This is a genomic window from Nocardioides sp. T2.26MG-1, from assembly GCF_950101795.1.
Lineage (GTDB): Bacteria > Actinomycetota > Actinomycetes > Propionibacteriales > Nocardioidaceae > Nocardioides.
The window spans coordinates 55,841-170,169 of sequence record NZ_CATNLZ010000032.1; the positions used below are offsets into that span (position 1 = coordinate 55,841).

Consider the following 114,329-nt stretch of genomic DNA (forward strand, 5'->3'; position numbering starts at 1 on the left):
CGCGCTGGATGCTGCGTGCCACGCTGCTCGGCAAGCCGGCCGTCGACGTCGACGCGTCCGGGCCGTGGGAGGACGCGATCGCGAAGGTCGTGATCCGCCGCGGTGCGCAGGCGATGCCGGTGGGCGCCGCGCTCCCGCTGACGATGCCGCCTCGCGAGCAGCTCGTCGAGCGCTCGGACGCCTAGGCTCTCCCCATGGCAGAGCGGAGCCGGCTGCGGCGCAGCATCAGTCGATGGGCGGACGCCGGTGACCAGCACGCCCGCGACATGCGGCGGGCCTACGGCGACGACAGCCTCAACCGGATCGGCGAGGCGCCCGAACGCGAGCCGGTGCGGCTGCGCGGCACGCTGCGCACGGTCACCCTGCGACCCCGCGGCGGCGTGCCCGCCCTCGAGGCCGAGCTGTACGACGGCACCGGCACCGTCACGGTGATCTGGCTCGGCCGCCGCCGGATCGGCGGCATCGTGCCCGGCCGGTCGCTGGAGATCCGCGGCCGGATCGGGCGCCACGACGGCCACCGGGTCGTCTACAACCCGCGCTACGAGCTGATGCCGTGAGCGAGCCACCAGCGCACGTGCCGCCGAGCGTCGACACCGTCGAGGCCGTGGTCCGGGCCCAGATCACGCGCGCCCTCGGCGGCCGGCGCGGCATGGTCGAGGCCGCGGTGCCCACGATCATCTTCACGGTGCTCTGGCTCTCGACCAAGGAGCTGCGGCTCGCGCTCGCGTCGAGCATCGCGGTGGCGGTGGTGCTGCTCGTGGCGCGCCTGGTGCAGCGCACGACCGTGCAGTTCGTCCTCAACGCGCTGTTCGGCATCGGGATCGGCTGGCTGTTCGTGACGATCTCGGCGCGCCAGGGCGGCAGCGAGAACGACCAGGCCCTCGCCTACTTCCTGCCCGGGCTGATCTACAACACCGGCTACACGGTGGTGCTGTCGCTGACCTGCCTGATCGGGTGGCCCCTGGTGGGCTTCATGGTCGGCAGCGTGACCGGCGACCCGACCGCCTGGCACCAGGACCGCCAGATCGTGCGGCTGTGCACGACGCTGACCTGGCTGCTCGCGATCCCGTGCTTCGTCCGGGTGGTCGTGCAGGCGCCGATCTGGTTCGCCGGCAAGTCCGGCTCGATCGACCCCGACTCCGCGGTCGCGGCCCTGGGCATCCTCAAGATCGGGATGGGCTGGCCGCTCCAGCTCGCCGCGCTCGCCGCGATGGCGTGGGTGCTGACCCGCAACAAGACCCCCGTGAGCGGCGACACCCGACGTTGAGTCGGGAGTTCTGACGCTTCAGTCGGGAGTTCTGGGTGACCTCCCGACCACAACTCCCGACTCGACCGTCACAAGTCCCGACTCAACCGCCGTGGCCGGAGGGGGCGAGGATCCGCTCGAGGTTGTCCTCGATGTCGGAGGAGACGACGAAGAGCAGTTCGTCACCGGCCTCGACCGGCTGCTCGGCGTCGGGCACGTAGACCTGGCCGTCGCGCAGGATCGTCACGAGCGCGCAGTTCTCGGGGAACGGGATCAGCCCCGCGGGCTTCCCGACGTACGGCGAGTCCGCGGGCAGCGTCATCTCGACCAGGTTGGCGTTGCCCTGGCGGAACGTGAACAGCCGCACCAGGTCGCCCACGGTCACGGCCTCCTCGACCAGGGCGGACATGATGCGCGGGGTCGACACGTTGACGTCGACTCCCCAGGCCTCGGTGAACAGCCACTCGTTGTTGGGGTGGTTGACCCGGCCGACCGTGCGCGGCACGCCGAACTCGGTCTTGGCCAGCAGCGAGGTCACCAGGTTGGCCTTGTCGTCACCGGTCGCCGCGATGACCACGTCGCACTGGTCGAGTCGCGCCTCCTCGAGCGAGGACATCTCGCAGGAGTCGGCCAGCAGCCACTCGGCGTCGGGGACCCGCTCGGGCTTGATCGAGTCGGGGTTCTTGTCGATCAGCAGGATGTCATGGCCGTTCATGATCAGCTCGCGGGCGATCGACCGTCCGACCGCGCCCGCTCCGGCGATGGCGACTCGCATGGCTCACTCAGCTTTCGTCGGGTCCGCTGTCGATGACCTGGTAGGCGCGGGGGGCGTTGTCCTCGCGCATGGCGACGTGGAGGATGTCGCCCTCCTGGATCACGCTGTCGCGGTTGGGCAGCATGCCCTCGCCGAGCCGGTCGATCCAGGCGATCCGGCAGCCGACCTGCTGCTGGAACAGGATGGTCCGGTGCCCGATCCAGGCGTCGGAGGCCGGGAGCTGGTCGACCCGGATCGTGCCCGAGGGGTCGCGGAAGTCCGGCTCGGCGCCGGCCGGCAGCAGCCGGCGGAGCACCTGGTCCGCGGTCCACTTCACGGTTGCGACCGTGGTGATGCCGAGCCGCTGGTAGACCTCGGCGCGTCCGGGGTCGTAGATGCGGGCGACGACCTGCTGGATGCCGAACGTCTCGCGGGCGACCCGGGCGGCGATGATGTTGGAGTTGTCGCCGCTGGAGACCGCGGCGAACGCGTCGGCCCGGCGGATGCCGGCCTTCTCCAGGACCTCCTGGTCGAACCCCTGACCGGTCACCTTGTCGCCGTTGAACCCGGGGCCGAGGCGGCGGAACGCGTCCGGCTCGCTGTCGATCACGGACACGGTGTGGTTGCGGTCCTCGAGGCTGCGGGCCAGCGTCGAGCCGACCCGCCCACAGCCCATGATCACGACGTGCACGTCGCAGACGCTACCGCAGGTTCTCGGGCTCTCCGCGCAGGTAACTCACCGAATGGATCGTTCAAGGTCTAGCCTTTCCCGTCGTGGGTGTCGGCGACGTATCGAAACGGATCCTGCTGGGGCGCAAGCTGCGCAGCTCCCAGCTGGGAGAGACGCTCCTTCCCAAACGCATCGCGCTGCCGGTTTTCGCGAGCGACGCCCTCTCGTCCGTGGCGTACGCGCCCGACGAGGTCTTCATCATGCTGTCGTTGGCCGGCGCGTCGGCCTACGTCTGGTCGTGGAAGATCGGCATCGCCGTCGCGCTGGTGCTGGCGGCCGTGGTGGCGTCGTACCGCCAGACCGTGCACGCCTACCCCAGCGGCGGCGGCGACTACGAGGTCGCGACCGTCAACCTCGGCCAGACCGCCGGGGCCACGGTCGCGAGCGCCCTGCTGGTCGACTACGTGCTCACCGTCGCGGTCTCGATCTCCTCGGGCGCGCAGTACGCCGCCTCGGCCATCGACGCGCTCAGCGGCCACGAGGCGATGTTCGCCTCGCTCATGGTGATCCTCCTGATGGCGATGAACCTGCGTGGCATCCGCGAGTCCGGCACCTTCTTCGCGATCCCGACGTACGCATTCATGGTCGCGATCCTCGGGATGTGCGCCTACGGACTGATCGAGCTCGCCAGCGGGCGGCTTCCCGACGTCTCGAGCGCCGAGCTCACGATCGAGCCGGCGCCTGGCTACGGCGACTCGATGACGACGTTCGCGCTGCTGTTCCTGCTGGCCCGCGCCTTCTCGTCGGGCTGTGCGGCGCTGACCGGTGTCGAGGCGATCTCCAACGGTGTCCCGGCCTTCCGCCGGCCGAAGAGCAAGAACGCCGCCACCACGCTGCTCCTGCTCGGCATGATCGCGGTCTCGATGATGGTGAGCGTCATCGTGCTGGCCAAGCAGATGGGTCTGCAGCTGGTCGACCCCAGCGAGCTCGAACGGCTTACCCGCAACGGCGAGCCGGTCCCGGCCGGCTACGACCAGCACACGGTGATCGCGCAGATCGCCGACGCCGTCTTCCACAACTTCCCGGCCGGCTTCTACTTCGTGGTCACGGTGACCGGCGTGATCCTGGTGCTCGCCGCGAACACGGCCTTCAACGGCTTCCCGGTGCTCGGCTCGATCCTCGCCAAGGACGGCTATGCGCCCCGGGCGCTCGGCTCGCGCGGCGACAGGCTCGCCTACAGCAACGGCATCGTGTTCCTCGCGGTGATGGCGATCATCCTGATCCAGGTCTTCAACGCCGAGACCACCCGGCTGATCCAGCTCTACATCGTGGGCGTGTTCGTGTCCTTCAACCTCAGCCAGCTCGGCATGATCCGGCACTGGACCCGCCACCTGCAGACCGAGAAGGACCCCGCCGAGCGCCGCCGCATGGTGCGGTCGCGGACGATCAACGCCATCGGGCTCACGTTCACCGCGGTGGTGCTGGTGATCGTGCTGATCACCAAGTTCCTCGCGGGTGCGTGGATCACGATCCTCGCGATGATCGTGTTCTTCGTGATCATGCGGGCGATCCGGCGCCACTACGACAGCGTCAACGACGAGCTCGCGGCCGACGAGGAGGACAAGGTCCTCCCGACCCGGGTGCACGCGATCGTGCTGGTGTCCAAGCTGCACAAGCCGACGCTGCGGGCGCTGGCCTTCGCCAAGGCGACCCGGCCCAATCTGCTGGAGGGCGTCTACGTCTCCGCCGACCCCGAGGCCACCAACCGGCTCCTGGAGGAGTGGGACGAGCGCAACCTGGGCGTCCCCCTCAAGGTCCTGCACTCGCCCTACCGCGAGCTGGTGCGGCCGATCGTGGAGTACGTCACCGAGATCCGCAAGGCCAACCCCCGCGGGGTCGTCGCGGTCTACATCCCCGAGTACGTCGTCGGCCGGTGGTGGGAGCAGCTGCTGCACAACCAGACCGCGCTGCGGCTCAAGGGCCGGCTGCTGTTCGCGCCGGGCGTGATGGTCACCTCCGTGCCGTACCAGCTGCGCTCCTCGGAGCTCGTCCGCGAGCGTGAGGAGCGCGAGGGCGTGTGGGTGCGGCCCGGTGAGCTGCGGCTCGGCAACGTCGCCGAGCGCCCTCCGACGGACCGGCAGGTGCAGAAGTGAGCGCCGAGCCCGGTCGTCGTCCCGGTGCGTAAGCCACGCGAGCGGCAGGCCCGCGGCGACTCACGGGTCGGGGAGCGGTTCGAGGCCGTCGTCGGCCCGATCGCGCACGGCGGCCACTGCATCGTCCGCCTCGAGGGCACCCGGCACGAGGGGGCGGACGGCCCGTCCGACCGGCCGCGGGTGGTGTTCGTGCGGCATGCGATCCCCGGTGAGCGGGTGGTCGTCGAGATCACCGAGGGCACCGAGGGCGACCGGTTCTGGCGCGGCGACGCGGTCGAGGTGCTCGAGCCCTCCGCCGACCGGGTGCCGGCACCCTGCCCGTACGCCGGGCCGGGACTGTGCGGCGGCTGCGACTTCCAGCACGTGGCGCTGCCGCGGCAGCGCGAGCTGAAGGCCGCGGTGGTCCGCGAGCAGCTCGACCGCCTCGCCGGCACCGACGTGCACGTCGAGGTCGAGCCGGTGCCCGGCGGCACCCCGGAGATGGAGCGGGGGCTGCGCTGGCGGACCCGGATCCAGTGGGCCGTCGGGCCTCGCGGACGGCGCGGGCTGCGCAAGTACCGCTCCCGCGACGTGGTGCCGGTCGACGACTGCCTGATCACCCGCACCGACGCGCGGGCCGTCACCCGGGCCGGAACGACCCTGGACCGGCACACGCCCGCACTGTCGACGGTGGTGGGGGAGCGGGTGGACGTGCCGCGCCACGGCGGCGAGCACCTCTTCACGGTCGAGGCGGACGGCTTCTGGCAGGTCCACCCGGGCGCCCCTCGGGTGCTCGTCGAGACCGTCCTCGACTTCCTGGAGCCCCGGCGCGGAGAGACCGCGCTGGACCTCTACGCCGGCGTCGGGCTGTTCGCCCGCTATCTCGCCGATGCCGTCGGTCCCACCGGCCGGGTGCTGGCGGTCGAGGCCGACCGCACCGCCTGCGAGCACGCCCGCACCAACCTGGCCGGGCTCGCCGGGGTCGAGGTCGAGTGCGGGCCGGTCGACCGGGTGCTGGCCGGGCCGCTGGCCCCGGCGTACGGCTCGGTCGACCTCGTGGTGCTCGACCCGCCGCGCGAGGGCGCCCGGGCCCAGGTCGTCGAGCAGGTCGTGGCCCGCTCGCCGCGCGCGGTGGCGTACGTCGCCTGCGATCCGGCGGCGCTCGGGCGCGACGTCGCGACGTTCCTCAAGCTCGGGTACCAGGTGCGCCAGGTCCGCGCGCTCGACATGTTCCCGATGACGCATCACGTCGAATGCGTCGCTTTGCTGACGAAAAGCGGCTCTGACCTGCGGTGATGCAAATCGGGGTGTCGGCGCTGGCCTTGGAAATCGGGGCTTAGGGCGCACTTTGGGCGCACTTTGAGTTGGTGACCGCGCCCCGAGGCCGGGACTGGAGACCCCTGAGAACGCCAGAAACGGCCCGTAGGCTGACGCGTAGGTCGAAGAGGGCTCACGGGCTGTCTGAGGACCTGGCGGGCTCTCACACTGGGTGTGTCCCTATTAGCTGGGCGAGCTGCGTGGGCACCGTGCGTGGCATGCCGTACCCGAGTGACCTGACCGATGAGCAGTGGGACCTGCTGCAAGGTGAGTGCGTCTACGAGCGGGAAGGCTGGTCGTTGACGATGGCGTCCGCGTTCTGGAAGGCCCAGTCGGCCAGGGGGACGAGCAACGCGCTGACCTCGTGGCCACGGTCGGTCAGGCTGTAGTGCACTCGTGGAGGGATGACGGCCTCAGCGTCGCGACGAACGAGTCCGTCTTGTTCCAGGGTCTTCAGGGACGGGCGACTCGCTGATCCCATCAGCGCGCCGACGCAGCTCGCTCCAGCGGTGCTCGCCCTCGGACAAGGCGATCAGGATGAGGAGACCCCACTTGCTGGTGACGTGTTCCAACACCGTCCGGCTGGGACACCCCGCGGGGAAGACGCCGTCGAGGGAGCTTGCCGGCAGCGAAGAGGCGCCAGGACTTACTCTCATGCCCTTACCTCACTTGAAAGTGCATACTCTCTCTAGGGAAGTACCCTGCGGGAGCCGGCTCGGCACGCGAGCAAGGGGGAAGTTGGCGGCGTCGTACGCGATCGTCGCCTCGATCTCGTGGGCGTGGTTCACCGTCTCGGCGACTTGATGGATCATCTCGGCGGCGCGGTGCAGTTCCCACGAGACGCGGTACGACGCCGCCAGGCCGCCGTTCGGATCCCCGTTCGTCCAGGAGCTCTTTGTGGCCCGCCCGTCGTGGAAGGCGCCCAATTGATGAAGTGACTGCGTCAACGAGCCGAGCGCAGAGCTGATCGAGCCGAGGACGGGGTAGATCGAGTCGGGTCCTCAACCGAACGGGTCGCATTCGCCAGGCCGCGGACCGCTTCGCGGAGTTCGTCGGCGTCGGCGACCGGGTCGTTGAAGGTAGGCATCGGTGGCTCCTCGCTCGAGGGGTTCTCACCGATTAGGTGCGCGTGGTGCCCCGCCGTGTCCGTGAAGCTTCGCCTGATGGCCGACCTACGATCAGAGCGTGTCCGATCTGACCGAGCCTTGGTCAAGTCCGCTGGGGTGGTGTACGAGGTGATCCCTCGGTTGGGTGTGTCGGTCAGGCCGTGAGGGCCTGGAGTTCGTGCTCGGGCACCTCCTCGGTGTGGTCGGTGTCGAGGGCCTGTGCTCGGGTGAGGACGTCGAGTCCGAGGTAGCGGCGGCCCTCGGTCCATTCGTCGTGCTGCTCGGCCAGGACGGCGCCGACGAGGCGGATGATGCTGGCGCGGTCGGGGAAGATGCCGACCACGTCGGTGCGGCGGCGGATCTCGCGGTTGAGGCGCTCGTTGGGGTTGTTGGACCAGATCTGGCGCCAGATCTCCTTGGGGAACGGCGTGAACGCGAGGATGTCCGCACGAGCGCCGTCGAGGTGCTCGGCCACGGCGGGCAGCTTCTCGGTCAGGGCGTCGACGACCCGGTCGAACTGGGCGTGCACCGCCTCGGCGTCGGGTTGGTCGTAGATCGAGTGCAGCAGCGCCTTGACCCACGGCCACGAGCTCTTCGGGGTCGCTGACATCAGGTTCGCTGCGTAGTGGGTCCGGCAGCGCTGCCAGCCCGCGCCCGGGATCGTGGCTGCGATGGCGGCGACCAGGCCGGCGTGGGCATCGGAGGTGACGAGCTTGACCCCCGACAGGCCGCGGGCGGTCAGGTCGCGGAAGAACGCCAGCCAGCCGGCGCCGTCCTCGCTGGTGGTGACCTGCACGCCGAGGATCTCGCGGTGCCCGTCAGCGTTGACACCTGTCGCCACGAGCACGTGCACCGGCACCACCCGGCCGCCTTCGCGGACCTTGAGGACCAGGGCGTCAGCGGCGACGAACGTGAACGGGCCGGCCTCCTCCAGGCGGCGGGTGCGGAACTCTTCGACGTGCTCGTCGAGCTCACGTGCCATCACCGAGACCTGCGACTTGGACAGTCCCGTGATCCCCAGCGTCTGGACCAGCTTGTCCATCCGCCGGGTCGAGACACCGAGCAGGTAGCAGGTCGCCACCACCGACGTCAGCGCCCGTTCGGCACGCTTGCGGCGCTCGAGCAGCCACTCGGGATACAGCGACCCGGTCCGCAGCTTCGGCACGGCGACGTCGAGGGTGCCGACGCGGGTGTCGAGGTCGCGGTGGCGGTAGCCGTTGCGGGAGTTGACCCGCTCCGGGGTCCGCTCGCCGAACCCGGCACCGCACACCGCGTCGGCCTGGGCAGAGAGCAGCGCGTTGACGAACGTGGTGAGCAGATCCCGCATCAGGTCAGGGCTCGCCTGGGACAGCTGCTCGTCGAGGAAGCGGGCAGGGTCGATACTGGGTACAGCGGTCATCGTCGTGGTCCTTCTTCGAGTCGGTTTCGCAGATCACTCGAAGGATCCACCCGGTGGCCGCGCCTACGTTGGAGGCACGCGCTCACTCAGGTCGTCGTACACCACTCTGCTGGACTCCACTCGGGAAAGCGTTGCGATGGGGTCGCTCTTCGCCATACTTCGTGTGTCAGCGCGAAGGAGGGACATGAGCTTCGAACTCGCCAAGGCTTACGCACAGCGATTGCTGGCGGAACCGGGCGGCGGGAGCTACCAGCTGGCCCCACCGCGCCGCGAGAATGTCGAGATCCTCCCGGGCACCCTCTATCGGTTTATGACGTGGGGCGGCCCTGAGAACAGGGCGGTCACACTATCCCTGTTCCTGGGCATCGGTGGCCTCGGCGGGGCCCTCTGGGAGCAGGAGATGCGCACGCTTGAGCGCTTGGGCGGCTTTGAGCACCCGGCCCTGCCCCAGTTCCTGGATGGAGGTCGACTCGATGGCCTCGAAGGTGACGCCGGTGCGGCTTACGTGCGGACCTTCCTCGACGGCAAGCCAGCAATCGACGAAGACTTCGCCCGAGTCGTCGCGGCGGACCGGAGCCAGGTGTTGCCTCATCTATGGCACCTTGCTGATGCCCTCGGACTATTGCACGCGTCGAATGTCTCCCATCGTGGCCTCTGGCCAGGTGCGCTGCTTGTGCAACCTCCGAAGAGGGGCTCTCCATACGAGATCGGTGCCATCAAGTTGGCGCGCTTCGAGATGAGCGCGCTGCTCGCGAATCTGTTCAACAGTCGAGAGAACGGGGCCACCTACGAACAACTGCGAGTCTCATACCTAGCGGAAGACGGCCGAAGCCTGCTGTACACACCGCCAGAGCGCCTACGGTTCGTTCTCGCACGCCCCGACGGTGAGTTGGGCGCGCCGCCCGGGGATGTCTTCTCCCTTGGCATGATCGCAGCCGAATGGCTTGTCACTGGGCCGTCGCCCGCGGTTCCACCGTCGTCTTACGACGAGATCCTCAGCTACCAGCAGGAAGTCCGCCGGCGAGTGAATGTTCATGCCCGCGACCTCCCGGGACAACTGATCGAGATGCTGCACGGGATGCTAGATCCCCGGCCCGACGCGCGACCGTCGGCGTACGAGGTTGCACAGGCGTTCGCGCAGAGTTACGCGGATGCCCAACAACTGTTGGCCGGAGACGTACCCGAACTCCCTTTCCTCGTGGTCTACATGGCCGAAGAGAGCGACAAGATCCTCTTGAACCAATGGAAGCTCATTGAGGATTCGGCGACGACGGAGGCGGGCAAAGTTCAGCTCACCGAGCTCATTGAAAGCGATATGCGCGGAGCCGAGATCCTGCATTCGCCCGCTGGCGCGGAGGGTTTTGCACGCGACGAGGCGCACAAGCTTCGTCGAGCCACGACCGTGGTCATCGGCTCCCAGGTCACGTGGTTCTGCGAGCTGTTCTGGACGCCCAAACCGGGTGGCGGCACCCGACTCTTTGAGGAACTTCTGCTCATCAAGTACGTGCGGCGAACAGAGGACATTTCCCACCAATTGGGCCGACTTAGGGTCACCGGGCTGGTGCGCCGCGTCCCGATGGTCGAGGCGCAGCCTGCGCCGATGAACAACGAACTCGTAGCGGAGATCATCAGCTCAGATCGCCCCGCATGGTCGACTCTCGTCGACCGAGCGGAGAGCAGCCGGACACAGACCCCCGCCGAACGCGACTATCTTGACTCTCTTGAGTGGTACATCCAGTACCAGCGCGCAATGCTCGAAGCCCGGACGTACCTGTTTCAGGTCGCCCCAGGCGAGGGAGGCAGCGATCGAGTCCACCTCCGGTGGGACTCAGAGGCGGACCGGACCCGCCCGGCGGGCGGCCAGCCGCTGACCCAATCGGCGATTCTCGATACCGCTCGGCCCGACATGGCGGTGTTCGTGAGCAACGCAGACGACGGCCTCGACCGCGGCCGGGTCCAACTAGTGCCGGAGGCGTCCCAGGACTGGGCATCCGCCGAGACCTACGACGTCGTCGACGTCATAGAGCCGGACATCGTCGTCGTCTCTGCGCGAGGGAAGCGTCGCCCCCCCGATCGGGGATGGTTGCGGATGAGCGTCGACTCTGGCACGCCGCCGCAGATCGCTCGACAGGCTGATGCTCTAGTCGAACTCAGCGGGAACCGGGTGCTTCTCCGTCGCCTCCTGACGCCGCAGGAAGAGTTCCGCCCGAGCGAACGCTGGGCGAAGGCCGGTGGTGACTTGCTGGGTGACGGCCGGGATGCCGTGCGGGCAATTCTCGAACACGAGGGAATCTTCGCCCTTCAAGGGCCGCCAGGAACTGGAAAGACCGAAGTCACATCGCAGGCAGTGGTCGACTACCTGAAGAGGGATGCCGGTGCCCGGGTCCTCGTTTCCGCACAGTCGCACGACGCCCTTGAGAACCTGGCGCTGAGGATCACTCGCAAGCTGGGCATCACGGTGCCCGCGGGGTCTGGTCGGGCGCCGACCCTGGACCGGCTCGCGATTCGAGTGCGGACCCGGAACTACGATTCCCACCCCGAACTCGCCGGCCTGCAACCTGCTCACCTGGCAGAATCCGTTGCGCAATACAGCGTCCGCAAGTCACAGCAATGGCTTGCTTCGGAGCGGGCTCAGTTCCCCGGCCTGGTTTCGGTGGTGCAGCACTGGATCGACCGTGCGCCAAAGTCACTGCTCGAACTTGATCGAAGGGTCCGTACCGCAGCGAATCTCGTATTCGCAACAACTGGAGCCGCGACGAAGCGGAACCTTTTCGTTGAGGCAACTCAGGAGCCGTTCGACTGGGTCGTCATCGAGGAAGCCGGACGGGCTTGGCCAACAGAGCTGGCGCTGCCGATGGTCCGCGGGGTGCGGTGGACGCTAGTGGGCGACCACGCACAGATCGGTGCATTCTCGCGAGCAGACGTGGAGCGGTTCTTGGAGTCCCTTGCCGGATACCAGAACGAGGAACTCATGGGCATGTACAAGGCGCGGCAGCGCCACGCCGAGAACTTCGGCACGTTCGCGCGCTTCTTCCGCGACAAAGGGAAGGGTCCGACTCGCGTCCTCTCGGAGCAGTACCGGATGGACTCCTCGATCTCCTCGCTCGTCGGGGACACCTTCTACGCCAGTAGTGGCGGATTGGCAACCATGCGCGAGCCCGCTCCGCAACCGCTCGATGCACCAGGCATCCTGGGCGACAGCCGCATGGTGTGGATCGACACCGGGTTCTCGGAACGGTCGAGGTTCGACGGGTCGTGGGCTAACGAGTACGAAGCGACCATCTGCTCGGACCTCGTCCGTTCGATGCGGCCGGCGCCCGGCCAACCGGGGGGACCCTCACTGGCCATCCTCACTCCTTATCGTGACCAGGTTGAAGCCCTGGAGGAGCGGATCAGTGAGCACGCAGACAAGGTCTTCACGGTGGACCGATTCCAGGGCAGGGAAGCAGACGTTGTGGTTGCGTCTCTCGTGCGTGATCGGGTCCGGCCCACGGCCTCCCCTGCCTCCACCGTGGGGTTCGTCGCCGACCCAGCCCGGATCAACGTCCTGCTCAGCCGGGCGCGAGAGCTGCTGGTCATTGTCGGCCGCTTCGACCTGTTCGCCCACCACGCCGGGCCTCAATGGGAGGCCATTGCGGAACGTTTCATGAGTGATCCGCAGGCACGCGTCGTCAAGGCCGAGCAGTTGAGGGGGCTCTGATGTCGTTCGATATCTACGCCCAGGCCGACGTCGTCACTACGCGGGTCACTCTTGCGCCCAGGTCTGCTGCAGGAAACCTGGAAACCACGCTGATGGAAGCGATCGGTGCCGGAGCAACCTCCCCCCATGACCTGGCAAACGTGTTCGGCCTCGCGCCCCGCCTGGTCCTCCAGGTCCTCGGTGACCTCTGGCGTGCCGGACGAGTCAGCGTGGAGATGCAGACGAACTACGAGACCCTGTCGCTCACGACAGAGGGAAAGCACGAACTCGACGCAACCGCTGCCGCGGGTGCGCTGTCGACCACCGCGACGACTGCGACCACCCAGGACATCATTGTCGAACGGCTGACGGGCCGGGCGCTGGCCAAGAAGGCGTCGGTGGCACGGGTTCCTTTCGAGGACCGCGACTTGGTCGTGCCCGCCGCAGCCGACGATCGTCCGGCGTCGGGCGTGTCCGGAGCCGAGATGGTGGCTGCGTTGTCGGCGGGTGACTCCGACCTGGGCGGCGTCGAGGAGGCAGGCGGTCAACGAGTTGTTTCGGCTTTCCTCCAACCCGACATGTTGCAGGTCGTTTCGCGGCGGCGCTATGTCAAGCTCCGCGCGGCCGCTCAGGTCACTGAGACAGACGAGCTGACTGTGGCCGTCATCGATGACAGGCTGACGCTGTCGGAACGAGACCAGGCTACTCGTCGACTGCAGGGCATCGTCGACTCGCAACCCAAGTCGAAATTCACCATGCGATTGCGCCAGCATGCGACGAAGGTCGCACTCCAGACGCGCGGTATCGCTCAGATTCTCGATGAGCTGCGACGACACCTCGACACGCTTGACGGCTGCCCGTACGGCGAACGCCAACAACGTCACGATCGTGCGGCTGCCCTAGTCAGCCAGGTCACCGCCTACGCCCAGAGCAGGTCGGCTCGAGAGATGGACGTCGAGGTGGTCTCGACGACCGAGCGACACCAGCAAGTAGTCGCAGACCTGATCCAGCGAGCCGAGCGCCAGCTTGTCTTTGCAGTTCCCTGGATCCGGGCCAAGGGTCTTGAGCCACTGCGCGGCCCCCTGCTCGCCGCTCTCGGCCGCGGTGTTCAGGTCGTACTCGTCTGGGGAATCGACGGTCACAACGATGGACTCGGTAGCCAGGAGTTGGCCTGGCTCGACAGCATCACAGCTCATGTCCACCGGAGCAGCAGCCCAGGGAGATTCGTTTACAGCCGGTCGCGCGGGGCCCGCTCCCACGCGAAGCTGGTCATCAGCGACGACCGACAGATGCTGGTCACCAGCAAGAACTTCCTGTCCCGATCCAACCACACAGAAGTTGGCGTCCTGCTCTCCTCGCTCGACAACCAGCGAAGCCCGGTGATCGAAGCAGGCCTTCAGTACGTCTATGACAAGTCGCCGAGTCCGGACATCGCGTTCGCATTGCACCGCCTTCCCGGTGCCTTCGGCGCACGGGACTCCGCCCCAGACCTGAGCTTTCCTCTCCCGCGTCTTCAGCAGGCGCTCTTGCAGCAGGAAGCACCCGAGGACTACGTGCGTGCGTGGGCGACCGCGTGGTCCCAGGCGGGCGCGCGAGCCCAGGCAATCCTGACTCGGCCACGCCCAACGGTCGAAACAGTCGCGGACCTACAGCACCGTGGCGTCGTCCGCGAGGCGGTGACCTCCGCCGCATCCAGAGTGTTGCTCGCGTCAGACAAGCTCACCGAAACCGCACTGAGCCAAGACCTTGCCGCCGTACTCACCAAGCGCGCAGCCGAGGGTGTCGCCATCTCAATCCGCTACCGAGACGCGCCCACCGCCGACGTACCTGGTCTCAACGTTCTTCAATCCGCGAGCAGCCCGCCGGTCGACGTGGTCCGAACGCCGAGCATGCACGCCAAGGTCGTGTTGCGCGACGACACGTCACTCGTCGGCTCATTCAATCCGCTATCCGTGGACGCGAACCTACGGAAGCGTCGGTCCACTGGCGAGTTTGGCGTAGTCGTCGACTCTTCCAGAGTGGCCGACGCCGTCTGGGCCGCGGTCGCGGGGACGCCCGTCCCAGCCACTCACACGAGCGAGACTCGTCTATCGGCAGCAGAGAGGCCGTCTGCTTACTTGGCGCAATCCCTCCTCGATGCCATCGGCGAGTCTTCCTCCGAGTCGCTACTCGCGCTGACCGCCGAGCACGGACTCGGTGCTCTGCTGGACGCCAAACGGTCCCTGGGGCTCGACCTTGTCGATGATCTCCGGCTAGCCGGGGCCGGCTTGGCGGTCGCGCTGGAAACCGACACCGATCCAACGCCAGCAGCCACGCTCGCTCTGGATGGCCTTCTGAGGACCGGCAACTGGGGCGTCGCGGCCCTGCTCCGCCCGCTGATCCCGGATGCTCTCGGCCGTCCTCGCAAGTCATTTACATCCGCACTTTCCGAGGGATCCTCCTCGGGTCAATCCTTGACCACCGCACTCACCTCCGGCCAGGAGCCAACGGAGGCTGAGGCCGACGCACTCATCGTCACCGATTGCGTTCACCTCCTGCTCGGCGATAACCCAAGTAGCAGCGCCGACTCGGAACTCCTCTTCAGCTCGGCAACACCATCATCAGCAATCGACGCCTTCTTCTCCGCTTCGGTCGCATATCTCCGCCGCTACGGAGCGCTGCCAGCAATACCGCCCGCGATCGCAATGTCGGAGTCGGACCTCGCCGACGAATGGCGGGCCGCCGAGGAAGCATGCATCGGGTTCGGCCGCTACGACTCAAAGTCAGGCGTCGGCAATCGACTCATCAAGTACCTCACCGGTCCGGTGGGCGAGTTGGGACTTCTGGATGCCATCCTGAACGCTCGCGATGCGAGTGCCCTTCTCGACTGGCGAGATCACTACTTGCAGGTCACCGATGACGCCAAGTGGTTGGACCGTGTCGTTCGCGACCCCGGCTTGCCGCGGATCACAGACAGCCGCCGCCGATCGTTCACCGAGCATCGGCGCAAGGTCCGGGTGGCCGTGTCCGACCTCTGCTCGGCATTAGAGCGTCGCAATTCAGCCGAGCACACCGCTTGGTCACCTGAGCAAATCGCATCACTCAACCTGCTGCTTCAGCAGGTAGAGCGACTCGCAGCAGACGCTGATCGAGCGACGCCTGAGGGCACAGTCCTCGCGGCGGAAGCCACTCGGATCCTCACCTGGGCCGAGGGATCGGTGCGTTCGACACCGGCACGGGACTGGCGCGGGTGGGCGTTCGTTGAGACCAATCTTGTAACGGCACCCGACCCTGGCATGGATGTCCCGTTGGCGTCCCTTGCCCGCGACCTTGCCGCAGACCGATCCCTCGCCGACGCCGTCGAGGAACTGGCGAGGGGCGGAGAATATGAACAAGCCCAGCGTTTCATCGAGTCAGGTTCCCGGCACGGAAGCACGCACCGGGCGGAGCTCACGGCTCTGCTGCGTCGTCACATCGCCGAATCCCAAGACCGGATCACCGCGCAACTGCGAACGCTCGGACTTGCATGTGAACGTGCCGGCGTTCCTGAACCCCCGGAAGAGGAGCTGGATGTTTGCCCACGACTCGCGGACGCCGAGGCGAAACTCGCCGACTTGGTCCTCGCTACGGACGCCGCCATCGACGCCCGTAGGGAGGACCTCCTGGGACGCCTTCCGTCGGTGTCTGGGACGACACCGGGCTGGCAGGAGTACATTCGCTCGTTGATTCAAGCGGGCGACCTGGTCCTCGCCGAGCATGCGCTCACTCTCCGCGATGGAGACCAAGAGCTGCCTCGCCCCAAGTCGTTCGCTCGGTGGTCTTGGCGTGACAACACCACGAATGAGGTAGCCACCTGGTTCGCGGAGCCAGCTACCGCCCCATCCGGTGCAATCACTAAGTTCACGCCGAACGAGGACGACAAGGCTGGGCGCGCCGTGATCGACGCGCTTCGCGCGCTGCGAGACGAAGACGAGAACGCACCGCAGCAATGGATTGCTGCCGTCCAGCAGCTACTCGCACCCGAGGATGACTACGTTCGGCCGCACGTCACGGTTGCGGGCGAGCACATCACCGCGACATTCAGGATGCCGTACGACCAGCGGCTCCCATTGCTGCGCTGGGCGCGCGAAGACGAGGTCACGGTCGCGGTTGGCGCCACCGCGGTGCCAGGGACTCTGCTGCGATTCCCGTTGAATGCCGCATTGGCTACAGGATCCGAGGCGCTCGTGGAGATCGGCGACGTATTGTCGCTTCTTGCCCGCGCCGATACGGATAGGACGCCGACCGCAACCGAGCGGTCACTCCAGTTCCTAGCGCTCGTCTGCAGCCGACTGGAACTCGCAAGCATCATCGAACCCCCGGACATGCCAGCGGGCGGTAACGCATCGTCCCGGCACAGGCTCGCCTGGCTGCTATCGACACTCGGCCTCACCGCCGATGGGCAGGATGTCGACCGCCTCAGCGTCTGGTCCGGTGGGCACCCCGGTGTCTTGTGGAGTCTCGTCCAGGAAGCACGTCGGGACCCGGCGACCCCCGCTGGCTCCGTGGTTGAGCACCCTGACCGTGACCAGGTCTTGCTGCGAGGTGTAGACCTGGACCTTGACAATGACGAGGACCTGCTCGTCCTCGGTCTCGGTCTAGCGTGGGGGATCCTCCGTGACGGGTGTTCTGAGGCCGAGCTGGCAGCACTCTTTGAGGACGAGTGGACAGAAGGCCGACGAAACCCGAACCACCGAGTCCGCATCTCCGAGGTCGTCCACCGGCTGAAGTCTCACGGCTACATTCGAGAGAAGGGTGACCGCCTCTACTCGTGCGGTTGCCTAACCGCGCGCGCCGTCGAACGGATCGCCACGCAGGACTGGCTCGCAGACCGGATGGATCTCATCGACCCTGACCGACTAATCCACGAGGCCGCGTACGAGTTCATCTTGGAGATGCTCCGACATCAGCAACAGGCGGAGGGCGCACGGCTCTCGGAAGCGGAGATGGCTGATCGCGCACACGAACGGCTCGCTGGCCGTTTGGAAGATGACACCGCCTTCGACCTCGTCCAACTCTGTGACACGGTGCGCCGGGAATACAGCCGCTCTGACATCGATGTGCTGTCACGCTTCCCCGACGCGCCTCTCCTGGCGAAGGATGCTGGCCCCGCGATTTGGATCGAGTGCCTTGCCTTCGAACTCCTGAACAACGCGATCGCAGCAACGTCAGACCTTGCTCCAGACGAGGCAACAATCTGGATGATGCTGGAGCGGGATCCCTCTGACAACGACTTTGCTGTACTCAGCGTCAGGAATAACGGCCGCCGGTTCACCGAGGATGCACGAGAGGCGTTCGAGACCGGTCGACGCTTGCTTGACGCAAACCGACCGAAGAACGGGACCGGGCTGCATCGTTTCAAGAGATTCGGTGAGACCCGCGGGGTGCATATCAGCCTCAGCGAAACGGCGAATGAGGAGACCGTTGTTCGTTGCCGGATCCCGTTGGTGTCAGAAACTCAGTCAAGTCGGTAGTCGCGTAGGAACGCACCCCGCCTCAACCGTGCACCAGCCAGGTCGTTCGCTTGTGCGCGCTCGACAACCGAGTCAGCCGCCCGATTCATCTGCTCCAGCAACAGTGCCGACTGAGTTGTGGACCTGCCGTCCGTCAGCTGCTTCGTCGCCTGGCGCCTGTACCGAACCATGCTCGCCTCGATGGCCGAACATGCGCGGTCGATTGGGCCGTCGCGGAATACCTCGTTGATTCTTTGGGCGATCTTGTCGATCTCGGCCTCAGGACCGTCGTTCTCCTTGATCACCACGCCGGCCAGACCCAACTTCATCTCCCAATCGTCAAGATGCACGTGGCTAGGCAACCTGAAGGTCATCATGAAGACAGGGACTGCGTCTGCACGCTGGTTGATCAACTCCGCGATGGCGTCCCCCGAGTTGTCGATCGTCTCTCGCCGTAGCCGCCGGTCGAGGACGACGAGGTCGAAATCGCCCAAGCGCGGCTCGAAGACCCGAAACTCCTCAAATGACTCGGCAATTTCGCACAAGTGGTTCGTGCGAAGAGCGTTCGCAACGGCGTCGGCAATCTGGTCATCGACCACGAGAATCCTGCGTCCAGAGGCGATCGCCCTACTGTGCGCATTTTGCACTCTCAGGTACATCTCCTCTGATGGGGGGCCAAGCTCAGGGAAGATCGGGAGACCGGTCCTCCAGAGGGCGCGAGCCCGAGTGAGGGACGTTGCCCGCTCCTCGTCCGAGGCGTACTGACTGCCTTCCACGAGTTCCACCAGTTCGACCGCGTCGATGGACATGCTCGTCCTTTCGAGGTGCCAGCCTTCATCACGTTCATTCCGGAAGACCAGCTCAGCGTGCCTGCCCGTTCGGGAGATCAACTGCCGGATACCCGCGTCACTGAGGCCGGTTGCCGCCCGGACGGTCCGTTTCGAGACGAAACCGTCCAGCAAGAGCGCGGCTAGAACCCATCCTTCTCGTTCGCGAAACTCGATCGGCTTCCCATCGACGATCGCCCGCACCGAACCGCCTAGCAGCTCGAACCTCCTGGTGCGCGGCACTTGACTCCGTCCTCCCGCCGTGATTGATCGTCCGACGATCCCGTCGACCAAGCGTGACAGCAATCAGTCCGGCCTGTCACACATTTCTCTCGGGTCGTCTCGCTGCGCTGCGCACCATCCGAGTCATGAATCTGACCACCGCGTCCACCAGTTCCCCCATCTGTCCCGAGCGCGCTCTCTTGCGCCTTCCCGGCCACCAGCCCGGCGCTCTGTCCCTCACGACCCTCCGTCGGCTCGCGCTCCTCGGGCGCATCACACTCCGCATTCTGCAGGATCCCGCGGTTGGTGACGCCTGGCGCGCTGCGACGGGCGACATCGCCCGTGCCGTGGAGCCGACCAAGCAGGCTGCGAGCGCGGTCTTGCTGGCTGGTCGCGTGACGGCGACGGCGTGGCGGCGCAGCCAGGCCTGAGTCATCGGCGGGCGCCCGGCCAACGGTCTCCCGCCCGTGTGACACGAACACGAGCGTCCTGTCACGCGATGGCTGATGTGCGGTCACGCAGCAGGTGCGCACGATCGGCCCACGTAAGGAAGGGCATCCCAGGCCCGACTTGGAGAACCAGGAGGCAAGCAGTGAAGCAGAAGGACATCCGGAAGCTCTGCAAGGAGCTCAAGAACCAGGGGTTCCACGTCCGTGCAACCCGGCGCGGCCACTTCCTCGTCGAGCGCGAGGGCGTGGTCGTCGCCGGGCTGGCAGGGACGCCCAGCGACCACCGATCCATCAAGAACAGCCTCGCCCAGCTCCGGCGGGCCGGGTTCGAGTCCGCCCACTAGAACGTCTAGGAGAACTGATGGGAACCACGTCCAGCGGGCGCCGCAAGCCCGCCCCGCAGGTGGCCGCCGCCCTGCGCACCATGAAGTCGCCCTCGTTGGCGACCTCCCGCTCCGGCGCCTACAACACCGGGCTCTCCGAGCCCGACGTGGAGAGGAAGGCGGTCGAGGACGGTCAGGCCGGCGTCCTCGATCCCACCGTCGTCGGAGTGAACTCCCACCCCCACGCGGTCGACGGCCTCGTGGATGGTCACGACGCCGCCACGGGGGTGATCGCTCACGATGCCCGTGGTGATATCGACGCGGTCGACGGGGACCTGGAGGAGCAGAGGCTCAAGTTCGCCGCTGACCTGGCGGCGGCGCTCCACGCGAACAGCGCGTACGAGGCCGTCGAGCGCCACCGCATCCTCCAGCTGGCCAGGATGAAGGCGAAGGGCCTGCCGATCCCGTCGAGGTGGGGGTTCTTCTTGCTGGTCGCTGCACTGGTCGGGCTGTTCGTCGGCGACTGGGGCCTCATCACCCTCGGCTACCAGGTTCTCGGACTCTCCGACCGCCCGTGGATCCCGGGACTCGCCTTCACCGACGACCTCCACCTGGCCGCCTTCTCGTCGGTGTTCGCTCTCGTCGTTCTCGGCGACGGCGTCGGTGACCGCCTCCGTCGCATCGAGCAGGCCTTGAACGACCGCCGCATCGCCAACGAGACTGACCGCGACCGGCTGTCGAAGCCGGCGCCCTTCGACTTCGTCTGGCTGGCCGTCTGCCTCCTCGGAGCTCTCGCCGGCCTGGCTGCCCTCAGTCACATCAGGTCGGAGTACCTCGCGGCTCTCGGGTCCGACGCCGGCGGGCTGGCGTTCTTCTCCATCCAGCTCGTCATCCTTCTCGCCGCCATCGCCTTGGGCTTCCACCACGCCAACCCCGAGGCCAAGAACTGGGCGACCGCCGACAAGAAGGCGACTGCGGCGGAGGCCAAGCGCGACACGGCCATCGAGACGCTGAACACGACGGGCAGCCGCATCAACGCCGCCATCGACCATCGCGACGCGATCCTCGCCAGCTCGGGACACCACGTCAACACCGACGCCGCCAACGCCCGCATCCAGGCCGCCGCCTACAAGCGTCGCTACCTCTTGTCCCAGTTGGAGCCTGCCCAGGAGCAGCTCTTCGCCGAGCACAAGGCTCCCCGCGAGTACGCCGCCGGGGAGCTGCTCGCCCGGATCACCGGCATCACCCCGCTCCCGGAGTTCGAGAAGGTCAGCACCCAGCCGGTGATGGACGCGCTGGAGCAGACCCGGATCAAGCTCGATGTCCTGCGCGCCCGGATCGACCAGATCGAGATCAACAAGCTCAACCTCCCCGACCTCGAGGATGAGATCCTCCTCGGCACCGCGTCCGACGACGAGACCGATCCGCAGAACTCCGCGCAGACGGCGGCGGAGAGGCCGCTTCACCCGGTTCTCGAGACGGAGCCGGTCGCCGGGGACGACACGACCGAGGACGTCGCGTGACCAGCGATGGTGGGTGCCGCCCCGTCGGCGGCACCCACCGCCTCCACAAGGTCCGCCCCCTGTCTAGCGGCCATCACCTCCCGGGGCCGCCGCGGCCGCAGCCCCTCGCGCAGCCGGTCGCCCTACCGGCCCTCACCGGGGCGGACCCCGCCGACATCCGGGCCCGTGTGCGGTACCTGCACTTCGAGACCCTGCCCGACTGGTCCGGCTCCACCTTCAGCGTGTGGGGCGGCGACCCGAACGACGTGATCGGCGCCGTCTCCGTCTCCGTCTACCAGTGGCTCCGTCGCTACGGAGGGGGCACGGCCGGGGTCATCCCGTGGGGCACCAGCCCGGCCGGGCACCTGGCCGTCGGCCCGCTGTCGGTCAAGAAGGACATCAAGGCGCTCAAGGCCGCGATCCGTGCCCGCGTCAACCTCGGCGGCAACGACCTCCCGGCGGCCCTTCGCCTCGCGGAGCAGCGCACGTCCCGCCTGCCGGACCACACCATCCGCGTGTATTGGGTGCCGACCGACGGCATTGAGGCCGTCACCTCCTCCACCTACAGCGCCGTGAACGCGCTCCCGCCCGACTCCGTCCACCTCGTCTTGATCGACCCCCTCCACGGCTGCACCGATGCGATGGAGGACGACTGGCGGGCCGTGCCCTTCGGATCGGTCACCCGCATCGGCGACCTCACCGTGCGGAACATCGCCACCACGATCGCCGAGCTGTGCGCCGACGCCATCGGCCTCCAGCTCGGGACTGCAACCCCCACCGCCCCCTGACAGGAAGAAGGAAGGCCATGTCCATCATCACCCGCATCACCGGCATCGCCGGCGCGCTCACCCTGGCCGTCACGCTGGCCGGCTGCAGCGACACCGCGGCCGGGACGGGGTCGAACGTGCCTACGTTCGCTGGCAGCGCGGCCAACTGCGAGCCGCTCCCGCAGCCGAACATCACGCCCGACACTCCCACCATCGCGATCCTCGGCACTGAGGGTGATGCGCTCGCGTCCTACGCCCAGGACACCGGCGTGGTTGTCGCCGCTGCGAAGACGGCCAAGGCGCGCATCATCGTCAACGGGATCTCGGGCAGCGCCGACGCCCCCAACCTGCTCGCCAACGTCGTCTTGGAGGGCGAGGGCAACAACAACCTGGCCCGCACCAACGACCTCAACTGCAAGGCCGCCAAGGTCGACGAGGCGCTCGACACCCTCACGAAGGGCAAGAGCGCGCCCACGCCCAACGTCTTCGACGCGCTCAACGCCCTCGCCGGGAACCTGTCTCACAACCCGTCCAAGCTGCCCGTCGACGTCGTCCTCCTCACCCCCCTGGCCGCCCGCGGCGGCGGCATCGACCTCAGCGACCCCAAGACCCTCGCCGACCCCGTCGCCGCGATCAACACCCTCGCCGCGAAGGGAATCGTCCCCTCGTGTGAGAACTGGCGCATCTACGGCGTCTCCCCGTCGACCGGGCTCAGCGACGTCATGGCCGCCCAGCTCAAGGACTTCTGGATCCGCTACGCCCACAAGTGCGGCGGCGCGCTGGTTGCCTGGGAGGACCACCTCGCGGCCTTCCCTTCCACGACCCCGGTCGCTTCCGCGGACACGAGCCAGATCAAGGTCGAGCAGACCAAGACCGAGGTCACCGCCACCCTTGCCTCCGACGTCCTCTTCGCTGCCGACAGCGCGGACCTCCTCGACCCGAGCGCTCCGGCCCTCGGAGAGCTGCTCAACCTCGCCAACAAGAACGCTGGGAAGATCGTGATCACCGGCCACGTCAACCCCACCGGCACCGGCACCGGCGCCGGTCTCAGCCTGCAGCGGGCCACCACCGTCAAGGACTGGCTCGTCGACCACGATGTCGACGAGAACCGCATCAGCGTCATCGGCAAGGGGGCCGCCGACCCCGTCTACCCCGACCCGAAGACCGACGCTGAGAAGGCCGCGAACCGGCGGGTGGTCACCGTCATCCACACGGAGGCCTGATCACCATGAACTGGAAGGAGAACCTGGCCATCGGCGCCGCTGTCCTCGGCCTGGCCGTGGGCGCCAACGAGATGCTGTCGGTCAAGACGCCCGACGACTACCAGAAGTACCGGCAGCAGCAGACCGTCGAGCAGGGTGCCGACGCCACCGAGAGGGACAACGACCGCAAGTGTGACCAGATGCGGGACGGCCTCGACACCGAGAACAGCCGCAAGAACACTCCGGGCGAGGTGCGGCCCGCCGACCCGAAGCTCCCCAAGCTGAGGATCCGGCCATGATGTGGGGCAGCGTCAGGGACGGCGACTGGGTCAAGGTCGACACCGACATCAACCTCGGCATGCTCGGTGGCACCACCATCAAGGCTGGCACCAAGGGCGTTGTGACCGGAGTGTCCACCGGATGGATCACCTCGCGCGCCGACGTCCAGTTCGACAGCGGCTTCGGGACGGCGCATGCCAACGTCCCAACTCACCGGCTTCGTCTCATCCGGCCGAACGGAGGTGTCGATCGCTTCACCACGCGTCAGCGGCGGCTCGCGGCCGCCCGCTCCGCCCTGCTCCTCTTCCTAGCCTGGCCGATCATCTGGTGGGCGATCCAGTACGTGTGGATCAACAGGGGCTTCTCGGGCATCACCAGCGGCTTCGCCCTCAGCATCGTCGGGTCCATCGGTGACTGGATCATCATGGTCATCTCGAACCCCGTGAAGGGCATCATCTACCTGGGCTTCCTCTGGATCGTCGGGAGGTTGGCATGGCGGTGAATCCTTCGACTCTGCTGGGGTCGGTAGCCAGCGGGCCATCCATGGACCGGCACCAGATCGGTCACGTGCCTTCGACGCCGACCCCGACCACGCTTCGGAATCGCGTCGCTCCGCCACCTCTCCGACCCTTATCCCCCCGACCGGAGCGAGCGGGACTGGCGCTCGAGATTGTGACGTCCCACATCGAGAGCCTCATCGAACGCGTCGTCGGCGTGGAGAAGGCCATGCCCGACGATGACGGCGACTACCCGGTCCGGTTCCGCGACGCCGTCTACTTCGTTCGCGTCACCGGATCGGAGGAGCAGCCCATCGTGCGCGTCTTCTCCCACGTCGTCTCTCACATCACGGCGACCTCGGAGCTCTACGAGCTGATCAACGAGGTCAACACGAAGCTCAACTTCTGCCGTTGCTTCGTCATCGACGATCGCGTCCTCATCGAGGCCGAGCACCTGGGGATGACGCTCCGCACCGACGACTTCCGGCAGATCACTGAGCACGTCGCCGTGGCCAGCGACTACTTCGGCTCGATTCTCGCGGAGCGGTTCGATGGCCGCCGCCCATTCAGCAGCGACTCCGAGGACGACAGGGCTGACGACACGCCGTCGGCTGCGGTGAGTACCGGGCTCTATCTTTGAGCATTGGTAACGCGGTGGCGATCGAGCCCGTGCCGTGATCAACGAGGGGTAGGCCCGAGTTCGCTAACGAGACCACCTTCGTGAGGTCGTCAGGCGCTGTGGCGTCCATGCGCCTTCTCCGAGGGTCGCTCGAGGGAGTGTCGGGCTTCATCTTGATGAGTGATGGACCGGCCAACAGCCTGTTCGACCATCGCGCGCAGCAACTCGCACCCGCATGCCTGAAGATGATCAAGGTGGTCAGTGAAGCGCCGCGCAGGCGCTTGAGGTACCCGACCTACAAGAAGCAGTTGCGACGTCTTCTCGAGACCAGGATCCGTAACGCCACGAAGGACGACTGCAGCCTTGGCATCCTAGGTCGTCCGATCGAACCTCCTGCCTGAATAGCCCCGGAGTTTCCGGAGGATGTAGGGCACGCCATTGTAGGCCGCTGCGCAGTGCGAGGCCGGGCTCTCGCAGTGCGGAGTGGCCTGGGGGCTCTCAGAGCTCGATCGCGGGATCGTCGGTGGGCTCAGTCCGAGGAGCGAGCCGCTCCGTCGCGGCGCGGTAGTCCGGCACCACGAGTCGGCGGTTGATGTAGTGCCGCTCGGTGACCGTCGTGGACGTGTGGCCGAGTTGGTCCTTTGCGGCGTCGGCGTCGTAGACCTCGTCGATCTCGGTCGCCACCGTCCGACGAAAGGAGTGCGGTGAGACGTCGCGGAGCGCGGCAATGTCGGCGTACTCATCGAGCTGACGAATGTGCCACAGCCGACTCTGGACGTTGCCGGGGAAGTGCCAGGTTCCGTTGCGGCTGGCGAAGACCGCGTCGATGTCGTTCGGTGGCTGCTCCAGCTTGCGTCGGCGCAGGATGGCTACGGCCCAATCGGGGAGTGCGATGGGGCGGATCGCGGCATCGGTCTTGCCATAGTCGACCCGCTTTCCCTTCGATGTGATCTGGCCGTTGACCATCAGCCACGGGAACCAGGTCTCGTCGTCGCGGCGTGCCGGCGGGGGAGTCAGCTCGATGTCGGACCAGCGCAACGCGAGCACTTCGCCGATCCGCATGCCCGTGGCGATCAGCAGGTCCACGATGTCCGGGAGGTCGACACTCTTGGGTCCGTTGCGCCGTTCGGCGTTGGCCCACTCCCGGATGGCGGCACGCACGGCATCCAGGTCCTCGACGGGAATGGACTTCTTCTTGACCCGGGGCACTGGGACAGAGGGGACGGCCGAGGCGGGGTTGCCGTTCAGCGCCTCATGGAAGACCGCAAGGTTGAAGGCCCTCACTAGGACGCTGCGAATCTTCTTGCGCATGTCAGCTGATACTCCGGCGCTGTCCAGTGCCGCCTGGATGATCACCGGACGAACGTGCCGCAACTGGTAGGCCCCGAGTGGATGCTCGGTCTTGTCGGTGTCGAGCACCCATCGGAGGTGGTACCGGTAGGCCGCCAGCGTAGTTGGCGTCGGGCTGCCTGCCTTCGCCATCTTGGCGAACCAGAGGTCGAGCAGTTCCTGGACCGTGTCGTCGGGGGCGATGGCACCGTCGCCGAATGTGCCGGTGTGCTCGACGAAGAACGCTTTGAGGTTGGCTCGCGCCTTGTTCTTGGTCTGACCGCTCTTGCGGTACTCGCGGACGACTCCGTCCACGTCGCAGTAGCGAGCGCGCGCCAACCACGTCCCGTTGGCACGTTGTGTGCAGTTGATGTCGCCGTAGGTGCCGACCACCAACTTCTGTCGGGCCACTTCTCGTTCCTTTCGTGTGTCTGATCCCCGTCAGGGTTGCGCTGTGCGGAGGGCACCGCCCCGCACGCGGTTTGCACGGTTACGGGTGCGAACCTCCCTGCCGCCGTCCGAGGCGGAGTCGGCGCCTTCGTTGTCGTCGTCGAGTGCGAACGACTCCTCGTGGTCCCGGAGCCACCGGTCGAGCTCGGACAAGCGGTACTTGAGCCTGCCGCCAGCCTTCACTGCGCGTGGGCCATAGCCGGGTCGTCGTACGCGCCAGGTCAGGAGCGTGGCCTTCGGGACGCCGAGATAGCCGCAGGCGTCCTCGGTGTTGAGGAAGGGGTCTTGGGGTAGCGGGACGACGAGTGCCAAGGGCATCTCCTTGTCGCCGCTGCTCGCGGTAGATGGGGTGTCAGATCGACGGGACATCTGGGCTCGCTCCTCTCGGTGGTGGCCGGTGGTGCAGCGCGGCCTCGAAGTCGAGGCGGCTTTGCGCTGCACCTCTCGGCGCCTTTCGTTGGATAGGTGTGGGCCGCAGGTCGCTGCGCACGATTGCGAGCAGCTCGGTCTGCACCAGGGAGGTGATAGGCAGGAACTTCTGCCGGTTGACGCGGACGAGTCCGTCGTTGTGGTCGTCGAGTCCGGGGACGTTGATTCGCTGGAAGTAGAGGCGCTGGGCGACGCCGTGCTCGATGACGTTGCAGATCCGGTCGTCGACGCCCGCGCTGACCCGCTGGAGCCGTCGGACCTGCGGGGCGTCTGAGAGTCCGCCGCGGTCGAGCTTCTCCATGCGGGCTGCCGCGACCGAGCCCTGACCGGCGGCGGGTCCGCCGTTGCCGACCATGCCGCCGAGGTCACGGGTCTCGTGGACGAGTCGCCCGTAGGTCTCAGCACGCCGCTCCCACCGGACCGCGACAGTGGGGTCGACGGTCTGGAGTCGGCGGGCGGTCTCGCGGGAGACGATGCGTTGGGAGTCGAGCACGACACGCAGGTTGTGGGCGGTGGGGAACGTTGCGAGGTGGATGAGCAGGTTGTGCTGGGCCTGGAGCACGCCGGTGATCCCGGGCAGTCCGGGTCCTTCGATCAGCGTTGGTTCGGGCCGCCATCCGCGAAGGTCGACGGTGTAGTCCGGCTCGCCGTATCCCGCCCATGTCACGCAGGTCTCGGCCGCACGTCCAAGGCGGCCCGGCTCCTTGAGTGGCTGCCAACCGGGGATGTTGGCATAGCGACGGTCGAGGCTGACGACCGCACGCACCACGTCCGCCGCGTCCTTGAGGACGGTCAGGCACTGGGCTTCGGACAGACGGCCGTACCCGACGCCGTTGGCGAAGTCGTGCTCGCCGAGTACGCAGGCACGCGCCGCCTGACGCCAAGTGTCGACGAGCGCGAACGGCTGCTCGGTGACCAGCTCGTCCATCGTCGGCAGGTTGACCTCGATCGCGCCGAGAGTGGCAACCAGGCGATAGCGCAGTTCCTCGGCAGGGCCACGGGTGCGGCCGGTGCTGCCTTCGAGGTTGATGCGCGGGTTGGCGGCACGCATCGCCTGGTGGCTCCAGACGAGTACGGCGTAGCGGTAGCGCGTGATCTGCTCACCGATCACCTTCCGCTCCTCGGGAGTCGTGGTCTCGGGGACGGTGTGCAGGCCGGCGCCGCCGATGCGGTGCTGGATGCGGTGCTGGCGCAGCAGTTCCCCCAGGGCCTCTCGGAGCATGCCGCTGGTCTCGCCGTACATCAGGGCGCATCCAGTTCTCGGGCGGCCCACAGCATGTCGATGACGAGCTCGACAGTCAGCGAGTCGATGCCGTGCCTGACGAGGTCCTCGATGGCCGACTCGGCGACCTCGAAGAGGACGTCGCGGTTGGTGACCGGGACCGGGCTGATGCCGGGGATGAAGTCGCCGTGGATGAAGTCGATCTGGAGCAGCACGCGGTCGTACTCGATCGACGCATCCGTCGTGAGCGCGGCGTCGGCCAGGGCGGCGACGTAGGAGCGGGCTTCCGCGAGGGTCACCGCGTGGGCGAGCAGCATGGGGGAGTCCTTTCGAGAAGTGGCGTGCCCTTCACCGTCGAGCCCGCCGGCGGGTACGCCGAGCACGAGGTGGCGTGGCTGTGGACAACCGGGTGTGGGGAGCAGATGTGTACGGCGAGGCGGGCGACTACGAGGCGAACCCGAGTGCGGCCTCGATCGCTCGACGTGCGGCGATGTCCTCGGCCACGAACGCCGCGAAGTCGGCGTCGCGGTCGACGATCTCGACCTCGACTGCAGGCTCGTACGGCGGTTCTCCTGGCCACCCGGTCTGCCTCGTCGGTCGGTCGCGGTCCAGCCGGGTGCCGCTGAGCGAGACCCACTCCCGGAGCCGCTGCTGACACTCGCGGAACTCGCGATGCCACGCCAGCGGAGCAGAGGGTGAGGCTTCGGGGTCGTAGGCATTGACCCTGGCCGTGTGGAGCGCGGAAAGCTCCCAGATCAGCTCATCGTGGCGATGCCACAACGGCGGGACTACGGCCGGCGGGAGCCCGTAGGAGAGGCGCAGCCACTTCACGAACTTGTCGAGGTCCGCCCACTCGACGAGTGCTTCGTCCGCGGTCAGGGTGTTCCAGTCGATCGGGCGCAACGGCCGCTCATCGTCGAAGTCAGCGGTCCCGAACAGAGCCTCGGGACCGCCGAACTCCTCGAACGAGTCGCCGCCCTCGAACTCCAGCGTCTGCTGGCCCGACTCGACGTCGGTGCTCATCGCACTGGCCCTCAGATGCCGGCGACCTGCGCCGGCTCGTTGACCATGTTCATCTCGTTGGTCGGCGGGTCGGGCTGCTTGGCCGGGTTGCGGTCGACGACGTAGCGGGTGCGGGCGCAGTCGTGTCCGATCTGGCGGGCGACGAACTGCTCACGGATCTCGCTGGGACCGCCGGGTCGCTCCTGCTCGTACTCGTGGATGTAGCCGGAAGCGACGATCTGGTCGCCCGGCTTGAACCGCGGGTAGGCCCGCTCGGCCGCGCGGTCGAACAGGACCATGTCGCAGAAGACGGGGTCGAGCCTGGTGAACGACCCGTCAACCTCCTTGCGGTGCTGCTCGATGCCGACCCGGCAGAAGAACCTGGCGTGCCCCTTGCCGGTGAACGTGAGTTCGGGCGCGGTGGCGATGAACCCGTGCAGGCTCATCTGGGTGGGAATCGTCATCGTCTGTCTCCTGACGTCGGGCGGTGCCGGGATGGCAACCGCTGTCAGGAATCAGGTGTGCGGCGCGACCTCTCAAACGCGCCGTGCAATCCCCCGCGAGGGCAAATGACCCATTTCTGTCGGACAGCTCTGGGAGAATCAATGCGTGACAGACACCCGATTCACCACCGTTGTTGACGACACCGAGCAGTTGCTGGACGTCGTGGACATCGATGAAATCGGTGATGTCGAAACCCTCCTGATGTTCCTTTTCGCGAGGCCCGTCGCCGTCGAGGAAGTCTGGGACGCCGACCGAGACGAGACCTCGCTTGAGGTCGTCCTGCAGGGAGACGACGAGGCCATCAGCTCTACCTTTGACTTCCCACTGAGCGTGATCGAGCTCGTGCGCTCGTGCGCGCACACCGTTGACGACCTCGGGCCATACGGCGTCGAGGTCCTCCAGGCAGACGACGTTCCTAATGTGACGGCACTCGGTGACGATGGGCTCATCACCGTCTTGCAGGGCGCACTTGGCAAGGTGCGGATCTTCAATATGGTCGGCGACGGGGAGATGTCCGAGTGATCCTCACGTCCGACGGCGTCACAGAGGCGCCGAAAGATCGTCCGCGCGACGACGACGAGGTCCGGCAGCGATGGCATCGTTGATCGCCTGGCTTGACTCGACTCCCGAAGAGCAGCGTGCTGCCAGGGAGCTCATCAGCCTGTTCACCCAACAGGAGGGTCGCGACGAACTCGGCATCGGCCAGATACGGGATGCCTTCAGCGATCTTCTCTTCCCGGGAACCTCCGTCATCCAGACCCGAGCGAGGTACTTCCTCTTTGTTCCGTGGTGCTACAGCTACGGCAAGGCTGCACAGGCTCGCGGACGCGAGGTAGTGATCCGCGGCGAGCGGCAGGAGCGAGAGCTCATCAAGACGCTTCTCGACTCCAACTTTGAGGACGCCGTGGGACTGATCGGCCGACGGAAGGGGCCGAGCATCAAGAACCTGCCATCGACCATCTACTGGTCAGGCCTTCGCCGCTACGACATCTTGACCCATGACAACGACCTCGGCCTTCTGGCCAGAACTGGGTCCGGAGACGGCTCGACCGAACTCAGTGCTCGCATCTTTGCGGATTGGGATGCAGGTCTGCCGGAACCGCCTCCAGACTTCCCGAAGGCTGTGCCCGGCGGATTCGACCTCGAACTAGGGGAGGCCGAATGGCTCCGGGACCGGATCGTCGCAGCCGCTCCGGAGTCGGTCTTCGCGCACTTCCTGGAACGGCGGCTCGCCATTGCAGACGGCACGAGGTTCGCGTGGGATGTCGTCGATCGCAACCAGTTCGAGGCTCTCGACCATGCCTACTGGTTCAGCGGGGTGCTCCGCGGTGCATCCCTGCTCTACAACCTTCTTATCGGCGAGTTGTATGACGCGGACCCCAACCTGAACAGGATCGAAGACGCCGCGGGCTACTACCGCGATCAGATCGATGACTGGGTCGAGGATTTTGTCGCTCCCAATATCGACGCTCTTCAGCAATGGAACATCCAACGCATGTGGGAACTCGTGCTAGCGATGAACCCGCGGATTGATATGCGCGCTCAAATGTTCGCTGAGATGTGGGTCGGCGCGATTCGAAGCGGTGCTTCTGTCGAGGTAGCCGATAACCGGGAGCTCCGCCAGTCGGTGCGAGCACGCGAGGAGCGCAAGGGCAAACAATCACGGCTGCTGAACCCGAGGATGCTTGCAACGTGGTCAGGGGCGTCTGGCACCGGCCAGTTGGCCTACCGGTGGGGGACGGTCCGGGTCATCGTGAACGACATCGTGAAGGGTTTGGGTCGCGATGCTGGCTCCTGACAGTCGCGCCGTCTTGCTGCGCGAGCTGAAGCCTCACACGGGCTTCACATTCGAGGGTGCGGTGGCAACAACGTTCACGCTCGACCTGACGGCGACGCTCATCCCGGCCCTTGCCTTCAGCTCGTATTCGTTCTCTGGTCGCATCCCTGACCCTGTGGCGGCCTTGGAGTCCGTTCGCAGAACCGCGCGCCGCCTCGACGTGTTCTGCCAGGGAGGCAGCATCGGGGTCCCCGGCAAAGCGCCCGATCTTCTTGCGTTCCTTGAGCCGATGGTCCACGAGGTGCGTCGCCCCAGCGGAGGTCTCTTCCACCCCAAGGTCTGGTTCGTGAAATACGTCGACGATGAACAGCAGCCGGCGTACCGCCTCCTGGTGCTGACAAGAAACCTCACGACCGACGCCTCCTGGGACCTCGCCGTACGACTGGACTCCGCCAGCGTCAATGGCAGACTGGTGCCGGAGAACCGACCGCTCCAAGCGTTCCTTCGCAGCCTGCCCGGCCGCACGATCCGGCCGCTCGACCCCGAACGGACGGCTCGTGTCGAATCGCTGGCGACCGAGGCCGGCCACGTCGAATGGGAGTACCCAGAAGCGGTCGAGAGCATCACGTTCCACTACCTCGACCACGGGCGGGAGGGGGCGATCGACTTCTCCGGCGCGCGCCACCTCGTCGTCTCGCCATTCGTGAACGACAACGGCCTCGACCTGATCCGGCCTGACGGACCGATTGCCATCCTCTCGCGTCAGGAGGAGCTGGAGAAGCTGAGTCCCGAGACGATCGAACGACTCGACGCCTTCATCATCGACACACTCGCCGGCTTCCGCGACGAGCCCGATGGTGAGGACAAGCCCGCCGACGGCCCGGCCCAGGGGCTCCTCGGACACCTGCACGCGAAGATGTACGTCATCGAGCCGCACGGCAGGGCCCACCGAGCGCGACTTGTCATCGGTTCCGCGAACGCAACTGACGCAGCATTGAGGACGAACGTCGAGTTCTGCGTCGAGTTCGAGGGACCCCGCAAGCACCTCGGCATCGATGCCTTCCTAGGAAGCGATGCGCCATTCCGGACCCTGCTCGAGAGCTATGAGCCAGTCGGCGGCGCGAAGCCGGATCCGCAGGAGGACGAGCAGAAGGACCTCGACAACACCCTTCGCGCGATCTCTGAGATCGCCCACACCGTGACGGTCGTCGCGACCGCTGGTGACGGAGAGCCGCGCCACGACGTTCGGGTGACTGCGGAGAAGGGATATCCGCTGATAGCTGACTGGAAGGCGACCATCGAGCTACTCACGTCACCTGGCGCCGTTCGTGTGGTGGGGGCGAACGCCGCACTCGACGACACGTTCGCGCTGGTGGAAACGGCCGACCTCACGCCCTTCCTCGTCGTACGAGTCACAACACCGAGCGGCCTAACGGGTGGAACGGTGCTCGTGGCGGATTTGGTTGGTGATCCGGCCGACAGACTCGACGTGGTGCTGGCGCGCCAGATCGACACGCCTGAGAAGTTCCTCCGCTTCCTGTATCTCCTCCTAAGTCTGGGCGACCCAGCCCTCCTCGCAGCCTTGGCCCGTGGGGACGGAAGCGGGTCCGGCGGCTTCAACCCGTTGACTGGTGGCCCCGGTGTCTTGGAGCTCGTTCTCCGCGCTCTCGCCGACAGCCCTGCAGCTATTGACGATCTCGACCGTCTGATCCGTCGACTTCAGGCGACGGAAGCCGGACGCGACGTTCTCCCCGACGGACTCGACGAGCTGTGGGGAACGGTTCAAGAGGCACGGAAGGCTCTGGCGAAGACGCGATGACGGTTTACAACGCTGCTCCCCACCTGCGGGATCTCACCGCGTTTCAGCGACGATCAGTGGATCACGTCTTTGATCAGTTCTACGGGCCTGCCCAGGCGCAACGCTTCCTCGTCGCTGACGAGACAGGGTTGGGCAAGACTCGTGTCGCCCAAGGCGTGATTGCCAAGGCGATTGAGCACCTCCAGAACGTCGATTCGGTGAAACGAATCGACGTGGTCTACGTCTGCGCCAACGCAGACCTGGCCCAGCAGAACATCAAGCGTCTCAATGTCACGGGCCGTCCGGAACTCCCGTTCTCAAGCAGGCTCACGATGCTGGCAGCTCACAGCGCACGCCTGAACACTCGCGCCAAGGGCGGACTCAAGCCCGTCAATCTGGTCTCGTTCACGCCGGGCACGTCGTTCGACATGGGACACAGCCTCGGAATGGCCAGGGAACGCGCCATGATCCTCCTGGCACTCAGTGAGATCTACGACCTCAACGGCTGGGAGTGGAAGGCCGCCCTCCGGATCTTGCAGGGCGGCGTCAGGACGATGGAGCGCTTCTGGGATCGCGTCGCGGAACTGCGTCGAGAGCTTGAACAGGACGGATTCGATCCCCGTATCCGTAAGGAATTCTCCGCGGGAATCAGCCGCGGTGGCAAGTCATCCCTGGCATTCAAGTTCGTTGAGCTCGTCGATGCGGTGGGGCGGAAGCAATACGTCCCCGCGGAGTACCACGAGGATCAGCTTGCGCTCGTTCGTAGCCTTCGCTCGGCGCTTGCCCGCGCGAGCGTGGAGACCCTTGAACCGGATCTCGTCATCCTCGACGAGTTCCAGCGCTTCAAGCACCTACTGAAGGACGACAATCCCGCGGGCGAACTTGCTCACTACCTCTTCGAGCACGACGCTGCGAAGGTGCTACTGCTGTCGGCAACTCCCTACAAGCCGTTCACCTACGCGGAGGAACGCGAGGAAGATCATGCCAAGGACCTCTTCGCGACGCTCGGCTTCCTCGCGAAGGGTCGCCATGACGTTCACGTCGCCGACATCAAGGCACTCCTGGCCGCTTACCGTGCTGCGGTCGTTTCGGGGACCGCGCCCGATGGCGTCGTCAAGGACCTGCGGCACAATCTTCTGAAGCTGATGAGCCGAGCGGAGCGCCCGGTGCTCCCAGAAGGCTCGATGCTTGCTGAACACAGGAAGACTGCCGACGACGTGGCAGCGGCGGACCTTGTCGGCTACGCGCGGCTGCGAGACGTTTCCCGGCATGTCGAACTAGAACGCGACCGCGGGCTTGTCACCCCGGAGTATTGGAAGTCCGCGCCCTACTTCATCAACTTCTGCGACGGCTACAAGCTCGGCGAGCGCATCGACAGTGCGTCCGACGACCCGGAACTCCTCGCGGCGCTCCAGGCGACCCAGCGCATCGACGCCCGCCAGATCACGTCGTTTCGAGCGCTCGATCCCGGTAACGCCCGTATTCGCGCGCTGGTCCGGGACACCCTGGAGAGGGGTTGGTGGCAACTGCTCTGGGTGCCGCCGTCGTTGCCATACATCGAGCCGGCTGGTCCTTTTGCTCAACCCGGTGCGCAGGCGATGACTAAGCGATTGGTCTTCTCGTCATGGACAGCCACTCCCTCGTCCGTAGCAAGCATCCTTAGCTACGAGGCCGAACGTCGCACCGCCGAGGGAACGAACTACACCCAGTACACGCCTGCCAGCCGAAAGCGCTTGGCGCGCCACCTTCAGTACAGCCTCCGTTCCGGAACCCCTGCGAAGATGTCCACCCTGCTCCTTCACTGGCCCATGCCGGAGCTCGCGTCGATAGCCGACCCGCTTCTCGTCCTTGCATCCCGAGGTGGCCAGCCGGCTGGGAGTGACGCGATCCGGGAACTTGTGCGGGACACCGTTGAGCGCATGTGGTCCACCGGCAGGCGGTCGACCGGAGACTCCGACGAGACCGGGGATGCGGACCTGCGTGACAGTCACTGGAGGGCCGCCTTCGCGATCCCGGGAAACTGGCCGATTTCCGAGGACGCCCCCGCGTCTGTTCCTGGCGTAACTGCGGCGTTGGAAGGCGGATCGAACTCAGACGAAGACGACGAGCCGGTCGACGCCACGGGTCTGGCGCGGCACGTCGAGTTGGCAGCCGAGGCTCTCGCCGGCGGGCCGGTCTCGATCGACGGGGACACTGCGGACGTCCTGTCCGAAGTGGCCCTCTTCTCGCCCGGGAACATCGCGTACCGAGTGATCGGGCGCATCGCCGCGGCCGCGGACGCAACCACCCCGATGGGCTTGTTCCGAGCGGCCGCTCTCCTCGCTAATGGGCTCCGCAGCCTCTTCAACCGACCCGACACCATCAAGCTGGTCGAGAAGCTCGCCGTCGCCGGTGACGCGCCGTTCTGGCGTCAAGCACTCGCCTACTGTGCGGCAGGGAATCTCGAAGCAGCTCTGGACGAGTACCTCCACCACCTCGCGGCAGATGTTCAGGGCAAGGTCATCAATGACGAAATTCTGTTCGGGATAGCCGCAGAGGCAAGTGCAGCGATCGGGTTGCGCGGGTCGACATACCGAGCCAAGGATCCGGTGAACCTTGAACAGGACCTGGCGTTCTCACCGAGGTTCGCACTGCGGTACGGAGGCCGGCAGCACGAGTCCGAGGACGTACGCCAGCCCGAGGTTCGTCGTTCGTTCAACAGCCCGTTCTGGCCACTGGTTCTCGCTTCGACGTCGGTCGGACAGGAGGGGATCGACTTCCACTGGTGGTGCCACGCGATCTTCCACTGGAACACCCCTGCAAACCCCGTCGATTTCGAGCAGCGAGAGGGGCGCGTGGATCGGTACCGCGGTCACGCAGTCCGCAAGAACGTCGCGGAGAGGCACGGTGCAGCCGTGCTCTCGACGTGGGAACCGGGGAATCCCTGGGACCGTCTCTTCGAGACAGCGACTGAGTATCAGTCCGAGTTCGGCGACTTCACGCCCGGTTGGGTTTACCCGGGGACTCACAAGATCGAGCGCCACGTCGCGCCCTTTCTCCTGAGCAGCGACGAAGCGAGGTACGACCGGATCAAACAGGACGTTGCCCTCTACCGATTGACCTTCGGTCAACCCCGCCAAGAGGACATGCTGGAACTGCTGCGCAAGCGGGGAGTGCACGCCGATCCGGAGTCACTACGCGCCATGCGTATCGACCTCGCGCCATAGCCGGTACCGGGCGGGGACGTCTTCATCGCAGATGGCATCGCGGTGCTATCTGCGACGAAGAGCGGATTCGACGGCTGCGCGATCATCACGGAGTTGCTCGACGTTGTTGCGAGCTGTCCAGGGGCGCAAGTCGGTGACCAGCGGTGGAGCGCTGCGAAGCAGGACCAACGCGGTGCCGAACGGCAGCGTGCGGATCACCCCGGGCGGCATCACCGGCACTCGGCGTACGGATCGTTGGAGTGAGCGGGAGCCGTAGTCGCCGACGGAGACGGTGTCGGTCTTCTCGTCGCGCTCCCCGATGAGGGCTGAGAGGTCTTGGAGGTCCTTCGCCGATGAGGTGCCACCGAGGATGATTTTGACGATGGAGGCGTCCCAGATGGCGCCGGCCGCGTGGTCGCCCCACTTGTCGCGGGCCTGGGAGAGGGACTGGAGCACGGGCATCGTGGTGATCCCGGTGCCGCCGCCCTCGGCCATGAGGACCGGCAGGGACGGCAGCGGCGAGAGGTTGCCGATCTCGTCGAGTGCCAGGAGTAGCGGTGGGTCCATGCGTGCGCCGGGTGATGCGGCCGCGAGGTGGCGGGCGGCCTCGACGAGGTCCTCGATGAAGGCTGCGACGAGTGACCAGGAGGCGCCAGCTCCTGCGCCGGTGGCGAGGAGGTAGAGGGTGCCGTTGCTGGTGAGGAAGTCGACAGGGTCGAAGTGCTCGCCGGGGTTCGGGGACACGGCGTCGAGGACTCGTGGGTCGGCGAGGCAGGTCAGGGCGAGGGAGACGCCCATCCAGATCGAGTCGCGGGTGCGGGGGTCGGAGTGGATCATCGACTCCAACGAGTCGGCCCAGCCGGCTGCAGCCTTGTGGTTGCTCGACAAGATCGCCACCGCGTCGGCCGCCGCAGACGGCGACAGCGTCCACCCGAATAGCTCGCGGGGACTGCGATTGTCGAGGGCAGCCGCATGGAGCAGCGCCTGGAGGGCTGTGCGGGTCTTGCCTTCCCAGAAGCCGCCGGACTCGACCCCGCCGGTCGACAAGCCGGTTGCGGACGCCAGGCCGGTGGCTCGGATCATCGCGGTGAGTGGGTCTTGGCAGCCGCGCACGGGTGACCAGCGAAGGCCGGCCGGTAGACCCTCGGCAAGCCGTTGAGGGTCGAAGACAGCGACCGGTCCGAGCTCCTGGCGAGCGGTGAGGGTGGCTGCGATGTTGTCGGGTCGGGTGGCGGTGGTGATGACCGCGCCGGGGGCGTCGAGGATCGCGTTGATGACGACGTGGAGGCCCTTGCCCGAGCGGGGCGGTCCCAGCACCAGGATCGAGTCCTCGACCGACGCCCAGACGCCCTGACCCCGCGAGCGCCCGAGGAGGTAGCCGACGTCGCAGGGCTCCGGCTTGTCGAGGGACGGTCGCAGCGTTCGGCCACGAGCGAGCAGGGCTTTCTGCGAGGCGACGGCGCGTACGTCGCGCCCGGTTGCCACTCCGGCAAGGCGGCGAGGGTCGTGCGATGTCGTGTAGCGCATCGCGCCGATCCGTCGCCACAGGACAAGGGCGCTGGCGATGACCGCGGTGACCATGTGCAGCAGGACAAGCCAGTAGACCCAAGCTGCGAGCCCGTCGGCACCGAGCGCGGTGGCTGGGTCGCCGGGGTGGGTGAGAACTCGGAAGCCGGCCTCCCAGCCCCCGTTCGGTTGCGAGGCCCCTGACACCCATGCCGCGGCCGACCCGGCGAGTCGCAGGATCGCGGCGATCACGCCGACGGCGGCGATGAGGATGAGGCCGAGGTTGACCAGGTCGTCGTCGACTCCCTGCCCGCGAGGGTTCACGCCGCACCACCATCAGCACTGGCGCTGACCATGACGGTTCCGGACCGCTTCCCCATGAACACCACCAGACCCGGGTGAGCTTCGAGCAGCGCGGGTGGCAGGCGTAGGCGGGCAGAGCCGTCAATGCTCGCGACCTGGTGGGCGACCACTACGGCGACAGCGACTTCCTCGCCTGCCAGGAACCCGCCGCCGGTCACGTCGACGATCGTGGTCGCCGCCTCGCGCACAGGCTTGACAATGCCCTGGCGTGGACGGGCAGGAGTGACGATGTCGGTGAAGGCGTTCCCGTCGGTTTCGTGGACCTCGACCCGTACGGCGGTCCCCAGGTCGGCGGCGATCTCGTCGAGTATTCGTTGGAGGTCGTCGCGGGTGAGCGATCCGTCGGCGGAGTAGGGCTCGTGGTCGAGAGCGACCGTCAGGAAGCCCTTCACGTCGACCTCGACCTCGACCAGCGGCATGACCACGGGGACGCGGACCGTTGGGCGGTCGTCGCGCCGGTACGGCGCGGCAGCGTTGATCATGCTCATAGCCCGATCGTCTCCACGTGTCGCTGAGCGACCGTCTGCACCGGAGCCGCCCCACGTCCAGCAGCGAGCGCTTCGCGGTCGAGTCCAGGCGGGTTGCCGTCGCCCACCTGCGGGGTCTCGAGCTTGTCGAGGATCGTGACCGCTGCACCCCGCACACGCTCGGCAGTCGACTGCACGACCTCGACAGGCGCCTTGCCCGGGACGCTCGACGCCCATGACGCGACGTACGGGATCGTGTAGTCGTCGGTCGCCAACCCATGCGCGGCACCGACCATGAGGGCGACGGACTCGGCCTCGACCTCGACGATGCCACGGTGCATAGCCGCGTCAGCGTTGTCGGGTCCGTGGAGCATGACGTGCCCGAGCTCGTGGGCCAGCGTCTTCACCTGGGCCGCGTCGTCCATGTCCATCCGCACCGACACCTCGCGAGTCATGTAGTCAGTCAGCCCGTTCGCGCCACCGATCGACCTCGCATCCGAGACGAGACGCAGCTCGAACCCGTGGGCTGTGATCTGGTCAGCGAGGCCGTCCCACAGACCCTCCGGAGCCTGGCCCTGGAGCAAGGTCGGACGCGGCGTCTCGGGGATCGGCTCACCGTCGGTCTGGGAGATGTCCCAAACGTGCGCGGGCTTGAGCCCGACCAGCTTGGACCGGACCGCCTCGCCTAAGGCCGGCTTCTCACCACGCGCGAGACGTCGCCATGAGTCCGGGTCGGTGGGATTCGCTGAGGCGAAGCGCGCCGTGACCGGCGCGAGGATCGCGTAGCCCGACTGGCCCGTCATCACGGCGCGGTTCAGGCTGAGCCACTGCCGGTAGCCGGCGACGTACGTCGGCATCGGCTCGGGCACCCGCCCCTGCTGGAACGCCGTGTAATGCTGGACGTAGATCAGCATCGTGTTGTTGAAGGACCGCGAGCGGAACTTCGCAGCGAACTCCAGCGCACGCTTCCAGTCATCGCCGGTCACCAGCGCGCCGACCGACTCAGTGAGCTTCTGTTGCAGGGCTTCGAGCTTCTCCTCGCGCGCCGTGAGGTCTCGGGTCTGGGCTCTCATCGGATGCCTCCTGTCTCAGAGGAGAGGTGTACCGACTCGGGCGATCCGCCAATCGATGTCGGACCCCGATGCCATGATTTCGACGTGAGCCTGCCGCCGACCCTCGACGAAGCCATCCGCCTCGTTCGCCGTCAGTTCGGCTCGATCACCATCGGCGACCTCGCCGACGCAGTCCTTGACCGCGGATGGAAGGTCGACAGGGAAGACCTGATCGCTCGCATCCGTGAGTTGTATCCGGCCCCCGCACCGAAGCAGTCGCCACTGCCTACGCCGACGGCGCCACCTCGGCCCACGAAGAAGGCGAAGGCCAAGGAGCCCGGCGTGCCTGACCCGCGGCAGCGGAAGAAGAAGCGCCCGAAGTCGAAGTTGACCCAGGAGTACTGCCCGAAGTGCCACGCCTTCGTCGCGATGACCCGACTGGAAGGCGTCACGACGATCGCCGTGCATCAGACCAAGAAGGGCGAACGGTGCGCCCAGAGCGGCAAGCCGTACAAGCCGAAGCCGTTGCTGAAACCCGATGCGCTGGATCACCGAGTTGCCGGGAGTTTCGGAACCGGCAAGCGGACCTAGCGCTGAACCGACATTCGCCACGTCGTGTCGAAGAGTTCCAGCTCGGCGGGATGGAGTTGATGCTGAACGACGAACGACCTGTGCTTGATCCGCCATAGCCCTTGCCCGGTGCCCAGCGTCGGCAGCAGAGACTGCTCTGTGCCAGTCAGTCCGAGAGCAGCGGCGGTGGAGCCGAGCTGGTCGGACTCCTGCCGGTAGACCACTCGCGTCTCAGCGTTGGCCAACAGTGACAAGGCAAGGGCTCGCATGGCCGAGCCTTGGTCGCCGACGTTGTCGAGGTCGGAGAGCTTGTGAAAGATCAGCATGTTGGCGATGCCGTAGTGCCGTGCCAGTCGCCAGTGGGCATCCATCCGCCGCAGCAGGGCCGGGTGGGACATGAGCCGCCACGCCTCGTCGTAAACGACCCAGCGTTGGCCACCGTTCGGGTCCAGCAGTGCGGACTCCATCCAGGCTGACGCGCACGTCATCAGCACCGAGATCAATGTGGCGTTCTCCGTGACGCGGGACAGGTCGAGGGAGACCATCGGCAGCGTCGGGTCGAACCGCACGGTCGATGGGCCGTCGAAGAGTCCGGCCAGGTCGCCCGCGACGAGGCGGCGCAGCGCGTGACCGGCGAGCCGGCCGTCCTCAGCAAGCCGCCCATCGGAGTCGGTGGACGGATCGGGAGCGAGCAACCGGTCGACGATCATCGGCAACACCGGGACCTCCGACGAGCGCACCGTCTCAGCGAGGGCGACGTCGATGGCGGTGTGCTCCAGCGGCGTGAGCCTACGATCGAGCACGGTCTCCGCCAGAGCGCCGACCAGTTCACGTCGTCTCGCAGTCACTTGTGCCGCCCACTGCTGGTCATCGAGGCCAGCCGGCCGGTGGCCCTGGTCGAGCGGGTTGAGCCGATTGGGCATCCCGTGCCCGAGTGCGATCGCCTTGCCGCCGACCGCCTCGGCGACAGCGGTGTGCTCACCTTTCGGGTCGCCGGGCACGTAGACGCGGCGGCCGAACGGAATCGAGCGGGTGTAGAGACTCTTGGCCAGTGCGGACTTGCCAGAGCCGACAATCCCGGCCAGCACGAGGTTCGGCGCGGTGATCAGCCCGCGGGCGTAGAGGACCCACGGGTCGTAGACGAACGAGCTTCCCGAGTAGAGGTCCTGGCCGACGAAGACGCCATCGCTTCCGAGACCGCCTTCAGCGAGGAATGGGTACGCCCCCGCCAGCGTCGCGGACGTGTCCTGATGGCGGGGGAGTCGTAGGCGTCCCGGCGTACGGAGCGCGGCGGGACCAGGTTCGCCGGCCTTGGGCAGCACGACGGTTGCGCGCCGCTCGGCTGCCAGCTCTTCGGCCTTCGCCCTGGCGACGGTCTTGCGGGAGTCGCGGTCCTCGGCCAGCAACGACTTCGCCGCCGCCTTGCGTGCCCGCCGGTCACGACGACGCTCCCGTTGAGGAGCAACGAGAACCGCGCTATGCAGGCGGCCTTCGTTCGAGCCCGTCATAGTGACAATCCGTGGTCGGTGGAGGAGCGCGACAGGGGAGGCTCGGGAAACCCGCGGTGGTAGGCCAGCGTGGCCTCCGCCTCGTGCGCGTCCGCGATGACATCGCCAACCTGTCGCACCATCTCGCCAGCCCGGTGGAGATCCCACGACACCCGGTACGCAGCCGAGCGAGCCTTCGGAGAGTCCGCCGGCACCCACTCCGTTTGCCGCTGACCTCCATCGTGGAACGCTGCGATCTGGTGCAGCGACTGGCTCAGGGACGCGACCGCTGAGGTGAGGGACCCGAGCACCGAGTAGATGTCGCGCGGGTCGTCGATGGACCGGGTCGCATGTGCCAGAGCACGCAGGACTGTCTGGACTTCGTCGGCGTCAGCCGGCGCGTTCTCGAACGTGGGCATCGGGGCCTCCTTCTCGATCTGATCGAGAAGGAGGTGTGCCGGGGTGGAACTGGTACACCCGCGCACGAGCTGGCGACCTCGAAGCCGAGGTGGTGATCGGTCTCCGGTGAGAGGATCGCTGCATGAGCACCAACCACACGGGCAGCGATGCCGAGGCGGTGTACGACGCGTGCCGGTCAGTCCCGGCGGGGATGGTCATCACGTACGCCGATCTGGCTCTTCTGGTCGGCAGGCCGTCGAGCCACAGCCGCACAGTGTCGACGATCCTGGGCCATCGTCCCGGAGCTGACGACCCCAATACCGATATCCCGTGGTGGCGAGTCGTCCGCACGGACGGAACCCTGCTCGACCTCGACCAGATCACGGGGCCGCGGGCACAGTGGGTCGGTTGGGCGCTCGACCAGCTCGCCGACGACGGCGTTCCCCTCGTGGGCACGGGGCCGCGCCGACGTGTCGACATGCGCGAAGCTAAGCGGATGCCCATCCCTGATGGCATCACCCCGTGGGTGGCCGCGCCGAAGTCAGGTACAAGTCGAACAACGGGCAGGACGGTCCGAGAGGCCGTGCCGTGCTGGCGTCACGAGAAGGTCCAGTACTCATGCCGCGATTGCTCGCCCGGGCGCCCCTGACACCCCAGGCTCGCCGAGCAGGGCTTCGAGACAAAGGGCGGCGGCGCACTGCGCCTGCGTCGACTTAGCGCCGCGCGAGCTACACGCACCTACACAGCGGAAGCGCGGCTGACGAGAACGCCTGGGCTTGCTGTCCCCAGAGCCGACGGGTCTCGCACAACGCTTGGATAGCGGCCTGCTCGATGTCGGCGACGGCCCGTTCGAGCTCGTCGGGGTCTTGGGCGCTGACGGCGATGAGACCGGTGGTGCGGAGAACGCCGTGACCTGCGGTCAGGTCGGCTTCCTGTTGGAGGACGTCGTTGTATTCGGCGGACTGCTGGGCGTCCTCGATCTGGCCGATCCGCTGACGTTGGGCGGCATCGGAGATGTACTCGGTCTTCTTCTTGCGGATGTCGCGGGCAGCCTGGTCGGTGCGCATGGGCGTGTACAGGAGCGTGAAGGTGCGTCGCACGCCCGAGGAGAGCAGCACGGGTGCGAGAAAGCCGGGGTAGACGAGGGAGCGCGGCCATTCGCTGATCCAGAGCACGCAGTGGTGTGCGGAGTCGCTGCGTACGCTCGACCAGTTCTCGGTGACGGCGACCGGGCCGGCTGTGGCGAGGTCGCGGCCGAGTTCGCCGTGACGCTCTAGGGCCCCGGCCACCACGGGGTCGTACGCGGAGCGGAGGATGACTGCGAGGTCGCCGGGCGCCAGCCAGCCCGACGGGGCGAGGTCGGCCGCGCGGAGTGCCGCCGTCAGGGTGGACATCTCTTGCCGGAGCACGGCAGCCGCTCCTCGGTTGCCGCCACCGGCGGCACGGATGGCGCGACCGGCGGCCTTCATGTCGAGTGAGATCGACACCGTGCTCGCGTGACGCTCACCAGCAGGTCCGGCGCGGTCGATCAGTTCGCCGTACGTCGTCGAGGTCCAGGAGGTGTCGTGGGTTCCGTGCTGGGACCACCACTCTGCGAGTCCCTTTCCGGAGTCGGGCAGCGTCCGCTCCATCACCTGCAACGAGGCGATGCGCCCCGAACGGCACGCCGTGGCGAGGACTCGGCCCCAGCTCGTGACCCGGCGCTGTTGCTCGATCGGGTCGAGCAGGATGAAGGCTGGGTGGGTGACGCCGACGATGGCAGTCAGCGTCGCGGTGTGGGGGTCGTGGACCATGACCGCGCCGGACTCGGGGTCGAGCCACTGACGAAGGCGTGCGGCATCGCCCGGAAGCGACAGAGTGCCAGCAGGTCGAGGCTTCACGATGTGTCGACGGAACAACAACTGCCCGCCGGTGGACCGCCAGACCCAGCGGCTGACCACGGGGAGCCACTCGATCAGCTTGCGACCGCCGACCCCGATGAACGCCAGGGATGCGCAGAGCAGCAGCACGGGGACGACGTACATCAGAGAGGGTCCGCCGCCGAAGTAGAGCGCAAACACCAGCATGATCGCTCCGAACCCGACCACGACGAGTTGCGAGCCGGACAGTCCCAGGAGCACGCCTCGCCGTGTCAGACGGGAGAACTTCACCGAGGCGAGCGCGTAGTCGTGTGCAGTCGTTGGGTTGCTCATCGTTCAGTCCCTCTTCCCGTTGGGCTGGGCGGGCATTGAGTCCGCGACGTGGGGTGGCATTGGTGCGCCCGAGGGTGAGACAGGGGTCTTCTGGGCGGCGTCTGCCTGTTGCGACGCGGCACCGCCGACCGCCTTGCCGGTCCGGACTCCAGCCCTCGCGGCCTCTTTCGCCACAACAACGCCCGCTGCGACGCCGCCAGCAGCAGCCCCGCCCGCGGCAGCCCCGCCCGCGGCAGCCCGGCCTCCTCCTGAGGAGGCCGCGGCCGCACCTCCGGTCGACGGACCTGTCCCGGTTGGCGCGGCGGTCGGCGCGGGTGAACCGCCACCATGGACCCCACTTCCACCGCCGTCGAGCACCTTGCTCGGCTGCGAACTCGGAGCACGGTTCATCGGGATCGGCATCGGGCGGTTGAGCGCCGACTTGCCTTCCTGCTCGGACGACATCGCGTGGTACATGTCGAAGCCCATGAAGTTGATCGCCTTGTAGGTCATGTACGGCGCGAACCCGGCCATCAGCATCAGCACGACGCCGGCGATCGGTTCGGAGACCGACTGGATGTCGCTGTCGATGGGTGCGGAGACCTGCGCGGTGGCGAGCAGGAAGATCACCACCAGGACGACCTTCGAGAGGATCAGGGCGATCACGAACGATGCCCACTTGCTTACCCAGCCGCGCGTGTGGTCCCAGCTCGACCCCGCGAGGGCAATCGGAGCGAACACGATCGCGATGAGCAGGAGTGCCTTGCGGACGAGCAGGCTGATCCACACGATGCCTGCCGCTCCGATGGCAAGGCCAGCGATGAAGATCGTCAGGATCGCACCCGCGCCGGGCGCCGCGAGGTTGAGGCCGACGAGGCCGGCGGTAAGCAGGGCGACGCGGTCGCCCATCTCCTCCATGTTGGTCCCAGCCGCGTTGACGATGCCGATGCAGAGCTGGTCGGTGACCTCCAAGGCCGTCGCCAGCAGAGCGAGCGCGACGAAGGAGCCGAGGATCGACTTCGCCAGCCCGAGGGCTGCTCGCGACAGTGCGGCTGGTTCGCGTCGGATCATGCCCCCGATGACTTGCAGCATGAAGAAGCCGAGCATCACGAAGACGGCGATGCCGAAGAGGATGTTGTAGACCTTGGTGTACTGACTGCTGGTGACATCGACCATCGTGGTTGAGTCGAAGACCTTCCACACCGCATCGAACATCCAGCCCGCAGCGTGCCCCATGCCCTGAGCCAGCCAGTCGAAGGGCGCTGACACCAGCGCTCCAGCCGCGTCGCCCGCGACATCGCACACGGGTGAGATGACAGGTACATCGCAGACGTCGACCATCGTCGTTTTCCTCTCATGCTTGCCCGGTCAGACGGACTGGCCGACGTTCCAGAAGAAGTTGACGAGGGCGACGGACGCGCCGGTGATGATCGCGGCACCGAGCCCGACCAGGACGCCGAACTTGCCGCGACCAGCCAAATGCGGGTTGGACGAGTTCGCGCCGAGTGCCCAGACAACCGCCGAAACGATCAGCGCGAGCACGGCGAGGATGAGGCCGACGGTCATCGTCGCGCCGACGATGTTCTTGAGCTGGCCGATGCCCGGCAGTCCGTTGGAGTTCGGGCCGATGTTGATGTCTTGCGGCAACAGCGACAAGACGGCGGTGGGTAGTCCGAGATTGATCACGATTCCTCCTGAGTGAGTGAACGGCTCACTCGCTCAGGTGTTCGGGCCGTGCCGCCACGAGTCTCGGAGGTGTACGGAACAATGTCGGCATGGACGATAACGAGCAGCCTAATGACGGTGAGCTGGTTCCCGTTGAAGGCGGCGAGCACGTCGTCATAAGCGACGGAGATGGTCTTGCCGTAATCGGAGACTCACAGGCCGTGGAGCAGTACCTCCGCCGAAAGGGCCTGTGGGAGGCATCGACGAGCCTCGACCTCAGTTGGCTTCGTCCAGTGCTTACGTTCGGCGCCGAAGCGGCCCACTCAGCCGCAGAGGCAGCCGCCAACTCGGGCCGATGGGTGAAGCTGACCGTGGAGTCAGCGGAGGACGCCAAACAGCATGGCCTCATGGACACAAAGACGCCGGGTGTGCGTTGGTTGATGGCAGGGAAGCCCGGCGACATCAGCAAGTGGCTGGCGACCGAGACCGGGCCGATGGCGTCCGCCGCCACTAACCCGGAGGCTCTCTCCGGACTTGCTTCCCTCCTCTCGAACGCCGCAGGTGCAATGGCTCAGCTTGAGAGGAAGCACGAGGTCCGTGAGATCTCGGAGCTTCTCACCGCCATCGACGGGAAGCTCGATGACGTACGACGGGCTCAGCGGGACGGGGTCTTGGCGAAGCTGGACGGCGTCTCGTTTGCGATCAGCGAAGCGTTGAGCATCCGCGAGAAGACGGGACATGTCTCCGCGCCGTCGTGGTCGAAGGTTCAGCATCTCACTGCGGACATCGCTGAGATCGAATCGAATGCCCTTCGTGCCCTGGACGCGCTGGCGTCGAAGGCAGGATCGGCCGCGAAGGTTCGGGAGTTAGCGAAGCACGCACCAGAGATCGCCAGTGAGGTGGACGTCTGGCTATCGGTCCTTGCTCGGTGTTTCCAGCTCCACGAAGAGGCCGCTGTGCTCGAACTCGACCTTGTCAGCGAGGTCGCCCCGGCCGACCTCGACGGCCACAGGCTTGCGTTGAGAGAGTCGCGCGACGGACTGCGCGAACGCATTACTAACACGACCATCGGGCTAGTGGGACGGCTCGACAAGGCAGCCAAGGACGCAGACGTCCAGGTCCTGCTCCACTCGCGCAGCGTCAGCGCGATCGTGCAGTCGAGCAACCAGGTCGGGGACTCGGTCATCGCGTTCCACGGACCTCTGGGTATCGAGGCCGAGCGCGAGACCGTTTCGTCCACTCGGTGGCGGACCGCCTTGGGGAGGCCCACGCAGCTCAAGGCGGCAGCCAAAGAGGCGGGAACAAAGGCAGCGTACGGAGCCGGCGCCGCGGTCCTCACCGTCGGGAGCGTCCTGGTAGCACGCGCGGCAACCGACAAAGATCTCGGCGCGTAGGAGGGCCGACAATGGCGCTTCCCGAGACCGACCTGGCCCGCATCAGGAAGTGGTGCGACTCCATCTGGCCAGAGCATATGTGGGACAAGGCGAGGGTCGAGGTCGACGTCGCTCCGACCCAGGTGACCATCGTCGAAGTCGCCGACCCGACTGGATGGGTGGCCCGGTGCCGACGCGATTCCCCATCGCTCGACTCCGCTACACGAACGCCACCGGCCAGTGGGCGATCTACTGGCGGGATCGGAACCTGAAGTTCCACGAGTACCACCACAAGCGGCCCTCGCAGAACGTCCAGTCGCTGCTCGACCACATCCGCGACAGCAAGGACCCGATCTTCTTCGGTTAGTTCAGTCGCCGAGGCCGATGCCAAGCGACGTCGCGATCCGCGTGGGCTCCAGCGGTGGGTGCGGCGTACGGCGAATCGGTTTGGCTCCCTCGACGATGCGGTCCGGGTTGATGGCCGTATGGGAGATGTCGTAGCCGCCCCAGGGTGAGCGGCCAGGGACGTGCCGCGTGCCGAAGGGGCGACGCTCCGTGATCATCGGCGCACCGGGCACCTGCATGGACTCGGGGTAGTGCTCGGCGATCCACTTCTTCGTGGCTTTGGACATCTGGTCCCTGTCCATCGCGCGCAACCTCGCCGGTACGATCGGGAGTTCGCGCCAGCCGGGGAGCGCGTGGTCGTGCCACAACTCGACAGCGACGTTCTCGTGGTCGGTGATCGCGTTCCACTCGCACGGTTCACAGATCGCCTGGTACATCAGAGCGCCGACGCACTGGCACGAATCGTGCCGGTCGGCGTGCTGCCACGGCTCGCAACGCAGGTCAGTCGTGTAGAGCGCGAAGCCGTGGCCCGCGACTCGGGCGTTGTCGGGGACCGTGATCGAGTGGCGCCACATCCGGCTGTTGACGTGGGTCGTGTCATGTGAGTGCAGGAACACCCAGTGCTCCATGGCGGCGTCAAGCTCTGCCGGCGGGTAGTACGCCGTCGTGAAGTGCAGCGGCGCTCCGTGCCATTCAGGAACGGCCTCCAGGCGGGCCTCGTGGAGCATCCCCGCGATGTCGAAGGCGAGTTGCTCGTCGGTCACAGCGTTGCCCCTACGTCGAGGAGCCAGTTGGCCCATGCAAGCGCCCCGCCGGTGAGTACCGCGCCGCCGAGGGCGACGAACAGCCCGACCTTCGCCCTGCTCGCGGTCTGCCAACTGCCTTGAGCAGAGCCGACGGCCCAGATCGCCGCGGAGATGACAACCATCAGGACGGCGACGATCAGCCCGTAGGTCAGCAGTGCGCCAACGATCGCGCGGAGCTGGCTGGCGCCGCCGACAGCACCGAAGTCGGGGCCAACGAGGGGTACAAGTGCGGGGATCGTCATGGTCATCAGGTGCTACGCCCGAGCCGTCCAGTGCAGGTGGTCGTAGTGTCCCCCGGTCACGCTGGACGGGTCGTGCATTCCGCCGCCGTCGTACGGACGCCAGCCTTCGGACGCTCGCGCTACCGACCAGATTCGCCCCTGCCAGATGAGGTACTCGACGCCGAGGGTCTCGGCGTTGTCCTTCAGCCAGTTGGTGACCTTCCAGCCGAAATCGAGCGCATGGCCGCTTGCTGCGGTGCCGATCGAGTTGCCGAAGGTCCCGTCGCAGGCACGACCGAGCGGGTGCTCCGACTTCGTCCCCGGTCGTGGCGACCAGCAGGCCCAGTGGGAGTCCGGGAAGTTCTTCTGGACCTGGGAGAGGATGTGCGCGGTCCGCTGTGTGATCTGTCCCTCCGAGGTGGGGTCTTCGACAAGGCCGTCGGGACTGTCGCCGGGGTACGGCGACGCCGGACCACCGTTGGTGCATCCCGCGTCACTCGTGGCTGAGCCACCCTCGACGTTCGACGCGCCGTTCGAGGCCATCCAGGGCTCCGGGTCGACTGGTGCAGCGCCGGTGCCGCCGGGTCGGACCTCGAAGTGCAGGTGTGAGCCGGTGGAGTAGCCGTCGGAGCCGACGTCGGCGATGTACTGCCCAGCGGTGACGGTATCGCCGGCTTCGACATGGATGCCATCGGCGTACATGTGGGCGTAGCCGGTGGCGACCCGCTTTCCTCCGACGGTGTGCTCGATCAGGATGAGGTGGCCGTAGCCCGTGGTTGGTCCGGCGAACGCCACGCGGCCGTCGGCGGCGGCGAGGATGTGTGTCCCGGCTGGCGCGGAGAGGTCGACGCCGGTGTGGAGCTTGTATTCGCCGGTGATCGGGTGGACCCGCATTCCGAAGCCGCTCGTGTTGACCCACGTCCCGGCCGGGAGCGGAACTACTACCCGAGCGGTCTCCGGGAGCGTGGGTGTCGTGCCGTCGACCGGAGTAGATGCCGGCGAGATGAGGCACTGGTTCTCGGCCTGCGCAGCTGGGCTCAAGAGCGCTCCAAGACCCAGCAGGATGCAGGCCGGGGCGAGAAGAAGCGAGACCAGTCCGCCAGTGACGACCTTGCCCATCGGTCAGTCCAGCGGCTTGTCGAGCATCGACAGCCGGAGCAGGTGACACTCGGGGTACGACGGCGCGCAGACGAGGAAGACGGTGAATGCCACGTCGTGCTCGGACGAGACAGGCTCGCCCTCCCAAATTCCGGAGCGGTGGCGCGTGCCGTGGATCGTGAGGGCCGTCGTGCCGGGAAGCAGCTCGTCACCGGCCTGCGCCTCAGCCTCGGCCCACTTGGTTGGGGTTCTGACCGAGTCGACGGTGAGCCATTGCTCGGTCTCGTACTTGGTCAGTTCAACCCACGCGTCCTGCGTCGGCAGGTAGTTGTCGAGGTCCGACACCAGGCCGGGCGTGGACTCGCCGGTCGGGTCGGCGACTTCGATGAGTACCTCGATGTGGTCGGTCCGGGAGACGAGCGTCAAGGTGTCCCACGCGAAGATCGCCTCAGCGACCTGACGAGCGAAGGTCTCGGGGTCTGAGGTCGGGCGCAGCTCAGGGAGTGCGGTCACTGCCGGGACCTCGTGGACCTCCGTCAACTCAACCGGCGCCTGCGCCTTGGTCGACGTGGCGCTGGGTGAGTGCGCCTGGCGGACCAACACGGCGTACGTCACGAACGCGATCAGCAACAGGGCGGTTGCGACACCGGCGACGATCAGGCGTCGTCGGCGGAGCTCGTCAGGGGTGGTCACGTGGAGCATCAGCCTGGCCTTCGTGAGTCGGGGTGGTCACGACTCAGGTGTGCCGCCTGACTCCTTGGCCAGGGTGACGGCCTCGGCGAACGCCTTGGTCTCGTCGATGACGCGCAGGAAGAGCGCCCAGTCATCAGGCTTGATCTCGCGGGCGATCTGCTCGACGTCGTACTTCTTCGACCAGCCGTCCAACTCGGCCCACTTGAGGTTGAACGAGCGTGTCGATCGCTTCCGGTTGGCGGCCTCTTCCTCGCGCCGCCGCTTGTTCTCCTGGATGCGACGGCGCCGGTCCTCCTTGGCCTGCTGGAGGGCCTTCTCGGCTTCCTCGTTGAGTTTGTCCTCGGCTCCAGGCGCCATCATCGCGGCGATGCGCTTGGCGGCCATCACGCGCTGGTACCCAGGGTCGACCGGACCGCCGTTGCGGATTGCGGCCAGCTCGTCCTCGGCGACCTGCCGGACGTCCTTTGGGAGGGCACGGTCAGCGGCCACGCGCTCCATCTCCAGGATCGCCTCGAGCCGGTTGTGGGATGCCCGCTGCGTGACCAGAAGGGCCGCCTGGTGTCGCGTCCTGCCGGGTGCTCCCGGTGGTTCCGATTCGGAACCACCGGGTTGACCTGCAGTTTTGTCATTCTCGTGTCCGAACTGCGACGCCCTCTGGCGACGGGCTGCATCCTCCTGGAGGAGGGTCTTCATCTCGTCGTACAGGTGCGCGGCCTCGATGTTGGAGAGCGGCTTGTGGGTGACGTTCTCGTCCCGCTCGGCGAGGAGCCGGGTCAGCTCGTCGCTGATCCCCGACCGCACCCACACGCGCAACGTGCTCCAGCCGAGATTCTTGGCCGCTTCGAGCCGGCGGTAGCCGCAGATCAGGTAGCCATCGGGTGTGATGGTGACGGGTTGGAGCAGGCCGACTCGTTTCATCGAGTCCATCAGTGGGGTCAGGTCGCCAGTGTCGCGGCGGTGGCGTTCGCCGACGACGATGGTGCTGACGGAGCGGTCGAGCTCGATGTGCCCGCGTTCAGACATAGCTCTCACCTGGCTCGCTCTCGAAGTCCGGCGCCGCCGCCTCGACCATGTGGACGAGTCCGTGGTCGTCGAAGAGCTCGGTGACGGCGAAGCCCATGGCTGCGCGCTTGAGGAGTCCGAGGCCCCGCGTTGTGCCCTCGAAGTCTGGGTGCGGGTCACCAAGCACGGCGCGGAGCACGTCGATCCACGCGTCTTGCCCGATGTCCAGGAATCCTGGGCCGTCGCCTTCTCGGAGCAGAGACTTGTAGGCGGTCTGTGGCTTGCCGCAGCGACTGAGCCGAGCGGCGATGTACTCCATTCCGAGCCGCGCACTGGTGGGCGGCCAGCCGAGGTCTACGAAGAACTCCACGACCTTGTCGAGGGCGAAGAAGGCGTTGGTCGGCTCGCCGTCAGCGTTGTCCTCCTTCTCGGCGTACGGATCGGCCATCTTGGCGAAGAAGTGGAACGCCGGGTGATAGTCCGCGATCTCCGAATCGCGATCCGCGAACCGCTCGGCGTCGTGGTAGTTGAGGCCGGCCGTCTTGCGCGCCTGTCCGGTCGAGCAGAGCAGTCCCTCGGCGCGGGAGTCGTAGATCAGCGAGAGCTCGACGGCGTGGGTGACGACGGCCCACGGGTCCTCGGCGACGCGAGTGGATCGCATCCGCATCACCTCGAAGGCGGCGACGGCAGCATCGCTTGGTTCGAGGCCGTGCTTGTGGGCGAGGCCGGCGTACTTGTCCATCGTGTAGGTCATCAGCTCGGCGGCTTCCGGGCTGGTCTGCCACGCGCGCCGTCCGGCGTACGCGAGGTCGAGCAAGAGGAGCCGCAGCCCCTCAGCGGTTGCAAAGGTCGGTGCGGTCATAGCCCGAGTCCTTCTTGGTCGGTGATGCTCGGGCTTGTGGTGTCGGGTCGAGCGATCGAGGTGCGGGTGATGCGGCGCGACGCCTTGGAGACGGCAGCGCCAGGGGTACGACGCGCGCGGCGGGTCAGCTCGGCCTGGAGGTCGATTCCGCGGCGTACGAACTTCGAGCCGAGCAGATTCGGCATCTCGCTGGGACGAACCCAGGCGACGCTCGGCTGAGATCGGTCTGTCTCCTGCCTGGCACCGGAGCTCGGGACCGACGGGTCCTTGTGGACGGCGAGCGCATCGACCGCCTTCTCGGCGTCCGGGGTCGGAGCAGGTTCTGGGGGAGTGCGGTCGAGGTGGCGCACGTAGGGGTCCGGCGTGTTCACAGCCCCACCGCCTCAACCGCGTTCGTAGGGCGCGGCTGGCTCGCCGGCCCGAGTCGAGTCGCGATCCGGTACGCCGACCGGATCGTCGCGATCGCCTCCCGCTCGGGAAGGCCAGCGGAATACGCCGCCTCGCCGAGCAGTGACGTCGTTGTGCTCAGGTCATGGCCCTCTTCGGCCATCCGGCAGGCCGCCCAGAACAGGCCACCGTTACGGCCTCCTTCGGGTCGGGTTGCGACCCAGGCGGCGAGCTTGTCTGGCCTCGCGCCGACGGCTGGGAGGTCGGCGGGCGGATGCATGGGCCGGGGCGGGTCGAGGAACCCTCGGAGCCCGTTGGCGTTCACCGCGCCGGGAGGGTGGGAGGCGACCGCGATCTGCTCGTAGCTGCGGGTCACGCCGTCCTCCCCGGTCACCCGGGAGGGCGGGACGATGATGTAGCCGCCGTCGCCCCGGAAGTCGATGTGCTTGCCCGGCACCTGCCACGACCGCTGCTCGCGCTCGCTTGGGTGGAGGAAGTAGGCGTGCAGCCCGCCTGACGGGGTGCGGACCAGCCAGGCCCAGCCTTCGACGAAACCGGCCCGTCGTGCGTGCTCGAAGGCGGGGTAGCCGGAGCCGGTCTGGTGAACATCGACGTCGACCACATCGATGCCGCCGGCGGCGCCGGTGGGCACACCGATGTTGGCGTCGGGGTGTCGCCGCCACCAGAGGTCGATGACGTCCCGCTCGGCGGCGGCGTCTTGGAAGCCGTGGGCGGTCAGCGGGCGCTTGCCGCCGGGGACGCACGGAAACACGGGGACGCCGTTGACCCCCAGGTGTTCCGCCGCCGTAGCGAGATCCGGTGCGTTGACGATGTCGTTGAGGAGCCGCGGACTCCACCGGACTGTCGCGGCTCGTGCCTGGTGCAACTGGTTCATGCACTCGACTGTCCTCAGCCTGCGCACCAAAACACGCCCCTCCTGAGAGCGCCCTCCAAGGGAGTGCGCAGGAGGGGCGGAGAACGTCGTCACGCGTTTGTGCAGGTCACGGACCCATCTGGCCGCGCCCCTCCGAGAGTTGAAAGACTTTGGCGCAGGGGGGTTGCGCGACCCAAAGGGATGATTCATCGCGCAGTGGCCCAGACGGCAGCGGTGGAGGGGTTGGCGTCGATCGCGGGAATGACCCAGTCGTCTGTTCGCTCGCCTCGACCGCCGTTGGCGACGTAACCTGCGTCAGCATGACGCTCATCCGTGACGACAACGGCAAGGTCTACTCCTTGATGGAGTGTCCTCACTGCGATGTGTACGAGTCTCACGAGGCCGTCCCGGACCGTGACGACGTATTCCAGTGCGCGCGATGCTTCGCGATGTTCGGAGACGCGAACTAGCGGAACGCAAGCGGATCGCCGCTGCTGGTTCGCAGGCGCCGGAAAGGACGCGGATCGCACGATCGGCCATCGAGGGCCGAGTTGGGTCTGCAGCGAGCGGTGCAGCCAGCACGTTCAGTTCTTGTTGTGCCCCAGCGACCGCGCGTGCAGCACGTTCTTCCAGTACGACTCGCGCTGCAGGACATGGTCGTCGTCGGTACGCATGGACCAGTACTCGAGGAGAGCGAACCGCATGTTGGTGCGGTAGTACTCGTCGCCTTTCTCCTCGAGCAGCGCTTTCAGCCCGACGTTGCCGCCGTGCAGCGTGGCCGCGTATGTGACCCAGCGCTGCCAGATCCCGGTGTCCCCGTACGCCGAACCGACATAGCGCAGCCCGGTCTCCTTGTCATGGATGACGTAGACGCCCTTCATGCTCTCTAACGCGATCCGCCAGTCGGCCCGCGCTTGAGTGACGACAGCCTGAAGATCGGCGAGGCTGTGGTTGATCCGATCGTGCCCCGGGAACGGGTCACCGGCGAACGGCTCCTGGAGGATCGATGAAACCGTCATCGTGGGCAGCACGGACTCCATCGTCCGGCGCATGTTCCGGCCGGACCTCTTGTGGCGGATCCAGAGGCGGCGGACGAACGGGCCCATCAGGTCCTCACGAAGCGCCACCGTGTACGAGTGGGCCTGCTGCGTTGACCTGCGCTCCAGGACTTCCCAGATCCCGCCGAAGAGCCAGAGGGTCGCGTCATGCTTGTCCTGAGCCACCGAGAAGACGAACTCGCGATTGAAGTCGTCCTTCACACTTCGCCACGAGTTCCACCCCTGCCACTCCTCCTGGTTGCTGGCCAAGACGTCAATTGGGTACTTGACCTGATTCCAGACGGCGAAGTGGACCTTGTACTGCCTGGGATTGAAGCCCTCGGGGAGCAGACTGGTCAACGGGATGGCCTCCATGGCCGGACCATAGCGGGGAGCGACCGTTAACGAAGATGAAAAGTCCCTGGCGGACGCCGCGCTGTAGATACCCGATCTCTTCCGAGGAGCTTCATGATCGAGATGGGCGAGAGCCTTGTCGGTGCCTACCTTCGTTACGTGAAGAGCTGCGACATGGTCCTTTACAACGAGCGCACCGAGGCACAAGGCGAGATCGATGTCATCGGCGTGCGCGGCGGCGACGTGCCCGAGGTCTGGCTCTGTGAGGTGGCCACTCACATCGCGGGTCTCGGCTATGGGGCCGACTTCGGACAAATGACGAACAAGATCGCCAGCAAGCTGGAGCGCGCCGCCGCCTTCGCACACAAGCTCTTCCCGAGTCACGTGACCCATGTCGAGTTCTGGGCGCCGAATGTGCCGGTGGGGAAGACGACAGACTGGTTCACCGAACACGTGGAGCTCAGCTCGGCCAGCGGCGTTGAGGTCACTTTCGTGATCAACGCCGAGTACACCCAGCGCCTGCAGGAACTGGTAGACCTTGCAGCGAAGGACACCAGAACACCCAGCGAGCCGGCGTACCGGTTGTTACAGATCCTGACCCATACGCGCGGAGGCAAGTTGACCCTGTAGATGCGGTGCTGGCCCGAAGCGGGGTCGGGCGGATTCGCGGCGATAAAGCGCTGGGTGTCCATCACCGGCGCAGCTGGCCAGCGACCGCGGTCGAGTCGCAAATGGGGCGGATTCGACCGGGATAACGGCGACGTCACGCGAGCCAAGCCCGCTTGAGCTCACGTAAACGAGTCGCGAAATCGTCAACTCGGCGGGTCTCGCCCAGCGGGCCGCTTACGCTCGGTGGACTCACACTCGTCGCAGAAGGGAAAGGGTGGGCGTGCCAGATAGAGGCGCGGGCGGTTCCGACGGCCCTATCGCCAGTCCCGATGAGTCCGGTGCTCCGGAATCATCGGTTCCTCAGACCTTCTGGAATGAGGAACGGGTCCGTTTGTTGGAGGCGCTTCGACGGCGCAGCGAGTTGTTCGCCGACCTGTACCGGCGAGCCATAGATGCGTTGAGTGAGGACCCGCCCGTGACTCACGGTGCATTAGTCGTGGCCGCGCATTGCATTCGAGACCTCGTCAATGCACTGCCGGACGTCTTGCATGACGTCGATGCCCTACCGGCCAGGAGCGACACCTCGACTCCCGCCCAGTTACTGGTTCAGGAGTGGCAAGTCCACCAAGACGTTGTGGGGCCCCTGGAGCAGGTCATACCCGTGCCCGGTGCCGTGGATGGTGAAGCGGCACCCCGCATGACGGTTCCCGTGTCAATCGTTGAAGCCGCGCGGCGCGTCGCATCGGCGACGCACGCGGGCAGCATGAATGCCCGGCGCAGGCACAGCGCCCTGGTTCTCGGCCGGGTGGAGACTAGAGAGGATGCGACCGTCAACCTCTTCCGCGACAGCCTGAGAGACATTGAGCGAGTCCGCCATCCCGGCAGAGGACGCGAGGTCGACATGGACGACCTCCGAACCAGGTTTCCGCGGGCGCTTCAGGTGGTGGAGGGCGTCCTCCAATCCAGGCTGACCAACTTCTTCGAGACGGTCGATGACTTGAGCGACCTTCTCGATGCGGCGAACGAGCGCGAGGACGGAGCGGTCGACATATGACAGAGGCACAGCAGACTTGGCGGGAGCCGGACGCCGACTTGGTCCGGCGCGCGATGTCACGACTGGGTGACCTTCAGCATCGGAGGGTCTTCTACGAGAAGTTGGAGAACCCTTTGTGGGTCGACGCCCTCGACCGCGAGGGCGTGTTCGACAGCCCTCCTGAGTTGGTAGTGAACGAGGACGGCACCGCCCATTCCGCGCCGTGGCCAGAGGGCGGCTATCTAATCCGCATGGCGTCGTCGGTGCCTGGACCGGTCGCACGCATCCTGCAACGCACCTGCACGAGCACCAACCCTTACGTTCGCCAGTTGATTCTCCGCGCTGCAATGGCGTTGCCGCCGGACCATGCCGCGCCGTTCGCCAAACCGCTCGCTCAGTATCTGGAAGAGGGCAGCCTCGCCCACGCGAGAGAGGTGGTCGACCTCGCTGAGCGCCTCGCCGAGAGTGGCAAACGCAAGGCCGCGATGCGTCTCCTTCAAGGCGCCTTCAGACCCCGAGCGGGCGAGGAGGCCGCCGGGCTCGGTGGGAAACGAACCGTGAAGACCGGCTTGGAGCGCTACTGGTTCGAAGATGGGCTTCCCGACGCCGTCAGGATTCTGGTCGCCGTCCAGCCAGAGAAGGCGCTCACGACTCTGGTGTCGTGGCTAGAGGCATTCATGACCGCCTCTGGCGAATATGTGCCGGGTCGTCTTTACGACCTGAGCCACATCTGGCGCCCCTCCATCGCCCCTCACGAGCAGAATCAAGGTAGCGAGGAGTTGGGCGACGCCCTCATCGACGCGGTCCGAGACCTTGGCGTCAGGGACGTCCTCGGCGGGCGAGACGTCGCCGACGTAGTGGAGGTCTTCGAACGCAATGGCCAGCCCCTCAGTCAACGCATCGCGCTCCATGTCTTAGCCGTCACCTCTCCGGACACTGACGCCGCGCGCGATGTCGGATTCGAGCGGCTGCTGATGCCTGCCCTCATGGACAGCGACTATCGACACGAATACGCCAGCCTGGCGCGTGCAATCCTGCCGCTCGCGTCTGAAGAGCAAGTAGAAGCGTGGGCCGGCGTGTTTGATGCGGGCCCTCACCTCGACGACGAGAAGTTGGCCGAGGCCGCCGAACACCGGAAGTTGGAAGGGGAGACCCTCGAGGACTCCAAGGTGCGCTACCGGGAGGTCTGGCGGCTCAAACTGCTGAGCGCCATTAGTCGCGACGGCCTTCCGCCTCGGTACGTGGACGAGCTGGCCTCCTTGGAGGAGCGCTATGGGGTTATGGACCACGCGGAGTTCCCCTCGTATTCGACGTCGTGGGTCGGGCCCACCAGTCCCGTCACCGAAGAGGATTTGATGTCCTACGGCGTGGCGGACCTCATTGAGTACCTGCGCACGTGGAGGCCCGGGAGGCCGGAACCCTGGGACCCGTCGAAGGAGGGACTGGCGCGGGCTCTGCAGGCAGTGGTGGCGAAGAGGAGTGAGGAACTGTCGGCCGCGGCGGCCGCCTTCGCCGACTTGGAGCCCACCTACGTACGCGCCCTCTTCTCCGGCCTGAGCGACGCCCTGAAGAACGGCGAGCCGGTGGTTTGGGAGGACCTTCTGGTGTTGGCGGCATCAGTCGCCGTCAGGGAGGACGACGGGTCCGAAGTCAGCGGGTCTATGGACGAAGACCTGGTGTGGCGTTTCGCGCAGCGGTCCATGGCCGCGCTGATCGAGCAAGGCACTCGAGAATCGGACTACGGCATCCCCGGCCCGCAACTCGTGCGAGCGGTGGACGCTCTGGAGCCGCTCGTCTCACATGCGGACCCCACCGTCGAGCATGAGGAGCGGTACGGCGGCTCCAACATGGACCCACTGACACTGTCGCTCAACACCACGCGTCCGGCCGCAATGCGCGCACTCATCCGTGTAGCTGCGCGCGCCAAGGAGATCGCTGAAGAGGAGCAGGCGGCTGACGCGTCGGAAGAGGTCGTGTCTCGGGTGCTCGCGTTGGTCGATGCGCGTCTTCAGCCCGAAAAGGACCCGAGCCTGGCGGAGGCGGCCGCACTTGGAGAGGGGTTCGGGCGGCTGGTCTGGGTCGACCGCGGGTGGACCGAAGAGCGGTTGTCGCTCCTGCTGTCGGCGGATGCTTTCGGCGACGTGATCGGCTCAACAGCGCTCGCGACCTATCAGCCATCGAGAGTGCTGCTCGAAGTTCTGTCGCCCTGGGCACGCATGGTCCTGGAGCGCGTCGCACGGGGTGAAGACGTAGTTGCCGGGTGGCGACGGGATCGCGGTCCGGTTGAGGTCCTGGGTGACCACCTGATGATGCTGAGGCTGTGGGATGCCATCCCGCCGGACGACGAACTCCTGACCCTGTATTTCGAGCAGGCGCCTCTGGAGGCGCGCGCGAAGGTGCTAGGCCATCTCGGCTGGCTATTGGGGCGTTCGGACGACGTTCCGGAGGGCCCCTTGCGACGCGCGATGGACTTCTTGGACACGCGAGTCGTCAGGGTGCGCAGGGGCGACACCGACCCGCAGGAACTCGACGGGTTCTACTGGTGGGCGCGGAGCGCCAAGTTCCCTCCCGAGTGGTGGCTACCGCGGCTTGAAGAGGCGGTCCGGGCACCAGGGTTCAACCCTCGCGGCATGCTCGGCGAGGTTCTGGAGGAGAGCGCGTCGCTAGCGCCCGCCAGCGTTGCAAGGATCCTCGAACAACTGCTAATCCATGGGCGCAACGAGCCTTTCGGTCGATACGACCTCATTGAGCACGCGCCAGGCATCCTCGCAATCGCCTATGAAAGCGGAGACGGAGACGCGGTCGCGGCGGCGGACCGCGTCATGGACCTCCTGGGCCGTGCCGGACACGTCGAGATTGGCGACGAGGTGTCGGCACGACGCCAGCGCGAATAGGGCCCCAGTTTCGCAAGCTCGATAGCCCGTACTAGGGCCAAGGAAGGTGGCGCTTCGTTGCGGAAGTGCCCGAAAGTGAGCCGGTGACCATCTCGGAAGGCATCGCTCAGAACGGCCGCTGTGCACCGCCTCTAGGCACGCCCTTTCTGGGCGAAATGCAGCAAGGCCCGCAGCCGGGAACTCGCGATCTCCGTTGCATCGCGACGCCCGGGATCAGGTGGGCGGAGGACGTTTGGAGTTCCCCCAGCGCTCCTTGCCGACGATGTCTCCCGTTCTCTCGGGGAGGTCAATGGGCGGGAGGTAGTCGTCAGTGCGGTTGAACACGTCGTCGTTGAGCATCTTCTCGACCGCTTCGCCGTGGCCCTCAGCGGCAGCAACCTTCACGACGTCGAGCCGACAGATGTCGTCGTAGGGCGCTGCCTCGCAGGCGGTCTCGGCGATGGTTCGCGCCACGTCGAGCTCACCCTTCGCGAGCGCGTCGACGACGAGGAGGTGCGCGGTGTCGACGATCGCGCAACCGACAGTCTCGTGAACCCGTTCGGTGTCGAGCAGCCAGCTCCAGCCCTTGTCGCGTAGCAGGCTGAACGGAAGCCCCTGGACCAGGGACATGGCGGTCCGCAGGTCCGCGATGCCCTCCGCGCCACGCGCCTGGCCGCGGGCACGCAATCTCCGGAAGAGGTCCAGGTCGACGAGCACGTCCAGCACTTGGTAGGTCTTCACGCCGGTCTCCAGATAGACGGGCGACTCGTTCGCTGCCGGGAGGTAGGGGCCGCCGGTGCGCGGGTTTGTCCCGAGCCAGTCGCGCAGGGCGCTGACTTCCGTCCTTGCCCTCGACGCGGCAACTCCGAACGTGTCGGCCATCTCGCTGGCGGTAGCGCCCTTGGGGTGCAACGCGAGATAGGCGAGGATCTCTGTGAAGTACGGTCGGCGCTTCAGAATGACCGGCTTGGCCTCGCCGTACGCCTCTGCGCTCACTGGACCGAGAAGCACCAACCGAGGACGCTCGACCTCGGCGTCGAACCAGTCGGCGACGTCTTGGTCGAGCGTTGGATCGGCTTCCTCGACCGTACGGCGGACCTGCTCTGGCACGACCGGGGCCAGAGTCTCGACATCCTCGACGGTGGTCGCGGCAACCTCGACGTACTCCCCGGCCGACTCGGGCAGGAGTGAGCCTTCGCCAGTCGGTCCCTCCTCGCGAACGTCGGTCAGCTCTTCGCGGAGGGCGCCGGCCCGGTCAGCGAGTGCCATCCAACCGTCGGCGGCTTGCTCGAAGGGCGCGATCTTGACCGGCTCGCTGTCGCGGGTGAGGTCGACGATCGCAGCGCACGCCTTCGCCTCCTCGCTGGTCAGTCCGGCGGCTTCGAGGTCGAGTCCGAGGGAGGGCGCACGCAGACGCCCGGTCGGATCGACCTCGATGACCGTGGATGCGGGGAGGGGCGCAGCCAGGGACACCAAGGCCGTGCCGATCCGGGAGGTCGGCGAGTGAAGGAGCGGTGCAAGTTCGTCCGTCCCGTCGCCGGTCGTGATGACCACGCCGTACGGGTCGGGGTCTCCCCAGCCGTTCTCCTGCGACGCGGTGAGGGAGCGGACCAGAGAGGGGACCACCTGCTCGCCGGTCTCGTGATGACGCAGGCGGAGGCTGTCGAGCGGAGCGAGTTCCTCGCCCAGGCCGATCACGTTGACCTCGACGATGGCCGACCACGGGTTGAGGGCGAGTTCGGCAGCGATGTGTCGCGCGAGTGCCTTGCCGCGCTCCGGGTCACCGGCCAGTGCGACGACGCAGAGTTGCTCCAGGTTCACGAGGTGGAGGCCGTCATCGTCCTGCCCGATGGTGACGAGCAGTGGGTAGGGCGGCAGCACGTCGCTGCGCTCGGGCAAAGCTTCACCGAGGGCGAGGCGCCAGTCGGAGCCTGCGCCAGTCCACGGTCCCGGAAGGTCTGCGTCCTCGGCGAGGTGCAGGGTCACCGTGCCTTTGGCGAGCGTGGCGGTGACGACCTGGGGCAGCGCTCGTCCTGCGTCCGAGCACTTGCCGGCGAGGTGCATCAGCGCCCTGTCGAGATCCTCGATGACCTTGGTCAAAGGCGCCCCCGCGACGAAGGCGGTCTTCTCGACCGCTCGGAGTTCCTCGGGAGGAGGGGCGATGGTCTGCCCGGGCCGGCGGTAGCGGAGTTGGGTGTTGCGGTGCGCGCGTACGGCGAGCAGCAGCAGCGACGCGAGAACTGCGCCCGCCCCGGCGAGGCCGGGCATCAGCCAGCCGGGTGCCGACGACTCAACGTCGTCTGCCTCGTCGGTGCTGCTCACGGCAGGCGTGGGTTCCTGGTCCGCCGACTCGGTCGGCTCAGTCGTCGGCTCGACACTCGGGGGCTCGACCGGCGGGGTCACGTCAACCGGTGGTTCGACCTCGACGGGCGGCTCCTCCGGGACCTCGGCATTGTGCTTCGCCCGCCCAGGAATGGTGATCTCCCAACCCGGCCGGATCAGGTCCGGGTCGGTCAGCGTCACGCCGTCGGGCTGCACGGTGTCGCGGGATGCCTCGAAGAGCTCGGGGTAGCGCATCGGGTCGCCGAGCCTCGCCTCGGCGATCTCCGACAAGGTGTCCCCAGGCTGCACGACGTACTTCTGGGCGGGACCGTCGGTGTCGACCTCCGACGCCTCGTACGGCACCTTCAACACGGTGCCGGACACGATGAAGTCGGGGCGCCCGTTCAGGACCCCCTTGTTCAGGTCGACGATCTCGGTGAACCGGGTGCCATCACCGAGCAGGCGTTCGGCGATCTTCCACAGGCTGTCGCCGCGTTTGACCGTGTAGTCGATCGTCGTCCTCACCGTCGTTGGCGAGTCTGCGCTGGCAAGGAGGGGCGCAGCCTGGGGGAGGAGGGGCGCAACCTCGACGGCTGCGAGTCGCGGCGCTTCGAGGACGGGCGCAGTCACGGCACGGGCTGGCGGAGTCGGGAACGTCGCGACCACGGTGGGAGCAGCAACGAACAGCAGTGCCGCCGCCGCGACCAGTTGGCCCACCGCCCGCTGTGGAGCGCCGAGTCCAGGCAGTGTCGGAGTCGGGAGACCGCGGACCTGCGAGACGACTTCCAGGACGAGGGAGACCGCGACGACCAGCCATGCCAGCCACGCCACGCCCGCGATGACGACCATCGCGAGCGTCCCGTCGTCGGGGCTGGTCAGCAGGCTCCGAAGCGAGCCGAGATCGGCCCTCCAGGGAGCGGCACCAATGCCGATGAGCAGGAACGGCACCCCGGCGACGAGAAGCAGGAGGGCGAGCGTGGCCGCGAGACCGCGAACTCGCTGGGCAAGCGTGGGCTGAGTCATTGTTCGCTCCCCCCAAGGTTGCGGATAAGTCGTGCCGAGGCAGTGCTGGTGACGGTCAGGTCACCGATGCCGATGAAGCTCAGGAACTTGGGCTCGTACTTGTCGGTCACGTCGACCGTGATGGTGTCGCCGCCCGTCACGGTGACCGTGCCGGTGACGCCCGAGGCGCTCAGGTAGTCCTCGGCCGCGTTACGTGCCTTGACGGTGTCCACCGCGACGTACTCACCCTTGATGGCGGGCGCGGCCTGCACCTGCTCGCCGCCTGTCCGGGCTGCCTCGGCGGCGATGTTGTGGGCGCGCTGCTTGGCGTGGACCTGTCCGCCGAGGTCGACGGCCAGCCCGACGAGCATCATCATCACGAAGCTCGAAACCGCCAGCCAGATGCTGATGGAGCCGCGTTCACCGCGAGTTCGGTGCGTCATGCCCGCTCCCTCCAGGTGTCCAACGGCGAACTGCTGGTGGACTTGATCAGGCGACTGCCTGGGACGCCCGGAACGGAGAGATCGGCCAGATCGAGAAGGCATTCCACGGTTGCCGAGACCGACCCGGCCTCGCCGACGGTGTTGCCGAAGTCGGACACGTCGACCGACACCGTGACGCTGAGGCAGTGAATGTCTTGGTTGGCCAAACTGGCCTGCGCCGCGGCCTTCGCTTCGCTCGTCGCCTCGGACGCCGTACGGGCGATGGAGGCGGTGCGGACGGCGTCGGCGGCAGCGGACTCGACGGCCGAGTGGGTGGTGGCGGTGCGGCCACCGAAGATGATGAGACCGACGAACAGCACGAAGGCAGGCAGGCCGACAGCGGCCTCGACCGCAGCCGAGCCTCGCTCGTCCCTCATGCGCGTCCAGGTCATCACGGAGCGGTCAGCCTCTCGACGGGCAGCGACGCCGTCTGGACGATCGCCGGGCTCCAGCCCGGGATCACGCTCAAGCTGTGACCGGTCACTGTCACGGTCACCGTGGTGGCGGTGCGATTGGCTGTCGCATTCGCGCCGGTGAGTACGTCGTCGCCACCAGCGTCGGCGATGAACGAGGAGGCGGCGTTGACGCCGTCGGCCTCCTTGCCGTCCTCACCGCCAGCGGCCCTCGCGCCCTCCTGCGCAGCGGCTATCGCCACCGTTCGGGCGTGGTAGATCAACGCGGCCTGCGTCCCGAGGAACATCACCGCGAACAGTGCAGGCAGCAGCATGACCAGCTCGATGGTTCCCGAGCCGCGTTCGTCCCGCCGCCTACCTGATGTTGCCGGCTTGGCTTTCAACGTAAGCCTTGATGGCTGCGACGACGATCCCGACGATGGCGATGACGGCCACGGCCCAGAGCACATGCTCGGTCGTGACGGAGCCTCGCTCTTTGCGGACCCGCAGGCGCGGATCGACGCCCAGATGGAGCATGAGTAGGAGTGCGAGCAGTCGGTTCATAGTGGTGATTCCTTTCCTGGATGGGTTCCCTTTCGTGGGGTTGGGGTTGTCAGGTGTTGCTGAACATCCGCAGCAGGGATGGGGCGACGAGCAGTGCCATGAAGATGACGCCGAGCAGGGAGCCGGGGATGGTCATGCGCTCGCCGACGGCGTTGGCCTCGGAGATCTCGTCGTTGAGCATCGCCGTGCGCATGGCGGCCGAACGGGCGCGCAGGTTGGTGTAGACCGACGCGCCCTCCTCGCCGGAGAGCCGCATGATGTCGGCGAAGTCGTCGAGCTCGGGCAGGCCCAGCTCGTCGGACAGGGCGTGGAGGGCATCCCAGGGCGGTTGGCCCGACCAGCGGGAGCGAGTCAGCTCCTCCGAGAGGCGCGTGAAGACCCACGAGTCGCCGACCTCGGCCGCCGACTCCATTGCCTGTCGTACGCCGGAGCCGTTGTTCCGCTCCAAGGCGACCAGGTCGATGTACGCCCCGAGCGCTCGAGTGAACTCCAGGCGAGCCTTCCGGGCGTCGTCGACCGCGTTGTAGTTGGGCAGGAAGAACATCACGACCGCCAGCCCGACTGACGCGATGGCCGGGACCGCGATGGGGAAGCCCAGTCCGAGCTGCTCGAAGAAGAACGCCAGGAGGGGTGGGACCACGAGCCCCATGAGTGCCATGACGATCTTGTCGCCGTAGAACCTCGCGAGCGGGATACGGAGGAGTGCGAGCTCCCGCGTCGGAGTCCTGATCCAGACGGCCGGCGGCAACGCCTTGATCGCCCAGACGCCGATCCGCTCCTTACCCTTCGCAGTGGTGACCGGACCAACGGCGTTCGCTCGCCCACGGGCAGGAGTCAGTCGGCTCAGCGCCTCGGTGAGGTCCGGCTCGGCAGGCATCAGGCGGGCAACCAGCAAGACCACGCCGAGCCCGAGGAACGCCCCTCCGAGCAGCGCGATCTGGAGTCCGGTGGTCATGCTGCGCCTTCCCTCGTGGCGGGGACGGGAGCCAGGAACCTGGGCATCGCGCGTCCTATCGCCATGCGCTTCATCCAGACCAGCGTCGCGACGTACATCGCCAGCAGCGCCACGAGGATGACCTGCCCGAGCGCACTCTGGTACGGCTCGACGTAGGTGCCCGACACCGCCAGGATCACCAGCACCCCAACGCTGATGAGCGTCACCCAGCGTGCAGTGGCTCGGGGCTTGGCGCGGTCGGCCTCGACCTGACGCCGGGCGCGTACGTCGGCCGCCACCGACTCGGCCAGACCTTCGAGCACGCTCGCCAGCCCTGCGCCCCTCCTTCGGGAGCCGAGGATCAGGTTCGCAGCCACGAGGTCACCCGTTGCGTCATCGAGCTCGTCGGCGAACGCCCGCAACGCATCTTCGGTCACCCAGCGTGCGCGGAGCCGGGCGACCAGCCGGGTGACCTCAGGAGCAATCGCGGCCGGTGTGGAGCGGAGTGTGGCAACGAGCGCCTGCTCCAGTCCAACCCCCACGGTCAGCACGCCTGATAGGGACCGGGTCCATTCCTCCATCGCTTCGAGGCGCTCGATCCGCTGCGCTGCCGAGGACGACGAGAGCAAGATGGGCAGGCCGACAAACGCCACCGGGACGATGACCAGCGCGAGCACCCAACCGGTGACCAGGAAGGCGACGATGCCCGCGGCCAAGCCGCCACGCAGAAGCATGCGGCTCTGCCTGGTGACCGTGCGGACCTTGCGGGGGCGGGAGGGGCGCTCGACGATGGGGGAGGGGCGCAGCCCGACGACGAGGGCGATCAGGCCGCCGACCACCAGCGCGCCGGCCAAGGCCGGAACGAGGACGATCACGACCGCACCTCCTGCTGGAGGTACGTGCCGAGGTCGAAGCCGTACGTCGCGAGGCTTCGGTAGGAGTCGGGCAGGACCGCTGGAACGGCCGTCCCGTCGGCGGTTGGGGCGAAGACGTGAGTGGCGGCATAGCCGGTCTCCCGCTCGCCGGGGTCGAGGGCGATGACTTCGGCGACCCGGCGCTGCCGGATGCTGCGCCCCTCCTGCTGGTAGGTCCGCAGATCGAGGTGGACGATGAGGTCGACGGTTGCCGCGAGCTTCGAGGTCGCGAGGTCGTGGGTGACGTGCGGGCCGGCCTCCATCGCGCAAGTCACCAGCTTGCGGATCGCTGCGACCGCGTCGGAAGCGTGAGTCGTGGAGATGGACCCGGTGCCGGACTCCATCGCCTTGATCATCGCCCAGATCTCCTTGCCTCGGACCTCGCCGACGATCTGGCGGGAGAGGTTGAAGCGGAACGAGTCGACGAGGGCCTCGTCGAGGGTGAACTCACCGGCCGCTCGCCCGTCCGGACCTCGTTCACCGGACCCAGGACGGGCCTCCCACGGGTGGACGATGCGGTGCCGGTCGCGCAGCTCGTGCAGGTGCAGCTCGTACTCGGTCTCGAAGGTGCCGATCGCCTCCAGCGGGTCGATCTCGGCGCACAAAGCTCGAACCAGGGTCGTCTTGCCCGCGCCCTGCGATCCGGACACCACGATGGACTTGCGGGAGCGCACGGCCGCCCGGAGGAATGAGGCTGCGACTGGCGTCAGCATTTGTCGAGTGACGAGGTCCTCGAGCGTGACTTCCATCAGTCGGTGACGTCGGATCACGACGGAGGGGCGCGGCGTCACCCACGCAGCAGCGGCGAGCCGCGAGCCGCCATCAAGGCGCAGATGCAGGCGCGGTTGGGCTTCGGAGAAACCGCGAGCGTTGACCTCGGATCGGGAGGCGAGGAAGACCAGGAAGTCGACGAGCTCCTCGTCGGAGTCGGCCACGGGTGGCCCGTCGATCTGTGAGCCGTCAGTAAGTTCGAGCACGACGTTGTCGTGGCCGGTGATGATGATGTTCTCAATCCGGTCGTCGTCGACGAGGGGCTGGAGGCGGCCGAGCCGGAACAGCGAGTCGAACACCGCACGGGCCAGCGCATCCTGCTCGGCGCCGGGGAGTGTGGTCATCCCGGCGTTCACCCGGTCAGCCACGGTCGTCTCGATGAGGTCGAGCACAATCGTCCGGCCCAGCTCCTCCTGCGCGACCTTGTTGAGCCGTCCCTTGTCGGCCGCAACCGCCTGACTGAGCTGCTCGGAGGCTTGCGCCCGCAGCGCAGAGACGAGCGACCAGTCGAGGCTGCTGCCGATGGGATGGGTGCTCATGGTCGACAGGTGTGCCACCGGAGCCATTGGATGGCCACGGTCGAACCTCTCAGCCGCCGGCGGAACTGGCTGCGTGAACAGAGGCAACCCTGTCAGCGGGGTGGTTTCGTAGTCCTCGGATCGTTCCGTCGTCATGACCGGGTTCCTTCGAGCAGCTCGTTGCGCCGGCGGGTGATCGTCGAGTGGATCGAGGCGATGGCCGCAGTGAGCGCCCTTGCCAGCGGCCTGGTCTCGAACCGCTTCGGCGGCTGGGCTCCACGCGAGAAGACCGCAGCCGACTCCGGATCGTCGGCCAGCGGCGCCAGGACGGGCAGGTTCACCGCTGCGGTGACGTCGTGGGCGTTGTAGGGCTGGCCCTCGCCGATAAGCAGAACGGCCGACTGGTGCCAGTCCAGGGCGGGGCGCTGGAACGCCTCTGCCCACGAGCGCAGGGCCGAGAGGTGGGGGAGCGTCGTCCTGCTGACGAGCAGGGACAGGTCGGCGGCATCGAGCAGCGGTTGGGGTGACCCGTGGAGCCCAAGACGGCCCGCGTCGACGATGACGTCCTGCCCTGTGGTCTCCAGGTCGGCGAGTGTCTCCGCCAGCGGTGCCCAGAGATCCCGCAGTGCACTGGCCTGGGTGTGCGAGCGGGTGCCCGCGACGAACGACACCGTGGTGCCCTCGATGGGGTGTGCGACGTCGGCCAGCGCATCACTCAGGTTGTTCGCGGTCAGTGCCAGCTCGATGAGTCCGCCGTCGTACTCGCGGGTGCCGCGGAAGTAGCCGGCCAGCAAGCCGGAGCCGCCGGTCGGGTCGGCCTCGACGAGCAGGACCGGGCGCGGCCACAGCAGCGCCAACCCGAGCGCTGTCGTGGTGACGCCGGGGGAGCCGGAAGCGGAGGCGAGCGCGACGACAGCCATCAGCGCTCCCGGGAATCCAGGATGAGGGCGATGTTGCCGGTCGCGATCCGGGTGGCGAGCACCGCGGCATCAGCCTTGGGAACGAGCAGGTCGACGACGGTCTGTCCGGTCTCCTCGGAGGTGTGGACTCCGACGATGGTGGCGTCGTTGCTCAACGGCGTGCCTGCCGGGAGGTCGTCGCCTTGGGCCGGGGTGACGACGACGCGGACCTTGTCGCCGTACCGAAGGGCAAGACCCGGCGCTTGAGCGGGGGTGAGCGCGACGCCGACGACCGACTCGCTTGCGCCGGGGACTACCTCGGCGGTGAACGCACCCGGTGTCAGCATCCCGCCAGCGGAGATGTCCATCGCCGCCCGCTGCCCGACCACCCGATCAAACTCCGAGGCTGCCACGGGCTTGAGGGCCGGGTCAGCGCTGAGCTGAACCCGGGCAAGGTCATCTGCCTCGATGACGGAGCCACGTTCTATGGAGTGACGCGCGACGAGCACTTCTTGGGTGTTGGTCGTCGCGGTCCAGGCCCCAGCCGGCGAGCAGCGCCCCGATACAGATGGCACCGATCGCGGCGGCTACGAGCGCTGGTCGTCGACGCAGCTTCGGCGGAGGCACGAGCGCCGTCGTGGCCGGACCCTCCTGATTGAGAGCCCCGTCGACTCGGGTGGCTGCGCTACTCATACTCATCGCCTTTCCGCTGCCCGCTACTGCACGAGCACCTGCGCTTCCCCGACCGCGATCGCGACCGTCCGTGTCAGGCCGTTCAGCCGGATGGTCCCGGTTTGGCCGGCCCCTTCCCATGTGATGACCCAGTCCGAGGTGGCGGTCACCGTGTACTTCCCACCTGTCTGCTTCGAGCTCGACTTCTCGTAGACGTGCCCGCAGTCGGGGGACTTCGTGTTGCCGTACGCCGACTTGTACGGCGTCCCGGCAGTGGGGCACTTGACCGTGGCGCCGTCGCCCATGTCCCAAGTGATCTGGTGGAGCTTCGCCGTGGCGGTGACCGTGATCCCGCCCGCGGAGGCCGACGCCGTGATCGGACCGACGGTGTGCTCGTCAGGGTTGGCAGCCCACATCCACACGGGCATACCGACGATTCCGATGCTGTCCGCACCTGGCTCAGGTGTGATGCCGATGTCGATGGCTCGCAGGTTCATCTCCTGTATCGCGATCTGCGCGACCTCGCCGGGCGTCGGCCCTGCGCCGGAGTTCGGCGGGGGGTCCTGGGACCAGATCCAGATGAGCAGGTCGGTCTGTGGCTGGTAACAGTTGTAGACGGCACCGTCGCCTGGCTCGTGGCCTTGCCAGTTCGGATCGCCGGCCTGGTCGCCGCCATCGCAGCCACGATCCCGGGCGCGGGCTGGCAGCGCTGCCGGACCCACTACGCAGCGAACCTGATGTCAGCGACCCCGAAGAGCTCGTGGCCGTGGGTCAAGGCGCTGCTGCACTCGATCTACGACCAACCCGACGCCGAGGCGGTGCACGCCCAGTTCGACCGGGTCGTCGACGCCCTGACCGAGAAGCTGCCCGCCGTGGCCGAGCACCTCGACGGCGCTCGTGCGGACATCCTCGCGTTCACGCCGTTCCCCAAGGAGATCTGGCGCCAGATCTGGTCCAACAACCCCAACGAGCGCCTCAACCGCGAGATCCGCCGCCGCACCGACGTGGTCGGCATCTTCCCCGACCGCGCCAGCATCATCCGCCTCGTCGGCGCCGTCCTGGCCGAGCAGCACGACGAATGGACCGAGGGCCGCCGCTACCTCGGACTCGACGTCCTCACCCGAGCACAGGCCCTCGACACCGACCACACCGAGGAGGTGCCCGAGCACGAACTCCAGGCCCTCACGGCCTGACCGACACACCCAACCGAGGGATCACCTCGTACACCACCCCAGCGGACTTGACCGGGCCGATACCACCCCTAACGTCGGCGCCGTCTCCCGCCGGGGTCGGGTTGAGACGATACTTTGGGCTCCATGAGTGAAGCTGCAGTGGGCCGCCGTCCGACCTCGGGTCCGACGGCAGCCGGGGCTGTCGCACGCGCTGAGTGGATCGGCTTTCTCTTGTTCGCGCCTGAGCTTGCTCTTCGTCGAACGCGTGCCGAGGTGACTGGGGTGTCTGCCGGCGCCCTCAGTAGGTTGCCGAAAGGGTTCACCCAAATCCTCCCGGGAGGCGTCGTCCCAGAGGGCAGTCGCACCGTTCATGTGGAGCTCGACGGTGCGCTAGTGCGGATGTTGCAGTCCCCGGATCGACACATTGTGCGCGGGCTTCCGCCAGCGATTGTCCTCGGTGACCCCATGCGGGTTCGGGGTGCCCTGCGCGGCGCGTTCCTGGCGGCGCCCGTCCGCGTCGGTTCACGCGAGTGGAAGGTGACTTGTCCCTCCGCGGAGCGCTCGTTAGCGATGGCTGGGCTGCTCCGCCGGGTTGGCATCGTCTCGCGGCCGGCGACGACCGAAAAATCGCCCACGGTGAAGGTTCCGTTCGCCGAACATTCGGCGCTCATCGAGATTGGAGTGAAACTCCCGTCGCCACCCGGCAGCGTCCGCGTGAAGCTGGCGACTGGCCAGGAGACGCTCGATGTGATCAATGCACGCCGCCGGGCCGAACAAGAGGAGCGCACGCGAAGGGCCCTGATCCTCGTGGGCGACACGTGTCCTCCAGCCCTTCGGCAGGCAGGCGAGTTGCGGCTGTTGCATCCAGAACTCAGTTTGGAAGCGCTCGGAGAACTGATGGACCCGCCAGCGACTCGCCACGCAGTATGCGGCCAGTTGCGCCGACTCCATCAGATGGCCTCGCGGCACCAAGCGTCGTAGCAGTCCTCAACCGACACCTAGATCCCTAGTCAGGTCTCTCGATGAAGACCGTGGACGCCTCGGACTGAAACCCAAGGTCGACGCGGGGCTCGGAGGAACGATGGCGAGGATGACCAACTACAAGCCGAGCCAGTAGGCGTTCGAGCCGACTCATCGGCTGCCGACTGCGGTAGTTGGTGTCCGTCACTACCCTCAGATTCCGTGCGCACGGCGGTCCGGGTCGAGCTGTTCGCTGTGCCGGAACGGGGCGAAGGCGGATGCTCGGTCGATGCCGCGCTGGGCGGGCAGGGACTTGGGCGTCTCCCACTCGCGAGGATGCATCCCACCTTGGACTGCAGCGGCAACGAGGTTGGCCAAGGTGTACGCCCTTCCCTGGGGCACTTGGTCGAGGGCGCACCACGCGAGCGCGCCGTGGCCGCTGAGCCAGCTCGCGAAGCCGAGCAGCGAGGCAGGCGCGGCTCGGACCTCGTCCGGTGCGCGCTTGGTCATGTCGGTCCACAGCGCGACGTGGGAGCCGGCGTTGCCTCGGTTCATGTCGAGCCACAGTCGGTCTCGAGTCGGGGTGGACTCGATGGCGACGAGGAGGCGGGTCGCGTCGGTGTCGGAGAGCCGGTTGCCGTCGCGGTGGAAGCGTTGCATCCGGCCGAGTGCCCAGCGGCCCTCCACCTTGGCCGTGTTCTCCCGTGCAGCCGCACGAGTCTCCGAGAGCAAGGCCGCAACGGGCTCCCGGTCGCCGACAAGCGACTCAGCGAGGGACTCACGGCTCGTGGCCGGTTGGGCACGTCCGCTGAGCACGGTGGTCGCGGCGACGGTCTCGCGGGCAGCGTCGGTGCGCAGCCCCATGTCGCCGGTGTCGAGATTGGCCCAGCGGGTCTCGTCGGCCCACAGCAGGATCGGCGTAGCGATGCCGATGCTCCCGAGCCGGGCGGCGAAGTCCTGGCTGATGACGTGGGCCCGCTCGCGGTCGGCGCTGAGGCAGACGATGGCGACATTGGAGCCGGGTTGGGCGTAACGGCTGAAGGCGTCGCTGATCGAGGCCCAGACGCCCTCGCGGTCACGGGCGGTGGTGGGGATGTCGACCCGGGCGACCGGAAGGTCGGATCGCAGCGGAAGGAACACGATCGACTCCTCGGGCTGAAAGCCGAGCAGGTGGGGAATGGCCGCGACCAGCTCGTCGGGGGAGTGTATGGAGAGCTTCATGCCCTTCAGGTGTGCTGGCCGCGACGCGCGGCCAGGAGTCGCGTACGGACCTGTGCCTGCGCGCGTTTGCGATTCTCGGAGTCTGTGACAGCAGGGCGCGGTTTGGGCGCGCTTTGATTCGCAAAGGCCCACACCCGGACCCTGACGCCAGCAACACCTGAAGTCGGCATCGTTGCAGGTCAGCGGCCACTTGCGGCCGTTGACCGCAGCCGGCCGCAAAGATCCGCAATCCCGCGTAACGTCGCCGGTGTGTTCCCGATGACGCATCACGTCGAGTGCGTCGCGCTGCTGGAGAGAACCGGCCCTGATCTGCGGTGACGACACGCTCGTCGCAACGCCGCCGTCTTGACCATCCCGATCTGGCGGGTCAGTCGAGGTCGTGGGCGCACCGCTGGGGTGCGGGCCCTCTGGAGCGCCGCAGGTACTACGACCATTGGGCAGGTGTCCATACGGACCATCGGATCATGTGCCGCGCGCGGCCGATCGGGCTTCCTGAGCAGGTGGATGTTGGGGACTGCCACGCTGCAAGGGCGTCCGGTTGGGAACCCTTGCGACGCGGTGGGCCCCACGGGGTCTGATGGAGCAGGTGGGGGGCGGTTATGAGTCACGTGGGACAGACGCGGGTCGCTGTGGCCGACAGGCACGGCCTGTTCGCCGAATGCCTGGTGCTGGTGCTTCAGGCACGTGGCTACCGGAGTCGAAGAGTGCCGTTGCCCACGACAGGTCGCCCAGAGTCACTGATCTCCCACCTCGTCTCGGAGCGCCCGGACGTGGCCCTGATCAACGCGAACCTGGGCCTGCGGGGGCGCGAGGCGTCTGTGGTCTGCGCGCTCGCCAAGCACGGGATCGCGGTGGCCGTGATCACCGACTTCCCCGAGGAGGAACGGTGGGGCGAGTACTTGGCGACCGGCGCCCGGATCGTGATACCGAAGACGCAGACGTTGGGCGCGGCGGTCTCGGTGGTGCGCCAGTTGGGTCGGGGGGAGCGAGTGCTCGACCTCCAGGAGCGCGAACGGCTGATCGCCCTGGGCAACAGGCGTCAGGCCGAGTTGCGCGTCACTCGGGGCCAGCTCTCGCGGCTCTCGGCACAGGAAGCGGTCGTGTTGAAGCACCTGATGGCTGGTCACGGTGCGGCGGAGATCGCCGAGGCCCGGACCGTCTCGGAGGCGACCGTTCGCACCCAGATCAAGTTGATCCTCGCGAAGCTGGAGGTTCGCTCGCAGCTTGCGGCGGTGGCGCGGGCCACTCAGGCGGGGTGGCAGCCTGCGCCTCAGGTCGGCCTCTCCGCAGGGGCAACCGTCCCCGTGCGCGCGCCGCGCCGGCGATCCGACCCGACGGCCCGTGGGACGCGGGCACCCTCCGATGTGGCGCGGTCGCGGACGGCCGCAGGGCAGGACCTCCACCACGAGCGTCCTCGGGGGGCGGCCGCTGGTCACCGGCGCGAGGCGTAGACGCGCCGTACGACGTCCTCCACGTCGGGCTCCTCGACGGCGAGGTCGAGGACCTCGGCGCGCTCCGAGACGGCGGCGAGCACCCGCGCGGCCGTGGTCGCCTCGGGGTCGAAGGCGAGGCGCTGCCGCATCCCGGAGCCCTCGCTGCCGACGTGCCGGGTCTGCGGTACGTCGACGAGGTCGCCGGCCGGGGAGGCGAGGTCGACCACCATGATCCGCTGGGCCCCGACGGTGCGGGACAGGCCGGCCAGCGTGCCGTCGTAGACGAGCGAGCCGCGGTCGACCAGGAGGATCCGGTCGCACAGCCGCTCGACGTCGCCCATGTCATGGGTGGTGAGGAGCAGCGTGGTGCCGTGGGTGCGTCGCTCGGCGACCAGGAACTCGCGCAGCCGCTGCTTGGACAGCACGTCGAGCCCGATCGTGGGCTCGTCGAGCACGACCAGTCGGGGTGAGTGCAGCAGAGCTGCGGCCACCTCGGCGCGCATCCGCTGGCCGAGGGAGAGCTGCCGGACCGGCGTACCGAGGAGCTCCTGGAGCTCGAGCCGCTCGACGAGCTCGTCCGTGCGCTCCCGCTCCGCGACCGGGGAGAGGGAGTGGATCGCGGCCAGGATCCGGAACGAGTCGCGCACCGGCAGGTCCCACCACAGCTGCGAGCGCTGCCCGAAGACCACGCCGATCTGGCGGGCGAGGCGACGACGGTCCTGGACCGGCCGCAGGCCGCAGGTGGTGATCGACCCGCGCGTGGGGACCAGGATGCCGGCGAGCATCTTGATCGTGGTCGACTTGCCGGCGCCGTTCGCGCCGATGTAGCCGACCGCCTCGCCCGGCGCGACGCGCACCGACAGGCGGTCCACGGCCACCACGGTGCGCCGGCGTACGCCGTCCCGGACCCGGAAGTCCCGGCCGAGCTCGTGGGTCTCGATGATCGGAGCGCTCATCCGCCGCCTCCCTGGTAGTGCCGGACGCCCGCGCGCCAGGTGAGCAGCGCAAGCAGCCACGCCCATAGCGCCGCCACCGGTGCGCACCAGCCGAGCCAGCCCGGCATCCACTCCGGTCCGGGGAGGCCGAGCAGGGTGACCACCGGCAGGTAGGCGGTGAACGCCATCGGGAACAGGAACCCGAACACCGCCTTGAGCGGGCGGTCCCAGACCGCGGCCGGCTGGGTGGCGGCGTACCGGCCGCCGTAGACGAACGCGTTCGTCGCTTCCGCCCCGTCGATGAGGTAGAACTGCGCGCCGGCGGCCCACACGAACATCGCGGCGAACGTCGCGAACCCGCTCGCGAGCGCCAGTGCGACCAGCGCGACCGAGGACGCCGACCACGCGACGTCGTTGATCGCCAGCCCGACGACCAGGGCCGTCGCCCCGACCCCCGCCCGCGCGAGCCGGCGCAGGCTGATGTCACTGGTGATCAGCTGGAGCAGCAGCGGCTGCGGGCGCAGGTAGAAGACGTCGAGCGTGCCCGCGCGCAGGTAGGTCGGGATCGTGTCGCAATGGCCGAACGCCAGGTCGGCGAGCGAGAACGTCAGGTCGGCGACGCCGAAGACCAGGACGACGGCCGCGAGGTCCAGGCCACCGAGCGAGTCGACCGACCGGAAGATCACCCAGACCTCGGCGAGCTCGACGAATCCGACCAGCGCCGAGCTCGCCAGGTCGAGCGCGAAGTTGGCGCGGTAGCTGCGCTGCGAGCGCATCCGCGAGGCGAGCACGGCGCGGTACGGCGCCGTTCGCGCGGCGAGGTCACCCACCCTGCACCTCCAGCCGCCGGCGCCCGGCCCGGGTCGCGAGCTGCCCGGCGGCGATCGTGGTCGCGAGCCAGAACACCTGCAGGCCCACGAGTCCCGCCGACTCGGCGCCGTCCACCCGACCCGAGATCACGTCGACCGGGTACATCATCATCGACGGGAACGGCGTCGCCGTCGCGGCGGCGTGCAGCCAGTCCGGGAAGAGTCGGATCGGAACGAACAGACCCGCGAAGAACCCCGACACGACCATGTAGAGGATCTCGACCCCCCGGGTCTCGACCAGCCAGAACCCGGTCGCCGCGACCAGGTACACGGTGGTCGCCGATACGACGATGCCGAGCACGATGCTCAGCGCGCCGAGCACGTAGGCGGCCGGGTCGTCGGGCAGCGACATGCCCACCACGAACGCCCCGATCGCGACCGACGGGAGGCCGCGGGGCAGGAGCGCGAACACCGAGCGGCCGACCTCGGTGGCGATGGTCGCCAGGTGCACGTCGACCGGCCGCAGGAAGTCGACCGCCACGTCGCCACTCCTGATTCGCACCGCCATGTCCGTGCGGCCGAACAGGTTGATCGACCCGAGCAGCCCCTGGGAGATCCAGATGTAGGCGCTCATCGCGCCGACGTCGTACCCGCTCAGCTGGCCACCAGCCGCGTCGACGGCGGCGAAGAGCAGCGCGACCTTGAGCAGTCCGAAGGTGGTGTTCGCGACCAGGCCGCCGAGCGCGGCCAGCCGGTAGGTCGACTGGCGCCGGAACCCCGCGACGAAGAGCCGGGCGTAGGTGCGCACGAACACGAGAACCTACCGTGCCTCCTTGAGTTGGAGCGCGCTCCAAGTCGTACGTTCGAGAGCATGACCTCCGCTCAGAAGACCTGGTTCATCACCGGCGCGTCCCGCGGCTTCGGCCGCGAGTGGACGATCGCCGCCCTCGAGCGCGGCGACCGCGTCGCCGCCACCGCCCGCGACATCAGCACCCTCGACGACGTCGTCGCGAAGTACGGCGACGCCGTCCTCGCCCTGCAGCTCGACGTCACCGACCGCGAGGCCGACTTCGCCGCCGTCCGGCGGGCCCACGACCACTTCGGGCGCCTCGACGTCGTGGTCAACAACGCCGGCTACGGCCACTTCGGTTTCATCGAGGAGCTCACCGAGCAGGAGTTCCGCGACCAGATGGAGACGAACGTCTTCGGCGCGATGTGGGTGACGCAGGCGGCGCTGCCCTTCCTGCGCGAGCAGGGCTCCGGCCACATCCTGCAGGTGTCGTCCATTGGCGGCATCTCGGCGTTCCCAATGGTCGGCGCCTACCACGCGTCGAAGTGGGCGCTCGAGGGCTTCTCCCAGGCCCTGGCGCAGGAGGTCGCCGGGTTCGGCATCCACGTCACCCTGATCGAGCCCGGGGGGTTCGCGACGGACTGGGGCGGATCCTCGGCCAAGCGGTCCGCCGAGCTGCCGGCGTACGCCGAGCTGCACGCGCAGACCGCCGAGGCGCGCAAGAGGCGCATCGGCACCCCCGGCGACCCGGCCGCCACGCCCGCGGCCGTCCTGGCGATCGTGGACGCCGAGGAGCCACCGCTGCGCGCGTTCCTCGGCTCGGCCCCCCTCGCGATCGCGAAGGCCGACTACGAGTCGCGCCTCGCCACCTGGGAGCAGTGGCAGCACAACGCGGAGCTCGCGCAGGGCTGAGGGTTTCGGTTTGAGGGTTTCGGCTGCTGGCAGCCGAAACCCCCGCTTCGGATTCCACTCGACATCATGTATCTTGACATCAAGAGATATCGACTCCTGGTCGACGGGTACCGCCGGGCCGTGGGGTAAGGGCAGCCTTCCTTTTGCCCTGCTCCCGCGCGGCGGCAGGATGGGGAGCCGATTCAGGTGCAGACGACGAGATGTCAGAGGAGATGACTGCTGTGGCCAGTCAGGACAGCTTCGGTGCGAAGAGCACCTTGGACGTGGACGGAACGTCCTACGAGATCTTCCGCCTGGACGCGGTCACCGGCGAGGGGCTCGACGTCGCGTCGCTGCCGTTCAGCCTCAAGGTCCTGCTGGAGAACCTGCTGCGCACCGAGGACGGCGCGGACATCACCGCCGAGGACATCAAGGCGATCGCCGGCTGGGACGCCGACGCCGACCCGAGCAAGGAGATCCAGTTCACGCCGGCGCGCGTGATCATGCAGGACTTCACCGGCGTCCCGTGCGTGGTCGACCTGGCCACGATGCGTGAGGCGATGGCCGACCTCGGCGGCGACCCGTCGAAGATCAACCCGCTCGCACCCGCCGAGATGGTCATCGACCACTCCGTGATCGCCGACGTCTTCGGCACGCCGGAGGCGTTCGGCCGCAACGTCGAGATCGAGTACGAGCGCAACCGCGAGCGCTACCAGTTCCTGCGCTGGGGTCAGGGCGCGTTCGACGACTTCAAGGTCGTCCCCCCGGGCACCGGCATCGTGCACCAGGTCAACATCGAGCACCTGGCCCGCACGGTCTTCACCCGTGAGGTCGACGGTGAGTTGCTCGCCTACCCCGACACCTGCGTCGGCACCGACTCCCACACCACGATGGTCAACGGCATCGGCGTGGTCGGCTGGGGCGTCGGCGGCATCGAGGCCGAGGCCGCGATGCTCGGCCAGCCGGTGTCGATGCTGATCCCGCGCGTGGTCGGCTTCAAGCTGAACGGCGACCTCCCCGAGGGCGCGACCGCCACCGACCTGGTGCTCACGATCACCGAGATGCTGCGCAAGCACGGCGTCGTCGGCAAGTTCGTGGAGTTCTACGGCCCCGGCGTCTCCGCGCTGCCGCTGGCCAACCGCGCCACGATCGGCAACATGAGCCCGGAGTTCGGCTCCACCATCGCGGTCTTCCCGATCGACGAGGAGACCGTGAAGTACCTCGAGCTCACCGGCCGGCCGCGGGAGCAGCTCGCGCTGGTCGAGGCCTACGCCAAGGAGCAGGGCCTCTGGCACGACCCCGACGCCGAGCCCCGCTACAGCGAGAAGCTCGAGCTCGACCTGGCCACGGTCGTCCCGTCCCTCGCCGGCCCCAAGCGGCCGCAGGACCGGGTGTCGCTCTCCGAGGCCAAGGAGTCCTTCCGGGCCGCGCTCGCCGACTACGTCGATGAGTCGGGTGAGGAGAACGGGTACGACGAGGCCGTCGCCGAGTCCTTCCCCGCCTCCGACTCACCGTCGAACGGCCACGGCGAGGAGCCGCCCCACGGCCACGTCGCCGCCGGCTCCGGGGCGGCCGGTCGTCCGTCCAACCCCGCCTCGGTGACCCTGGCCGACGGCGCTTCGTTCGAGCTCGACCACGGCGCGGTGACGATCGCGGCGATCACGTCGTGCACCAACACCTCCAACCCGTCGGTGATGATCGGCGCGGCGCTGGTCGCGAAGAAGGCCGTCGAGAAGGGCCTGCAGCGCAAGCCGTGGGTGAAGACCACGCTGGCCCCCGGGTCGAAGGTGGTCTCCGACTACTACGAGAAGTCCGGGCTCACGCCGTACCTCGACAAGCTCGGCTTCAACCTGGTCGGCTACGGCTGCACCACCTGCATCGGCAACTCCGGCCCGTTGATCCCCGAGGTCTCCGCGGCGGTCAACGAGAACGACCTCGCGGTCGTCTCGGTGCTGTCGGGCAACCGCAACTTCGAGGGCCGGATCAACCCCGACATCAAGATGAACTACCTGGCGTCCCCGCCGCTGGTCGTCGCCTACGCGCTGGCCGGCTCGATGGACGTCGACCTGTTCAACGACCCCCTGGGCCAGGACCAGGACGGCAACGACGTCTTCCTCAAGGACGTCTGGCCGACCGCGAAGGAGATCGAGGACGTGATCGCCGACGCGATCACCTCCGAGATGTTCTCCACCGACTACGCCGACGTGTTCGCCGGCGACGAGCAGTGGCGCTCGCTCCCGACCCCCGAGGGCAAGACGTTCGCCTGGGACCCGGAGTCGACGTACGTGCGGAAGCCGCCGTACTTCGACGGCATGCCCGACGAGCCCGAGCCGGTCTCGGACATCGAGGGCGCGCGGGTGCTGCTCAAGCTGGGCGACTCGGTCACCACCGACCACATCAGCCCGGCCGGCGCGATCAAGAAGGACTCGCCCGCCGGCCGGTACCTCGCGGAGCACGGCGTCGAGCAGCGGGACTTCAACTCCTACGGATCGCGCCGCGGCAACCACGAGGTGATGATCCGCGGCACGTTCGCGAACATCCGGCTGCGCAACCAGCTGGCCCCGGGCACCGAGGGTGGGTTCACCCGCGACTTCACGGGCGACGGCGACGTCACCACGGTGTTCGAGGCCTCGGAGAAGTACCTCGCGTCCGGTACGCCGCTCGTCGTGCTCGCCGGCAAGGAGTACGGCTCCGGCTCCTCTCGTGACTGGGCGGCCAAGGGCACCGCGCTGCTGGGCGTCAAGGCCGTGATCGCCGAGTCCTACGAGCGCATCCACCGCTCCAACCTGATCGGCATGGGCGTGCTCCCGCTGCAGTTCCCCGAGGGCCAGAACGCCGAGTCGCTCGGCCTGACCGGCGAGGAGACGTTCTCGATCACCGGCGTCACCGAGCTCAACGACGGCAGCACGCCGCGGACCGTCAAGGTCAACGCAGATGACACGGAGTTCGACGCCGTGGTCCGCATCGACACCCCCGGCGAGGCCAACTACTACCGCAACGGCGGCATCATGCAGTACGTCCTGCGCAGCCTCCTGAAGGCCTGAGCCTTAATCGCACGTCGACCCGCCCGAAAGTTTCGGGCGGGTCAACGTCATTTCGGGGTGAACCCCTCCTTTTCGGGTGCTCGCGGCGTGGGTAGAGGTGTGAGCACCTTCCGGGAGGACCGATGACCACCTCGCTGCACGACCGGCTCGCCGCGCTGGCCGACACGGCCCCATCCGGCGCGCCCGGGCCGGACCTGTGGGAGGCCGGGATGAGGCGGCACCGGCGCCGGCGCGCCGGGGCGACCGCCGTCGTCGCAGCGACGGTGGTCCTGCTGACCGGCCTGGGCGTCGTACTCCCCCCGTGGGGCGGGGGCGAGCGTCCCCTCCCGGCGGACGTGCCGTTCGGCGAGCTGCACCTGCCGCGGACCGTGTACCCGCCGAGCGAGTGGGCGCCGGGCACCGACGAGGCCGGTCCGCCAGGACCGCTGGCCGCGGTGGGCCGAGCGACCCGCAGCCGGCGGGTCGGGCTCACCGGCGCCAGCCGCGGGGGGCAGCCGTACGGCGTCTCGGCCGTCGACGGCACCGTGCGCTTCCTCGACCTCCCGGGCAGCAACCTCGCAGACCTTGGCTACGGCTCGCTCACCTTGTCACCGGACGGGACGAAGGTCGGCTACGTCTGCTATCGCGGGGACGACATCGTGGGCTGGGCGGTCTACGACACGACGACGGGCAAGGTCGTCCGGCTCCGCGACGGCCACCAGGCCTCGATCCTCGGCACGGACGTCTTCGAGATCAGCTTCAGCGGCGACTCGCGCTACCTCCAGACCAACTACTCGCCGATCGGGTCCGACGGCTCGCGCGATGACCAACTGGTCGTCTGGGACGTCGAGACAGGAGAGGCGATCCCGGCCGAGCGCTCGGGCTTCTTCTGGCTGCCGGACATGGGCACCGGCCCGGACGGCATCGTCTGGTCGCGCGGCCGCAGCATCTTCAGGTTCGACCCCGCCACCGGTCAGACGACGTCGGTGCGCGTGCCCCAGCAGGTGGTGGAGCCGAGCTATGGCCCGGACGGCGAGGAGCTTGCCTACGTGGCGACCGGTGAGAACGACAAGAGCCCCTGGCGGTTCTTTGCCGGCGGCCGTCAGGTCGACCTCGGCTTCGAGCCCGACACCGTGCTCGGCTGGCGCGACGCCGATCATGTGGTCGTCGGCCACGAGACGCCCGGGGAGCTGGCGGTCGTCGACATCCGGACGGGTGCGGTCACCAGGGACCGGACGGCGGCGCCCCGCGCCCAGATGTCGCCGGTCTACGCGAGCGGGCTGTGGGCCAACGAGCCCGTCGACGGCGTCCGCCCTCCCGAGGTGGGCGACCCGCGACCCAGCGTACGCGTCATCGGCGCCGGTGTCGTCGTCGTCGTGCTCGCGGCCGGTCTGCTCCTCTGGAGGCGTCGTCGTGTCCGATCGTGACTCCTTCGAGCAATACGTCGCGGCGCGGCGCGGGGCGCTGCTGCGCACGGCGTATCTGCTCACCGGCAGCCACGCGGACGCGGAGGACCTCGTGCAGGTCGCGCTGGTGAAGGCGGTGCCGCACTGGAAGCGGATCGCCGACCACCCCGAGCCCTACGTGCGCAAGATCCTGGCGCGCGAGAGCGTCAGCCGGTGGCGGCGCCGTCGGTGGCGCGAGGTGTCCACCGACACCCTCCCCGAGACCGCGGTCGCCGGTCCCGCCGCGGACCGGGTGATCCTGCAGCAGGCGCTCGCCCGGCTCGCGCCGCGGCAGCGCGCGGTCGTCGTGCTCCGCTACTACGACGACCTGACCGAGCGCGAGACCGCGGCCACCCTGGGCATCGCGGTGGGCACGGTGAAGTCCCAGGCGCGCGACGGACTTGCCCGCCTGCGCGAGCTCGTGCCGGACCTCGCCCAGGGGCTCGCCGACGTCGGCACCTGACGGGCGCGGTCAGGCCACCCGGACGGTCACGTGGTCGACGTACTCCGGAAGCGCGTCCTCGACGGTCGCGGCGAGCTCGGCCGGGTCGACCTCCTCGGGGCAGCTGAACGTCACGATCACCTGGGCGGCCGGTGCGTCCTCGGCACCCCGGCGCCGCCGGCAGCGCGGGCAGGCCTCGACCTCGGCCAGCACCTCGGCGTGCTCGGCGCTGTGCAGGCCGTGGTCCGGGGCACCGAGCAGGGTGGAGACGGTCAGGCCGAGCATGCGCAGCTCGTGCCGCGCGCAGATCTTCCTCATGTCGTCCTCCCAACCTCGCGTTCGCCTCGGTGGGTCCTTGGCCGAGGCCATGCAGGTTCAACCGCCGGACCCGGCCCGAGGTCACGCTCGCCGCCCACGGCTACGCTCGGCGACATGATCGTGGCGTTCAGCATCTCCCCGACCACCGCCGACGAGACCGGCGGCGTCTCCGAGGCGGTCGCGGCCGCCGTCCGCGTCGTCCGCGAGTCGGGGCTCCCGCACGAGACCAACGCGATGTTCACCAACATCGAGGGCGAGTGGGACGAGGTGATGGCGGTGGTCAAGCGGGCCGTCGACGTGGTCGCCGCTGTCTCCCCGCGCGTGGGCCTGGTGCTCAAGGCCGACATCCGGCCGGGCTTCGACGGCCAGCTGACCGCCAAGGTCGAGCGGGTCGAGCGGCTGCTGGCCGAGTGACCGCGTGAGCGAGCTGCCGCCGCCACCGGCGTACCCGCCGCCACCGCCGGCCTACCCACCACCGCCACCGCCACCCCCCGCGCCGGGCCGGCGCGCGCTCCCGGTCGTCCTGGCCGGGCTCGCGGCGGTCCTCGTGCTCGGCGCGGCCGCGACGGTCCCGCTCGTGGTGCGCGGCCTGCGCGCCGACGAGGCCGCCGAGGAGGCCGCGAGCCTCGCGGCCGTGCGGGAGTACGACGGGCTCAGCACCGCCCACACCCCCGCCGACGTCGACTACCCGCAGTCGCCGCCGGTCGGTGGGCCGCACGCGCCGGTGTGGCTCGACTGCGGGGTCTACGACGAGCCGGTCGCCGACGAGAACGCCGTCCACGACCTCGAGCACGGCACCGTCTGGATCACCTACCAGGGCGACCTCGACGCCGACGACGTCGCGATGCTGGAGGAGGCGCTGCCCGCGAACGGCATCCTCTCGCCGTACGCCGGCCTCGACGCGCCGGTCGTGGTCACGGTCTGGGGCCGCCAGCTCGCGCTCCACGGCGCCAGCGACCCGCGCCTGGAGCTGTTCATCCGCACCTTCGGTGGCGGGGAGACCGCGCCCGAGCCGGACGCCTCCTGCGCCGGTGGGGTCCGCGACCCCGACGGCGAGCCCGGCGCGAACGTCTGACGCCTCGGTCAGTCCGCGGGCTTGCGGGAGGCCTGGAGCTGGGTCTCGCTGTCGGTGAACCCGACCGAGCGGTCGACCCGGATCGCCAGGTAGTCGGGGTCGGCGACCATCACCAGCGTCGTCGCGCCGAGCTCGTCGAGGCCGGACCGGCCCACCTCGTGGACGAGCGTCCCGGCCAGGCGCCCCACCACTCGCCCGCGGCGGCTCGTGCACGGCGGCCGCCAGCCAGCCGTGGCACGATCGGCTCGTGGATTCCGAGACCCGCAGCTATCGCACCGGCTCCCGCGAGACCGTCCTCGACCTCACCGACGACTGCCGCGGCTTCGTCGCGGGCCGCGGCGACGGGCTGCTGCACGTGTTCGTCCCGCACGCCACCGCCGGCATCGCGGTCATCGAGACCGGCGCCGGGAGCGACGACGACCTGCTCGCCGTACTCGCCGACCTGCTGCCGGCCGACGACCGGTGGCGGCACGCCCACGGCAGCCGCGGCCACGGCCGCTCGCACGTGATGCCCGCCCTGGTGCCGCCGTACGCCACGCTCCCGGTGCGGGACGGCCGGCTCGCGCTGGGCACCTGGCAGAGCGTGTGCCTGGTCGACCTCAACGTCGACAACACCGAGCGCGAGGTGCGGCTGAGCTTCCTGGCCGGCTAGCGCCGACACACCCGGGGGCGAACCCGGCACCGTGGACAGGGGCGATCAGCCCATACGCTGCTACGCTGGTGGTGTTGAAGGGACTTAGGTCCCTCGGTGCTCGAAACTGAGTCGCCGGTTCGTCTCACTCACACCTTGGTCTTCGGTCAGCTGGACATCAAGCGCAGCGCAGATGTCTTCAGCTCCGTGGCCGGCGAGTATCGCCGACCATGTCGATCCGATCAACGAACAAGGATTACCAAGATGGCTCAAGGCACCGTGAAGTGGTTCAACGACGACAAGGGCTTCGGCTTCATCGCCCAGGATGGCGGCGGCCCGGACGTGTTCGTCCACCACACCGCGATCTCCGGCACCGGCTTCAAGTCCCTCAAGGAAGAGCAGCGCGTCGAGTTCGACGTGACCCAGGGCCCCAAGGGCCCGCAGGCCGAGAACGTCCGCGGCCAGTAGTCACCAGCTCCTCCTCGCAAGGGCGGGTCACGACGAGAGTCGTGATCCGCCCTTCGTGCGTCTCCACGGGGTCGCCCGTCAGCGGTCGAAGAGATCCCGGTGGAGCTTGAGCTCGGCCTGCATCCGCCACGGCACCGGCAGGTTCTTGCGCTCGAGCGCCGCGGCGTAGGCCTGCAGCGCGAGCATCAACTCGTGGCGGGCGTCGGCGAGCTCGTCGCGGGCGACCTGCTGGTTGCGGCACCGGTCGACGGCGGTGCGGGCCTCGCGGATGCGCCGGCCCAGTGCCTCGAGGGAGTGGTCGTGCCGGGGGGCTTCGGCCATCAAGGCACGATCCGGTGGGACCTCATCGACGTACCCGCCTCACAGCCACCGACTCTCGGGAGGTCCACGGCGGAGGCTCCCTGATCGGCTACGGCCAGCCTACACGCGCGCGCCTGCGCTGCTGCGTGGACGGCAGCAAGAGGAGGAGGTCCCGGCACGCCGGGGACCTAGGGCTCTACGCGGCCGGGCGCGTGCCGGAGAGAGTCGAGAGGACGCGGGGGATGGGCTCAGCACAGGAAGGGTGCACCATGTCCGGTCGCACGACGCGCACGCGAACTCGGGTGAGTGTGCCGACGGCGGATGTCACCGCTGTGGGCGTCCTCCCGGCGCGCGCGGGAGCGACCGCTGGCGAGCGGCGGCCACCTGGTTCCCGGAGCGAGCCCACCCCCCGCCTCACGTGACCGCGTCGTCCTCCGTGGCGTAGAGCCCGCTGGATGGCATGCTGACCGGGTGGACAGATCGGGGGACGGTCAACGGTGAGCGTGCGGTACCGGCCGTTCCAGGCGCTCGCCCTCGCTGCCCTGGCCGCGCTGGTGACCGCGTGCGCGGTGTTCGCGCCGCTCTACGACCGCGCCATGCAGCAAGCGCTCACGGACATCACCGTCGAGCGCGCCGACCCGGACTCGGTCGCGCTCCAGGTGAGCACGGGGTCCGACAGCCTGTTCTCGAACGCCAAGCCGGAGAACCTGGTCGCGCTCGTCAGCCCGGCCATGCGCGACTCCTACCTCGACCCGGTCCTGGGCTATCGCGCCACCGCCGAGGTGTTGCCCGGACAGCCGAACGACCCGCTGGGCGACCTGGTCTGGCGTGACGGCGAGTGCGACCACGTGGCATTCGTGAGGGGGGACTGCCCGGCGGCGCCGGGAGACATCGCCGTCTCCACGGCCGACGCCGACAACTTCGGGCTGCGGGTCGGCAGGCGCCTGACGATCCGCCCGGCGTCGGGAGACGTGGGCAGCCGCCTGCGGGTCACCGGGATCTACGAGGGGGCGCAGGGCGACGACTACTGGCTCGGTCTCGCCCTCACTGGCCGCTCCGGCCTCGCGGACCCGGGTCTCCTGAGCCAGGTCCAGCACGATGTCTGGCTCACCGACCGGTCCACCTTCGAGGGGAGCCGGGTGCCGGTCATGCCGGAGCAGGCCGCGACCGTCGGCCTGCCCCTGGATGCCACCGCTCTCGGGGTGGACGACCTGATGTCGCTCGCATCCGGCATCGAGGAGCTGGCGGCCGCGGGCACCGCGCCCACGGCACCGTTCACCGTCGAGGTCCACTCCGGCCTCCCCGACATCGCTGCGGACGTGCGGGACCAGACCGACCAGTCCCGGGTGACGGTCCCGCTGCTGATGGCCCAGCTCGGGCTGCTCGCCCTCGTGGTCCTGTGGCTGACGCTGCTGGCGGTCACCGAGCAACGGCGACCCGAGGTGGCCCTCGCCCGGCTGCGGGGTCGCGGTCGGCGGGGGGCTCGGTCGCTGCTGGCGGGCGAGCTCCTGCCGGTCGCCCTCGGCGGGGTCCTGCCCGGGGTGACCATCGCCCTGGTGGGGACCGCCCTCGCCCGGACCGTCGCGCTCCCGGGCCATGCGCCCTTCGAATCCGGCCTCCGGCTCCTGGTGGCGGTGGGCATCGCCGTCGCCGCGCTCGTGCTCCTCACCGTCCTGGCCATCACCCGGGTCGCGCGGGAGCCGGTCGAGACCCTGCTGCGGCGGGTGCCGCCCCGCCGGGGCAGCTGGATGCTCGGCACCGGCGACGCCCTGGTCGTGGCGGGCGCCGGGTCCCTGGTCGTGGTCTTCGCCACCGGAGGTCTCGACGGCCCGGTCGCACTGGCGGCCCCCGGCCTGATCGCGGTCGTGGTCGGCCTCGTCCTGGCCCACCTGACCACGCCGCTGGCGGCCGTCACCGGACGCGGGATGCTCCGGCGAGGCAAGGTCAGGGCCGCGGTCAGCCTGCTCGACGCCGCCCGGAGCCCCGCGACCCGGCGGGTCGTCGCCATCGTGACGCTCGCCTCGGCGCTGGCCGTCTTCTCCGCCGACGCGTTCGTCATCGGGCAGCGCAACCGGGCGGCCGCGTCCGAGCAGCAGGCGGGCGCGCGCCTCGTCGCCGATGTGGAGGCTGGGCACCTCGCGGCCGTGCGCGACGCGCTCGCGGAGGTCGACCCGGACGGACGGGACGCCACACCGGTGGTGCGGATCCGGCCGCCCGGCGTCGGGTCCGTCGAGACCGTGGCCGTCGTGCCCGACGACTTCCGCCGCATCGCGCTGTTCCCCGGCGGCGCGCCGCCGGCGGGGACCTGGCGCCTCCTCGATGTCCCCGACGTGGACCCGCTCGAGATCACCGGCACGCAGCTGGCACTGACAGTGGCAGGGTCCTCCCTCGCGGCGACCCGTGCCGACGGTCAGCCGGGACCGCTGTCGCTGGGTGTCGACCTCGTCACAGCCGCCGGCGAGACCCTGCACACCACCCTCGGATCGCTGGACCGCCCCGTCGATCGCGAGAGGCTGGTGGTCCCGACGTACTGCCGCGACGGCTGCTTCGTGTCCGCGATCTGGCTGCACACCCTTCCCGGCGCCTCGATCACCGGGTCGGCAACGCTGCGTGACCTGCGTGGCGACGCGCCGGCCTCGATCGGGCCCGCCGACCAGTGGACGCCGGTGGACGATGACGCCCAGGGACGAATGGCACCCGGATCGACAAAGCCCCGCCAGCTGAGCGTGGCGGTGCAGACCGACGGCGCCAGCGAGATCAGGATGCCCCAGGTCTGGCTGCCGGTCCGGGCACCCGCGCTGCTCACCGGCGGCCTCCCGCCCGCAGCGAGCGGCCGTCAGTTCGATCTCAGCGCCCTCGACGGCACGGTCCAGCGCGCGGAGGAGGTCCAGGCCCTGGACCGGGTGCCGGGCACAGGGCCGCGCGCGGCGCTGGTCAACCTGGACCTGGTCGAGCGCGGTGTCGCCCTCGCCACCAGTGCGCGCATCGAGATCTGGTTCGCCGAGGATGACCCGGGGCTGCTCGCCAAGGTCACCTCGGCCCTCGAGGAGCGCGGCGCCAGCATCAGCACCACATCCACCCTGACCGAGACCCGACGCACGTTCGACGACTCCGCGGCGGCCTGGAGCATCCAGCTCGCCGCGGTCGTCGGCGCCGCCGCCGTGCTCCTCGCGTTGCTCGTGCTCCTGGTCGGGGCCGCCAGCAGCTGGCGGTCCCGCACCCGCGACCTGGCGGCGTTGCGGATGAGCGGCGTGCCGCGCCGGGACATCGGTTCGATGGCCGTGGCGTCGCAGCTGCCGGCAGTCGTGGTGGGAGTCATCGCCGGCACCGCCACCGGTGTGTACGGCGCTCATCTGGCGCTGCCGACCGTCCCGCTGTTCGCCGGCGAGCCCGCGGTCTCGACCCTCGACCTGAGCACCGCCTGGCCAGCGGTCGCGCTGGCCGTCGTCGCGTCGACGGCCGTCCTCGGCGGGGGGAGCGCCCTGATCGGGCGCGTGCTGGCCCGGCGCGCCGCCGTACGCCGACTCCGCGAGGGGGACCTGTGACCGGCCTGCGCGTCAGCACCCGGCGCCTGGTGCACATCTACCGGTCCGAGGGACACGAGGTCGCCGCGCTCTCCGGTGTGGACCTCGACGTCGCCGCCGGCGAGCTGGTCGGCCTGCTCGGCCCGTCCGGCGCCGGCAAGTCCACGCTGCTCAGCCTGCTCGCCGGGGTGTTCCGAGCCAGCGCCGGCAAGGTGCACGTCGGCGACCTCGAGCTGTCCGCGGCGACGCCCCGCGAGCTGGACCGGATGCGGGCCCAGGACGTGTCGCTGATGCTGCAGGGCGCCGGGCGCAACCTGCTGCCGTACGGCACACCCCACGACAACGTCCGCTTCGCCCAGCGCGCCGCCCGCCGCGCCGGCAAGGACCTGCCCGGCCCCGGCGATGTGCTCGAGCAGCTCGGCCTGGGCGCCGACGCGCACCGGCCGCTCGACGAGCTCACCCCGGGCCACCTCCAGCTCGCGGCCCTCGCGGTCGCGATGGCGTCGCGTCCCGGGCTCCTGCTCGCCGACGAGCCGACCAGCCAGCTCGACCACGCCGCTCGCGACCGGGTGCTCTCGGCGATCGCCGAGACCTGCCGCGAGCTCGGCACCACGGTCGTGATCGTCACCCACGACCCCGACGTCGCGGCGTTCCTGCCCCGCACGATCACGATCCGCGACGGCCGGGTCGGCGGGGAGGGCCGCAGCGGCGAGGAGTACGCCGTGGTCACTCCCGACGGGTTCCTCCCGCTGCCGGGACACGTCCGCGACGAGCTCGCCCCCGGCACGCTGGTGCGCTTCCACACGACCGGCGAGGGCGCCGGCTACCTGCTGGTCCCCGAGGACGGCCCCGATGAGTGAGCTGCGAGCCAACGGCCTCTCGGTCTCGTACGGCGACCTGGTCGCGCTGCACCCGCTCGACCTCGCGGTCGCCCCCGGCCGGCTGGTCTCGGTGACCGGCCCATCCGGCGCGGGCAAGTCCACGCTGCTGTGGGCCCTCGCCGGGGCACTGACCCCGACCACCGGCCGGGTGCGGCTGGGGGAGACGCCGGTGGCCGACCGGCAGCAGGCCGCGGCGCTCGGCATCGTCGTGGTGCCGCAGGGCAACGGCCTGGCGTCCTCGCTGACCGCGGCCGAGAACGTCGTGGTCCCGCTGCTCGCGCTCGGCGTCGAGGCCGCGGCCGCCCACCGGCGTACCGCCGCCGCGCTCGCGCTGGTCGGGCTCGAGGAGTCCGGCAACCACCTGATCGAGGAGCTCTCCGGCGGCCAGCAGCAGCGGGTCGCGCTGGCGCGCGCCCTCGCCGCCCGCGCCGTGGTGCTGCTCGCCGACGAGCCGACCAGCGACCTGGACGCCGCCAACCGCGAGCGCGCGATGGCCGCCCTGCGCGCCGAGGCCGACCGCGGCGCCGTCGTCGTGGTCGCCACCCACGACGCCGAGGCCGCCGCGCAGACCGACGCCGAGCTGCACCTCGACGAGGGCGTCGCCACCTGGCGGCGACCGCTGGCCTGACCGGTCAGATCAGGTCGCGCACCCGGGCGACCAGTGAGTCCGTCACGGCGGCGCTGACCGCGACCTCGACCCGGGCCTCGAGCTCGTCCTGGTCGTCGAGGTCGGCGAGCAGGGCGCGCAGGTCGAGGTCGTCGATGGCGCGGTCGAGCACGTCGTCCGTCCTCAGCGCGGCGTCGATCGCGGAGTCGGGCAGGGCGCGGATCACGGCCTCGAGGAGCCCGTTGAGGCTCGCTGCGTCGAGCGCCTCGTCGACCAGGTCGGACGCCGGGGGCAGGGTGTCGTCCGCCTTCATCTGCGCGACGGCGTCGTGCAGAGCGGCTCGCAGCGCGTCGACCTCCGCGTCGCTGCGGACGCCGGGGCCGGCCACGTCGAGGAGGAACGCCTCGCGGCTGACGTCGAGACGGCACGCGGCGCGGTCGACGGCGATCAGCACGAGCCGCTCGGTCAGCGCCTCGATGCCCTCCGACTGCGAGACGACCGTCCGTGCGGCGCAGGGGGCGCGGGGCCGGAGCGGCTCGAACGACCCGCCGCCGTACGCGACCTGGACGGCCAGCACACCGCCGACCAGGGCAGCGGCGATGCCGGGCAGGGCGACGGCGCGGGCGCTCATGCCCGCCTCCCTGGGCGGGGGACGACCACGCTGAGCAGGGCCAGGACCGCCAGGCCGGCCCCGACCAGGAACGAGTCGCGGAACGCCCGGGTCGCGGCGCGCTCGAGCTGGGAGTCGAGGTCGCGCTCCAGCGCCGCGGCCGCCGGTCGTACGCCGGGCGCCAGGTCGGCAGCCGCGAAGACCCGGTGCAGGTCCGGCACCTGACCCTGTTGGGCGGTCAGCTCGTCGCCGAGCGCCCGGGCGAGCGCGATCTTGTCCTGCGCCGGCAGCGGTGCGTCGAGCACCAGCGACGCGATCGCCTCCTGGGCCGGGGCCTGCGCGTCCTCGAGGTCCGCGGTGAAGACCGGCGTGAGGATCGCCAGGCCGACGACCACGCCGACGTGCCGGGCGCCGATCGTCCAACCGGCGTGCTCCACCCGGGGCAGACGCAGATGGATCGCCCGGGCGGTGAGCCGGTCGATCGTCAGGCCCAGGCCGAGGCCCACCAGCGCCTGGGGGGCCACGGTCCAGGCGAGGTGGGCCGACGGTGGGATCGCGAGGCCCACCAGGCCGCCGGCGACCAGGAAGCACCCGACGGCGGTCTCGACCTCCTCGCCGGGACGCAGCAGCCGGGCCAGCGGGCGCGCGGCGAGCGCGGCCACCGGCACCACGGACACGGTGATCGCGGCGGTCGCGGGGGAGCGGCCCCAGCCGTCGACCAGCAGGAGGACCAGCAGGAAGAGCGCCGCGGTCAGCGCCGCGGAGAGCAGCGCCAGGGTCAGGTGGGGCCGCACCGCCGGGCGGTGCCGGTCCGTGGGGACCGGTGCCACGCGGACGGCGAGGGCCGCCGGCACCGCCAGCGCCGCGACCGGCACCTGCACCACGAAGATCGCCTGCCAGGAGATGGCCTCGGTGAGCAGCCCGCCGGCCACCGGCCCGGTCGCGGTGCCGACCACGCCGGCGGTGACCCACGCGGCCAGCCCGCGGCGCTCGCCGTACTCCGCCACCAGCAGCTCGAGACACCCCAGGAGCGCCAGCGCGCCCCCGAGTGCCTGCACGCACCGGGCCGCGATCAGCACCTCGATCGACGGTGCGACCGCGCACCCCGCGGAGGCCGCCGCGAACACCGCGATGCCGACGGCGCTGAGCACGCGGGGCGGCACCCAGGTGAAGGCCAGGGCGGTCGGTACGGCGACCAGCGCGAGCACCAGGTTGAACGAGATCAGCACCCAGGCGACCTGCGCCACCGACGTGTCCAGGTGTCGCAGGATGTCCGGGAGCGCGAGCGTCACCACCGCGGAGTCGGCGAGCACGAGGGCCACCGTGACCGCGAGGAGAGGAGCCACGGCGCGACGCACCGCTCCATCCTGGGGGACGACCCCAAGTCGGCTCCCAGTCGGCCTCAAGTGCCGCGCCCCAGAGTGCTCCCACAGACACCTGTGATCGATCCTCAGACAGGGAGCACACCCGTGAACCGCATCCTCTACCGCCTCGGCAACGGCGCCGCCGCCCACCCGTGGCGGACGATCTCCGCGTGGGTCGTGGTCGTGGTCGTGGCCCTCGGGCTCGCCGGCAGCTTCGGCGGCACGACCCACGACGACTACGACATCCCCGACGCTCGTGCCCAGGTGGGCATCGAGCAGCTGCGCGCGCACCTGCCCGCTCATGGCGGCGCTACCGCCCAGGTCGTGGTCCACGACCCGAGCGGCGACGCGCTGGTCGCCACCGACCTCCGCGCGCTGGTCGAGCGGCTGCACGGCCTCGACCACGCCAGCCACGTCACCGAGCCGCGCCTGTCGGCCGACGGCGACACCGCGCTCGTCACCGTGTCGTACGACGTCCCCGTGACCGACCCCGACCTGGTCGGGAAGAGTGGCTACGACCCGTTGGTCGGCGCGATCGAGCCGCTGCGCGACGCCGGCCTCCAGGCCGAGCTCGGCGGCGAGCTGCCCGGCGGCGCCGAGTCGGAGATGGCCGGCACCGGCGAGCTCGCCGGGGTGGTCGCGGCCCTCCTGCTGCTGGTGGTCGCCTTCGGCTCCGTCGTCGCCGCCGGCCTCCCGCTGGCGATCGCGCTGACGGGCCTGGCCGCGGGCTCGGCGGGGATCACCCTGCTCGCGGCGACCATGGACGTCAGCACCGCGGCCCCGACGGTCGCCACCATGGTCGGCCTCGGCGTCGGCATCGACTACGCCCTGCTGCTCGTCACCCGGCACGTGGAGTTCCTCGGCCAGGGCCTCGACAAGCGCGAGGCCTCCGGCCGGGCGCTGGCGACCGCGGGCCGGTCGGTGGTGTTCGCCTCCGCCACCGTGCTGATCTCGCTGCTGGGCCTGCGCCTGGGCGGGCTGCCGGTCTACTCGACGTTCGGCTACGCCACCGCGATCGCGGTCGTCTCCGTGATGGCCGCCGCGATCACGCTGGTGCCGGCGCTCTGCGGCCTCGCGGGGCACCGGCTGCTCCGGCGTCGCACCCGCAAGGGCCGCACCCGGGCGCAGAAGACCCCGCTCACCGCCCGGTGGGCGGCCCGGGTCGCGCATCGCCCGGTCGCCGCGGCCCTCGCCGCCCTCACGTTCCTGCTGCTGCTCGCCGCCCCGACGCTGGGCATGCGCACCTGGCCGCAGGATGGCAGCAGCAACAGCACCGAGACCTCGGTCCGTCGTGCCTACGACCTCATCGACGCCGAGTACGGCGCCGGCGCCAACGGCCCCTTCACGATCGTCGTCGACACCAGCCGTGTCGACGCCGACGCCGTGGCCGACCGGCTCGCCGACGACCGGGGCATCGCCGCGGTGACCACCCCGGTGACCAGCCCGGACCGGGCGATCAGCGTGTTCGACGCCGAGCCGACCACGGGCCCGGCCGACGAGCGGACCTCCGACCTGGTCGAGCGGCTCCGTGACGACCTCCCGGCCGGCGTCGAGGTCACCGGCACCACCCCGCTGTTCGCCGACATCTCCGGGATGCTCTCGAGCCGGCTGTGGCTGGTCGTCGGGTTCGTGGTCGCGGTGTCGGTGCTGCTCCTGGCGATGATGTTCCGCTCGGTTGTCGTGCCCGTGAAGGCCGCGGTGATGAACCTGCTCTCGATCGGTGCGTCGTACGGCGTCCTCACCGCGGTGTTCCAATGGGGTTGGGGCGGCAGCGTGCTCGGCATCGACCACGCGGTCGCGGTCTCGAGCTGGATCCCGATCCTCAACTTCGCGATCCTGTTCGGCCTCTCCATGGACTACGAGGTGTTCCTGCTCTCGCGGATCCGGGAGGACTGGCTGCGCACCGGCGACGCCCGCGGCAGCGTGGAGCGCGGTCTGGCCTCGACCGGCCGGGTGATCTCGTCCGCGGCCGCGATCATGGTGGTCGTCTTCCTCGGCTTCTCGACCGAGGCCGACACTGTGGTCAAGCAGCTCGGCTTCGGCATGGCGGTCGCGATCGTGCTCGACGCCACCGTGGTCCGGATGGTGCTGGTCCCCGCGACGATGACGCTCCTCGGCACGTGGAACTGGTGGCTGCCGGCCTGGCTGGACCGACTGCTCCCGACGATCGAGTCCGAGCGGCACGGCGACGGCGGGTCCGGCGACATCTGGGACGACTTCGACAAGACCGACGACCGCACGCCGGCCGGCGTCTGATCACAGGGAGCACGACGGAGCGTCGGCTGGCTCGGGCCGGCAGCGTCAGAAGGCGAACCGCTCCCGCTCGCGGCGGACCCAGTCCGCCGCGAGCGGGACGTCCCACTGCTCGCACAGCTCGAGCGCACGGTCGGCGTGCCGGGTGGCGAGGGCGTCCTCGCCGGTGGCGTGCGCGGCCATCGCGAGGAACATGTCGACCGGCCCGATCGCCGAGCCCGAGCCCGCGCACGCCGGCCGGCCGGCGAGATCGGTGAGGCACTCGTACGCCGTGGCCCCGAGCCCGGGCTCGCCCAGGTAGCAGGCCGCCTCCGCGCCCATGCTCCACGCCATCGGGGAGAACCACGTGTCGGAGCGCATCGCCCGGTCGACGTCGGCGGAGTGGGCGTCGAAGTAGGCGCGGGCCAGGTCGAGGTGCCCGGTGCGGCACTGGACGGCGACGATCGAGGTCGCGATCGGCAGGAAGGTGTTGCCCTCCATCGCGGTCATCGCGAACGACAGCTCGTCGTCGCGGCCCTGCCAGAGCAGCTGCATGAGGATCGCGCCGGCGACCGACTCCTCGTAGCCCGTGATCGACACGACCTCGCCGATACCCTGCATGTGGCGGATGATCCGCTCGACGTCGTCGAACCGGCCGCGCATCGCCGCCCAGGACACCTCCAGCGAGTCCAGCACCAGTTGGGCGTAGACGTGGCGCAGCCGGTCGGCCTCGGACCGCGCCCGGGACAGGCTCTCGTCGAGCACGTCGACGGCGCCGAGCTCACCGGCCGCGACCGCGCGCAGGGTCAGCGCGGCCGCCAGTGACATCGCGTCGCCCAGCCGGTCGGCGAGGTGGACGGCCTCGGTGGTGAGGTCGAGTCGCAGCTGCGCCGTACCACCCCTCCAGACCGCGATCGCGGCGTGCAGGCAGGCGCTCAGCGTCAGCTCCGGGTCGCCGAGGCGGCGGGCCATCGCGACCGCCTCGGCGGCGATCGCCTCGCGCTCCTGGGAGGTGGCGCCGTAGTAGATCTCGCCGGCCAGCGCCAGCATCACCCGGCAGCGGCCGGGGTCGTCGCCCTCCGGCAGCCGGTCCAGCGCGCGGCGCAGCGCGTCGACCACCAGCGGGTCGACCTCGGCGTGCGGTGCGGACTGCCACAGCGCGCCGGTGCTGGTCATGATCCCGGCGCGGGCGAGCAGGGTCGGGTCGCCGAGCTCGTCGGCGACCTCGACCGCCTCGTGGCAGACCCCGCGGAGCTCGACCCAGCGCCCGGCGCGGCGCAGCACCTCGGCGAGGTCGGTGAGCAGCTCGAACCGGGCCCGGTCGTCGGAGGTGGGGTCCTGGTCCTGGGCGCGCAGCGCGTGCTCGAGCATCTCGAGGGCCTCGACGTAGGCGAACACCGCCGTCGCGGACCGGGCGGCGGCCTGGGCGGCGGGCCAGGCTGCGGACAGGTGCCGCGGCCCCGCTGCGAGCCAGTGCCGGGCGATCTCGGCCTCGTGGCCGCCGCGGCCGGCGAGCGCCTCGGCCGCGCGAGCGTGCACCCGGGCGCGGCGCGACTGGGGCAGGATCGAGAGCACGGTGTCGCGGACCAGCGCGTGGGTGAACCGGAACCGGTCGACGCCGTCCTCCTCCACGAGCCCGGCGGCGAGTGCCGGGTCGAGGCCGTCGAGCACCCGGTCCTCGTCGGGGTCGTCGGGGTGCGCGGTCCGGGTCAGCGTGCCGAGCTCGAAGATCCGGCCGAGCACGCTCGCGGTCTGCAGCAGCTCGCGGGTCGGCTCGTCCAGCTGGGCCAGCCGCCGCGACAGCACCTCGTGCACGGCCGCCGGAGGCTGCGGCTCGGCGATCAGGGCGGCGATGTCGCCGCGCTCGCGGGCCAGGCGTGCATACTCGACGAGGAAGAACGGGTTGCCCTCCGTACGCCGCCGCAGCGCGTCGGTCTCGGGCGTGGTCGGCTCGGCCTCGGTGATCTGGGCGAACACCTGCGCGGCCGCGTCCGCGCTGATCCCGTGGAGCTGGATCCGCAGCGCATGCTTGCGGGCCAGCGCCTCGGCGACCTCGGCGAGCGCTGCGGTGGGCGGCGGGTGCTCGCGCCAGGTGGTGAGCACCAGCAGCCTCGGGCCTGGCCCCTCCGCCACCGCGGCCTCGGTGAGCAGACGCAGCACCCGCAGGCTGGAGGTGTCCGCCCAGTGCAGGTCGTCGATCACCAGCATCATCGGCGCCGCGGTCGCGGCGGCGAGCACCGCCTCGACCACGGTCTCCCAGGCGCGGAACGCCGCCGTGCCGCCGTCGTCGACGTCGCCGGCATCGTTGGTGGGCAGCTCGGAGCCGAGCCGCTCGAGCACGGTGGCCCAGGGCCACAGTGCGGGGGCGCCGTCGTCCTGGGAGCAGCGGCCCCACGCGATCGTCATGCCGTGGCCCGCGGCGTAGGTCGCCGCCTCGATCGCCAGGCGGCTCTTGCCGATGCCGGGCTCGCCGGTCAGCGCCACGAACGCCGGGGACCGGTCGCCGCCCGCGACCACCTGGTCGACCAGGTCGGTGAGCGCGGCGAGCTCCTCCTCGCGGCCCGCCATCGACCAGCCCCACGGCGACGGGAACGGCAGCGGGGCGTGCTCGTCCGCGGCTGCGGGCACCGGCGTGGGGGCCGCGGCGGGGGCGGGCTCGGGGACCGCGGTGGCCTCCTGCCGCAGCACGGCGGTCTGGACGGCGCGCAGCTCGGCGCCCGGCTCGAGGCCGAGCTCCTCGTCGAGCACGTCGCGGACCTGGCGCAGCACCGCCAGCGCGTCGGCCTGCCGCCCCGAGCCGGCCAGCGCCAGCGCCCGCAGGGCCCAGGTGCGCTCGCGCAGCGGGTGCTGGCGGGTCAGCGCGTCCAGCTCGGCCGCGACCGTGGCGTGCAGGCCGAGGAGGATGCCCAGGGCGGCGCGGTCCTCGGTGGCGAGCACCCGCAGCTCCTCCAGGCGGGCCCGCTCGGCCTCGGCGGCCGGCACCTCCCCGAGGTCGGCGAACGGCACGCCGCGCCAGAGCGCAAGCGCCTCGTCCAGCGTCTGGTGCAGGGCGTCCAGACCGGCGACGTCCGGAGCGCCTGCGGGCAGCGCGCGCCCGCGGCACAGGGCATCGGCCAGTGGCGCCACCCGGGCGTGGGCGGTGGCCACGGCCTGCTCGAACGCCGCGGTGTCGAGGTCGGCCTCGGGCAGCCGGAGCGCGTACCCGGGCTGCTCGGTCACCAGCAGGGTGCCGCCTCCGCGCGTGGTGCGGCCGGGCTCGAGGGCGCGGCGCAGCCCGGCGACGTACCCCTGCATCGTGCCGGAGACCCCGGGCGGGGGAGCGCCGTTCCAGACCAGGTCGGCGAGCGTGTCGACGGCGACGGCGCGGCCGCGGTGCAGGGCGAGCGCCGCGAGCAGCGCGCGCTGCTTGGGTCCTCCCAGGTTGACCGGGCCGGAGGCGTCGGTGGCCACGGTCGTGCCGAGCACGCCGATCTGCATGGCGGCAGGATAGGGCCGGTCAGCGCAGGGTGTCCGCGGATCCGAGCCGCCAGACCGCGAGGCCGCGGACGCCGTACTCACGGGCCAGCTCGACGCGGCGGGCGTACGACCGCGCGTCGGACCACCACAGCACGGTCCCGTTCGAAAGCCGCGCGGTCCACTCGCCCAGCTTGGGCCGCCAGTGCGCGGTGGCGCCGTCGCGGGCGACGAGGCCGCGCACCTGGCGCAGCGTGAGGCTGCGACCGGTACCCCTGGTCGGCCAGCTGTAGCCGTAGCCGGAGACGCCGAGCAGCACCTGCTCGGCCGGTACGACGGAGAGCAGTGCGTCCAGCGCGTCGCGCTGCCAGGGGAGCGGACCGATGGGGCCCGGTGCCGACCAGCTCGGGCCGTGCATGTCGTAGGTCATCACCGCGATCACGTCGGCGGCCTCGGCCAGGTCCGCCAGCAGGTAGCCGCGTTCGCGGTAGACGCGCAGCGAGGTCGAGGCGCTGACGTCGATCGAGACCGTCCGCTCCTCCGGCATCCGGGCCTGGAGCTCCTCCACGAGCGTCACCAACCCGTCCGCGTCGCTCGCACGCACTCCCTCCAGGTCGACGTTGACCGAGTCCCAGCCCTGGTCGGTGACGTCCGCCGCGACCCGGCTGGCGACCGACGCGATCTTCGCGGGGTCGGAGAGCATCCGGTGCAGCGCCACCCGGTCGAAGTCCTCGAGCCGGTCGCTGTAGTTGCTCAGCAGCAGCTCGGCCGCCAGTCCGTGCCGGTGCGCCGCGGCCAGCAGTCGCTGGGCGTTCTCGTTGGGCCCGCCGACCCGGCTGCCGGTGGCGTTGATGGACACGCCGGCGACGCTCAGCGTGCTCAGCCCGTGGGCGTTGCGGGCGACCAGCCGGTCCGGGCTGGTCTGCAGGATCCAGCCGGTCACCTCGAGCCCGTCCGGCCGCGCCGCTGTCGCCGTCGTGGGGACGAGCAGGAGGAGTCCGAGGACAGCCGCGACGAGGCGGGCGGGGCGCACCATGGGTCCCAGCCTGCCAGTGCAGCTCGGTGACCCGCTTACCAGTCACGGCGGTGGCGGTGGCGATGACCGAGGAGACGTGGTCGCCGTTCGCTGTGGTCACCCGAGGGTGGTCACCGCCGGCGCACGGCTGCGGGTCGGCGGTGGTCGACGTGCTGTGGTCGCCGTTGAAGGACGAGAGCCCAGTGGTGACCGGGTCCGCGTAGCACGATGGTTGAGGTGCGAGCGGAGCGAGCCTCGAAACCACGCGTCCGCGGAGGCAGCAGGCCGCGCGGGCCCCTGCGGACCCGAGAGGACAGGAACCAACCCACGACCGCAACGCGAATCGCGCTCCGAGTTACCTTGCTACTTCTGGTCAAGAGGGCGCGCGGCTCTCGCTTAGTCCGAGACCACCGGACCTACGATGCGGTCGTGGTCACGATTGTCAACTGTCCGAACGTCACGTGTAGGCATTCGTTTCCGATTGGCTTGGATCTCGACACCGTGACGTTTGTCGGGAACGGAATGAACGTCGCAGTCGAGTGTCCACGCTGCCATCGACGCTTCGATGCGACCGGAGGTGGCGATGGCACGTTTTCAACCGTGGGCGGGCGACTTCGTCGAGTAGCCAAGTTCATCTCGGAGGCGGACGACGGCACCCTCAACTCTCTGCGGCAGGACCTTGAGCGGGCCAGCGAGAATCACGACGTTGAGCGGGCCCGTCAGAGTCTGGCGGAGGCTGGCATTGCGGCATCGGGGTCGAAGTGGCAGGACCCCAACTTCGTTCTCGCGTTCATCAGTCTCCTGATCGCAGTCATCGGTCTTGTGCTTCAGCAGCGCGCTGCAGGCGATTCGCCCACGAAGGAGCAGATCGACAAACTCATCAGCCTTGAAGAAGCACAGCTCAGCGAGTCTGGTGAGCACGCCAGTTCCGGACCCTCGGTTTCAAGGGACATCACCTCGCAGCCGGGCAGAAACGACCTCTGCCCCTGCGGGAGCACCCGGAAGTACAAACGCTGCCACGGCGCCCACCCAACTTCTCCAGATCATCCAGGCAACCGCGCGAGCGACCTGGCGGGACGGACTAGCACCCTGTGAGACTGCAGGAGCAGATCGGCCCGCCTACACACCACGGGATCACAGGATCAAGATCGAAGGCCCGGGACGGGCGGCAGTAGCCGGGGACCACGTACATCGCACGGGTCAGTAAGACCTGCTCGTGAAGTCGGCGGAAGGGGCGTAGTCGGGGGACGTCGAGGTGCTCCGCCAGGTCCAGCACCGGCGCACGTTGGCCGGGCCGCTCGAGGCGCGGCGGCCTCGCCGGAATGGAACTACGTCCGCAGTGAACTCGATCAACGGCACTCCTGGGCATGGCTCTGACCCCGCGGGCCGTGGCCGGCGGGGTCGGGTGGTCAGGTATGTCGGGTGTAGGTGCGTCCGTGGGGGCTGGTCCAGGTGAAGTGTCGGTGGCCGGTGCGGTGGAGGGTCCAGCCGCCGTGGGTCTTGAGGCGGTGGTGGAAGCGGCAGAGGGGGACGAGGTTGCATGAGCAGGTCGGGCCGCCGTCGGCCCAGGCGATCGCATGGTCGAGGTCGCAGCCCCGGGATGGCCGGCAACAGCCGGGGAACACGCAGGTGGGGTGGGTGAGTAGGACCTGTTCACGCAGCCGGGGTGAAGTGGTGTAGCCGGGGACCTCGAGGTGCTCGGTCAGGTCCAGCACCGGTCGGAGGGTGACGGGTCCGGTGGCGGTGGCGCACCAGGACTCGACCTGGGCGACCAGGACCTGGCTGCGGGTGTTCTCCACGCCGGCGAGGGCGCCCTCGGAGAGGTGGGTGTAGATCACCAGCTCCCGGCCCCGCCGGGTCGGCGTCGGCCGCGGCGGCTCGCTGGTGGTGTCTGGTTGGAGCATGAGGTCGCCGCGGGCGAGGGCGCCGGCGGCCATCGCGCGGCGGACATCCAACGTCTCGGTGCAGCCGAGGTCGGCGAGCTGTTGGGCACCCTCGCTCAACGCGTGGTCGAGGTCGAGGGCGTCGGCCAGGTCGAGCTCACCGCGCACCGCCATGGTGCCGTCGAGGGAGACCTGGGTGGTGTCGACGTCGCAGAACCGGCCGTCGGCGGCCAGCAGGCGGCGGTGCTCGGCCTCGATTGGGTCGAACGTGGCCCGCGCGGCTTCCACCGTCCGCTCCAGTTGGGCCCAGGACAGCCGGTGCGCGAGGGGGGCGAGGTGCTTGTCGACGTGGTCGGCGCCCTCGGCGGGCAGGGACCGGGTGTGGGCGGCGATGCGGCGGGCCCGCCAGACCGGCACCGTGCCGGCGATCACCCGGGCCCACAGTCGGGGGAGGCGGTGGCGGATCTCGACCGCGTCGCCGAGGTAGCTGCGTCCGGCGTCGGTGGTCAGGCCGACCGCGAGCACGAAGTCCGCGATGCAGAACTCCGCGACCAGGGGTGCGCCGGGGCCGGCGATCGCGAGCTCGCCCTCGGAGCCGTCGATGGTCGCGGCGTCGTCGAGCCCGTCGGCGGGGTGGGCGGTGGCCCACTCAACGGCCAGCTCGAACTTGGCGATCTCGTGCCGGTCCAGCTCCGACTGCGTGGTCTCAAGGGCAGCCAGCAGCGCCCGGGGACCGTCGAGGTCCGGGTGCACGAGCGGGGTGGCTGCCATGTGTCCATCCCAGCAGAGGCCACCGACATCGCAGGGCCGGAATCCCCTTGTTCCACAGGGCCCTGGCGAAGTCGAAGGTAAAATCTTCCGGGTCGTGAGGTGGGGGATGTCGGCAGGCGGAATCCCGGGTCTACGACGGCGACCACAGCACGTCAACCACATGCCGACCTGGTGCCGGGCGCCGGCGGTGACCACCCTCGGGTGACCACAGCGAACGGCGACCACGCCCCTCGTCCTTCAACCACCGCAACCAGGTACGGACCCGCAGGCTGACGTACGTCCGCCTGCGGGCGTGGTTTCGAGGCTCGGGCCTAGCGGCCCTCGCACCTCAACCACCGTGCGTCGCCTTGCGGCCCTCGCACCTCAACCACCGTGCAAGGCAGACGTACGTCCGCCTGCGGGCGTGGTTTCGAGGCTCGGGCCTAGCGGCCCTCGCACCTCAACCACCGTGCAAGGCTGACGTACGCCGGCCCGCGGGGGTGGTTTCGAGGCTCGGGCATAGCGGCCCTCGCACCTCAACCACCGTGCGCCGGGCGGTGGTTTCGAGGCTCGGGCCTGGCGGCCCTCGCACCTCAACCACCGGGTGCCACCACGGACGTAGGCCGGGGATAGCGTGGCGGCATGCACCGGTTCGCCAGCGTCCTGCTCGTGGACCAACGGGGCTGGCTGCTCCTGCAGGAGCGTGACGAGCACCCGGTGATCGACCCGGAGCGGTGGGGGCTGGTGGGCGGTCACGTGGAGGACGGCGAGGAGTTCGAGGCCGCGGCGTACCGCGAGCTCGAGGAGGAGACCGGCATCCGGCTGGCGCCCGGGGAGCTGAGCCTGTGGCTGGACACCGAGGTGTTCCACGAGGCGTACGGGACGCTCGACGAGGTGCAGGTGTGGGTGGCCGCGACCACGCTCGCCGACGCCGACATCGTGGTGGGGGAGGGCCGGCAGATCGTGTTCGTCGATCCCGACCGGGCGCAGGCTCTCGACCTGACGGCCTCCGCGAGCCGGATCGTCCCCGAGTTCACGGCCTCCGGCAGCTATCGAGACCTGGTGCGAGTGGCGCTGTCACTGCTCTGATGTCTCCCATGGACCTCACCGTGTACCCCGTGCCCGCCGCCGGAGCCGAGGACGTCGTGGTCGCCGGACCCGGGCCCGACGAGGGCGCGGTGTTCACCGGCACCGAGGACGGCAGCATCTTCCGGGTCTCCCACGACGGGCAGCGCATCGACCGGGTCGCCCACACCGGCGGCCGCCCGCTCGGCATCGAGCTCGACCGGGACGGGCGGCTGCTGGTGTGCGACGCCCGCCGCGGCGTGCTGCGCGTCGACCCGCGCACGGGGGGCGTCGAGACCGTCACCGACCGCCTGGGGGGGACGCCGATGATGTTCTGCAACAACGCCGCGGTCGCCGCCGACGGCACCGTGTGGTTCAGCGACTCCTCCCGCCACTACGGCATCGACCGGTGGAAGGACGACTTCGTCCAGAACACCCGCACCGGCCGGCTCGCGCGGCTCGGCACCGACGGCACCGTCGAGGTGGTCATCGACGGGCTGGCGTTCGCCAACGGCGTCGCGCTGGCCGCGGACGAGTCGTACGTCGCGGTCGCGGAGACCGGCGCCCGGACCGTGGTCCGCTGGTGGCTGACGGGGGAGCGGGCCGGCACCCGCGACCACCTCGCCCACGATCTGCCGGGCTACCCCGACAACATCGCGCGGGGGAGCGACGGGCTGATCTGGGTCTCGATCGCCAGCCCCACCGACCCGGTCGTCGAGCGCCTCCAGCACGCCCCGATGCCGCTGCGCAAGGCGGTGACCCGGGTCCCCGAGCGGCTCCAGCCCAAGCCGAAGCGCACGGTCCGGGCGATCGCCTTCGACGACACCGGACGCCGGGTCCACGACGTCGACCTGCCGGCCACGGGCTACCACATGGTCACCGGTGTGCGGGAGCACGACGGCCGGCTCTGGCTCGGCAGCCTGCACGAGCCCGCGGTCGCGGTTGTGGACCTGTAGACACGTAGACTCGATCGCTATGGGCCTTCTCGACTCGATCACGTCCCCGCGTGACCTGCGTGGTCTCAGCGACGCCGAGCTGGACCAGCTCGCGAGCGAGATCCGCGACCTCCTGATCCGCACCGTCGCGACCAACACCGGCCACCTCGGACCCAACCTCGGCGTGGTCGAGCTGACCCTGGCGATCCACCGGGTCTTCGACTCGCCGCGCGACCGGATCGTCTTCGACACCGGCCACCAGGCCTACGTGCACAAGCTCGTCACCGGACGGGCCGCCGACTTCGGCACGCTGCGCCGCGAGGGCGGCATCAGCGGCTACCCGAGCCAGGCGGAGTCCGACCACGACATCGTGGAGAACTCCCACGCCTCCACAGCCCTCAGCTACGCCGACGGCCTCGCGAAGGCCTACACGATCCGCGGCGAGGACCGCCACGTCGTCGCGGTCATCGGCGACGGCGCGCTGACCGGGGGCATGGCCTGGGAGGCGCTCAACAACATCGCGATCGCCAAGAAGAGCCGCCTGGTGATGGTCGTGAACGACAACGGCCGCTCCTACACGCCGACCATCGGGGGTCTCGCCACGGCGCTCACCTCGCTGCGCACCAGCCCGCGCTACGAGAACGTGCTCGACATGGTCAAGCGGCGCCTCAACGCGGTCCCGGGCGTCGGGCCGGCGGCGTACGACGCCCTCCACGCGATGAAGAAGGGGCTCAAGGACGCGCTCGCGCCGCAGGGCCTCTTCGAGGACCTCGGGCTCAAGTACGTCGGCCCCGTCGACGGACACGACCGCGCGGCGATGGAGCAGGTGCTCGCGCAGGCCAAGAAGTTCAACGGACCGGTGATCGTGCACGCGATCACCCGCAAGGGCTACGGCTACGACCCCGCCGAGCGGCACGAGGCCGACCAGTTCCACGCACCCGGGCCGTTCGACGTGCAGACCGGCGCCGAGAAGCCCAAGGGCCGGATCTGGACCGACTACTTCTCCGACGCGATCGTCGAGATCGGCGAGCGCCGGCCCGACGTCGTCGGGATGACCGCGGCGATGATGCACCCCGTCGGGCTCGACGTGTTCCAGGCCCGGTTCCCCGACCGCACCTTCGACGTCGGGATCGCGGAGCAGCACGCCGCGGCCTCGGCGGCCGGCCTCGCGATGGGCGGCATGCACCCGGTGGTCGCGCTCTACGGCACGTTCCTCAACCGGGCCTTCGACCAGGTGCTGATGGACGTCGCCCTGCACAAGTGCGGCGTCACGTTCGTGCTCGACCGCTCGGGGGTCACCGGCGACGACGGCGCCAGCCACAACGGCATGTGGGACATGTCGATCCTGCAGGTCGTGCCGGGCCTGCGCCTGGCGGCGCCGCGCGACGCGACCCGGCTCGCCGAGCTGCTCGACGAGGCCATCGAGGTCGACGACGCCCCGACGGTGGTGCGCTTCCCGAAGGGCCCGCCCCCGGCCGACATCGACGCGGTCGGCCGCGCCGGCGGAGCCGACGTACTCGTCCGCAAGGGCACCAAGGACGTGCTCGTGGTCGCTGTCGGCGCGATGGCCACGACCGCCGTCGAGGTCGCCGACCGGCTGGTCGCCCAGGGCATCGGCGTCACGGTCGTCGACCCGCGCTGGGTCAAGCCGGTCGACCCGGCGATCGTGGAGCTCGCGCGCGAGCACCGGCTGGTGGTCAGCATCGAGGACAACGGCGAGACCGGCGGCTGCGGCGCCGTCCTGCTCCAGACGCTCAACGCGGCCGGCGTGCACACGCCGTTCCGGCTGCACGGCATCCCGCAGCAGTTCCTCACGCACGCGAAGCGCGCCGCGATCCTGGAGCGGATCGGCCTCACCCCGCAGGCGCTGGCGCTCGGCATCGTGGAGGACATGACCTCGCTGTCCGAGGGTCGTTCTCCCATCGATGTCGAGCAGACGACCTAGACCTCTCCGCGCCGCGCTGGCCAGCCTCCTGGCCGCGGCGGCGCTGACGGGCTGCTCCGGCTCGGACGGCGACCCCGCGCCGCCGGCGGCGGCCGCCCCGACCGACGTCGTGCAGGCGCTCGGCCGGGCACTCGACGCCCGCGCGCGGGTCGTCCGCCGTGCCGACGGCGACGCGTTCGCCCGGCTCGTCGGCGGCGGCCCGGCCTTCCGGGAGCGGCAGGAGACGTGGTTCGGCAACGTCACCCAGCTGCCGGTCGCGCAACTGTCCTACCGCGCCGACCCCGGCAGCCTGGTCCGCGAGGGCGACGCCTACCGGGTGACCGTCACCGAGTCGCTCCAGCTCGACGGGTACGACGCCGCGCCGGTCACCCGCGAGGCGCGCTATCGGTTCGCACCGACGCCGCGGCACCCCCGCCGCTTCCGGCTCACCGCGGCGACCGAGTCGGACCCCCAGCCCTGGGACACCGGCCCGGTCGAGGTGCGCGAGGGCGACGGCGTGCTCGGCGTCTTCGACCCCGAGAGCGTCGACCAGGCCCCCGCGCTGATCGCCTCGGTGGAGTCCGGCATCGCGACGGTCTCGGCCGAGGTGCCCTACGACTGGCCCGGGACGGTCGTCGTCTACGCGCTCACCGACCCGGCGTTCCTCGACGGGCTCGAGGACGTCCCCGGCGACGACCCCGGGGACCTCGACGCGGTGGCGTTCCCGGCGGGGGAGGGCACCCGCTTCGTGCTGAACCCGCGGATGGTCGCGGACCCCGGCCCCGACCGCGACCGGCTGGTGCGTCACGAGCTCACGCACGTCGCGGTCGGCACCCGCGACGACGAGGCACCGGTGTGGCTCTCCGAGGGGCTCGCGGAGTACGTCTCGGTGCGCCCGCTGGCGCCCGAGGACCGGCGCATCCCCGAGGCCGCGGTGGCCGCCGCCGAGGCGGGCGTCGACGACCTCCCCGACGACGCGACGTTCAACGACGAGGACTCCGACGCCCACTACGGCCTCGCCTGGTGGGCCGTGGAGTACCTCGCCGACGCGTACGGCGAGGACGCCCCCTGGCGGCTGCTCGACGCGATGAGCGGGTCCGGAGCCGACCCCGACACCGTGCTGCACGACCAGTTCGGCACCAGCACCCGCGAGCTCGCCCGGCAGGCCGACCGGCTGATCGTCTCGCTCTACGAGGCGGTCGGCTGACCCCAGATCACGCTGTCCGGTCGGATCGGTTTCGGACCGGGGTTCAGCGGTAACGGTGGCCTCATGAGCGTGATGCGCACGAAGTCCATCGAGCACTCCCTGGAGGACACCGAGGACCCGGAGTTCAAGCTCAAGAAGAACCTCACGGCGATCGACCTCACCGTGTTCGGCATCGGTGTCGTCATCGGTGCGGGCATCTTCACGCTCACCGGCCGGGTCGCCGCCCAGTACGCCGGCCCCGGCGTGGTGTTCTCGTTCGTGATCGCCGCGATCTGCTGCGCGCTCGCCGCGCTGTGCTACGCGGAGTTCGCCTCCACGGTGCCGGTGGCGGGGTCGGCGTACACGTTCTCCTACGCCACGCTCGGCGAGCTGGTCGCCTGGGTCATCGGCTGGGACCTGCTGCTCGAGCTGATGCTCGGTGCCTCCGTGGTCGCCCAGGGGTGGAGCACCTACCTCGTGACCTTCCTCGACGAGATCGGCATCACCTGGCCGGCGTCGATCGGACCCGCCTCCGACTTCGGCTGGGGCCACGTCAACCTGGCGGCGATCCTGCTGGTCGCGGTGCTCGGGGCGCTGATCGCGATCGGCATCAAGGAGTCGCTCCGGGTCAACCTCGTGCTCGTCGGCGTGAAGCTCTTCATCGTGCTGTTCGTCATCGTCGCGGGCCTCTTCTACGTCTCCGGCGCCAACTACGACCCGTTCATCCCGGACGCCGCCGACCCGATCGAGGCCAGCGGCCTGACCCAGCCCCTGATCCAATGGGCGTTCGGCGTGGAGCCACAGACGTTCGGGGTCCTCGGCATCATCTCCGCGGCGTCGGTGGTGTTCTTCGCCTACATCGGCTTCGACGTCGTGGCGACCACCGCCGAGGAGGCCCGCAACCCGCAGCGCGACCTGCCGCGCGGCATCCTGGGGTCCCTGGCCATCTGCACGCTGCTCTACGTCGCCGTGGCGCTGGTGATCACCGGGATGGTGCCCTACGACAAGATCGACCCCGACGCGGCACTCGCGAGCGCGTTCACGTCGGTGGGCCGGGACGGCTTCGCGACGCTGATCGCGGCCGGCGCCGTCGCGGGCCTGACGACGGTCGTGATGACGCTCCTGATCGGCGCGATCCGCGTGGTGTTCGCGATGTGCCGCGACGGACTGCTGCCGCCGAGGTTCGCGCGCACCCACCCGAGCACCGGCACGCCGATCCGGATCACCGCCGCCATCACGCTGACCGTCGCGGTCATCGCCGGGCTGACCCCGATCGGCAAGCTCGAGGAGATGGTGAACATCGGCACGCTGACCGCGTTCACGCTCGTCGCGCTGGCCGTTCCGGTGCTACGGCATACCCGGCCCGACCTCGACCGCGCGTTCCACGTCCCGTGGAGCCCGGCGGTGCCGGTCCTGGCGGCGCTGGTCTGCGTCTACCTGATGCTCAACCTCTCGATCGAGACCTGGCTGCGGTTCCTGATCTGGATGGCGCTCGGCTTCATCATCTACTTCCTCTACGGCCGCACCCACAGCCGCGTGGGGCTGAGGGAGCGGGGTGAGGCCGTGGCGCCGGTCGAGGTCGACTGAGTCGTCGAGGCACCCAGAATGCCATTTCTGGTGCCTCGACGATCGACCGGCGGCCTCAGCCCGCTCAGGCGGCGGTGATCACGAGCTCCTCGCCGACCCGGCCACGTTCGGTGCGGGGCCGGGTGGGTACGAGAGGCCCGTGGAACCTCGATGGCAGAGCGGCCCCGCCAGCATCACCCTGGTCCGACACGGCGAGAGCGTCGGCAACCGGGCCGACGTGACCGCCCGGGAGTCGGGTGCCGAGCGACTGGACCTCGACGACCGGGACGCCGACGTGGAGCTGTCCGACACCGGGGTCGAGCAGGCCGAGGCGGTGGGCCGGTGGGTGACCGGCGCCGAGCAGGACTGGCGTCCCACGCTGGTGCTCAGCTCGCCGTACCGCCGAGCGGCCGACACCGCGCGGTTCGCGACCGCGCCCCTGGACCTGTCGGTGTCGTACGACGAGCGCCTGCGTGAGCGCGACCTCGGCGTGTTCGACGGGCTGACCGGCCGGGGCATCCGGGCGCGCTACCCGGAGGAGGCCGAGCGTCGCACCCGGCTCGGCAAGTTCTACTACCAGCCCCCGAGCGGCGAGAGCTGGGCCGATGTCGTGCTGCGGGTGCGCAGCCTCCTGGGCGACCTGCGGCACGGGTACGACGGCGAGCGACTGTGGCTGTTCACCCACCAGGCCGTGATCATGGCGTTCCGCTACGCGCTGGAGGGGATCGACGAGCCCAGCCTGCTCGACATCGACCGACAGGTGCAGATCCCCAACGCCTCGCTGACCCGGTTCCACCGGGCCGGTGACCGGTTCGAGCTCGACACGTTCGCCGACACCCGGGCCGTCGACGACCAGGACGCGGAGGTCACGCACGAGGAGAGCCGGGTGGGCAGGCGTGGGGCCTGAGGTCGTCATGCCCGCGCTGCTGCGGGCCTGGCCCCTGTCGGAGCCCGGCGTCGGCAAGGACGACCGCGGCGACCTGCTCGTGCTCGGTGGCAGCGCCTCGACACCCGGTGCGGCCCTGCTCGCGGGCCTGGCCGCGCTCCGGGCAGGGGCCGGCAAGCTCGCGGTCGCCACCGTCGGATCGGCGGCGACCGCGCTGGCCGTGGCGGTGCCGGAGGCGCAGGTGGTCGGGCTGCTCGAGGACGAGGAGGGGCGGATCGACCCGCGTGCCGCGGCCGAGGTGGTCGACCGGGCCGAGGCCGCCGACGCGGTGCTGGCGGGACCCGGGCTCGAGGACCCCGACAGGGCGGACGCGCTGCTCGCGGCGGTGCTGCCGCGCCTGGGTGTGCCGGTCGTCCTCGACGCCCTCGGTACGGCGTACCTGACCAAGCGTCCCGACGGGCTCCGGCACCTCCACGGGCGGGCCGTGGTGACGGCCAACCCGACCGAGCTGGCCCACCTCGCCGGGCAGGGGGAGTGCGGCACGAGGCAGGAGCGGCTCGAGGCCGCCGCCGGGGTCGCGCGCAGGTCGGGCGTCGTCGTGCTCGTCGGGGCCGAGGACAAGCTCGTCCTCGACCCGGCCGGCCGGTCGTGGGTCGTCGAGGGCGGCGGACCGGGCCTCGGGGTGTCCGGATCGGGCGACGTGCAGGCCGGGATCGTCGCCGGGCTTCTGGCGCGCGGTGCCGAGCCGGCGCAGGCCGCGGTGTGGGGCGCCTACCTGCACGCGCGCGCCGGCGAACGGCTGGCGGGCAGCATCGGGCACGTCGGGTACCTCGCCCGCGAGCTCCCGCCTGTCATCCCCACGGTCCTCGGCGAGCTCATCTGAAGCCGACGCCGTACTCCGCGCGGAGTACGGCGAGGTGTCTGCCGTGGCCAGACGCGTCAGGCCCGCCGGCTTGACAGCCTGATCGCCATGACCACTGGACTGCGAGCGCCTGACCCCACCGATGCCGATACCCGGGCGAAGAGATCACCGGCCAAGACCCTGCTGCCCTGGCTCGTGCTGGCCGTGTGGGTCGGGCTGCTGGTGGGCGGCTACTCGCTGGCCGGCAAGCTCGACTCGGTGACCCGCGACGGCCAGGTCGACTACCTACCGGCCAGCGCGCAGTCGACCAAGGTGCTCCTGGCCGAGAACGAGCTTCCCGGGGGTGAGAACGGCCTGCTCGTGGTCGCGTACGAACGACCGGGCGGCCTCCGACCGGGCGATCGGGATGCGGTCGTGCGCGGCCAGGCCGAGCTGGCGGGGCGATTCGGCAACGACACCGAGACACCGCCCCAGATCGTCGAGTCCGACGACGGCACGGCCCTGATGTACTCGCTGCCGCTCGACCGCGAGGCGGTCGCAGAGGAGGCCGGAGCCACCGCGGACGCGCGTGACCTGCTCGCCGACCGGCCGGAGGGCCTGAACGCCTATGTCACGGGCCCGACCGCGCTCGGGGCCGACATGGACGAGGTCTTCGATGCCGTCGACTCCACGTTGATGCTCGTGACGGCGGTCGTGGTCGCGCTCCTGCTGATCCTGACCTACCGCAGTCCGCTGCTGTGGCTGGTCCCGCTCACGTCGGTCGGGGCCGCGGCGCTCATGGCGATGGGGGTCGTGTACGCACTCACCCAGGTCTTCGACCTCACCGTGACGAGCATGAGCTCGGCCCTGCTGATCGTCCTGGTCTTCGGCGCGGGCACCGACTACGCCCTGCTTCTCGTGTCTCGCTACCGCGAGGAGCTGCACCACCACGAGCGGCCGATCGACGCGATGCTGGCGGCCCTGCGTGCGGCCGGCCCGGCGATCCTTGCTTCGGCGGCGACGGTGGCGGCCGGACTGTTGTGCCTGCTGGCCGCGGATCTCAACAGCACCAGCGGACTCGGCCCCGTGGGTGCGGCGGGCATCGGGTCCGCACTGCTCGTCATGCTGACACTGTTCCCGGCCTTGCTGGTGGTGCTCGGGCGTCGGGTCTTCTGGCCGTTCGTGCCGCGGCGCGGGGTTGAGGCACACAGCTCTCGATCTGTGTGGACTCGGCTCGGCGAGCTGGTCGCGCGCCGGCGCGTCGTCAGCTGGGCGGCGCCGCTCCTGGTCCTGGGTGGTCTCGCGCTCGGCACCGTGGGTGTCAGCGGCTCGCTCCCGCAGCTGGACCAGTTCGCCCGTTCGGCACCGGAGTCGGTGACCGGGGCGAAGCTGATCGAGGCGCAGTACCCCGACGAGAGCGGTCAGCCGCTCACCGTGATGAGCCCGCCGGACAAGAGTCACGAGGTCCTGGCCGCCGTGAGCAGCACGCTGGGGGTCGCCCAGGCCGAGATCGGCCGGGCCAGCGACGACTGGGTCGAGATCTCCGTGATCCCGGTCGACCCGCCGGAGAGCGCGGCTGAGACGGCGACGATCAAGCGGCTGCGGGAGCATGTCCACGAGGTCGCCGGTGAGGCCGCGCTGGTCGGCGGGCCGAGTGCCGAAAAGCTCGACGAGACCGAGACCAACCAGCGCGACCGCATACTGGTGATGCCGCTGATCCTGCTGGTGGTGCTCGCCATCCTCGGGTTGCTGCTGCGGGCGATCGTGGCTCCACTCGTGTTGGTCGCCACTGTCGTGGTGTCGTTCTTCGGAGCCCTCGGGCTGTCCAACCTGGTGTTCGACCAGGTGCTCGGCTTCGCCGGGTTGGAGTCGTCGGTGCCCCTGATCGGGTTCCTCTTCCTGGTCGCCCTCGGTGTCGACTACAACATCTTCCTGATGACCCGGGTGCGTGAGGAAGCAGCCCGGCACGGCACTGTCGACGGCACGAAGCGTGGCCTCGCGGTGACCGGTGGCGTGATCACCTCGGCCGGCGTCGTGCTGGCGGCGACGTTCGCGGTGCTCGCCTCGCTGCCGCTCGTCATGCTCGTGGAAGTTGGGATACTGGTCGCGGTCGGCGTGCTCATCGACACCTTGCTGGTGCGGTCCATCGTGGTTCCCGCACTGACGATGTCGATGGGGTCGCGGATCTGGTGGCCCAGCAAGCTCTGGCGCACGGGAGAGGACAGTGTCGATGACCGTGTGTGAACGATGATGGCGCTCCGTCCGCCAGCGGCCGATCGGCTGCTGGCGGCCGGGTCGTTCGTGCTCGGCGTCGCCATCGCGATCACGCTCGAGGCGGTCACTGTTCTGGACGAGCGAAGCGTGGATCTGTGGGCGATCGCGCTCCTGGCCGCGATGTCGGCGCCGTTGCTGGTCCGCCGGCGCTGGCCGATCCCCGTGGTCCTCGCGGTCCTCGCCGTGTCGACGCCGTACCACATGCTCGACTATCCCCACGAGGCCGCGATGCCGGTCTTGGTGGTGGCGGCCTTCACGGCGGCGCGCCACAGCGAGCCACCGCGACCGGCCTACGCCGCCCTGGTGGCGGTGGCCGCGGTGATCCTGCCGGTCGTCGCCGCGTCGGGGGCACTTGGTAACGCTCTCCTCGGCGTCGGCTGGCTGTTCATGGCCTTCTTCGCCGGACTGGCGGTCCGCTTCCGTCAGAACTGGACGACCGCCGTCACCGCGCGGCTCGAGCAGGAGCGTGCCGACGAGGTCGAGCGGCGGGTCGCCGAGGAGCGGATCCTGATCGCTGCCGAGCTGCACGACGTCCTCGCGCACGGCCTCGCGGTCGTGAACGTCCAGGCGTCCGTCGCTGCGCACCTCATCGACCAGCTGCCGAGGCGGGAGGAACCGTCGCTGCGGGAGCTGTCGATCACGCTGCACCAACTGTCGGACACGAGCCGGACCACCCTCCACGAGCTGCGTGCCGTCCTGGACGTGCTGCATGGCGGTGAGGGCGAGCCGACGGAGCCCGCACCCCATCTCGGCGAACTGCAGCGCCTGGTGGAGATGGCCGAGGCGGCTGGTGTTCGCGTCGACGTGGAGACTGACGGACTGCGAGACGAACTGCCGTCGACGGTCTCGGTCGTGGCCTATCGGATCATCCAGGAGTCGCTCACCAATGTCATCCGACACTCGACGGCCAAGCAGGCGACCGTCCGGCTCGACCACGACGGCCACCGACTCACGATCGCGGTCGTCGATCACGGGCCCGCGCGACCGAGCTCGACCGTGGCGTCGTCCGGCTTCGGGATCGCCGGGATGACAGGGCGGGCGCAGGCCGTCGGCGGCGAGCTGTCCGCCGGGCCGGGCGAGTCCGGAGGATTCGAGGTCTGGGCCACCCTGCCGGTGCCGGAGACCTGGCGGGTGTCGTCGTGATCCGGGTCCTGCTCGCCGACGACCAGGCTCTCGTGCGCGGCGCCTTCGCGCTGCTGGTCGACTCGGCTGACGACATGGAGGTCGTCGGCGAGGCCGGCACCGGCGACGAGGCCGTGACGCTGACCCGGGACCTGCGCCCCGACGTCGTCTTGATGGACATCAGGATGCCCAGCACCGACGGGATCGAGGCGACTCGGCAGATCTTCGCCGACGATCGATCGAGCGGCAGCAAGGTGCTCATCCTGACCACGTTCGAGACGGACATCAACGTCCTGCGCGGCCTGCGCGCGGGGGCGTGTGGATTCCTGCCCAAGGACACCCGTCCGAACGCGCTGCTCGACGCGATCCGCACTGTCGCCGCGGGAGAGGCGCTGCTGTCGCCCGGCGCGACGAGGGCGGTCATCACCCGCGCGCTGAGTCACCCCGACGCGCCTGCGCCCGAGCGGCTGGCCACCCTGACGACGCGCGAACGCGAGGTGCTTCGGCTCGTCGCCGCGGGCCGAAGCAACCAGGAGATCGCCGACGAGCTGGTCGTCAGCCCGCTGACCGCCAAGACGCACGTCGGCCGCATCCTCGCGAAGCTGGGCGCTCGCGACCGGGTCCACCTCGTGATCGCCGCCTACGAAGCCGGGCTCCACTAGGGGCGAAGCCGCCTGCGCGGTGGTTGAGGTGCGAGCGAAGCCGCCTGCGCGGTGGTTGAGGTGCGAGCGAAGCCGCCTGCGCGGTGGTTGAGGTGCGAGCGAAGCCGCCTGCGCGGTGGTTGAGGTGCGAGCGAAGCCGCCTGCGCGGTGGTTGAGGTGCGAGCGAAGCGAGCCTCGAAACCACCCGCCGCAACCGTCGACTCTGTGCTTCGTCAGGTGCCCACCAGGGGTCGTGCCTCGTCGGACAGGAACAAGTTGGGCGAGGGCCGCAGCAGTCAGGCGTGGGTGATCGCGGACAAGCGACTTCGTCCTGTCTGGTTACGCCGATCGACCCGTTGATCGGTCGGCGCCGGCGAATGAGCCTCGCTCGCGGGCCTCGCGCGGCCAGGTGCTGCGTCAGACCACCCGCACCGGCGTACGCCGGACGGTGAAGTCCCACACCCTCCTGGACATCTCCCGGCTGAGCCGGATGCAGCCGTGCGACTCCGCCAGGTTGGTGCCGAGCAGCCAGTCCGCGTGGATCTGTCTGCCGTTCGCCTTCGAGCGCGGGATCCGGTGGAAGCCGATGCCGCACGGGGCGAACCGGACGAAGTCGTCCAGCCAGACCGACCCGCTCGTGGACTGGTTGAGCCTGATCCGCGCTGCCCGGCCGCAGTAGGAACCGGTGGCGTGGGCGCCCCGGCGCAGCACCCGGGGGTTGTCGACCATCCCGCCCTCGGCGACCACCCGGCCGGCGGGGCCGACCAGCCAGACCCAGTTCTG

At 69.1% G+C, this 114,329-nt stretch carries 105 protein-coding genes and 2 pseudogenes (2 of these 107 running past the window's edge); 53 read left to right on the forward strand and 54 right to left on the reverse strand.

Annotation, left to right across the window (positions count from 1 at the left end):
* The 3 genes in view from QQZ14_RS15305 to QQZ14_RS15315 are tightly spaced (at most 9 nt apart) and all read left to right on the forward strand, a layout consistent with a single transcriptional unit that may run on beyond the window.
* A protein-coding gene (locus QQZ14_RS15305) for a DUF3710 domain-containing protein (RefSeq protein ID WP_284535210.1) crosses the window boundary here: on the forward strand, positions 1–185 show its 3' portion. Its footprint begins 466 nt before the window's first position; 185 of the gene's 651 nt are visible here — the last part of the coding sequence; the start codon falls outside the window, past its left edge; it ends in the stop codon at positions 183–185.
* Between the two features lie 9 nt (positions 186–194).
* Positions 195–557, forward strand: a complete 363-nt coding sequence (locus tag QQZ14_RS15310) for an OB-fold nucleic acid binding domain-containing protein (RefSeq protein ID WP_446740495.1) — start codon at positions 195–197, stop codon at positions 555–557.
* Positions 554–1,267 (forward strand): DUF3159 domain-containing protein, encoded by a 714-nt coding sequence (locus QQZ14_RS15315; RefSeq protein WP_284535211.1) that lies wholly within the window; start codon positions 554–556, stop codon positions 1,265–1,267. Before QQZ14_RS15310 ends, QQZ14_RS15315 begins: the two co-directional genes overlap by 4 nt.
* Before the next feature lie 82 nt (positions 1,268–1,349).
* Here the strand turns inward: QQZ14_RS15315 and QQZ14_RS15320 are convergent, their stop codons facing one another.
* Both QQZ14_RS15320 and QQZ14_RS15325 read right to left on the reverse strand, forming a co-directional pair.
* Entirely contained in the window at positions 1,350–2,021 is a 672-nt protein-coding gene (locus QQZ14_RS15320) for a potassium channel family protein (protein ID WP_284535212.1), read from the reverse strand.
* A gap of 7 nt (positions 2,022–2,028) precedes the next feature.
* Complete coding sequence (locus tag QQZ14_RS15325; RefSeq protein WP_284535213.1) at positions 2,029–2,691, reverse strand: potassium channel family protein; 663 nt, start codon at positions 2,689–2,691, stop codon at positions 2,029–2,031.
* 83 nt (positions 2,692–2,774) lie between these two features.
* On the opposite strand from QQZ14_RS15325, the gene QQZ14_RS15330 reads away from it, so the two are divergent.
* On the forward strand, positions 2,775–4,823 hold the full coding sequence (locus tag QQZ14_RS15330) for an APC family permease (protein ID WP_284535214.1): 2,049 nt from the start codon (positions 2,775–2,777) through the stop codon (positions 4,821–4,823).
* 24 nt (positions 4,824–4,847) lie between these two features.
* The gene (locus tag QQZ14_RS15335) at positions 4,848–6,098 is read left to right on the forward strand and encodes a class I SAM-dependent RNA methyltransferase (protein ID WP_284535215.1); all 1,251 of its coding nucleotides are present in this window, start codon (positions 4,848–4,850) and stop codon (positions 6,096–6,098) included.
* Between the two features lie 298 nt (positions 6,099–6,396).
* Here QQZ14_RS15335 and QQZ14_RS15340 read toward each other — a convergent pair whose 3' ends face one another.
* The 4 genes from QQZ14_RS15340 to QQZ14_RS15350 all read right to left on the reverse strand — a co-directional run bounded on the left by QQZ14_RS15340 (position 6,397) and on the right by QQZ14_RS15350 (position 8,624).
* A complete protein-coding gene (locus tag QQZ14_RS15340; RefSeq protein ID WP_284535216.1) occupies positions 6,397–6,600 on the reverse strand; it encodes a winged helix-turn-helix transcriptional regulator in 204 nt (67 codons plus the stop codon).
* Positions 6,533–6,775, reverse strand: coding sequence for a winged helix-turn-helix transcriptional regulator (locus QQZ14_RS25420; protein ID WP_446740496.1), 243 nt, complete (start codon positions 6,773–6,775; stop codon positions 6,533–6,535). Before QQZ14_RS25420 ends, QQZ14_RS15340 begins: the two co-directional genes overlap by 68 nt.
* Before the next feature lie 9 nt (positions 6,776–6,784).
* Positions 6,785–7,066, reverse strand: coding sequence for a hypothetical protein (locus QQZ14_RS15345; protein ID WP_284535218.1), 282 nt, complete (start codon positions 7,064–7,066; stop codon positions 6,785–6,787).
* Between the two features lie 313 nt (positions 7,067–7,379).
* Complete coding sequence (locus tag QQZ14_RS15350; protein WP_284535219.1) at positions 7,380–8,624, reverse strand: IS256 family transposase; 1,245 nt, start codon at positions 8,622–8,624, stop codon at positions 7,380–7,382.
* A gap of 184 nt (positions 8,625–8,808) precedes the next feature.
* Between QQZ14_RS15350 and QQZ14_RS15355 the strand changes: the two genes are divergently transcribed.
* The gene (locus QQZ14_RS15355) at positions 8,809–12,324 is read left to right on the forward strand and encodes an AAA domain-containing protein (protein WP_284535220.1); all 3,516 of its coding nucleotides are present in this window, start codon (positions 8,809–8,811) and stop codon (positions 12,322–12,324) included.
* Complete coding sequence (locus tag QQZ14_RS15360) at positions 12,324–17,795, forward strand: hypothetical protein (protein WP_284535221.1); 5,472 nt, start codon at positions 12,324–12,326, stop codon at positions 17,793–17,795. Before QQZ14_RS15355 ends, QQZ14_RS15360 begins: the two co-directional genes overlap by 1 nt.
* Here the strand turns inward: QQZ14_RS15360 and QQZ14_RS15365 are convergent.
* Entirely contained in the window at positions 17,780–18,844 is a 1,065-nt protein-coding gene (locus QQZ14_RS15365) for a hypothetical protein (RefSeq protein WP_284535222.1), read from the reverse strand. The two genes, QQZ14_RS15360 and QQZ14_RS15365, sit on opposite strands and share 16 nt — an antisense overlap.
* Positions 18,845–18,969: 125 nt before the next feature.
* Here QQZ14_RS15365 and QQZ14_RS15370 point away from each other — a divergent pair, with 125 nt between their 5' ends.
* From QQZ14_RS15370 to QQZ14_RS15410, 9 genes and pseudogenes are all read left to right on the forward strand, one after another.
* Entirely contained in the window at positions 18,970–19,254 is a 285-nt protein-coding gene (locus QQZ14_RS15370) for a hypothetical protein (protein WP_284535223.1), read from the forward strand.
* Between the two features lie 161 nt (positions 19,255–19,415).
* Positions 19,416–19,616, forward strand: coding sequence for a hypothetical protein (locus tag QQZ14_RS15375; RefSeq protein ID WP_284535224.1), 201 nt, complete (start codon positions 19,416–19,418; stop codon positions 19,614–19,616).
* A 17-nt stretch (positions 19,617–19,633) separates the two neighbouring features.
* Positions 19,634–21,118: a hypothetical protein gene (locus QQZ14_RS15380; RefSeq protein WP_284535225.1), complete on the forward strand. Its 1,485-nt coding sequence runs from the start codon at positions 19,634–19,636 to the stop codon at positions 21,116–21,118.
* Positions 21,115–21,885, forward strand: a complete 771-nt coding sequence (locus tag QQZ14_RS15385) for a hypothetical protein (protein ID WP_284535226.1) — start codon at positions 21,115–21,117, stop codon at positions 21,883–21,885. The genes QQZ14_RS15380 and QQZ14_RS15385 overlap by 4 nt, the downstream gene beginning before the upstream one ends.
* A gap of 17 nt (positions 21,886–21,902) precedes the next feature.
* A complete protein-coding gene (locus tag QQZ14_RS15390) occupies positions 21,903–23,087 on the forward strand; it encodes an OmpA family protein (RefSeq protein ID WP_284535227.1) in 1,185 nt (394 codons plus the stop codon).
* A gap of 5 nt (positions 23,088–23,092) precedes the next feature.
* The gene (locus QQZ14_RS15395) at positions 23,093–23,365 is read left to right on the forward strand and encodes a hypothetical protein (RefSeq protein ID WP_284535228.1); all 273 of its coding nucleotides are present in this window, start codon (positions 23,093–23,095) and stop codon (positions 23,363–23,365) included.
* The gene (locus QQZ14_RS15400; protein ID WP_284535229.1) at positions 23,365–23,847 is read left to right on the forward strand and encodes a hypothetical protein; all 483 of its coding nucleotides are present in this window, start codon (positions 23,365–23,367) and stop codon (positions 23,845–23,847) included. Before QQZ14_RS15395 ends, QQZ14_RS15400 begins: the two co-directional genes overlap by 1 nt.
* Before the next feature lie 170 nt (positions 23,848–24,017).
* Positions 24,018–24,482 (forward strand): T3SS (YopN, CesT) and YbjN peptide-binding chaperone 1, encoded by a 465-nt coding sequence (locus QQZ14_RS15405; RefSeq protein ID WP_284535230.1) that lies wholly within the window; start codon positions 24,018–24,020, stop codon positions 24,480–24,482.
* A 59-nt stretch (positions 24,483–24,541) separates the two neighbouring features.
* Positions 24,542–24,862, forward strand: a pseudogene (locus tag QQZ14_RS15410) (protein phosphatase 2C domain-containing protein); the annotation flags it as partial.
* A 97-nt stretch (positions 24,863–24,959) separates the two neighbouring features.
* On the opposite strand, the gene QQZ14_RS15415 reads toward QQZ14_RS15410, so the two are convergent.
* From QQZ14_RS15415 to QQZ14_RS15440, 6 genes are all read right to left on the reverse strand, one after another.
* Positions 24,960–26,201: a tyrosine-type recombinase/integrase gene (locus tag QQZ14_RS15415; RefSeq protein WP_284535234.1), complete on the reverse strand. Its 1,242-nt coding sequence runs from the start codon at positions 26,199–26,201 to the stop codon at positions 24,960–24,962.
* Between the two features lie 30 nt (positions 26,202–26,231).
* Positions 26,232–26,552 (reverse strand): helix-turn-helix transcriptional regulator, encoded by a 321-nt coding sequence (locus QQZ14_RS15420; RefSeq protein ID WP_284535236.1) that lies wholly within the window; start codon positions 26,550–26,552, stop codon positions 26,232–26,234.
* A 40-nt stretch (positions 26,553–26,592) separates the two neighbouring features.
* A complete protein-coding gene (locus QQZ14_RS15425) occupies positions 26,593–27,912 on the reverse strand; it encodes a hypothetical protein (protein WP_284535237.1) in 1,320 nt (439 codons plus the stop codon).
* Complete coding sequence (locus QQZ14_RS15430; RefSeq protein ID WP_284535238.1) at positions 27,912–28,208, reverse strand: hypothetical protein; 297 nt, start codon at positions 28,206–28,208, stop codon at positions 27,912–27,914. The genes QQZ14_RS15425 and QQZ14_RS15430 overlap by 1 nt, the downstream gene beginning before the upstream one ends.
* Before the next feature lie 127 nt (positions 28,209–28,335).
* Complete coding sequence (locus tag QQZ14_RS15435; protein WP_284535239.1) at positions 28,336–28,914, reverse strand: hypothetical protein; 579 nt, start codon at positions 28,912–28,914, stop codon at positions 28,336–28,338.
* A gap of 11 nt (positions 28,915–28,925) precedes the next feature.
* On the reverse strand, positions 28,926–29,357 hold the full coding sequence (locus QQZ14_RS15440; protein ID WP_284535240.1) for a single-stranded DNA-binding protein: 432 nt from the start codon (positions 29,355–29,357) through the stop codon (positions 28,926–28,928).
* Positions 29,358–29,502: 145 nt separating this feature from the next.
* Here QQZ14_RS15440 and QQZ14_RS15445 point away from each other — a divergent pair, with 145 nt between their 5' ends.
* The 4 genes from QQZ14_RS15445 to QQZ14_RS15460 all read left to right on the forward strand — a co-directional run bounded on the left by QQZ14_RS15445 (position 29,503) and on the right by QQZ14_RS15460 (position 36,178).
* On the forward strand, positions 29,503–29,919 hold the full coding sequence (locus tag QQZ14_RS15445; protein WP_284535241.1) for a hypothetical protein: 417 nt from the start codon (positions 29,503–29,505) through the stop codon (positions 29,917–29,919).
* A 70-nt stretch (positions 29,920–29,989) separates the two neighbouring features.
* Positions 29,990–31,195: a DUF6361 family protein gene (locus QQZ14_RS15450; protein ID WP_284535242.1), complete on the forward strand. Its 1,206-nt coding sequence runs from the start codon at positions 29,990–29,992 to the stop codon at positions 31,193–31,195.
* Positions 31,196–31,208: 13 nt separating this feature from the next.
* The gene (locus QQZ14_RS15455) at positions 31,209–32,993 is read left to right on the forward strand and encodes a phospholipase D family protein (protein WP_284535243.1); all 1,785 of its coding nucleotides are present in this window, start codon (positions 31,209–31,211) and stop codon (positions 32,991–32,993) included.
* Positions 32,990–36,178: a hypothetical protein gene (locus QQZ14_RS15460; RefSeq protein WP_284535244.1), complete on the forward strand. Its 3,189-nt coding sequence runs from the start codon at positions 32,990–32,992 to the stop codon at positions 36,176–36,178. The genes QQZ14_RS15455 and QQZ14_RS15460 overlap by 4 nt, the downstream gene beginning before the upstream one ends.
* Positions 36,179–36,223: 45 nt before the next feature.
* Here the strand turns inward: QQZ14_RS15460 and QQZ14_RS15465 are convergent, their stop codons facing one another.
* From QQZ14_RS15465 to QQZ14_RS15475, 3 genes are read right to left on the reverse strand one after another with little or no spacing between them, the layout of a single operon-like run.
* On the reverse strand, positions 36,224–37,987 hold the full coding sequence (locus QQZ14_RS15465) for a type IV secretory system conjugative DNA transfer family protein (protein ID WP_284535245.1): 1,764 nt from the start codon (positions 37,985–37,987) through the stop codon (positions 36,224–36,226).
* Complete coding sequence (locus QQZ14_RS15470) at positions 37,984–38,451, reverse strand: hypothetical protein (RefSeq protein ID WP_284535246.1); 468 nt, start codon at positions 38,449–38,451, stop codon at positions 37,984–37,986. Before QQZ14_RS15470 ends, QQZ14_RS15465 begins: the two co-directional genes overlap by 4 nt.
* A gap of 59 nt (positions 38,452–38,510) precedes the next feature.
* Entirely contained in the window at positions 38,511–39,566 is a 1,056-nt protein-coding gene (locus tag QQZ14_RS15475) for an ImmA/IrrE family metallo-endopeptidase (protein WP_284535247.1), read from the reverse strand.
* An 84-nt stretch (positions 39,567–39,650) separates the two neighbouring features.
* On the opposite strand from QQZ14_RS15475, the gene QQZ14_RS15480 reads away from it, so the two are divergent.
* Entirely contained in the window at positions 39,651–40,136 is a 486-nt protein-coding gene (locus QQZ14_RS15480) for a hypothetical protein (RefSeq protein WP_284535248.1), read from the forward strand.
* On the opposite strand, the gene QQZ14_RS15485 is transcribed toward QQZ14_RS15480, so the two are convergent.
* Both QQZ14_RS15485 and QQZ14_RS15490 read right to left on the reverse strand, forming a co-directional pair.
* Positions 40,133–41,623, reverse strand: coding sequence for an ATP-binding protein (locus tag QQZ14_RS15485; protein WP_284535249.1), 1,491 nt, complete (start codon positions 41,621–41,623; stop codon positions 40,133–40,135). The genes QQZ14_RS15480 and QQZ14_RS15485 overlap by 4 nt on opposite strands.
* Entirely contained in the window at positions 41,620–42,021 is a 402-nt protein-coding gene (locus QQZ14_RS15490) for a hypothetical protein (protein WP_284535250.1), read from the reverse strand. The genes QQZ14_RS15485 and QQZ14_RS15490 overlap by 4 nt, the downstream gene beginning before the upstream one ends.
* Before the next feature lie 122 nt (positions 42,022–42,143).
* Here QQZ14_RS15490 and QQZ14_RS15495 point away from each other — a divergent pair, with 122 nt between their 5' ends.
* Positions 42,144–42,650, forward strand: a complete 507-nt coding sequence (locus QQZ14_RS15495; RefSeq protein ID WP_284535251.1) for an MGMT family protein — start codon at positions 42,144–42,146, stop codon at positions 42,648–42,650.
* 79 nt (positions 42,651–42,729) lie between these two features.
* Here the strand turns inward: QQZ14_RS15495 and QQZ14_RS15500 are convergent, their stop codons facing one another.
* Genes QQZ14_RS15500 through QQZ14_RS15510 form a run of 3 tightly spaced genes read right to left on the reverse strand, consistent with a single transcriptional unit; the run spans position 42,730 to position 45,858 of the window.
* Positions 42,730–44,193 carry an SCO6880 family protein gene (locus QQZ14_RS15500; protein ID WP_284535252.1) on the reverse strand — a complete coding sequence of 488 codons (1,464 nt, stop codon included), beginning with the start codon at positions 44,191–44,193 and terminating at the stop codon, positions 42,730–42,732.
* Between the two features lie 3 nt (positions 44,194–44,196).
* Positions 44,197–45,513 carry a conjugal transfer protein TrbL gene (locus QQZ14_RS15505; RefSeq protein WP_284535253.1) on the reverse strand — a complete coding sequence of 439 codons (1,317 nt, stop codon included), beginning with the start codon at positions 45,511–45,513 and terminating at the stop codon, positions 44,197–44,199.
* A 27-nt stretch (positions 45,514–45,540) separates the two neighbouring features.
* Positions 45,541–45,858: a DUF6112 family protein gene (locus QQZ14_RS15510; RefSeq protein ID WP_284535254.1), complete on the reverse strand. Its 318-nt coding sequence runs from the start codon at positions 45,856–45,858 to the stop codon at positions 45,541–45,543.
* Positions 45,859–45,947: 89 nt separating this feature from the next.
* Here QQZ14_RS15510 and QQZ14_RS15515 point away from each other — a divergent pair, with 89 nt between their 5' ends.
* Positions 45,948–47,231: a hypothetical protein gene (locus tag QQZ14_RS15515; protein WP_284535255.1), complete on the forward strand. Its 1,284-nt coding sequence runs from the start codon at positions 45,948–45,950 to the stop codon at positions 47,229–47,231.
* 166 nt (positions 47,232–47,397) lie between these two features.
* Positions 47,398–47,577 carry a DUF3024 domain-containing protein gene (locus QQZ14_RS15520; protein ID WP_284535256.1) on the forward strand — a complete coding sequence of 60 codons (180 nt, stop codon included), beginning with the start codon at positions 47,398–47,400 and terminating at the stop codon, positions 47,575–47,577.
* A 1-nt stretch (position 47,578) separates the two neighbouring features.
* Here QQZ14_RS15520 and QQZ14_RS15525 read toward each other — a convergent pair whose 3' ends face one another.
* From QQZ14_RS15525 to QQZ14_RS15565, 9 genes are all read right to left on the reverse strand, one after another.
* Positions 47,579–48,319, reverse strand: a complete 741-nt coding sequence (locus QQZ14_RS15525) for a DUF6349 family protein (protein WP_284535257.1) — start codon at positions 48,317–48,319, stop codon at positions 47,579–47,581.
* Positions 48,316–48,609, reverse strand: a complete 294-nt coding sequence (locus tag QQZ14_RS15530) for a DUF6112 family protein (protein WP_284535258.1) — start codon at positions 48,607–48,609, stop codon at positions 48,316–48,318. Before QQZ14_RS15530 ends, QQZ14_RS15525 begins: the two co-directional genes overlap by 4 nt.
* A gap of 6 nt (positions 48,610–48,615) precedes the next feature.
* Positions 48,616–49,701 (reverse strand): M23 family metallopeptidase, encoded by a 1,086-nt coding sequence (locus QQZ14_RS15535; RefSeq protein WP_284535259.1) that lies wholly within the window; start codon positions 49,699–49,701, stop codon positions 48,616–48,618.
* Positions 49,702–49,704: 3 nt separating this feature from the next.
* Positions 49,705–50,382 carry a hypothetical protein gene (locus QQZ14_RS15540; protein WP_284535260.1) on the reverse strand — a complete coding sequence of 226 codons (678 nt, stop codon included), beginning with the start codon at positions 50,380–50,382 and terminating at the stop codon, positions 49,705–49,707.
* 27 nt (positions 50,383–50,409) lie between these two features.
* Positions 50,410–51,396 carry a ParB/RepB/Spo0J family partition protein gene (locus QQZ14_RS15545; RefSeq protein WP_284535261.1) on the reverse strand — a complete coding sequence of 329 codons (987 nt, stop codon included), beginning with the start codon at positions 51,394–51,396 and terminating at the stop codon, positions 50,410–50,412.
* Entirely contained in the window at positions 51,389–52,237 is an 849-nt protein-coding gene (locus QQZ14_RS15550) for a hypothetical protein (protein WP_284535262.1), read from the reverse strand. The genes QQZ14_RS15545 and QQZ14_RS15550 overlap by 8 nt, the downstream gene beginning before the upstream one ends.
* Positions 52,234–52,422 (reverse strand): hypothetical protein, encoded by a 189-nt coding sequence (locus tag QQZ14_RS15555; RefSeq protein WP_284535263.1) that lies wholly within the window; start codon positions 52,420–52,422, stop codon positions 52,234–52,236. Before QQZ14_RS15555 ends, QQZ14_RS15550 begins: the two co-directional genes overlap by 4 nt.
* Before the next feature lie 182 nt (positions 52,423–52,604).
* Positions 52,605–53,612: a bifunctional DNA primase/polymerase gene (locus QQZ14_RS15560; RefSeq protein ID WP_284535264.1), complete on the reverse strand. Its 1,008-nt coding sequence runs from the start codon at positions 53,610–53,612 to the stop codon at positions 52,605–52,607.
* Positions 53,613–54,082: 470 nt separating this feature from the next.
* A complete protein-coding gene (locus tag QQZ14_RS15565; RefSeq protein WP_284535265.1) occupies positions 54,083–54,910 on the reverse strand; it encodes a GIY-YIG nuclease family protein in 828 nt (275 codons plus the stop codon).
* A 93-nt stretch (positions 54,911–55,003) separates the two neighbouring features.
* Between QQZ14_RS15565 and QQZ14_RS15570 the strand changes: the two genes are divergently transcribed.
* The 3 genes from QQZ14_RS15570 (at position 55,004) to QQZ14_RS15580 (ending at position 59,425) form a co-directional block, all read left to right on the forward strand.
* Positions 55,004–55,519, forward strand: coding sequence for a hypothetical protein (locus tag QQZ14_RS15570; protein ID WP_284535266.1), 516 nt, complete (start codon positions 55,004–55,006; stop codon positions 55,517–55,519).
* A 676-nt stretch (positions 55,520–56,195) separates the two neighbouring features.
* The gene (locus QQZ14_RS15575; RefSeq protein ID WP_284535267.1) at positions 56,196–56,552 is read left to right on the forward strand and encodes a hypothetical protein; all 357 of its coding nucleotides are present in this window, start codon (positions 56,196–56,198) and stop codon (positions 56,550–56,552) included.
* Positions 56,549–59,425, forward strand: a complete 2,877-nt coding sequence (locus QQZ14_RS15580) for a hypothetical protein (RefSeq protein WP_284535268.1) — start codon at positions 56,549–56,551, stop codon at positions 59,423–59,425. The genes QQZ14_RS15575 and QQZ14_RS15580 overlap by 4 nt, the downstream gene beginning before the upstream one ends.
* A 213-nt stretch (positions 59,426–59,638) precedes the next feature.
* Here the strand turns inward: QQZ14_RS15580 and QQZ14_RS15585 are convergent, their stop codons facing one another.
* From QQZ14_RS15585 to QQZ14_RS15635, 11 genes are all read right to left on the reverse strand, one after another.
* The gene (locus QQZ14_RS15585; protein WP_284535269.1) at positions 59,639–62,749 is read right to left on the reverse strand and encodes a LysM peptidoglycan-binding domain-containing protein; all 3,111 of its coding nucleotides are present in this window, start codon (positions 62,747–62,749) and stop codon (positions 59,639–59,641) included.
* Entirely contained in the window at positions 62,746–63,171 is a 426-nt protein-coding gene (locus QQZ14_RS15590; RefSeq protein ID WP_284535270.1) for a TadE/TadG family type IV pilus assembly protein, read from the reverse strand. The genes QQZ14_RS15585 and QQZ14_RS15590 overlap by 4 nt, the downstream gene beginning before the upstream one ends.
* Positions 63,168–63,602, reverse strand: a complete 435-nt coding sequence (locus QQZ14_RS15595; protein WP_284535777.1) for a TadE/TadG family type IV pilus assembly protein — start codon at positions 63,600–63,602, stop codon at positions 63,168–63,170. The genes QQZ14_RS15590 and QQZ14_RS15595 overlap by 4 nt, the downstream gene beginning before the upstream one ends.
* Entirely contained in the window at positions 63,602–64,006 is a 405-nt protein-coding gene (locus tag QQZ14_RS15600) for a TadE/TadG family type IV pilus assembly protein (protein ID WP_284535272.1), read from the reverse strand. The genes QQZ14_RS15595 and QQZ14_RS15600 overlap by 1 nt, the downstream gene beginning before the upstream one ends.
* Complete coding sequence (locus tag QQZ14_RS15605) at positions 63,978–64,166, reverse strand: hypothetical protein (RefSeq protein ID WP_284535273.1); 189 nt, start codon at positions 64,164–64,166, stop codon at positions 63,978–63,980. The genes QQZ14_RS15600 and QQZ14_RS15605 overlap by 29 nt, the downstream gene beginning before the upstream one ends.
* Before the next feature lie 49 nt (positions 64,167–64,215).
* Positions 64,216–65,121 (reverse strand): type II secretion system F family protein, encoded by a 906-nt coding sequence (locus tag QQZ14_RS15610; RefSeq protein ID WP_284535274.1) that lies wholly within the window; start codon positions 65,119–65,121, stop codon positions 64,216–64,218.
* On the reverse strand, positions 65,118–65,975 hold the full coding sequence (locus QQZ14_RS15615) for a type II secretion system F family protein (RefSeq protein ID WP_284535275.1): 858 nt from the start codon (positions 65,973–65,975) through the stop codon (positions 65,118–65,120). Before QQZ14_RS15615 ends, QQZ14_RS15610 begins: the two co-directional genes overlap by 4 nt.
* Complete coding sequence (locus tag QQZ14_RS15620; protein ID WP_284535276.1) at positions 65,972–67,324, reverse strand: CpaF family protein; 1,353 nt, start codon at positions 67,322–67,324, stop codon at positions 65,972–65,974. Before QQZ14_RS15620 ends, QQZ14_RS15615 begins: the two co-directional genes overlap by 4 nt.
* 131 nt (positions 67,325–67,455) lie before the next feature.
* Entirely contained in the window at positions 67,456–68,223 is a 768-nt protein-coding gene (locus QQZ14_RS15625) for a hypothetical protein (protein WP_284535277.1), read from the reverse strand.
* A complete protein-coding gene (locus QQZ14_RS15630; RefSeq protein WP_284535279.1) occupies positions 68,223–68,711 on the reverse strand; it encodes an SAF domain-containing protein in 489 nt (162 codons plus the stop codon). Before QQZ14_RS15630 ends, QQZ14_RS15625 begins: the two co-directional genes overlap by 1 nt.
* Positions 68,712–68,918: 207 nt before the next feature.
* Positions 68,919–69,290, reverse strand: coding sequence for a hypothetical protein (locus QQZ14_RS15635; protein ID WP_284535280.1), 372 nt, complete (start codon positions 69,288–69,290; stop codon positions 68,919–68,921).
* Positions 69,291–69,431: 141 nt separating this feature from the next.
* Between QQZ14_RS15635 and QQZ14_RS15640 the strand changes: the two are divergent.
* Both QQZ14_RS15640 and QQZ14_RS15645 read left to right on the forward strand, forming a co-directional pair.
* A pseudogene (locus tag QQZ14_RS15640) lies at positions 69,432–70,067 on the forward strand (transposase); the annotation flags it as partial.
* A gap of 549 nt (positions 70,068–70,616) precedes the next feature.
* The gene (locus QQZ14_RS15645) at positions 70,617–71,027 is read left to right on the forward strand and encodes a helix-turn-helix domain-containing protein (protein ID WP_284535281.1); all 411 of its coding nucleotides are present in this window, start codon (positions 70,617–70,619) and stop codon (positions 71,025–71,027) included.
* 192 nt (positions 71,028–71,219) lie between these two features.
* On the opposite strand, the gene QQZ14_RS15650 is transcribed toward QQZ14_RS15645, so the two are convergent.
* Positions 71,220–72,227: a DUF4192 domain-containing protein gene (locus tag QQZ14_RS15650; RefSeq protein ID WP_284535282.1), complete on the reverse strand. Its 1,008-nt coding sequence runs from the start codon at positions 72,225–72,227 to the stop codon at positions 71,220–71,222.
* Positions 72,228–72,856: 629 nt separating this feature from the next.
* Here QQZ14_RS15650 and QQZ14_RS15655 point away from each other — a divergent pair.
* A complete protein-coding gene (locus tag QQZ14_RS15655) occupies positions 72,857–73,678 on the forward strand; it encodes a helix-turn-helix transcriptional regulator (protein ID WP_284535283.1) in 822 nt (273 codons plus the stop codon).
* Here the strand turns inward: QQZ14_RS15655 and QQZ14_RS15660 are convergent.
* Genes QQZ14_RS15660 through QQZ14_RS15670 form a run of 3 tightly spaced genes read right to left on the reverse strand, consistent with a single transcriptional unit; the run spans position 73,660 to position 76,212 of the window.
* Positions 73,660–74,616: an ABC transporter ATP-binding protein gene (locus QQZ14_RS15660; RefSeq protein WP_284535284.1), complete on the reverse strand. Its 957-nt coding sequence runs from the start codon at positions 74,614–74,616 to the stop codon at positions 73,660–73,662. The two genes, QQZ14_RS15655 and QQZ14_RS15660, sit on opposite strands and share 19 nt — an antisense overlap.
* Positions 74,613–75,425 (reverse strand): ABC transporter permease, encoded by an 813-nt coding sequence (locus QQZ14_RS15665; RefSeq protein ID WP_284535285.1) that lies wholly within the window; start codon positions 75,423–75,425, stop codon positions 74,613–74,615. Before QQZ14_RS15665 ends, QQZ14_RS15660 begins: the two co-directional genes overlap by 4 nt.
* Entirely contained in the window at positions 75,418–76,212 is a 795-nt protein-coding gene (locus QQZ14_RS15670) for an ABC transporter permease (RefSeq protein ID WP_284535286.1), read from the reverse strand. Before QQZ14_RS15670 ends, QQZ14_RS15665 begins: the two co-directional genes overlap by 8 nt.
* A 63-nt stretch (positions 76,213–76,275) precedes the next feature.
* Here QQZ14_RS15670 and QQZ14_RS15675 point away from each other — a divergent pair, with 63 nt between their 5' ends.
* The 4 genes from QQZ14_RS15675 (at position 76,276) to QQZ14_RS15690 (ending at position 82,016) form a co-directional block, all read left to right on the forward strand.
* On the forward strand, positions 76,276–77,106 hold the full coding sequence (locus QQZ14_RS15675; RefSeq protein WP_284535287.1) for an SDR family oxidoreductase: 831 nt from the start codon (positions 76,276–76,278) through the stop codon (positions 77,104–77,106).
* A 212-nt stretch (positions 77,107–77,318) separates the two neighbouring features.
* Complete coding sequence (locus QQZ14_RS15680; RefSeq protein ID WP_284535288.1) at positions 77,319–80,129, forward strand: aconitate hydratase; 2,811 nt, start codon at positions 77,319–77,321, stop codon at positions 80,127–80,129.
* Positions 80,130–80,251: 122 nt separating this feature from the next.
* Positions 80,252–81,535 carry a WD40 repeat domain-containing protein gene (locus QQZ14_RS15685; protein WP_284535289.1) on the forward strand — a complete coding sequence of 428 codons (1,284 nt, stop codon included), beginning with the start codon at positions 80,252–80,254 and terminating at the stop codon, positions 81,533–81,535.
* Positions 81,522–82,016 carry a SigE family RNA polymerase sigma factor gene (locus QQZ14_RS15690; RefSeq protein WP_284535290.1) on the forward strand — a complete coding sequence of 165 codons (495 nt, stop codon included), beginning with the start codon at positions 81,522–81,524 and terminating at the stop codon, positions 82,014–82,016. The genes QQZ14_RS15685 and QQZ14_RS15690 overlap by 14 nt, the downstream gene beginning before the upstream one ends.
* A gap of 9 nt (positions 82,017–82,025) precedes the next feature.
* On the opposite strand, the gene QQZ14_RS15695 is transcribed toward QQZ14_RS15690, so the two are convergent.
* Positions 82,026–82,313 carry a hypothetical protein gene (locus QQZ14_RS15695; protein ID WP_284535291.1) on the reverse strand — a complete coding sequence of 96 codons (288 nt, stop codon included), beginning with the start codon at positions 82,311–82,313 and terminating at the stop codon, positions 82,026–82,028.
* 114 nt (positions 82,314–82,427) lie between these two features.
* On the opposite strand from QQZ14_RS15695, the gene QQZ14_RS15700 reads away from it, so the two are divergent.
* Complete coding sequence (locus QQZ14_RS15700) at positions 82,428–82,727, forward strand: thiamine-binding protein (protein ID WP_284535292.1); 300 nt, start codon at positions 82,428–82,430, stop codon at positions 82,725–82,727.
* A 4-nt stretch (positions 82,728–82,731) separates the two neighbouring features.
* Positions 82,732–83,388, forward strand: coding sequence for a DUF3105 domain-containing protein (locus QQZ14_RS15705; protein ID WP_284535293.1), 657 nt, complete (start codon positions 82,732–82,734; stop codon positions 83,386–83,388).
* A gap of 8 nt (positions 83,389–83,396) precedes the next feature.
* Here QQZ14_RS15705 and QQZ14_RS15710 read toward each other — a convergent pair whose 3' ends face one another.
* Positions 83,397–83,579: a hypothetical protein gene (locus QQZ14_RS15710; protein ID WP_284535294.1), complete on the reverse strand. Its 183-nt coding sequence runs from the start codon at positions 83,577–83,579 to the stop codon at positions 83,397–83,399.
* Positions 83,580–83,635: 56 nt separating this feature from the next.
* Between QQZ14_RS15710 and QQZ14_RS15715 the strand changes: the two genes are divergently transcribed.
* A complete protein-coding gene (locus tag QQZ14_RS15715; RefSeq protein ID WP_284535295.1) occupies positions 83,636–84,040 on the forward strand; it encodes a secondary thiamine-phosphate synthase enzyme YjbQ in 405 nt (134 codons plus the stop codon).
* 243 nt (positions 84,041–84,283) lie between these two features.
* Positions 84,284–84,487, forward strand: a complete 204-nt coding sequence (locus QQZ14_RS15720; RefSeq protein ID WP_284535296.1) for a cold-shock protein — start codon at positions 84,284–84,286, stop codon at positions 84,485–84,487.
* Between the two features lie 78 nt (positions 84,488–84,565).
* Here the strand turns inward: QQZ14_RS15720 and QQZ14_RS15725 are convergent, their stop codons facing one another.
* Positions 84,566–84,808, reverse strand: coding sequence for a hypothetical protein (locus QQZ14_RS15725; protein WP_284535297.1), 243 nt, complete (start codon positions 84,806–84,808; stop codon positions 84,566–84,568).
* Between the two features lie 476 nt (positions 84,809–85,284).
* Here QQZ14_RS15725 and QQZ14_RS15730 point away from each other — a divergent pair, with 476 nt between their 5' ends.
* Genes QQZ14_RS15730 through QQZ14_RS15740 form a run of 3 tightly spaced genes read left to right on the forward strand, consistent with a single transcriptional unit; the run spans position 85,285 to position 89,820 of the window.
* Positions 85,285–88,332: an FtsX-like permease family protein gene (locus QQZ14_RS15730; protein ID WP_284535298.1), complete on the forward strand. Its 3,048-nt coding sequence runs from the start codon at positions 85,285–85,287 to the stop codon at positions 88,330–88,332.
* Positions 88,329–89,171: an ABC transporter ATP-binding protein gene (locus QQZ14_RS15735; RefSeq protein ID WP_284535299.1), complete on the forward strand. Its 843-nt coding sequence runs from the start codon at positions 88,329–88,331 to the stop codon at positions 89,169–89,171. The genes QQZ14_RS15730 and QQZ14_RS15735 overlap by 4 nt, the downstream gene beginning before the upstream one ends.
* Positions 89,164–89,820, forward strand: a complete 657-nt coding sequence (locus QQZ14_RS15740) for an ATP-binding cassette domain-containing protein (protein WP_284535300.1) — start codon at positions 89,164–89,166, stop codon at positions 89,818–89,820. The genes QQZ14_RS15735 and QQZ14_RS15740 overlap by 8 nt, the downstream gene beginning before the upstream one ends.
* 4 nt (positions 89,821–89,824) lie before the next feature.
* Here the strand turns inward: QQZ14_RS15740 and QQZ14_RS15745 are convergent, their stop codons facing one another.
* Entirely contained in the window at positions 89,825–90,430 is a 606-nt protein-coding gene (locus QQZ14_RS15745; RefSeq protein ID WP_284535301.1) for a hypothetical protein, read from the reverse strand.
* A complete protein-coding gene (locus QQZ14_RS15750; RefSeq protein WP_284535302.1) occupies positions 90,427–91,767 on the reverse strand; it encodes an MFS transporter in 1,341 nt (446 codons plus the stop codon). The genes QQZ14_RS15745 and QQZ14_RS15750 overlap by 4 nt, the downstream gene beginning before the upstream one ends.
* A 111-nt stretch (positions 91,768–91,878) precedes the next feature.
* Between QQZ14_RS15750 and QQZ14_RS15755 the strand changes: the two genes are divergently transcribed.
* Complete coding sequence (locus QQZ14_RS15755) at positions 91,879–94,029, forward strand: MMPL family transporter (RefSeq protein ID WP_284535303.1); 2,151 nt, start codon at positions 91,879–91,881, stop codon at positions 94,027–94,029.
* A gap of 45 nt (positions 94,030–94,074) precedes the next feature.
* Here the strand turns inward: QQZ14_RS15755 and QQZ14_RS15760 are convergent, their stop codons facing one another.
* Entirely contained in the window at positions 94,075–97,482 is a 3,408-nt protein-coding gene (locus QQZ14_RS15760; protein ID WP_284535304.1) for a BTAD domain-containing putative transcriptional regulator, read from the reverse strand.
* Between the two features lie 19 nt (positions 97,483–97,501).
* The gene (locus tag QQZ14_RS15765) at positions 97,502–98,494 is read right to left on the reverse strand and encodes a glycosyl hydrolase family 18 protein (protein ID WP_284535305.1); all 993 of its coding nucleotides are present in this window, start codon (positions 98,492–98,494) and stop codon (positions 97,502–97,504) included.
* 408 nt (positions 98,495–98,902) lie between these two features.
* On the opposite strand from QQZ14_RS15765, the gene QQZ14_RS15770 reads away from it, so the two are divergent.
* On the forward strand, positions 98,903–99,568 hold the full coding sequence (locus QQZ14_RS15770; RefSeq protein ID WP_284535306.1) for a YecA family protein: 666 nt from the start codon (positions 98,903–98,905) through the stop codon (positions 99,566–99,568).
* 314 nt (positions 99,569–99,882) lie between these two features.
* On the opposite strand, the gene QQZ14_RS15775 is transcribed toward QQZ14_RS15770, so the two are convergent.
* A complete protein-coding gene (locus QQZ14_RS15775; protein WP_284535307.1) occupies positions 99,883–101,127 on the reverse strand; it encodes an HNH endonuclease signature motif containing protein in 1,245 nt (414 codons plus the stop codon).
* Between the two features lie 621 nt (positions 101,128–101,748).
* On the opposite strand from QQZ14_RS15775, the gene QQZ14_RS15780 reads away from it, so the two are divergent.
* From QQZ14_RS15780 to QQZ14_RS15825, 10 genes are all read left to right on the forward strand, one after another.
* Positions 101,749–102,195: an NUDIX domain-containing protein gene (locus QQZ14_RS15780; protein WP_284535308.1), complete on the forward strand. Its 447-nt coding sequence runs from the start codon at positions 101,749–101,751 to the stop codon at positions 102,193–102,195.
* Between the two features lie 8 nt (positions 102,196–102,203).
* Positions 102,204–103,127, forward strand: a complete 924-nt coding sequence (locus tag QQZ14_RS15785; protein ID WP_284535309.1) for an SMP-30/gluconolactonase/LRE family protein — start codon at positions 102,204–102,206, stop codon at positions 103,125–103,127.
* Between the two features lie 19 nt (positions 103,128–103,146).
* Complete coding sequence (dxs, locus tag QQZ14_RS15790; RefSeq protein ID WP_284535310.1) at positions 103,147–105,051, forward strand: 1-deoxy-D-xylulose-5-phosphate synthase; 1,905 nt, start codon at positions 103,147–103,149, stop codon at positions 105,049–105,051.
* Positions 105,032–106,237: a hypothetical protein gene (locus tag QQZ14_RS15795; protein WP_284535311.1), complete on the forward strand. Its 1,206-nt coding sequence runs from the start codon at positions 105,032–105,034 to the stop codon at positions 106,235–106,237. Before dxs ends, QQZ14_RS15795 begins: the two co-directional genes overlap by 20 nt.
* Before the next feature lie 63 nt (positions 106,238–106,300).
* A complete protein-coding gene (locus tag QQZ14_RS15800) occupies positions 106,301–107,803 on the forward strand; it encodes an amino acid permease (RefSeq protein ID WP_284535312.1) in 1,503 nt (500 codons plus the stop codon).
* Between the two features lie 139 nt (positions 107,804–107,942).
* A complete protein-coding gene (locus QQZ14_RS15805) occupies positions 107,943–108,689 on the forward strand; it encodes a histidine phosphatase family protein (RefSeq protein ID WP_284535313.1) in 747 nt (248 codons plus the stop codon).
* Between the two features lie 7 nt (positions 108,690–108,696).
* A complete protein-coding gene (locus QQZ14_RS15810; protein WP_284535314.1) occupies positions 108,697–109,551 on the forward strand; it encodes an NAD(P)H-hydrate dehydratase in 855 nt (284 codons plus the stop codon).
* A gap of 87 nt (positions 109,552–109,638) precedes the next feature.
* On the forward strand, positions 109,639–111,753 hold the full coding sequence (locus QQZ14_RS15815) for an MMPL family transporter (RefSeq protein ID WP_284535315.1): 2,115 nt from the start codon (positions 109,639–109,641) through the stop codon (positions 111,751–111,753).
* A gap of 3 nt (positions 111,754–111,756) precedes the next feature.
* Entirely contained in the window at positions 111,757–112,926 is a 1,170-nt protein-coding gene (locus QQZ14_RS15820) for a sensor histidine kinase (protein ID WP_284535316.1), read from the forward strand.
* Positions 112,923–113,567 (forward strand): response regulator, encoded by a 645-nt coding sequence (locus QQZ14_RS15825; RefSeq protein ID WP_284535317.1) that lies wholly within the window; start codon positions 112,923–112,925, stop codon positions 113,565–113,567. The genes QQZ14_RS15820 and QQZ14_RS15825 overlap by 4 nt, the downstream gene beginning before the upstream one ends.
* Positions 113,568–113,963: 396 nt before the next feature.
* Here QQZ14_RS15825 and QQZ14_RS15830 read toward each other — a convergent pair whose 3' ends face one another.
* Positions 113,964–114,329: the 3' portion of a L,D-transpeptidase family protein gene (locus QQZ14_RS15830; RefSeq protein WP_284535318.1), read on the reverse strand. Its footprint extends 351 nt past the window's final position; the window shows 366 of its 717 coding nt (coding positions 352–717); its start codon lies off the right edge, out of view; the stop codon is at positions 113,964–113,966.

Excerpts from the sequence above, each read along its gene's own strand:
- QQZ14_RS15460 (WP_284535244.1), top strand. The coding sequence starts at position 32,990 with ATGACGGTTTACAACGCTGCTCCCCACCTGCGGGATCTCACCGCGTTT.
- QQZ14_RS15535 (WP_284535259.1), bottom strand. The coding sequence starts at position 49,701 with ATGGGCAAGGTCGTCACTGGCGGACTGGTCTCGCTTCTTCTCGCCCCG.
- QQZ14_RS15530 (WP_284535258.1), bottom strand. The coding sequence starts at position 48,609 with ATGACCATGACGATCCCCGCACTTGTACCCCTCGTTGGCCCCGACTTC.
- QQZ14_RS25420 (WP_446740496.1), bottom strand. The coding sequence starts at position 6,775 with ATGAGAGTAAGTCCTGGCGCCTCTTCGCTGCCGGCAAGCTCCCTCGAC.
- QQZ14_RS15355 (WP_284535220.1), top strand. The coding sequence starts at position 8,809 with ATGAGCTTCGAACTCGCCAAGGCTTACGCACAGCGATTGCTGGCGGAA.
- QQZ14_RS15550 (WP_284535262.1), bottom strand. The coding sequence starts at position 52,237 with ATGACCGCACCGACCTTTGCAACCGCTGAGGGGCTGCGGCTCCTCTTG.
- dxs (WP_284535310.1), top strand. The coding sequence starts at position 103,147 with ATGGGCCTTCTCGACTCGATCACGTCCCCGCGTGACCTGCGTGGTCTC.
- QQZ14_RS15680 (WP_284535288.1), top strand. The coding sequence starts at position 77,319 with ATGACTGCTGTGGCCAGTCAGGACAGCTTCGGTGCGAAGAGCACCTTG.
- QQZ14_RS15625 (WP_284535277.1), bottom strand. The coding sequence starts at position 68,223 with ATGGCTGTCGTCGCGCTCGCCTCCGCTTCCGGCTCCCCCGGCGTCACC.
- QQZ14_RS15360 (WP_284535221.1), top strand. The coding sequence starts at position 12,324 with ATGTCGTTCGATATCTACGCCCAGGCCGACGTCGTCACTACGCGGGTC.
- QQZ14_RS15340 (WP_284535216.1), bottom strand. The coding sequence starts at position 6,600 with ATGGGATCAGCGAGTCGCCCGTCCCTGAAGACCCTGGAACAAGACGGA.
- QQZ14_RS15545 (WP_284535261.1), bottom strand. The coding sequence starts at position 51,396 with ATGTCTGAACGCGGGCACATCGAGCTCGACCGCTCCGTCAGCACCATC.
- QQZ14_RS15440 (WP_284535240.1), bottom strand. The coding sequence starts at position 29,357 with ATGACGATTCCCACCCAGATGAGCCTGCACGGGTTCATCGCCACCGCG.
- QQZ14_RS15565 (WP_284535265.1), bottom strand. The coding sequence starts at position 54,910 with ATGGAGGCCATCCCGTTGACCAGTCTGCTCCCCGAGGGCTTCAATCCC.
- QQZ14_RS15430 (WP_284535238.1), bottom strand. The coding sequence starts at position 28,208 with ATGCTGCTCGCCCACGCGGTGACCCTCGCGGAAGCCCGCTCCTACGTC.
- QQZ14_RS15485 (WP_284535249.1), bottom strand. The coding sequence starts at position 41,623 with ATGACGGGCTCGAACGAAGGCCGCCTGCATAGCGCGGTTCTCGTTGCT.
- QQZ14_RS15660 (WP_284535284.1), bottom strand. The coding sequence starts at position 74,616 with ATGAGCGCTCCGATCATCGAGACCCACGAGCTCGGCCGGGACTTCCGG.
- QQZ14_RS15815 (WP_284535315.1), top strand. The coding sequence starts at position 109,639 with ATGACCACTGGACTGCGAGCGCCTGACCCCACCGATGCCGATACCCGG.
- QQZ14_RS15725 (WP_284535297.1), bottom strand. The coding sequence starts at position 84,808 with ATGGCCGAAGCCCCCCGGCACGACCACTCCCTCGAGGCACTGGGCCGG.
- QQZ14_RS15635 (WP_284535280.1), bottom strand. The coding sequence starts at position 69,290 with ATGTGGGCTGCCAACCCTGACGAGCACACCGTCGGTCCGATCACGGCG.
- QQZ14_RS15505 (WP_284535253.1), bottom strand. The coding sequence starts at position 45,513 with ATGGTCGACGTCTGCGATGTACCTGTCATCTCACCCGTGTGCGATGTC.
- QQZ14_RS15450 (WP_284535242.1), top strand. The coding sequence starts at position 29,990 with ATGGCATCGTTGATCGCCTGGCTTGACTCGACTCCCGAAGAGCAGCGT.
- QQZ14_RS15605 (WP_284535273.1), bottom strand. The coding sequence starts at position 64,166 with ATGAACCGACTGCTCGCACTCCTACTCATGCTCCATCTGGGCGTCGAT.
- QQZ14_RS15555 (WP_284535263.1), bottom strand. The coding sequence starts at position 52,422 with ATGCCGAATCTGCTCGGCTCGAAGTTCGTACGCCGCGGAATCGACCTC.
- QQZ14_RS15570 (WP_284535266.1), top strand. The coding sequence starts at position 55,004 with ATGATCGAGATGGGCGAGAGCCTTGTCGGTGCCTACCTTCGTTACGTG.
- QQZ14_RS15785 (WP_284535309.1), top strand. The coding sequence starts at position 102,204 with ATGGACCTCACCGTGTACCCCGTGCCCGCCGCCGGAGCCGAGGACGTC.
- QQZ14_RS15580 (WP_284535268.1), top strand. The coding sequence starts at position 56,549 with ATGACAGAGGCACAGCAGACTTGGCGGGAGCCGGACGCCGACTTGGTC.
- QQZ14_RS15645 (WP_284535281.1), top strand. The coding sequence starts at position 70,617 with ATGGCTGGGCTGCTCCGCCGGGTTGGCATCGTCTCGCGGCCGGCGACG.
- QQZ14_RS15685 (WP_284535289.1), top strand. The coding sequence starts at position 80,252 with ATGACCACCTCGCTGCACGACCGGCTCGCCGCGCTGGCCGACACGGCC.
- QQZ14_RS15395 (WP_284535228.1), top strand. The coding sequence starts at position 23,093 with ATGAACTGGAAGGAGAACCTGGCCATCGGCGCCGCTGTCCTCGGCCTG.
- QQZ14_RS15320 (WP_284535212.1), bottom strand. The coding sequence starts at position 2,021 with ATGCGAGTCGCCATCGCCGGAGCGGGCGCGGTCGGACGGTCGATCGCC.
- QQZ14_RS15650 (WP_284535282.1), bottom strand. The coding sequence starts at position 72,227 with ATGAAGCTCTCCATACACTCCCCCGACGAGCTGGTCGCGGCCATTCCC.
- QQZ14_RS15780 (WP_284535308.1), top strand. The coding sequence starts at position 101,749 with ATGCACCGGTTCGCCAGCGTCCTGCTCGTGGACCAACGGGGCTGGCTG.
- QQZ14_RS15400 (WP_284535229.1), top strand. The coding sequence starts at position 23,365 with ATGTGGGGCAGCGTCAGGGACGGCGACTGGGTCAAGGTCGACACCGAC.
- QQZ14_RS15620 (WP_284535276.1), bottom strand. The coding sequence starts at position 67,324 with ATGAGCACCCATCCCATCGGCAGCAGCCTCGACTGGTCGCTCGTCTCT.
- QQZ14_RS15475 (WP_284535247.1), bottom strand. The coding sequence starts at position 39,566 with ATGAGAGCCCAGACCCGAGACCTCACGGCGCGCGAGGAGAAGCTCGAA.
- QQZ14_RS15700 (WP_284535292.1), top strand. The coding sequence starts at position 82,428 with ATGATCGTGGCGTTCAGCATCTCCCCGACCACCGCCGACGAGACCGGC.
- QQZ14_RS15350 (WP_284535219.1), bottom strand. The coding sequence starts at position 8,624 with ATGACCGCTGTACCCAGTATCGACCCTGCCCGCTTCCTCGACGAGCAG.
- QQZ14_RS15695 (WP_284535291.1), bottom strand. The coding sequence starts at position 82,313 with ATGAGGAAGATCTGCGCGCGGCACGAGCTGCGCATGCTCGGCCTGACC.
- QQZ14_RS15765 (WP_284535305.1), bottom strand. The coding sequence starts at position 98,494 with ATGGTGCGCCCCGCCCGCCTCGTCGCGGCTGTCCTCGGACTCCTCCTG.
- QQZ14_RS15810 (WP_284535314.1), top strand. The coding sequence starts at position 108,697 with ATGCCCGCGCTGCTGCGGGCCTGGCCCCTGTCGGAGCCCGGCGTCGGC.
- QQZ14_RS15745 (WP_284535301.1), bottom strand. The coding sequence starts at position 90,430 with ATGAGCGCCCGCGCCGTCGCCCTGCCCGGCATCGCCGCTGCCCTGGTC.
- QQZ14_RS15595 (WP_284535777.1), bottom strand. The coding sequence starts at position 63,602 with ATGACCTGGACGCGCATGAGGGACGAGCGAGGCTCGGCTGCGGTCGAG.
- QQZ14_RS15610 (WP_284535274.1), bottom strand. The coding sequence starts at position 65,121 with ATGACCACCGGACTCCAGATCGCGCTGCTCGGAGGGGCGTTCCTCGGG.
- QQZ14_RS15390 (WP_284535227.1), top strand. The coding sequence starts at position 21,903 with ATGTCCATCATCACCCGCATCACCGGCATCGCCGGCGCGCTCACCCTG.
- QQZ14_RS15435 (WP_284535239.1), bottom strand. The coding sequence starts at position 28,914 with ATGAGCACCGACGTCGAGTCGGGCCAGCAGACGCTGGAGTTCGAGGGC.
- QQZ14_RS15540 (WP_284535260.1), bottom strand. The coding sequence starts at position 50,382 with ATGCTCCACGTGACCACCCCTGACGAGCTCCGCCGACGACGCCTGATC.
- QQZ14_RS15500 (WP_284535252.1), bottom strand. The coding sequence starts at position 44,193 with ATGAGCAACCCAACGACTGCACACGACTACGCGCTCGCCTCGGTGAAG.
- QQZ14_RS15740 (WP_284535300.1), top strand. The coding sequence starts at position 89,164 with ATGAGTGAGCTGCGAGCCAACGGCCTCTCGGTCTCGTACGGCGACCTG.
- QQZ14_RS15800 (WP_284535312.1), top strand. The coding sequence starts at position 106,301 with ATGAGCGTGATGCGCACGAAGTCCATCGAGCACTCCCTGGAGGACACC.
- QQZ14_RS15495 (WP_284535251.1), top strand. The coding sequence starts at position 42,144 with ATGAGCACCAACCACACGGGCAGCGATGCCGAGGCGGTGTACGACGCG.
- QQZ14_RS15775 (WP_284535307.1), bottom strand. The coding sequence starts at position 101,127 with ATGGCAGCCACCCCGCTCGTGCACCCGGACCTCGACGGTCCCCGGGCG.
- QQZ14_RS15425 (WP_284535237.1), bottom strand. The coding sequence starts at position 27,912 with ATGTACGGCGAGACCAGCGGCATGCTCCGAGAGGCCCTGGGGGAACTG.
- QQZ14_RS15575 (WP_284535267.1), top strand. The coding sequence starts at position 56,196 with ATGACGGTTCCCGTGTCAATCGTTGAAGCCGCGCGGCGCGTCGCATCG.
- QQZ14_RS15675 (WP_284535287.1), top strand. The coding sequence starts at position 76,276 with ATGACCTCCGCTCAGAAGACCTGGTTCATCACCGGCGCGTCCCGCGGC.
- QQZ14_RS15585 (WP_284535269.1), bottom strand. The coding sequence starts at position 62,749 with ATGACTCAGCCCACGCTTGCCCAGCGAGTTCGCGGTCTCGCGGCCACG.
- QQZ14_RS15490 (WP_284535250.1), bottom strand. The coding sequence starts at position 42,021 with ATGCCCACGTTCGAGAACGCGCCGGCTGACGCCGACGAAGTCCAGACA.
- QQZ14_RS15720 (WP_284535296.1), top strand. The coding sequence starts at position 84,284 with ATGGCTCAAGGCACCGTGAAGTGGTTCAACGACGACAAGGGCTTCGGC.
- QQZ14_RS15760 (WP_284535304.1), bottom strand. The coding sequence starts at position 97,482 with ATGCAGATCGGCGTGCTCGGCACGACCGTGGCCACCGACGCCTCCGGC.
- QQZ14_RS15820 (WP_284535316.1), top strand. The coding sequence starts at position 111,757 with ATGATGGCGCTCCGTCCGCCAGCGGCCGATCGGCTGCTGGCGGCCGGG.
- QQZ14_RS15370 (WP_284535223.1), top strand. The coding sequence starts at position 18,970 with ATGAATCTGACCACCGCGTCCACCAGTTCCCCCATCTGTCCCGAGCGC.
- QQZ14_RS15590 (WP_284535270.1), bottom strand. The coding sequence starts at position 63,171 with ATGACGCACCGAACTCGCGGTGAACGCGGCTCCATCAGCATCTGGCTG.
- QQZ14_RS15380 (WP_284535225.1), top strand. The coding sequence starts at position 19,634 with ATGGGAACCACGTCCAGCGGGCGCCGCAAGCCCGCCCCGCAGGTGGCC.
- QQZ14_RS15310 (WP_446740495.1), top strand. The coding sequence starts at position 195 with ATGGCAGAGCGGAGCCGGCTGCGGCGCAGCATCAGTCGATGGGCGGAC.
- QQZ14_RS15795 (WP_284535311.1), top strand. The coding sequence starts at position 105,032 with ATGTCGAGCAGACGACCTAGACCTCTCCGCGCCGCGCTGGCCAGCCTC.
- QQZ14_RS15515 (WP_284535255.1), top strand. The coding sequence starts at position 45,948 with ATGGACGATAACGAGCAGCCTAATGACGGTGAGCTGGTTCCCGTTGAA.